We start from the raw sequence: 110,310 nt of genomic DNA on the forward strand, positions 1-110,310 counted from the left end.
CCTGCTGATAGGTAACCCCGCCCAGAATGGGAACGCCGGTCGCAATCAACGCCCATGCCGCCATCCAGTGCCAGCGCTGCGGCCCCATCGCCGCGACAGAGGCCAGGACCACCCAAAGGCAGGCAAGACTAAGGGAAAGCGACATGCGCATGGCTCCTCTGCCCATCACACGGGCGGTTCGAAAGAAATGGCCGGCCCGCGAGGGGACCGGCCCAGTCCGATGCCGCTCCGGCGGACAGACCGGCATCGTCCGGAGACAGAGAACGTCTCTGCCATCCAACGGACAAGCCACACAAATCCGGCGGCTTGCCCTCTACTCGTTACCAGCCCACCCCCTTCACGAGGTTGGCATGACATGCGGGCGCACCGTCTGAACGGGCGCACCGATCTTCTCAGGCGCCCAGCTTGGCGGGGAGCCCGTTGGCCCATGTCGAGATCGTGCCCGCGCCCAGACAGACAACGATATCGCCCGGACGGGCCTGTTCGCGCACAAGCCGCGCCAGATCGTCCTCCGACAGGATGGCGCGGGCATGGCGGTGGCCGTGCTGGATCAGACCGGCCACCAGATCCTCGCGGGTCGCGCCCTCGATCGGGTCCTCACCTGCCGAATAGACCTCGGCGATGGCGACCACATCGGCCTCGTTGAAACAGGTGCAGAAATCATCGAAGAGCGAATGCAGGCGCGAATAACGGTGCGGCTGGTGCACGGCGATCACCCGCGCGCCAGGCGAGCCCGAGACCGCCTGACGCGCGGCCTTCAGAACGGCTGCGATTTCAACAGGATGGTGACCGTAATCGTCGATGATCGCGACCCCGCCAAGGACCTCGCCCACTTTGGTGAAGCGGCGGTTCACACCCTTGAAATTCGCCAGTGCGTCGCGGATCTCGTCACGCTTCATCCCCAGATGGCGGGCGACTGCCACAGCGGCCAGCGCGTTCGAGACGTTATGGTCACCGGGCATCGGGAGGGTGCAGCCCTCGATCAGCTTCGGGCGGCCATCCTCGTCATGTTCCTCGCCCTGAAGGGCGATGTCGAACTGTGCGATCCCCCGCTCGTAGCGCAGGTTCAGCGCGCGCACATCGGCCTGCGCGTTGAAGCCGAAGGTCGTCACGCGACGGTCGGTCAGCTTGCCGACCAGCGTCTGCACCTCGGGATGGTCGGTGCAGCACACGGCCAGACCGTAGAAGGGGATGTTCGACACGAAATCATAGAAGCCCTTGCGCAGCGCATCAAAGCTGCCCCAATGCTCCATATGCTCGGGATCGATATTGGTGACGATGGCAATCGTTGCCGGAAGGCGGTTGAACGAGCCGTCGGATTCGTCGGCCTCGACCACCATCCACTCGCCCTCGCCCGCCCGCGCATTGGAGCCATAGGCATGGATCACGCCGCCATTGATAACGGTCGGGTCGAAATTCCCCCGATCCAGCAGGGTCGCCACCATGGTCGTGGTGGTCGTCTTCCCATGTGTGCCCCCGATGGCGATATTGGAACGCAGGCGCATCAGTTCGGCCAGCATCTCGGCGCGGCGCACCACCGGTAGGCCGCGCTTGCGCGCCTCTTCCAGCTCGGGATTGCCCGGCTTGATGGCCGAGGACATCACCACAACACCCGCATTCCCGATATTCTCGGCGCGCTGGCCCTCGAAGAAGGTCGCCCCCAGCTCTTCCAGACGGTCGGTGATCTTGGAGGCTTTCGCATCCGAGCCCTGCACCGTGAACCCTTGGGTCAAGAGCACCTCGGCAATGCCGGACATCCCGATCCCGCCCATGCCGATAAAATGGATCGGCCCGAGTTCACCGGGCAGCTTCGTCGCGTTCATCGCGCGCCTCCTGTTAGTTGTTCGACCATCTCCACAAGCCGGTCGGTGGCATCGGTAATGCCGTAGCTCTGGCTTGCGCGCGCCATCTGCAGGGCACCGTCGGGATTTGCAAGCACCAGACCCACCTGCTCGGCCAGCGCCTCGGGGGTCAGGCGGCTCTCGGGGATCACGATCGCGCCACCGGTCGCGGCGAGGCCCTTGGCATTGGCGCTCTGGTGGTCCCCGGCTGCGGCCGCAAAGGGCACCAGAATCGCCGGACGCCCGACCACCGCGATATCGGCGACCGAGGAGGCCCCCGAGCGCGAGATCACCAGCTGCGCCTCGGTCAAGCGGCGCGGCACATCGTTGAAGAAGGATTGCACCTCGGCCACGATCCCCGCCTCGCTATAGGCCGCAACCACACGGTCGAGATCCTCGGGACGGGCCTGATGGGCCACACGCAGATTGCGCCGCATCTCGGGCGACAGAAGCGCCAGCGCCGCAGGCACCACATCCGACAGGATGCGCGCGCCTTGGCTGCCGCCCATCACCAAGAGCGACATCGGGTAATCGCCCGGCACGATATAGGGTGCCCCCGCACGTTCCAGAACGGCCCCGCGCACCGGATTGCCGGTATGGACGCCGCGCACCCCTGCGGGCAGGTCGGTCGGCCATGTGCCACAGGCCACGGCCCCGACCTTGGGCGCGAATTTTCGGTTCACCTTGCCCATCACGCCATTCTGCTCGTGGATCGCGCGCGGCAGGCCCAGAAGATAGGCCGAGGCCAGCGCGGGCACCGTCGGATAGCCGCCAAAGCCCACAACGGCTGCGGGCTTGTCACGCAGGTTGCGCCCGACCGCGGAGGCAATGCCGCTCAGGATGCGCAGCGGCACCATCAGCCGCGACAGCAGCCCACCACGGGCGAAGGTCGCCGAATTCACCTGTTCGATCTGCACCACATGCGGGAAGCCCCCCGCATAGCGCGCACCCCGCGCATCGGTGGACAGTTTCACCCGCCAGCCTTTGCGCACCATTTCTTCGGCAAGCGCTTGGGCGGGAAACATATGCCCGCCCGTCCCGCCTGCCGCGATCAGAAGAAGAGGGGCTGCCTCTTGTGTCATGCCATCCCCTCTCAGCCGCGATTATGGCGTGCCAGAATATCCGAAATCTGCCCCTGCGGGCGCGAACGGGTCAGCGCGAGCAACATGCCCACCGCAATCCCCGAGGCGATCATCGACGAGCCGCCATAGCTCACGAAGGGCAGTGTCATCCCCTTGGAAGGCAGAAGCCGCACGGCCACCGCCATGTTGATGAAGGCCTGCACGCCGAAGGCAGCCGCCAGACCGCAGCCGGCAAGCCGCGTGAAAGGATCACGCTCGCGCATCAGGCGCAGCATCGAGCGCATGACCACGGTCGCATAGAGCGCGATGATGATCAGCACGAGGATCAGCCCGTATTCCTCTGCCGCGACCGCGATGATGAAATCGGTATGCGCATCGGGGAGCGACCATTTCACCGTGCCCTCGCCCACGCCCACACCGAAGAAGCCGCCCTCCTGGATGGCGTTGGTGGCATAGCCGATCTGCGTGCGCGGATCGATCTCGGGCGACAGGAAGCCGTTGATCCGGCGGGCGAAGTGATCCGAGAAGTTATAGGCCGTGACACCGCCGACAGCCGTCAGACCGCCCACCACAGCCAGAAGCGTGATCGGCGCACCAGCCACGAAATACATCACCATCCACGAGAAGAGCACGAGCGAGGCCTGACCGAAATCGGGCTGCAGTGCCAGAAGCACAACAATGATCGCCATCAGGATGAAGGAATAGAGCCGTCCCGGAGGGCCTGCGACCTCATGGGCCGCCGCCATGAACCAGCCGGCAATGATGATGAAAGCGGGTTTGAGGAATTCCGAGGGCTGGACCGAGGCAAAGCCGAAAGAAAACCAGCGGATCGCGCCTTTGCCGAAATCGGTGCCGACAAACGGAAGCGCTAGAATGGCCGCAAAACAGAGAAAGAAAGCCAGAACGCCCATACGGCGCACCTGACGCGGGCTCATCATCGAGCAGAGCAGCATCGTGATGATGCCCGACCCGCCGAAGAACGCCTGCCGTTTCACATAGTAAAACGGCTCGAGCCCGTTCTTTTCAGCCAGCGGCACGGATGCCGCGAGCCCCAAAAGCATTCCGATCCCGAACAGGATCAGCACGCAGGACAACGCCCATTTGTCAATGGTGCGCCACCAGCGTGGAAGTACAGGTTCACCGACGCGCGAAGGCGCGGTGCCGAAAACCATATCTGTCATGGGCTGTTACTGCCGTACTGCCTCGAAAAAATGCCCGTTTTCCGGGTCTGTCTCCGATGCTAACGCAATTCATACTGTATGGCTAGTTAAACTATGGCCGATTTACGGCGCATTTCGCGGGATTTCGCGGCGTCGCCAGGCGGTTCTGTGCTCTGGTGTGGCGCGCATACGCCACAACCCGCAGGTGAAGGGACAATTCTGCACCTATCGCAAAACATTCACCTTTCGCGATAGGTGAAGGCGAATCCTATTCGGGCAACTGCCCCACCAGCGCGACGAAATGCTCGCCACGTTTCTCGAAGCTGCCATACTGGTCGAAGCTCGCCGCCGCCGGCGCCAGAAGCACTGTATCTCCAGCCTCGGCATCGCGGGCACAAGCCGCCACGGCCGCCTCCATCGTCTCGCAGATCTCGTGCTCGAGACCGGTCAGTTGCAGCGCGAAGTCCCGCGCCGAATGGCCGATGAAATAGGCTTTCCTTACATGGTCCAGATCACCGGCTAGCGAGGACACGCCGCCCTCCTTGCCAAGCCCGCCCGCAATCCAGCGGATATTCTTGAACGCCTGCAGGGCCTTCGAGGCACTATCGACATTGGTCGCCTTGGAATCATTGACCCATGCCACGCCCTTCTTCTCGGCCACGCGCTGGCTGCGATGGGGCAGCCCCGCAAATGTATGGAAGGCCGCCTCGATCTCGCGCGGCGCCAGTCCGATGGCGCGCAGTGCCGCAAAGGCTGCACAGGCATTCTGGTGGTTATGCGCCCCCGGCAACCCCTTGATCTCGCGCAGATCGATGGACGCCACCTGCCGCCCCTTGCGCCATTCGCTCAGAAAGCCCTTACGCGCGAAGACCGACCAGCCCCAATCGCCCAGCTTGCGCGAGACGGCAATGCGGATCAGCCGGTCATCCTCGCGATTGGTAGCAATCTGATTGGCCAGATAGACCCCTTCCGGCTCATCGACGCCAATCACCGCACGATCCGGCCCGCCCTCGGCGAAGAGGCGGCGCTTGGCGGCAAAATACCCCCCCATCCCCGCATGGCGGTCGAGATGGTCGGGCGAGAGATTGGTGAACACCGCCACATCGGGGGTCAGCGCACGCGCCAGATCGGTCTGGTAGCTTGACAGCTCCAGCACCACCACATCGCCATCCTCGGCAGGCTCCAGATCCAGTACGCCACGTCCGATATTGCCGCCCATCTGCGCCCGCCGCCCGCAATGGGTCAGCACATGATGGATCAGCGCGGTGGTGGTGGACTTCCCGTTCGAGCCAGTAACGCAGATCGTTTTCGGCATGGTATCGAAACTGTCCCACTCCTCGCTCGCCCAGGAGCGGTAGAACAGACCGATATCGTTATCCACCGGCACACCCGCTTCCATCGCCGCGGCAATCACCGGATTGGGATGCGGATAAAGATGCGGAATGCCCGGCGAGACGACCAGCAGCGCCACATCCTCGAACGCGCCCGCCTTTGTCAGGTCACGGCAGGCATATCCCGCCTCCTCGGCCCGCGCACGTCCCTCGGGGCTGTCATCCCATGCCAGCACCTCCGCACCGCCCGCCTTCAGCGCCACGGCTGTGGCCAGCCCCGACCGCCCGAGCCCCAGAACCGCGATTTTCTGCCCTTCGACACCACGCACTGCAATCATGACAAAGCCCCTTCCGAAAAGCCGATCCCCGGCTCAGGTCTAGCGAATGCAAAAAAGGGCGACAACGCCCTTTTCCATTGTCGTCAAATATCCTCGGGGGTGAATTGGGCCGCCAGGCCCAAGAGGGGGCAGACAGCCCCCTTCCCCTCAGCGCAGCTTGAGCGTCGCCAGACCGATCAGCGCGAGGATCAGCGAGATGATCCAGAACCGGATCACGATCTGGCTCTCGGCCCAGCCCTTCTTCTCGAAATGGTGGTGAATCGGCGCCATCAGGAACACCCGCTTGCCGGTGCGCTTGAAATAGAGCACCTGAATGATCACCGACATGGCTTCCACCACGAAGAGCCCGCCCACGATCGCCAGAACGATCTCGTGCTTGGTGCAGACCGCGATCGCCCCGATCGCGCCGCCAAGCGCCAGCGAACCGGTATCGCCCATAAACACCGCCGCAGGCGGGGCGTTATACCACAGGAACCCGAGCCCCGCCCCGATCAGTGCCGCGGTGAACACAAGGATCTCGCCCGTGCCCGGCACATAATGCACATCCAGATAGGAGGTGAAATCCGCGCGCCCGACGATATAGGCAATGACACCGAGCGTGCCCGCCGCAATCATCGCAGGCATGATCGCCAGCCCGTCCAGACCGTCGGTCAGGTTCACCGCATTGGCTGCCCCCACGATCACCAGCATCGCGAAAGGCACGAATAGCACGCCCAGATTGATCAGCACATTCTTGAAGACCGGCACGGCCAGCTGCCCCGACAGATCCGCCGGATGCAACCAGGCCGCCCAGATACCGGCAATCGCCGCCAGCAACAGGCCCAACCCCATGCGCACCCGCCCGCTGACACCCGCGGTGGTCTGTTTGGAGACCTTGGCATAGTCATCGGCAAAGCCGATCAGCGCATAGCCGAAAGTCACCATCAGCACGAGCCAGACATAACCGTTATCCAGCCGCGCCCAGAGAAGCGTGGAAAACAGGATCGAGGCAAGGATCAAGAGACCGCCCATCGTGGGCGTGCCCGCCTTGGCCAGATGGCCTTCGGGGCCGTCGGAGCGGATCGGCTGGCCCTTGCCCTGCGTGCGGCGCAGGAAATCGATCAGCGTCGGCCCGAAGAGGAAGCCGAACACCAGCGCCGTAAAGAACGCAGCCCCCGCGCGGAACGTCAGGTAGCGGAAGAGGTTGAAGAAGTCGCCCCCGTCCGAAAGATGTGTCAACCAATAGAGCATTCCGTCTTTTCCTTTATACCTCGGTCGAAACCGGCTGACCAAGTTTGCGCAGCGCCTCGACGACACGACTGACTTTCGAGCCCTTGGAGCCTTTCACAAGCACGACATCGCCCGCATCGACCAGATGGCGCGCCCGCGCCACCATTTCATCCGCGCTTTCATACCATTCGCCACGCTTGGCGCGCGGCAGCGCATCGCGCAGCGCCGCCATACGGTTGCCCACCATATGTACGACATCCACATCCGCCATCGCGGGCAGGCGCGCAAGCCCCGCATGCATCGACAGCTCGTCCGCGCCCAGCTCCAGCATCTCGCCCAGAATCGCCACGCGACGGCCATGTTTCACACGGCCCACACCGTCCTGCGGCTCTTGGGCGGCCAGCATCTCGAGGGCCACGCCCATCGAGGTTGGATTGGCGTTGAACGCGTCATCGAACAGATCGATCCCCATCTCGGGGTTGAAGGCATCAAACAGCACCCGTTCACGCGCACCGCGCCCCGCAGGCGGCAACCAGCGGCCCAGATCCATCGCGATCAGCGCCTGCTCGCAACCAAGCGCGCCACAGGCCGCGATCACTCCAAGCGCGTTGGACGCAAAATGCCGTCCCGGGCTCTGGACCTTGAACAGAAGGCTCTCGCCCCGCGCCCGCGCCTCGACCACGGTGGTGTCCCCAAGGATGGACACTTTGTCCAGATGATAATCGGCCTGCGCATCCGCGCCGAAAGTAATCACCTCACCGGCCACCCTGGCCGCCTCCAGCAGGATATCCGAGACCTCGAGCCCGAGGGGCACGATACACGCCCCCCCTGTCTCCAGCCCCTCGAAGATCGTTGCTTTCTCGCGGGCGATGCCGGAGATATCGTCAAAGGCCTCCAGATGCGCCGCGGCCACCGTGGTGATCATCGCCACATGCGGGCGCGCCATCTTTGCAAGCGGCGCGATCTCGCCGGGATGGTTCATCCCGATCTCGATCACCGCGAAATCGGCATCGGCCGGCAAGCGGGCCAGCGTGATCGGCACCCCCCAATGGTTGTTGAAGGATGCCTCGGCGGCATGGGTCTTGCCCTGCCCCTTGAGCACCTCGCGCAACATCTCCTTGGTGGAGGTCTTGCCCACCGATCCGGTGACGGCGATGACCTTGGCCTTGGCACGCGCCCGCCCCGCACGACCCAGATTCTGCAGGCCTTCCAGCACATCCTCCACGATCACCAGCGGATCGGCTTCGCTACACCCGTCGGGAATGCGCGAGACAAGAGCCGCACCTGCGCCTTGATCGAGGGCCTGACGCACGAAATCATGCCCGTCACGCGCGGCCGTCAACGCCACAAACAGATCGCCCTTGGCGATCGAGCGGGTGTCGATGGAGATGCCGTCAACTTGGGCCTCGCATGTGGCACGGCCACCCGTCGCGCGGGCAATCTCGGAAGCGGTCCAGAGTGTCATCAGATTTTCCCATCCAGTGCGGCAACGGCCACAGAGGCCTGTTCGGCATCGTCAAAGGGGTAGATATCGGTGCCGATCACCTGCCCCGTCTCGTGGCCCTTGCCCGCGATCAGCAGCGCATCGCCCGGCTCGAGCCTGTTCACCGCCAAAAGGATCGCCTCGGCGCGGTCGCCCACCTCGATGGCTTGGGGGCCTGCGCCCTCCATCACGGCGGCGCGGATTTCGGCAGGGTCCTCGGTGCGCGGGTTGTCATCGGTGACAAAGACCAGATCGGCATGCTCGGTCGCGGCCTTGCCCATCAGCGGGCGCTTGGTGCGGTCACGGTCGCCGCCTGCGCCCACGATGACCACGATCTTGCCCAGCACATGCGGGCGCAGCGCCTTGAGCGCCGTGGCCACCGCATCGGGCGTATGGGCGTAATCCACAAACACGGTCGCGCCATTATCGCGCACCGCCACCTGCTGCATCCGGCCCCGCACCGTGCTCAGATGCGGCAACGCCTGCACCACCGACAGGGGATCAGCCCCGCAGCCGATGACCATCGCCGCCGCCGTCAGCACATTCATCGCCTGGAACTCGCCGATCAGCGGCAGGCGCGCCATCTGCGGCTTGCCCTCCCACGAGAAGCGGATGTCCTGACCCGACGCATCAGGGCGCTTGCCCAGAAGCCGCATCTCGCAGTCCTCGCCATGGCCCAGACGGATCACCCGCTGGCCACGACCGTTGGCGATCGCGGCCATATCGGCCCCGCGCGGGTCATCCATATTGATCACCGCCACGCCGTCATCGGGCAGCACACGCGCAAAGAGCCCCGCCTTGGCCGCGAAATATTCCTCGAATGTCGCGTGGTAATCGAGATGGTCCTGCGTGAAATTGGTGAAGGCCGCAGCTTTCAGCACCACCCCGTCGAGCCGTTTCTGCGCCAGCCCGTGCGAGGAGGCCTCCATCGCGGCATGGGTGATCCCCGCGTGCGCCATATCGCCCAGAAGCCGATGCAGGGTGATGGGTTCGGGCGTGGTGTGGTTGGAGGGCGCGCTATAGGCCCCCTCGACGCCGGTTGTGCCGATATTGGCCGCCTCATAGCCCAGAACCTGCCAGATCTGGCGGGTGAAGGTGGCCACACTCGTTTTGCCATTGGTGCCGGTGACCGCGATCATCGTTGCGGGCTGTGCCCCGAAGAACAGCGCCGCCGCATAGGCCAGCGCCTGTCGGGGGTCTTCGGCCACAACCAGCGCGGCCCCGGCCTGTGCCACGGCATCGTGGATCTGCGTGGCGCCTGCACGGTCGGTCAGGATGGCCGCAGCGCCCTTGGCAAGCGCCGTGGGCACAAATTCGGCCCCATGCACCTTGGTGCCCGGAAGGGCCGCGAACAAATGGCCTGCCTTCACCTGACGGCTATCTACCGACAGGCCCGTGATCTGGCGATCCGCACCGGAACTGGGGGTCAGACCCAATGCGTTCAGGCTCGATTGCGGCAGATCTGTCGGCATGATGATGGCTTTCTGTTTCAAATCCGGCCGCTCGGGACAAGGGCCATGATACGGTCTCGGGGACATAGCCCCGAACGTCTATCCCATTTATCGCGGGCAGGCCGAAAAGGTCAACGCATCAGCCCCGCCGCAAAGGGCCCGATCGGCAAAATCCGACCACCGGCGCCCCGCTCGCTCGCAGCGCCGCGATAGCGGGATCACTCATCCGCCACAGTCTTGTTGTTGGGGTCTTTCGCGACATTGATGCCCGCAAGCTCGTCAACAGCCGCATGCGGGCGCAGGCCCAGAAGCGGCGCCACACGGCGGATCACTTCGGCGGCGACAGGCACAGCGGTCCAGCCGGCGGTGCGGCGCGGGATCGAGCCGGAATTGTCCGAAGGCTCGTCCAGCGTCAGCACCAGCACATATTGCGGATCGGAAATCGGGAAGACACCGGCGAAGGTCGCGATGACCTTGTCATCATAATAGCCGCCCGTGGGTTTCACCTTATCGGCAGTGCCGGTTTTGCCCCCCACTTCATAGCCTTTGACATTGCCGTAAGACGCCGTGCCGCGCGTCACCACGATGCGCATCAAGGCAAGCGCCTCCTTGGCGACCTGATCGCTCATCACGCGCTCGCCATGGCCCTTGTTCACCCCAGCCAGAAGCGTGGGCTCCACACGGATGCCGTGATTGGCGATGGTGGCATAGGCGGCCGCCAGATGCAGCGGGCTTGCGGCCAGACCGTGACCATAGCCGATGGTCATGGCCGAGACATCGGTCCATTTCGGCGGCAGCTGCGGCTGGCCGGTCTCGGCCTCGATCAGCTCGACCGAGGTGGGCTTGAGGAAGCCCAGCTTGCCAAGGAACTCTTTCTGCTTTTCGGGGCCGAACATCTCGACGATATGGGCGGTGCCCACGTTCGAGCTGTGCTTGATGACATCGATCACCGACAGATGCGCGCCGTAATTGTGGAAATCACGGATCTTGAAGCGGCCGATGCGCATGGGCGACTGGCTGTCGACGATGGTGTTGGGCGTGACCAGCCCCATCTGCAGCGCCTGCGCCACGGCAAAGATCTTGAAGGTCGAGCCAAGCTCGTAAAGCCCCTGCACCGCGCGGTTGAAGAGCGGGCTGTCGGAAGCATCGCCCGTGGTCAGCGGACGCGGGCGTTTGTTCGGGTCGAAATCGGGCAGGCTCGCCATGGCAACGATCTGGCCGGTATGGGCCTGCATCAGGATCGCGGTCGCACCCTTGGCATTCATCAGCTTCATGCCGCCATCGAGGATCTCCTCGAGCGCCGACTGGATCGTGAGATCGATCGACAGTTTCAGCGGCGCGCCATTATTGGCCGGATCACGCAGCCAGCCGTCGAATTCCTTCTCGACGCCCGCCGTCCCCACGATCTCGGCCGAATTCACGCCCTCGGCGCCAAAGCGCGAGCCGCCAAGGATATGGGCTGCCACAGCCCCGTTGGGATAAAGACGCATCTCGCGCGGACCGAACAGCAGACCCGGCTCGCCGATATCATGCACGGCCTGCATCTGCTCGGGCGAGATCTTTTTCTTGATCCAGACGAATTTACGGCTGCCGGTGAAATCCTTCATCAACCGGTCATGGTCGAGATCGGGGAAGATCTTCACCAGCTTGTCGACCGTGCCCACCGGATCCACCATCATCGGCGGCTGGGCGTAAAGTGCATGGGTCACAAGATTGGTGGCCAAGACACGGCCCTCACGGTCCACGATATCGGCGCGCTGTGCATGGATACCGTTATTGATCGCGGCGCGCGGCTCCTTGGGCTCGGAGGCAGCCAGTGTGCCCATCCGAACGCCTACAACGGTAAATACGGCCACAAAGGCCAGCCCCATGACCAGAAGGCGGCCCTCGGCCCGTTTGCGCGCGCGATCACGGGTAGCCTCGGAGCGGATGCGGGTATTCTCGCGTTCGATCGCGTCGGGGTTCTCGCCACGGGTACGGGCCGGAAGGATCTTTGCCAGAGGACGAAGCGGAATACGGATCATCTTAGAGCCCTTCTTTTTGTGCCTGCCCGTTCAAAGCAAAGATATCCGGCTGTTTCTGTGCGTCCGGATCGGCCATCTCGACCGGATTGGGATAGGGAATTTCCGACACGCTCGCAAACTGGTCGGCCTGTAGCGGCAGCAGCTGGAGATCGGTGAAGTTCAGGTTCACCAGCTCGCGCAGGCGGTCAGGACGGTTGAGATAGGCCCATTCCGCCTTCAGCACGCCCAGACCCTCGTTGAGCGAGGCGATCTCGCGGTCGAGCGCACGCAACTCGTCGCGCTTGTCCTGCGTGTCATAGTTCACCCGATACGCCCAGAAAGCCAGCCCCATGACACAAAGCGCGGTTACGAGATAGATCAGCGATCTCATCGGGCTCTCCGTTTATGCGAGGCGGGCTTGGCCGCGGGGTCCAGAACGGGGGCCGGAAGGCCCAATATGGTGCGGTCAGCCGGGGTTGCGGGCGTGTCAAGACGGCGCGCGACGCGCAGCTTGGCAGACCGTGCCCGCGGGTTCTCTACCAGCTCTTCGTCATCGGGGGGGATAGCTTTCGAGGGTTTGTCGAAGCCCGGTGTCGCGGATTTGACCACCGGTGCATGGCGCGAGCCCTGCCCGCCGCCGCCCGAACGCGCTTGCAGGAAGCGCTTGATCACGCGGTCCTCGAGCGAGTGGAAACTGACCACTGCCAGTAGCCCGCCGGGTTTCAGCGCGCGCTCGGCCGCCTCCAGCCCTTCGATCAGCTGGCCGAATTCGTCATTCACCGCGATGCGCAGCGCCTGGAAGCTGCGGGTCGCGGGATGGGACTGGTTGGGCTTGGGGCGCGGCAGGGAGCGCTCAATCACCGCGACCAGCTGCTTGGTCGTCGTGAACGGCTCGATCTCGCGGGCCTTGAGGATATTGCGGGCGATCCGGCGCGAGGCGCGCTCCTCGCCATAATGATAGAGGATATCGGCCAGCTCTTCCTCACCCAGCGTATTCACCAGATCGGCCGCCGACGGGCCGTCCTGCGACATGCGCATATCGAGAGGGCCGTCCTGCATGAAGGAAAAGCCCCGCTCGGCCTGATCGATCTGCATTGAGCTGATCCCGAGATCGAGCACCACGCCATCGACCGTCCCCTCGGGGGCGATCTCGGCGGCATAGTCATCCATCTCAGAGAAAGTGCCATGCACGAGCGAGAGACGCTCGCCATACTCGCCGCGCCAGCTTTCGGCCATCTCGAACACCAGCGGGTCACGGTCCACGCCGATCACCTGCGCCGCACCTTCCGCCAGAAGCCCGCGCGAATAGCCACCCGCGCCAAAGGTGCCGTCAATCCAGATGCCCTCGACAGGGGCCACGGCCTTCAGCAAAGGACGCAGGAGAACCGGAATATGTGGACGGCCCGGCGCGCTCATGGCTTAGCCTCCCAGAAGCGAGAGCGGGTCGAAATCATCGCCCATCTCGTCGATCCATTGATCCACATTCGCCTGATCGGCAGCCTCGAAGGTTTCGGGTTTCCAGATCTCGAAGGTCTCGCCCACACCGGCGAAATAGGCCTCGGTGCCGAGGTCGATCTTCTCGCGCAGAAAAGCCGGAAGGACCATGCGGCCATCCGGATCGATTTCCAGCGGTTGCGATTTGGAAAGCACCATGCGCTGCAGGATGGTGCGCTGCTTGGAGCCACGCGGGAGCGCCGCGATATCGGCAGCAAGCGCCTCGAAGGCGCTTTGCGTGTAGACCTGAAGCATTTTCTGATTGTCGGCCCCATAGACGATGACCATCCGGGGGCGATCCTGATTGGGTCGGTTAGGGTCGCCATCGGCCAGCTCTTGGCGATATGCAGCCGGGATCGACATGCGACCCTTGCTGTCCACCTTGAAGGTGTATTCGCCGATGAACATGCCCGCCAATTGCGAACCCTCTCCTGCCACGCTGGTCCGCCCTGTTCACATCGAGCCGACCGGTTTCTTGCCTGCGGTCCCTGCCTCAGGACCTTTGAATGAAAACGGCGGATTGAGCTGCTGCCACTGCCCAATCCGCCGCCCTCGTTCCCATTTGACTGGGCTGTCCGACTGCACGCGCCACCTGGGGGATGTCTGCTCGCTCGCGCGCCGGATCTCTTGCTTTCGCGTCAGGGGGTGCCTGTATGAAACTGCTCTTTTCGCCGTGAGGTCTTTTTGCCTCTATGTTCCCGCCTTTGCGATGAGTTAGGGATGCCATGGGAATTCACGGGAGGCAACCGGTTTTTAGCTAACAGTTGGTTAACGAGCATGGGTAACTCTGTGGATAAGTTAACACTCTAGGAACATTGAGAGAACGCCATAGTAAGAAATCGCGGTTTCTATAAAATCACCCACTAAATGTAGTAGGTAAAAAAAATTCGACGGAATCCCATGCTCTCCCAGGATGACCTTACGGATGTCACCGGAAAGCCACGAGTCTAGCGCAAATTAACCATTAATTAACCAAGCTCACAGGAACGCGAGTCGCCGTGAACCTGCTTCTTTTCGGCAGCTTTCAAGACGCGAAAAATCGGCAAAATATAGGCAAAATACGTCAATTTTTACGATGCTATGCCGATTCCCTAAAGATTGAGGCGGTTCTTACCCGATCCATTTCAAAGCTTAAAGACCACCCAATACTCGAATCAAAAACAGGCCTCTTATGACCCTGCCTAGAATCAGAATCGGCCGAGCAGTTACCTGCCCGGCCTCTCCCGTCTTTTCCCGTCCCGTGAATTCCCATAGGACAATCCCGTGATTTCCCGTAGTCCGCCGGAACCGGCCATTTGCGACCGGGTCCGGTGCGCTCAGCCTTTCAGTCGCGCCACCTCCACAAGCTGCGCCGCAAGCTCCGCATAAGGCGCCGCCACCGCGCTCTCGCCCACGGCGACCGGAATGCCGCCATCTGCGGCCAGACGCACCTCCAGATTCAGGGGCAGGCTACCCAGAAGCGGCACCCCCATCCGCGTGGCCTCGTCCTTGACGCCACCATGACCGAAGAGATGCTCCTCATGGCCACATTGGGGGCAGATATAGGTGGACATGTTCTCGACCATCCCGAGAACCGGCGTCTCCAGACGTTTGAACATATCGAGCGCCTTGCGCGCATCGATAAGCGCGATGTCCTGCGGTGTGGACACAATCACCGCCCCGTCGAGCTTCGTCTTCTGGCATAGCGACAACTGAATATCGCCCGTGCCCGGCGGCAGATCGATGATCAGCACATCGAGCGGGCCGTAATGGTCCCATTTCACCTGACCCAGCATCTGTTGCAGCGCGCCCATCAGCATCGGTCCGCGCCAGATCACCGCCTCATCCTCCTTCAGCATGAATCCGATCGACATCAGCGTAACCCCATGCGCCTCGAGCGGCAGGATGGTCTGGCCGTCAGGCGAGGCGGGGCGTTTGTTGACGCCCATCATGCGGGGCTGCGAGGGGCCATAGATATCGGCATCCAGCAGACCGACCTTTACCCCCTGTTTGGCCAGCGCCACGGCCAGATTGGCGGAAACAGTCGACTTGCCCACGCCGCCCTTGCCCGAGCCCACCGCAATCACATGACGCACCCCCTCGACGGGAAGCGGGCCGGATTGCTTTTTGGGATGACCGCCGATCTGCGGTCCCTTCCCGCCAGACGGAATCACGATCGACAGGCTTTCGACTCCCTCGAGCGCCTTCAACCGCGCCTCGAGCACGCCGCGGATCTGTTCGAGCGCGGGCTCGGGCGCGCCTTCCAGCACGAAGCGGACCACACCGCCCTCGACCGCCAGCGCATGAATCAGTTTACGGTCGATAACACTGTCACCCTGAGGCAGTTTCACCTCCTCCAGCGCAGCAAGGACCGTTTCTTTGGTAAGTGACATAGGGAGCTCCCGAACTCGAATTTGGGCGACTGTGGCCATTTGGCCGCGTGGTTCAAGCCCTACACCCGTCATGATGACAGATTTTCGCCCCCCATCCCGCCCATGCGCAATGAAATATCCGCAAGAGGGTCGAAAAAGGTCAGAATGTGTTATGCACTTTTCGCATGACGGGCTTGTGAACCCTGCCATTGTGCATGAGCAGCATTTTCTCCATGTTAGCGACAACAAGAGGCGTAATCGCCACAAAGCACGAACTCATAAAGGAAGACGCACATGGCAATCGCACATGACATCCAAACCCGCCGCGGCCTCGGTCTGATCGAAGCACTCAAAGACGCTCTCGCCCGCCGCAAAGTCTATAACGAGACGCTCGCAGAACTGCGCTCGCTCTCGGTCCGCGAGCTCGACGATCTGGGCATGAGCCGCGCCACCCTGACCCGCGTCGCAGCCGAAGCTGCCTACGGTCGCTAAGACATTCGAACGTCCATAGGCTCACTCCTCCTCCCTTGAGCCTTAGGAATGGGCGGCTCTCTCTCGTCCTCCCTGAGAGCCGCCACCACTAAAGGACCTGTCTGCCGGTTGCCGTATCCCTTTCCTCCTCCCGAGGGATACAGAACATCCAAAGCGGACGGGGCACTTGAAACACGGGAAGCCTCTTCCCAACTAGATACGGACAGCCCACTCCTCCTCCCTAGGGCTGATCGTTAGCGGTGACCTCTCTCCTCCTCCCTGAGGGCACCGCATCCCATACCGCGTCTCACTCCTCCTCCCGAGGCGCGTGTTAGGATTGGCTCTCCTCCTCCTCCCTGAGGGCCGATCCGTTTCCAAGAGTGCCCACTCCTCCTCCCGGGTGCTCTGGTCAACATGAACGGCGATGCCCATCTTCTCCCGGGCATCGCCGTTTTTGTTTTTTCACCCCTCCCCTTGCGCGTATCGCCCGATCGCGGCATCACCGACTCCAACCCGAAGCTCTCAGGGAGCCAGCCATGCTGTCCTATCAACACGCCTTCCATGCCGGAAATCTGGCCGATCTGCACAAACATGCGCTGCTTTCGGTGATGCTGGATTATCTGACCCGCAAGGACAAACCGCTGAGCTATCTGGAAACCCATGGCGGGCGCGGGCTCTATGACCTGTCGGATGCGCAGGCCCTGAAGACGGGCGAGGCCGCGCAGGGCATCCAGCGCCCCGAAGTGGCAGGCTGGTTCAAACCCGACCATCCCTATGCCCGCGCGATTGCCAAAACCCGCGAACTGCACGGGCCCGACGCCTATCCCGGATCGCCGATGATCGCCGCGACCCTCCTGCGCGAGATCGACAGCCTGCAGGTCTGCGAGCTGCATCCGCAGGAATATCAGGCGCTGTTTCCGGTGATGAAGCGCCATGCACGGCTGCACAACAAGGACGGGCTGGAGATGGCCGTGGCCATGACCCCGCCCACCCCGCGCCGCGGGATGATCATGATCGACCCGTCATGGGAGGTGAAGACCGACTATACCGCAATCCCCAAGCTGATCGACAAGCTGGTAACGCGCTGGAATGTCGGCATTATCGCGCTGTGGTATCCGGTGCTGGAAAACCGCGCGCAGGCCGGAATGGTGGCACGCCTTGTGGGGCAATATCCGGAGGCGCTTTCGCACGAGGTCCGGTTTCCGCCCGCCCGTGAGGGGCATGGCATGATCGGGTCGGGGATGTTCATCCTCAACCCGCCCTTCGGGCTGGATGGCGAGGCCAAACGCCTGACCACCCTGTTCAAATCGCTCTAGAACGGCACATCATCCGCAGTATCGGCCGGCACAACGAAAGAGGCGATCAGCTTCTTGGTGCCGGCCTTGTCGAATTCGACAACCAGCTTGTCGGCCTCGGTGCCCATGACCTCGCCATAGCCGAATTTCTTGTGGAAGACACGGTCGCCCACATCGAACTCGTTCTCCACCGTTACGGCGCGCGGGCGCGAGGGCGTCTGGCTCTGCACGCCGCGGGTCTGCAACCGCTTCCAGCCCGGCGAATTATAGACATCAGCGCTTGCGGCGCGGGCATCGATCTGGCTACCCAGCGTCGATTGCCCGTAGCCGCTCCCGTAGCCACCCCCATTCAGGCCCGGCGGCGTCATCACATCCACATGTTCGGGGGGCAATTCGTCGATGAAACGCGAGGGCATCTGTGACTGCCACTGGCCGTAGACGCGACGGTTCCCCGCAAACGAAACATAGCAGACCTCCTCGGCCCGCGTGATCCCCACATAGCCAAGGCGGCGCTCTTCCTCGAGCCCCTTCATCCCCGATTCGTCCATGCTGCGCTGGCTCGGGAAGAGCCCGTCCTCCCAGCCCGGCAGGAAGACCACCGGAAACTCCAGACCCTTCGCCCCATGCAGCGTCATCAGCGTGACCTTGGCCTCGCTGTCCTTCGATTCGTTATCCATGATCAGCGCGACATGTTCGAGGAACCCCTGCAGGTTCTCGAACTGCTCCAGCGCCTTGATCAGTTCCTTGAGGTTCTCGAGCCGCCCCGGCGCCTCGGGCGTCTTGTCGTTCTGCCACATGGCGACATAGCCCGAGTCCTCCAAGATCTCCTCGGCCAGACGCAGATGCGAATGGTCATTTGCGGGCGGCACCGCATCGTCGAGCACCTCGAAGAGCTCGTCATCATCCTCCGCAGGGCTGCGCGCAGCTGCTGGCGAGGCCGCCCGCACGACCGCGTTCCAGCGGTCGACATTGGCCACAAAGGCCCGCAGCTGCCCTGCCCCCTTGCCGCTGATCCCACCCTGCGCCAGCAACAATCGCGCCCCTTCCACGAGGCTCACGCCATTCTCGCGGGCCTCGATCTGGATCTTCTGCTGCGCCTTGTCCCCCAGCCCGCGCTTGGGCGTATTGATCACCCGCTCGAAAGCGAGATCATCCTCGGGGCTGATCGCGAGGCGGAAATAGGCCATCGCATCGCGAATCTCCATGCGCTCGTAAAACCGCGGCCCGCCGATCACGCGATAAGGCATGCCGATGGTCAGGAAACGGTCCTCGAAGGCGCGCATCTGATGCGAGGCCCGCACCAGAATCGCTTGGCTCTCCAGCCCGTAGGGCGCCATTCCCCGCGTGCCCCGCGACAGAGCCTCGACCTCCTCGCCAATCCAGCGCGCCTCTTCCTCACCATCCCAATGGCCGATGAGGCGCAGCTTCTCGCCCCCCTGTGCCTCGGTCCAGAGCGTCTTGCCCAGTCGCCCCTCATTGCCCGAGATCAGTTTCGACGCCGCTGCAAGGATATGCTCGGTCGAGCGGTAATTCTGTTCGAGCCGGATCACCTTGGCCCCCGCGAAATCGCGCTCGAACCGCAGGATATTGCCCACTTCGGCCCCGCGCCAGCCATAGATCGACTGGTCGTCATCGCCCACACAACAGATATTCTTGTGCCCCTGCGCCAGAAGCCGCAGCCAGAGATATTGCGCGACGTTGGTATCCTGATACTCGTCGACGAGGATATATTTGAACCAGCGTTGATAACGCTCGAGCACATCGGGATATTTCTGGAAGATTGTGACCATATGCAGAAGAAGGTCGCCAAAATCCACGGCATTGAGCGTGCGCAGCCGCTCCTGATACTGGGCATAAAGCTCGGAGCCACGGTGATCAAATGCCGCCGTCTCGCCACCCGTTACGCGATCAGGCGTCAGGGCCTTATTCTTCCAGCCGTCAATCAGCCCCGCAAGCATCCTCGCAGGCCAGCGCTTCTCGTCCATATTGGCGGCCAGGATCAATTGCTTGAGAAGCCGGATCTGGTCATCGGTATCGAGAATCGTGAAACTGGTCTTGAGCCCGACCAGTTCGGCATGACGGCGCAAGAGCTTGACACAAACCGAGTGAAACGTGCCGAGCCACGGCATCCCCTCGATCGAACCACCCAAGAGCGCGCCGATCCGGTCCTTCATCTCGCGTGCGGCCTTATTGGTAAAGGTCACGGCCAGAACTTCGTTGAGCTGGGCGCGTCCCGTGGTCATCAGATGCGCGATCCGGCAGGTGAGCGCCTTGGTCTTGCCCGTGCCCGCGCCCGCCAGCATCAGGACAGGCCCGTCCATCGTTTCAACCGCTTCGCGCTGTGCAGGGTTCAACCCGTCAAGATAGGGCTCTGGGCGCATGCCCGCCCCCGTCCGTGCCATTGCACGGGCCGAGAGGCTGACCGCGCCTTCGAATGCGTCATCTTCGTCAAATCGCGCCATATTCCGGCCCCAACCGTTCTACCATTGTTCCTGTCATAGCAAAGATGCCGGTCAACAAAAAGGGGGCTCTGCCCCCGTCGCTCGTTCCGAGCGCCTCCCCCGGGATATTTCAGGGACGCTGGAAAAGCCGTTCCCTTTCCAGCGTCTCTAAATATCCCGGAGTGAATTGAGCCGCAGGCTCAAGAGAGGCAGAGCCTCTCATCCACCGTGGATAAGTGTCGAGAACAGCTTCGGATCAAGGCTCTCGGACGCAAAGACCGGACCTTCTGTAAGGACTGCAACCGCATCATGACTATGCAGGCTTTCCTGATGGCTGGCCACAACGCGGAAATCACCGATGCGCGGATCTGCCTTGAGGCCCTCTGCCAGCACCCGCACCGCATCTTCCACGAAAATCGGATGGGCGGCGTTAAGCTCGGCGAAAGCCTGTTCGTCCTCGCGCTTGACCATTACCTGCGTTTCGGTGGGGATCTGGGCACGGGCAATATCAATCAGGTCCTCGAACCATAGCCGGTCTCCCGGGAGGGTTTCTACGGAGATCCGAGCGACCGAGCGTTGAGAATGCGGCGTGGCCAGCTGGCCGCGTTGCGAGCGGGCATGTTCGGACAGTTCCAGCGAGCAGGGGCAGGTCGAGCTATAGACGTAATCGAGATGCAGGATCTTGCGGCGCTGTCCGCTATGCTCGATAAGTTCCAAAGCAATATCGTAATATTGCCAGCCCGAGAGCCCAGAGCGCAGACTGTCGCGGCGCATCGGATAGGAGAACGCCATGGCCAGCCGCGCGTCGAAGCTCTCGAGATCGGCTTTGTAGTCATCGAGCACGCCCGCCATCACATCGAGCGAGAAATCGGTTTCGGCATGGGCATAGAAAGAGCGCATGATACGGCTCATATTGATGCCCTTTTTCTCGGCCTCGAGGCTCACCGTGCCGGTGACCGAGGTCTCGAGTTCGCGCTCGCCGCCGTCGCGGCGGCGGTAGCGGATAGGCAGGCGGAAGTTGGAAATTCCGACATGGCCGATCCGAGCCCTGGCCCCCACGATCAGCGAGGACGGGCCATTCTGCAGATCGGGCATCGTGGATTTGTAATCCTCGTCGACCGTGAAATCCTCGGGATAGCTCCGCGACAGATCGGGATAGTTCGACACTTCCCGCCCCGGCAGCAGACGTGCAATGGCCGGATCGAGTGCCGCCACCTCTTCGGGGGTCACGGAGCCTGCCCAGTCCCGTAGCTCGTTCAGGGCTGCGCGGGCGCGCTCAAGTCTGGCATCGATGCGGCGATCAACGTTCATCGGGGTGATCCTTTCCGTAGACCGCACAGATAGGGCGGCATGAACCTTCATGCCACCCTCCTAGCGACAAATGCTTATCAAACTGCGTCAAGTGCCCCGACGATATCCTTCACGAGATCGTTTCCATCCTCGATCCCGATCGAGATCCGCACCATGCCGGGGGTGATCTTGATCTCGGCGCGTTCTTCCTCGGTCAGGTTCTTGTGCGTGGTGGTCGCCGGATGCGTCGCAATGGATTTCGCATCGCCCAGATTATTGGAGATCTTGACCACTTCCAGCGCATTGAGGAACCGGAACGCGGCCTCCTTGCCGCCTTTCAGATCCAGCGCCACCATCGTGCCGCCCGATCCCATCTGCGCCATCGCCAGATCATGCTGCGGGTGGCTCGGCAGGCCCGGATAGATCGCGCGGATCAGGGCCGGATGGCCCTCGGTTGCCGCCGCGATCTTGGCTGCGCTCTCGGCCTGGGCGCGCACACGCAGATCCAGCGTCTGCATACCCGAAAGATGCAGCCATGCGTGATAGGGGCTCATCGCGGCGCCGGTATGTTTGGCAAAGGTCTCGAGCGGACCACGGATGAATTCGCGGTCGCCACAGACCACGCCGCCAAGCGCACGCCCGCCACCATCGATATGTTTGGTTGTGGAATAGACGATGTAATCAGCCCCCAGCTCGACCGCTTTCGAGAAGACGGGCGAGGCGAAGACGTTATCGACGACCAGCTTCGCACCATGGGCATGGGCGATATCCGCCACGCCCTTCACATCGATCACTTCCAGACCGGGGTTCGAGACCGACTCGAAGAAACAGATCTTGGTGTTGGGCTGCATCGCGGCCTCCCATTGGGCCAGCTGGACACCATCCACCAGCGTCACCTCCACCCCGAACCCCTGTAGGAGTTTGAGAACATAGAGGCACGACCCGAACATCTGGCGGGCGGCCACGATATGATCGCCCGATTTCACCTGACAGGAAAGCGCCGCATTCACTGCCGCCATACCGGAGGCACAGGCAAAGGCGTCCTCGGTGCCCTCGATCGCCGCGATGCGGTCCTCGAACATGCGGGTGGTCGGGTTGCCGTAGCGGGCATAGATGAACTCGTCGGGGCCCGAATGCAGGAAGCGTTCCTCGGCCACTTCCGCCGACGGATAGACAAAGCCTTGGGTCAGGAACAGAGCCTCGGCCATCTCGCCATACTGGCTGCGACGAATACCCTCGTGAACCAGTTTCGTGCGGGTGTTCCAATCCTTGGTCATCTTGTCCTCATCCTTGACGAAAAGCCGCCCTACGGCCCGATTGGCCGATGCGATACGCCTATCGCCTCACTCGGTCAAGGATTGGCTGGGATGCAGCCAGTGCAGGCAGCCAGTGCGGGCGGGCAAGGCAGGCGGACAAAGCAAGCGGGGCTCAGCCCTCGTCTGTCTCGTCTTCCTCGAGCGCATAGCGTTTGAGAAGCCCGCCCTGCGCCATCAGGAAGGCGAACATCAGGATCATCAGCCCGAAGGTCTTGAAATTGACCCATAGCTCCTCGGATTGCGTGCGCCAGATCACCTCGTTGAGCACGGCAAGGCCAAGGAAGAACAGCGCCAGCCGCTTGGTCAGGATTGTCCAGCCCTCGGGCTTCATCGGCAGATTGTCCGACAGCACCAGCTGCAGCCACGGCTTGCCAAGCATCAGCCCCAGCCCCAGAATACCCGCAAACAGCAGATAGATCAGCGTCACCTTCATCTTGAAGAAGCGCGGATCATTGAGCCAGACCGACAGCCCGCCAAACACGACCACCAGCACCAGCGTGGCAATCTGCATCGGGGCCAGGCGGCCCGTGAGTTTCCACAGGATCAGCGTGCAAACCGTCAGGAGCGGGATGAACAGCGCGGTCGCCAGAATGAAGCCGTGATATTCGGTGCCATGGAACATCACCGTGGCATCCTTGAACTTCATATAGACCACGAAGAATACGAGCACGGGGCCCCATTCCAAAACGGCTTTCACCACGGGGCTGATCTTGCGTTCCGACATTGTCCGTCCTGTCTCGTCTGAGGGGGCGTGTAAGGGTATGGCGCGAATGGCGCGGGGGCGCCACTCACACTCGTGTCAGTTACTTGGGCTCGATGCCCACCAGCGCCTGCGCGAAGTCCTGCGGGTCGAAGGGGGCCAGATCATCGATCTGCTCGCCCACGCCGATTGCATGGATCGGCAGGCCGAACCGGTCGGCCAGCGCGACCAGCACACCACCTTTGGCCGTGCCGTCGAGCTTGGTCATCACCAGCCCCGACACATCGGCCAGCTTGCGGAAGGTTTCCACCTGATTGAGCGCGTTCTGCCCCGTCGTCGCATCCAGCACCAGAAGCGTGTTATGCGGCGCCGAGGGGTCCTTCTTGCGGATCACGCGGACGATCTTGGCCAGCTCCTCCATCAGATCGGCGCGGTTTTGCAAACGCCCCGCCGTATCGATCATCAGAAGATCGGCACCCTCGGCCTCGGCGCGAGTCATCGCGTCAAAGGCAAGGCTTGCGGGATCCGAGCCCTCGGGCGCGGTCAGAACCGGCACATCGGCGCGCTCGCCCCAGACCTTCAGCTGCTCGACGGCCGCGGCACGGAACGTATCGCCCGCCGCGATCACCACCGATTTGCCTGCCGCCTTGAACTGGCTCGCGAGCTTACCGATGGTCGTGGTCTTGCCCGAGCCGTTCACACCCACCACCAGCACAACCTGCGGGCGCTTGGGGAAGATCGGCATGGGCTTGGCCACGGGCTCCATGATGCGGGAGACCTCCTCGGCCAGCAGTTCCTTGATCTGGTTGACCGACAGCTTGCGCCCCATCCGCCCCTCGGCGAGATTTGCAGTCACCCGCAACGAGGTCTCGACGCCCATATCGGAGGCGATCAACAGCTCCTCGAGGCTCTCGAGGAACTCGTCATCGAGCACCCGGCGCGGGCTGTCGTCGCGAGCCCCGCCCAGAAGACGTCCGAAGAAGCCCGATTTACCCGCCTGTTGCGGGGCAGCTTGCGCCGGATCGACGGCTGCAGGCATCTGGTCGGCCAGAGGTGCGGCGGCGGATTTCGGCGTCTCGTCGGGCAGTTCCTGCGGCGCGGGAGCCGGCGCCTCTGGGGGCTGTGGGGGCAGCTCGTCAGGGACCTGCCCGAGCGGGATCTCGGAAGGCGGGAGCCCGGCGGGAGGTTTCCCGGCGGGAGGCGTGGCAACAGGGGTAGCGGAGGGGCTTTCGGAAGACGGCATCCCGGAAGCCGAGGGACCGGCCACCGCCTCGTCGATCCCGTCTTCCGGTCCCGGCAGCGCGGGCTTTTCGGCCACCAGATCCTCGATCCCTTCCTCCAGACGGGAGGAAGAACGCGTCAGACGGGATTTCAGCTTTTTGAAAAACGACATGGCTCGCCCCTATTGGCCCATACTGGCCCCTGTTAGATTACGTTCCACCTAATCAATCCCGCCCACCGATGGAAGGGCTTGGGCAGGCCAAACCGCCCCCGCCGCCCTAAAACACCGCGATTTCCGTCGATTTTGCCGCTCGGGCGGCGTATGAAGATGCCACCCTGACGAGAGATGCCGCTGATGCGCCAGACCCTGCCCTTCGTTTTCGCCACGCTTGTGCCCATGGGGCTGGTGATCGTGGCGGCCTGTTTGGGCGGCTGGTGGTGCCTGCTGGCGCTCCTAGCAACCTCGACCTTTCTCCAGCTCCTCGATCTCGCGCATCCCGCACCCCGCTCCGATGCGCCCGAGGGCACGGAATTCCCCGCAGGCAACGGGCTTCTCGTGGTGATTTCCCTCGGGTATCTGGCGGCGTTCGGGCTCGCCATCGACGCGTTGCTAACCGGCTGGGGAATGCGCGCATTTCCACAGGCACTTGCCAAACTCGCGCTAATTACCGCCTGCGGTTTCACGCTGGGCCAGCTCTGTGTGCCCGCCGCCCACGAGCTGATCCACCGCCCCCGCAAAGGGCTCGTGCGGCTCGGGCAGATGATCTACATCACCCTCCTCTTCGGCCACCACGCCTCAGCCCATCGGCTCGTGCACCATATCCATGTCGCCACCCCGCTCGACCCCAATTCCGCCCCGCGCGGCTTGGGCTTCTGGCGGTTCCTGCCGCGCGCATGGATTGGCTCCTGGCAAGCGGGCTGGCAGACCGAGAACCGCCTGCGCCAGCGCCGCGCCCTCCCCCTCTGGCGCACGCCCTATACCGCCCATCTGGTGGGGGCAGCCCTGTCGCTCGGCCTTGTGGGGATGCTGTTCGGCCCGTGGGGGATCGCGATCTATCTGGCGCTCTGTGCCCATGCCCAGATCCAGCTTCTTCTGGCCGATTACGTCCAGCATTACGGGCTGCGCCGTGTCAAGAGAGAGGGACGCTACGAGCCCGTAGGCCCGCACCATAGCTGGGATGCCTGCCCGCCGGCCTCGGCCTTCTGGATGCTCAATGCGCCACGCCACAGCGACCATCATGCCCATCCCTCCCGCCCCTATGCAGGACTTCGCATGGGAACGCTCACCGCCCAGCGCCCGATCCTGCCCCGCTCGCTGCCCAGCATGGCGGTAATCGCCCTCTTCCCACCGCTCTGGCGCAAGATCATGGACCCGCGCCTCGATGCGCTGGACAGTCGGCGGCGGGCACAGGGATAGCTTCCTCACGGCTCTGTGGGTTTCCCTTGCGCCATTGCTTTGCAAAGATAGCCCTGATTGCCCAAGCCGGAGCCAGACCAATGCGCCCCCATGCCACGCTCACCCTCGCCCTGATGGTGGCCCTCACCGGCCATATGACCCTCGCGCAGGATGCCGAGACACCACTTGACGCCGCGGGGTTCGAAGCGCGCACCACCGGCAAGACGATCACCTATTCCGCAGGTGGTCTGCCTTACGGGATCGAACAATATCTGCCAGGCCGTAAAGTGCTCTGGGCGTTCACACAAAGCGAATGCAAGACGGGCACATGGGCGCAGGAAGGCGACGAGATCTGCTTCGATTACCAGGACGAGAATGGCAAGCAATGCTGGCATTTCTTCGACACGAAGGACGGGCTGAAAGCCCAGTTCATGGGCGATGGCGGCGCGTCGGAGCCGCTGATCTCGCTACAGGAAAGTGAGACGCCACTCAATTGCCCGGGCCCCGATATCGGCGTGTGAGCCCCTCCGGCACGGGCGCCCCGATGCGGAACGCATCGCGCGGACCGGAGGGGTTCGATGCCCCGACGGGACGCGCCCCCCCGAGAGGGGTCGCCCTAGAACAGGCTGCCCTGCTCGGGCGGATCGTCTTTCTTCACGCTTTTCTTCGGGGCCTTCCTCTCTGCGGGCTTCTCGATGGGCGTAGGTGCATCAACACCCTCCACAGCCACCGGCAGAGCCCCGTCGGCAAACTCGATCTGCAACATTGCCTGATCCGCCGCCGCGGCCGCCGTTGTCACAACGCGCTCACCCGCCCGCACAACGGCATAGCCGCGCTTGAGCGTCTCGGCATAGCCCAGCGTCTGGCGCATCCGGTCGAGCCGCTCAAGCCGCTCGCCCAGCTGCTGGGTCCGGCGCAGCTGGGCCTGTGTCATCCGCAGGCTCAGGCTGTCGAGCCGCTCGCGCGATTGCGCATTGCGCATCCGCGCCAGATCCAGATTGCGCGCCCGCGCCGCCAGCAGCCGTGTCGACAGCCCCTCCAGACGGCGCCCCTGCTCGGCCAGCCCGCGCGTCAGAAGGCCGGGCGAGAGCCGCGCCTCGATCCGGCCGAACTCGGACCGTTTGCGCAAGGTCACCCCGCGCAGCGCCGGATCGAGCCTGTCCGCCCACCAGTCATACCGCTGGCGCACAGGGTCAAGCACTGCCTCTGGCCGCCCGAGTGAACGGGACAGGTCGCTATGGCGCTGGCGCTGGATCTCCACCCGCGCCCGCACCGCGCGGCCCATCCGCGCACCGGCATCCTGCAGCCACACGACCAGCTCGCCGCGTACCGGCACCGCCATTTCGGCAGCGGCGGTCGGTGTCGGTGCCCGCTTGTCGGAGGCATGATCGATCAGCGTGGTATCGGTCTCGTGGCCCACTGCCGAGATCAGCGGGATACGGCTCTCATAGGCCGCGCGCACCACGATCTCCTCGTTGAACCCCCATAGATCCTCGATCGAGCCACCACCGCGCGCCACGATCAGCAGATCGGGCCGCGGGATCGGGCCATCGGGCGCCATCGCATTGAAGCCGCGGATCGCCCGCGCCACCTCGGACGCACAATTCTGCCCCTGCACGGCCACCGGCCAGATCAGCACATGGCGCGGGAAACGGTCGCGCAGCCGATGCAGGATATCGCGGATCACCGCGCCCGAGGGCGAGGTCACGACCCCGATCACCTTGGGGAGCCATGGCAGCGGCTGTTTGTGCCGCGCGTCAAACAGACCCTCGGCCGCCAGCGCCTTCTTGCGCGCCTCGAGCATCGCCATCAGCGCGCCCGCGCCGGCAGGCTCGACGGTATCGACAATCAACTGGTATTTCGACTGGCCCGGGAAGGTGGTCAGCTTACCGGTGGCAATCACCTCCATCCCCTCCTCGGGGACGACCGGCATCCGGTCCACCTGCCCCTTCCAGCTGACAGCGGCAATCACCGAGCGGTCATCCTTCAGGTCGAAATACATATGCCCCGAGCGCGGACGCGACACGCGCCCGACCTCGCCGCGCACCCGCACGCGACCGAACTCGCCCTCGATCACACGTTTGACCGCCCCCGAAATCTCGGACACGGTGTAATCATGGGCATTGCCGCCATTGGGTCCGCCGCCGGGACCCGATTCATCTTCAAAAAGATCCATACCCCTGTTTCGCCCATCCTCCCTGCCGCTTCAAGGCGTCAATGACACTTGCCCGACGCCGCCCGACCCCGTAAACGGAGCGCGATCACGAGATTGCGGCAAAGGGACGACATATGAACATTCTGGTTCTGGGAAGCGGCGGGCGCGAACATGCGCTGGCATGGGCCATCAAGCAAAACCCCAAATGCGACCGTCTGATCGTCGCACCGGGCAATGCGGGCATTGCCGCGATTGCCGAATGCGCCGCGATCGATCCGTGCAGCTCGCAGGCCGTGCTGGAGCTGTGTCAGGAACAGGCGATCGATTTCGTCGTCATCGGCCCCGAGGCCCCTCTGGCCGCCGGTGTGGCCGACGCGCTGCGCGCGGCGGGCTATCTGACCTTCGGCCCCTCGGCCGAGGCCGCCAAACTCGAGGCCTCCAAAGCCTTCACGAAGGCCGTCTGCGATGCCTGTAATGCCCCCACCGCCGCCTATGCGCGCTTTGACAATGCCGATGCCGCTCGCGCCTATGTCACCGAACAGGGCGCGCCCATCGTCATCAAGGCCGATGGTCTGGCCGCAGGCAAAGGCGTGATCGTGGCGATGACGCTCGACGAGGCGCTCGACGGCATCACCGAGATCTTCGGCGGCGCCTTTGGCGAGGCCGGCGCAGAGGTCGTGATCGAGGAATTCATGGAAGGCGAGGAAGCCTCGCTCTTCATCCTGTCGGATGGCGAGAATATCGCCGTGGTCGGCGGCGCACAGGACCACAAGCGCGTGGGCGATGGCGATACCGGCCCCAATACCGGCGGCATGGGCGCCTATTCCCCTGCCCCCGTCCTCTCGAAGGCCATCGAGGATCTGGCCATCGCACAGATCGTGAAGCCCACCGTGGCCGAGATGGCGCGCCGCGGCACCCCGTTCCAGGGCGTCCTCTATGCAGGCCTCATGATCAAGGACGGCCAGCCGCGCCTCGTGGAATATAACGTCCGCTTCGGCGATCCCGAATGTCAGGTGCTGATGATGCGTCTGGGCGCACAAGCGCTTGACCTGCTTCTGGCCTGTGCCGAAGGCCGCCTCGATCAGGTCCAGCCGCAATGGGCCGATGACCACGCGCTGACCGTGGTGCTGGCGGCAAATGGCTATCCGGGTAGCTATACCAAAGGCACCGAGATCCGTGGCCTCGACGCCCTGCCCTCCACCTCGAGCGAGACCGTCTTCCACGCGGGCACCACGGCCAAGGATGGCGCGATTCTCGCCAGTGGCGGGCGCGTCCTCAATGTGACCGCCCGTGGCGCGACCCTGCAGGAAGCCCGCGACCGCGCCTATGCGCTGGTAGACCAGATCGACTGGCCCGAAGGCTTCTGCCGCAAGGATATCGGCTGGCGCGCCCTCTGATCCGCGCGCCCGGGGGCGCTTTGCGGCCCCGGGGCCACGCCTGAGCGGGAGGGGTCACCCTCCCCGAAGGCGGGGCCATCCCGCCTCAGCAGTTAGGCACGTTCACCGCCAAGCCGCCAAGGCTCGTCTCCTTGTAATGCTCGTGCATATCGCGCCCCGTCTGGCGCATGGTCTCGATCGCCGCATCGAGCGGCACGAAATGCGTCCCGTCCCCGCGCAACGATAGGGACGCCGCCGAGACCGCCTTGATCGCACCCAACCCGTTACGCTCGATACAAGGCACCTGCACGAGCCCGCGCACCGGATCGCAGGTCATGCCCAGATGGTGCTCGAGCGCGATCTCGGCCGCATTCTCGATCTGTTCGGGCGTGCCCCCCATTACCGCGCAAAGCCCTGCCGCCGCCATCGCCGCAGCCGAGCCGACCTCTGCCTGACAGCCGCATTCCGCCCCCGAGATCGAGGCATTGGTCTTGATCAGCCCGCCGATTGCCGCCGCCGTCAGCAAGAACTCCCCCACCCGTGCGCGGCTTGCCCCCGGCACATGATCGAGCCAGTAGCGGATCACCGCAGGCAGAACCCCCGCCGCCCCATTGGTGGGCGAGGTCACAACCTGCCCTCCGGCCGCATTCTCCTCGTTGACGGCCATCGCATAGGTCGAGATCCAGTCATTGACCACATGCGGCGCCTGCATGTTCTGGCCGCGTTCGGCCTGTAGCGCATCATGGATCGCCTTGGCGCGGCGCTTGACCTTCAGCCCCCCGGGCAGGATGCCATCGGTCTCGAGCCCGCGCTGCAGACAACCGTTCATGACCTCCCAGATCCGCGCAAGCCCTGCCTCGATCTCGGGTTTCGTGCGGAACCGCGCCTCGTTCTGCATCTTCATCTGCGCGATCCCGAGCCCCGAAGCATGGGCCATCGCCAGCATATCGCTTGCGCTGCGGAAAGCGAAAGGCACCGGAGACGGCGCATCGAGCGCGGCCTCGTCCACGGCGTCCATCGCGCGCGCGCTCATCACGAAACCGCCACCGATCGAGTAATAGGTCTCCTGCGCCAGCACATCGCCCTGACGGTCGAGCGCCTCGATCACCATCCCGTTGGCATGGCCCTTCAACGCCGGGCCGTAATCGAAGACCAGATCGGTCTCGGGATCGAAGACCAGCGGCTCCAGCCCTTCGGGGCGCAGCAAATGATCGGCGCGGTTTTGCGCCAGAACGGCCTCGGCCTGTTCGTGGTCATAGCTTTCGGGCAGGAACCCCGCGAGCCCCAGAATGGTCGCGCGGTCCGTGGCATGGCCCTTGCCGGTAAAGGCCAGCGACCCATGCAGCCTTGCGCGCAGCCCATGCGCCCTGAAATGCGAGCCCTTCAGCATGTCAAGGAACATGCCCCCCGCCACCATCGGCCCCATTGTATGCGACGAGGACGGCCCGACGCCGATCTTGAAGATATCGAACACACTCAAAAACATTCCGCGCTCCTCGAAGGTGGTGGCAGACCGGCTGCACCTGCTTGCCCCGACCATGTCACAAGCCCTCCGGCAGGTCTGTGCGAAAGCGACATTCGACGCCTCAAACGCGCGGCACCACACCGCATAAACTAGAACATTAGTCGAACATTTACCGTTATCCGGTCAAATAATCAGATAGTTCGTTTCTTGACATGATGGTGACATGCCGACTTTTGGCGCCTGGCAACTTTCCGACCTCGCGATTACGGGGCCAGATCCGTTTGCATCCAATGCAACTGCGGAAAGCGACGCCGTGGGAGCCACAAGCTTTACCATCTCGCCCTCGGCAGCAGTGCAACAGGTCCAACTCAACGATAATGACGCCAGTTTCGAAGATGCCGACAGCGGCCAGCAACTGGCCAGTGGCGCGATCTTCGACGGGGTTTCATGGGCTGCGGGCGACAGCGTAGAGACCGAATACAGCTATATCATCCGGCCCTCCGGCTCGACCGATCCCGCCGATAACATCACCATCTATGTGCTCGAATATGAAGGCCAGGTGCATGGTATCGCCTCCTCCGAGCGGCTCTTTGCAGGCCAGAGCTACGACATCGTCGCCATCGACAGCAATGATCCGGTGGTGGCCTATTCGTCGATGGCGATCTGCTTTGCTGCCGGAAGCCTGATCGCCACCAAACAGGGGCCCATGCCGGTGGACCGGCTGCGCGAAGGCATGCGGGTTCAGACCATGGATAACGGCTACCAGCCGCTGCGCTGGTCGGGGCGCTGGCTGGTCAACGGGCGCGGCGCCAATGCGCCGGTGCGCTTTGCCACCGGTGTTCTGGGCAATAGCCGCCCGCTCCTCCTCTCGGGCCAGCATCGCGTGCTGGTCCGCCCCGAGCGCGGGCCGCTGAAGGGCGAGGAGATCCTGGTGGCCGCCCGCGCTCTTGTGGGCCAGCCCGGCATTACCCGCGCGCCCTGTGACCGTATCCACTGGGTGCATCTTCTCTTCGAAAGCCACGAAGTGCTGTTTGCCGAGGATGCCCGCGCCGAGAGCCTGCTGCCCGGCCCTTCGGCGCTCGGCGCGGTCAGCCCCGACACCGCACGCTTCCTGCGCGAAATCCGGGACGCCGACCCCATGTCCACGCTGCCCGCCCGCCCGATCGTCCCGACAGGCAAGGCCGCGCGGATCCTGCGGCTGAAACAGACGGTCTGACCGGCGCGATCCGCGCCGATTTTATCCAAAACGCGGATGAATTGGACGTGCACGGGCGCGCAGGTCTGCTATAAGCCGCGCGAACGGATCTTTGAGGAGCAAAACCATGCCCGCCGAGCTTTCCCCTATGGATAAGGCCAAATTCGCCTCCGCCCGCCGCGCGGTGGATTTCATCGAGGACGGGATGCGTGTCGGTCTCGGCACCGGCTCGACCGCCGCATGGATGGTGCGGTGCCTGGGCGAGCGCGTGCGTGAGGAAGGGCTGAACATTATCGGCGTGCCCACCTCGACCCGCACCGCGGAACTGGCGCGTGAAGTGGGCATCAAGGTCGTCTCGCTCGAAGAGGCGAAATGGCTCGACCTCACCATCGACGGCGCCGATGAATTCGACCCCGAACTGAACCTGATCAAGGGCGGCGGTGCGGCGCTTTTGCAGGAAAAGATCGTGGCGACCGCCTCCGACCGGATGATCGTGATCTCGGACGCCTCCAAGGAAGTCGCGCATCTGGGGGCCTTCCCGCTGCCCGTCGAGGTGACCCCCTTCGGCTGGCCGGTGACCCGCACCCTGATCGAGGAAGTGCTGAGCTCGATGGATGTGCTGGGCCGCGAGACGACCGTGCGTATGGATGGCGACACGCCGCTGATCACCGATGAAGGCAACCACATCATCGACTGCCATCTGAACAAGATCGGCAATCCGCGCCAGCTGGCGCTTGCGCTGAACCAGATTGCGGGCGTCGTGGAAAGCGGGCTCTTCATCGATATCTGCGACATGGTCATCATTGGCGATACCGAGGGCCGCGTCGAAGTGCGCGACATCAATGCGGGCACAGTGGCCCATGAGAAGATCGATTTTGCAGATGCCGAGAACATCTTCGGCGATCTGAAATAACCTGCCAGACCGCGTGAGACTTGAAGGGGGCGACAGCCCCCTTTTTCATGCCATCCCCCCTGCGCGGCCCTGCACTGGCCAAAGCGGTCAAGCTATGGTCTATATCTGCTCCAACAGACAGGACATGCGGCCGCCACGGCGGCCCGAAAGCCGCGCCGGCGCGGCCAAGTAAAGGATATCCCATGAGCGATTTCGATTTTGATCTCTTTGTCATCGGTGGCGGCTCGGGCGGCGTGCGTGCGGCGCGCATCGCGGCAGGCTATGGTGCCAAGGTCGGGCTGGCCGAGGAATACCGCATGGGCGGCACTTGCGTGATCCGCGGCTGTGTGCCGAAAAAACTGATGGTCTATGCGTCGGGCTATCCGGAGGCGGTGAAAGAGGCGCAGGCCTATGGCTGGGACGCCAAGATCGGCGCGTTTGACTGGGGCATCTTCCACGGCAAGCTGGAGGCCGAGCTGGACCGGCTCGAAGGGCTCTACCGCAAGGGTCAGGAGGGCGCGGGAGTGAGCATCCATGATTGCCGCGCAACGGTTGCAGGCCCCCATGAGGTGGCGCTGGCCGATGGGCGCTCTGTCACTGCAAAGCACATCCTGATCGCCGTTGGCGGCAAGCCCTTCGTCCCCCAGTTCGATGGCTGCGAACACGTGCTGACCTCGAACGATATGTTCAAATTCAAGACCCTACCCAAGAAAATGCTGATCGTGGGCGGCGGTTATATCGCCTGCGAATTCGCGGGCATCATGAACGGGCTGGGCACCGAGGTCAGCGTGCTCAACCGCTCGCCCTTCCTGCGCGGGTTCGACGCGGAATCGCGCGATGTGATTATTGGCCAGATGGAGCGCGCGGGCATTACCATGCGCACCGGCCATGTGATCGACCGCGTGACCAAAACCGGCGAGAGCGTCACCGTGCATATCGCGGGCGAAGCCGAGGAAACCTATGATGCGGTGCTATATGCGACAGGCCGTGTGCCGCTGACCGAAGGGCTGGGCCTTGAGGCGGCTGGCGTAAAACTGGGCCAGCGTGGCGAGGTGCTGGTGGACGAGTGGTCGCAGACCAATGTGCCCTCGATCTTTGCCGTGGGCGATGTGACCGATCGCATCCAGCTGACCCCTGTGGCGATCCGCGAGGGCCATGCCTTCGCCGATACCGTTTTTGGCGCCACCCCGCGCAAGATGGACCATGATCTGGTGGCCTCGGCAGTATTTACCCAGCCCGAGTTCGGCACCTGTGGCGTGACCGAGGAAGAGGCCAAGGGCACCGGTGCCGATATCTACACCTCCAGCTTCCGGCCGATGAAGAGCCTCTTTGCCGGCAATGACGAGAAGGTCTTCCTGAAACTGATCGTCGACCAGAAGACCCAGGTCGTCACCGGTTGCCATATCGTCGGCCCCGATGCGGGCGAAATGATCCAGATGGTAGCGATCGCCATGAAAATGGGCGCGACCAAGGCGCAATTCGACGCGACCTGCGCCGTGCATCCGACTATGGCCGAAGAGCTGGTGACCATGCGCAACCCGACCCGCAGCGTTTGAGCGGCGGGTTCCGCGAAAAAACGCATGCGGGCGCCAAACTCGCATGCAGTTTTGCTGGGCTAAGGGTTGAAACAATTGGGTTCCCTTCCCAAGTCACAGCAGAGATCAAGAAAAGGTGAGGAGTCTCATGAGCAATTCAGGTCCCTGGGGAACGGGCGGCGGAGACAATGGCGACAAGCCGAACGGGTCCGACAAACGCCCCGGACAGCGCGGTCCGAACAAGGATCAAAATGTCCCCGAGATCGAGGAGTTCATGAAGAAGGGCTCTGAACATCTGCGCGTGCTGATGGGCGGACGCGGCGGCAATGGCCGTGGCACTGGCGGCCCGCGCGGCCCGAACCCCGGCCCCAGTTTCAAGGCTATCGGCGGCATCGTCGTCGCAGGAGCGGTTCTGCTGTGGGGCTGGTCCTCGCTCTATACCGTCCAGCAGGGCGAGGAAGCGGTCGAGATGACGCTGGGCAAATACTCGGCCACCAAGACCGCCGGTCTGAATTTCGCACCATGGCCGATCGTCACCCACGAAATCCTGCCCGTCGATCTGGAACAGACCGTCGATATCGGGATGGGGCGTGCAGGCTCCAACGATACCGGCCTGATGCTGACCGGCGACCAGAATATCGTCGACATCCAGTTTCAGGTCGTCTGGAACATCAATGATCCGGCGAAATACCTGTTCAACCTTGCCGATGCGCAGGAATCGATCCGCGCGGTCGCCGAATCGGCCATGCGCGACATCATCGCGCGCTCGGAACTGGCGCCCGTGCTCAACCGTGACCGTGGCGCGATCCGCTCGACGTTGGAAGGCGCGATCCAAGGCACACTTGATAGTTATAACTCGGGTATCCACATCATCCGTGTGAACTTCAACAAGGCCGACCCGCCGCAGGAGGTCATCGACAGCTTCCGGCAGGTTCAAGCCGCGCAACAGGAGCGTGACCGTCTGACCAACGAGGCCGATGCCTACGCCAACCGCGTGACCGCACAGGCGCGTGGTCAGGCCGCCCAGCTGAAGGAAGAGGCCGAGGCCTACCGTGCGCGCACGGTGAACGAGGCTGAAGGTCAGGCCGCACGCTTTACCTCGGTCTATAACGAATATGTCAATTCGCCCGACGTGACCAAACGCCGGATGTTCCTGCAGACGATGGAAGGTGTGCTGGGCGGCGTCGACAAGGTCATCATCGACGAGCCGGATGGCGGTCAGGGCGTTGTGCCCTATCTGCCCCTGCCCGACATGAAACGCGCAGCCACTTCCGATACCAGCTCCACTACGTCCAACGGGGGGTCGAACTGATGCAGAAACTCGCTCTCGCAATCCCCGCCGTCGTGATCGTCGGCGCGCTCGGGCTCAGCTCGCTCTTCGTCGTGGACGAACGCGAACAGGCACTGGTGCTGCAATTCGGTCAGGTAAAAGAGATCAAGACGACGCCGGGCCTCGGCTTCAAGATCCCCTTCGTGCAGACCGTGCGCACCTATGAGGACCGTATCCTGTCACTGACCACCCGCCCGCTGGAGGTCACACCGCTCGATGACCGCCGCCTCGTGGTGGATGCTTTTGCCCGCTGGCGCATTACCGATGTAGTGAAATTCCACACCGCTACCCGTGGCCGTGGCGAGCCTTGGGCACAGCAGCAGCTCGATAACATCATCACCGCGCAGATCCGCGAAGTGCTGGGCGGCGTGCCCTCCACCGCCGTTCTGTCCGATGACCGGATCGGGCTGATGGTGAAGATCCGCGATCAGGCCCGCGAGGAAGCCAAGGATCTGGGCGTCGAGGTGATCGACGTGCGTCTGACCCGCACCGACCTGCCCGACCAGAACCTCGAGGCGACCTATGCCCGTATGCGCGCCGAGCGTGAGCGGGAAGCGGCGGACGAGATCGCGCGTGGTAACGAGGCCGCTCAGCGGATCCGTGCCAGCGCCGACCGGACCCGCACCGAGCTGACCTCGGATGCGCAGCGTCAGGCCGAGATCGTGCGCGGTGAGGCACAGGCACAGGCCAACAAGATCTATGCCGATGCCTATTCCAAGGACCCGTCCTTCTTCGCCTTTACGCGCCAGCTCGATTTCTATGCCAAGGCGCTGAAATCCGACAGTTCGCGGATCGTGGTTAAGCCGGATAGTCTCTATTTCGACTATGACCGCTTCCTGAAATCGCTCGGGACAAGCGCGGCAACCGACGCTGGCACGACGGCCTCTGCGGGGAGCCCCCCTGCGACAGGCAGCACGCAGGCCCCGTAACACGCAGGCCCATAACACACAGGCCCATAACACACAGGCCTCGTAGCGTTTTGGCCCAATCGCATTTTGGCCAAGTGAAAACCGGAAAGGCAGGCGATCCGCCTGCCTTTTTCCTTATCCTCTCCGAGGTCGCACCGGCCCGAGCGCGGACAGATCTGCCACATGTCGGTGGGCATGGGATGGTAGCCTGCCCCGTTCGCAGACCGATCCGCGCGCCGACGAAACTATCCGCCAGCGGTTTCGTCCTGCGGGCATGATCGGCTCTGGCAAGAAGGACAAGCCTGACCGTCGGCTGATGTTACCCGCTCCTGACCTGCAAGCGCAACCGGCGTATTATCGACCCGTTGCAGCCCGGCAGTGTCGCGGCAGCCTCTTGGGGTCCCCGTGCCTCCGGGCAATTCGGGGACGCATGAGATATGTCTACCGTTCCTTGGCGTCTCGCGATATAGACCAATGACCATGAACGGGAGACCACCCGGAATGGGTTAAGCTTGGGTAACAAACGCCTCACGAACCCCCTTGTGCCAAATCACATCTCTGGCAGATTGGTGGTCACCGGCGTTTCACAGCCAATTGTCCCGTCGCGACGGGGCTTTCATTTGTGATTTCCGTTGTGGCGTTCTTAAATCGTGTCACCGAGGTCGGAAGCCGAAAGGTGCCGGCCACCCGCATCTTCGGAGCAAGAGAGAGCATGACAATCCAGACACCCGCCTTCCTGTCCGCCAAACGCAGCAGCCGTAGCCTTCGTGGCGCCGTCGGTGCCGCAGCCATCGCCGCAGCGCTCGCAATGGGCCCGATCCACGCGACCCCCGTCTTTGCGGAAGCCGCCCCCGCAAGCTTTGCCGATCTGGCCCAGAAGGTCTCGCCTTCGGTCGTGATGATCACCACCTCGATGACCGTCTCGACCCCTACCCAGAACAACCCGATGTTCCCCGAAGGCAGCCCCTTCGATGATCTGTTCCGCGATTTCGGCTTCCCCGATCAAGGCCAGCAAAGCCCGTCGAAGCCACATCACTCCAAGGCCCTCGGCTCGGGCTTCGTGATCTCGGAAGACGGCTATATCGTCACCAATAACCACGTCATCGAGAATGCCGACGATATCTCGGTCGCTTTCTTCGATGGCACGACCAAGACCGCCAAACTGGTCGGCACCGACCCGAAGACCGATATTGCACTCCTCAAGGTCGAGACCGACAAGCCCCTGCCCCATGTGCCCTTCGGCGATAGCGACAAGATGCGGGTCGGCGATTGGGTGATGGCGATGGGCAACCCGCTCGGCCAGAACTTCTCGGCCTCGGCAGGGATCGTCTCGGCGCGCAACCGCGAGCTGTCGGGCACCTATGACGATTACATCCAGACCGACGCCGCTATCAACCGCGGCAACTCCGGCGGCCCGCTCTTCGACATGAACGGCGAGGTGATCGGCGTCAATACCGCGATCCTGTCACCCAATGGCGGCTCGATCGGGATCGGCTTCTCGATGGCCTCGAATGTCGTCCAGAATGTCGTCTCCCAGCTGAAGGAATATGGCGAGACCCGCCGCGGCTGGCTCGGCGTCCAGATCCAGGATGTCTCCTCGGATATGAGCGAGGCGCTCAACCTGTCCTCGACCAAGGGCGCTCTGGTCTCGGATGTGCCGGATGGTCCGGCCAAGGATGCCGGCATGAAATCGGGTGACGTGATCGTCAAATTCGATGGTGGCGAAGTGACCGATACCCGCGATCTGGTCCGCCGCGTGGCGCGGGCGCCGATCGGCCAGAAGGTGCAGGTTGTCGTGCTGCGCGATGGCAAGGAACAGACCCTGATGGTGACGCTGGGCCGCCGCGAGACGTCAGAGGCGCAGCCGATCCCCGCAGCCGCGCAGGCACCTGACGAAACCTCGGACACCGTGCTCGGGATGACCATACAGCCGCTCGATGACGATCTGCGTGGCCAGCTGGACCTGTCCTCGGATGCCAAAGGTCTGGTGATCGGCGATATCGATGAGGAATCGGATGCCTTCGACAAGGGGCTGCGTCCGGGCGATGTGATCGCGCAGGCGGGTCAGGAGGATGTGACCACGGTTGCCGAGCTTCAGGACCGTATCAAGAAAGCCACCGACGAGGGGCGCAAGTCGATCCTTCTGCTGATCCGTCGTGAGGGGGCGCCGCGCTTCGTGGCTCTTCCGGTGAAGTAACACCGCCTCTGCCAAGAACCGGAGGGCGCCCCAAGGGGCGCCCTTTGTCGTTGGGCTCAGGTCAATTCGGTCCCATCTGCCCCGGATAGGGCGATGCCACGCCTGGCGTGGCCGAGGATGTCGGCGCTGTCTGGTCGGACCAGATGGTCAGGCCAAGCTCCTGTGCTGCCCGTGTGGAAAGCGTTGCGCTGTAGAGCCCACGCGCCTTCTGATAGGCATGGATCGCCTGCCCCGTGGGCGTATCGAGCACCCCCGACAACCCGCCATGATAATAGCCCCGCGCCGCCAGCGCGCGCTGCAGCATCACTACGAAATCCTGCGTGAAGACCGGCGGACAGGGCGCGGCAAACCAGCGTGTGCCACGGGCGGTGACGATCTCGTGGCGGGTTTCGGTATGATATGTGGCGGCCTGCGTGATCTGGCCGGTCTTCGGGTCGCGGATCTCGGGGCTCACCAGCCGCTGCTCGGTGACGGTTTCCACCACCGCAGGGCTTGTCTGACGGGCATAGCAGCCCGCAGCCTTTGGGTCGGGCGGCGTCTCGCGCCACTCATTGGCAAGCGTCAGTGGAATCTCTGCATCGTCGCGCGGGGCAATCTGGCGCTCGCCATCCATGCAGCCCCCCAAGAGCGCAAGCGTGCACAGCCCCGCCAGAAATCTTCCCATCAACGCCATCCGGTATCCATCCGATCTTGTGCACCAAAGCGCGCCCGCATGCACTGGTCAAGCCCGCCCTCTTGCCCTACACCAGAAGCACCAGACACACCAAAGCAAACTTCGGGGCGCGCGCGGAAACAGCCATGGCAAAAATTACCTATATCGAACATAACGGCACGAAACACGAAATCGATGTCAAACCCGGCCTGACCGTGATGGAAGGCGCACGCGACAATGGCGTGCCCGGCATCGATGCCGATTGCGGCGGCGCCTGCGCCTGCTCGACCTGCCATGTCTATGTGGCCAAGGAATGGGTCGAGAAGCTGACGCCCAAGGACAGCATGGAAGAGGACATGCTCGATTTCGCTTATCAGCCCGACCCCGAAACCTCGCGCCTGACCTGCCAGATCACGGTCACCGAGGCGCTTGATGGCCTCGTGGTCCAACTGCCGGAAAAGCAGATCTGACCGGAAAACAGACCTGACAGATCCCGCCCGAAGCCCGCGCTTCGGGCGTTTCTTTTGGAGAATGTCTCCAGCCTGCGTCGCCTTTTCCCGTCAGGCTGTCGCAAACCACCGCGAAGGGAATGGCGGTTCGGATGAAGGTCATGGCAACAGCCATGCGAGAGGATCTCCGATGACCGCCCCCGAAAAAACCGCCGAACCGAGCGCCGAACAGACCTATGTGCTGACCGTCCAATGCCCGACAGCCCGCGGCATTGTGGCCGCCGTCACCACCTATCTGGCTGAAAAATCGTGCAATATCATCGACGCTCAGCAATATGACGATGCGCTCACCGGGCAGTTCTTCATGCGCGTAACCTTCCGCAGCGAGGGCGGGATGGCGCTTGAGGATATCTCGGCGAGCTTCGATCCGGTGGCCGCTCCCTTCGCCATGGCCTGGAAATTCCACGACCCCTCCGAGCGTGTGAAGGTGATGCTGATGGTGTCGCGTTTCGGCCATTGCCTCAACGACATCCTCTACCGCTGGCGCATCGGCGCGCTGCCCGTGGATATCGTCGGAGTGGTCTCGAACCATTTCGATTACCAGAAGGTCGTGGTCAATTACGACATCCCCTTCCACCACATCAAGGTCACCAAGGAGAACAAGCCGCAAGCCGAGGCCCGCTTGCTGGCGCTGGTGGAGGAGACCGGCACCGACCTCATCGTGCTCGCGCGCTACATGCAGGTCCTCTCGGATGATCTCTGCCAGAAGATGTCAGGCCGGATCATCAATATCCACCACTCCTTCCTGCCGTCGTTCAAGGGCGCGAACCCCTATAAACAGGCCTATGAGCGGGGCGTGAAACTGATCGGGGCAACGGCCCATTATGTGACGGCCGATCTTGATGAAGGCCCGATCATCGAGCAGGATACGGTGCGCATCACCCATGCGCAATCGGCGGCGGATTATGTGTCGCTGGGACGCGATGTCGAAGCGCAGGTGCTCTCGCGCGCGATCCATGCCCATATCCACCACCGCGCCTTCATCAATGGCAATAAAACCGTGGTCTTCCCCGCTTCTCCGGGCTCTTATGCCTCGGAACGGATGGGCTAAGACAAAAGGGGCGCACCGCGCCCCTTTTCGATTTGTGGCGGGGCTCGATGCCCCGATGCAAATCGGCCCCCGCCCTAGCCGCAAACGAGCGCCGCAGCGGCCTAGCGCATCTCCTCGACGATCAGGCGCAGCCCGAGAAGCGCCAGCACGGTTCCCGCCGCCCTGTCGAACCAGCGCTTGCTCCGCAGATAGGTCTGCTGCGGCCCCGGCGCCGAAAAGACAAGCGCGACCAGCCCATACCATCCCGCCTCAACAACAAACACCGCGACCGGAAGCGCGAAAATGAGCATCCGTTCAGGGTTCTCCGGCAACATCGCCGCAAAGATACTGGCATAGACGATAGCAGTCTTGGGATTGGCCATTTGCGTCACAAAGCCCAGACCGAAACTCCCAAAATCCTGTCTCTTTGCCTTAGCGGCTCCCGGCATCTGCAAGCTATCCGTTCCCGCCATAACCATAACGCTTCGCGAATGCCTCCAGATTTTCAGGCCAAGGAAGACCAGATAGGTTCCGCCACAGACCTTCAGTCCCCAGTAAAGCCATTCAACCTGCTGCAGAAGTGCGATCAACCCGACCAGAGCGAGAACGGAAAACACGGCCCCTCCCGCCCCCATACCGATCGCAGCGGCCATACCGCTTCGTCGGGAATTCGCGAGGGACAGGCGGGAAATCAGGACAAAACTCGGCCCCGGGCTCATTGCGCCCAGAAGGACCGCACCAAGAATAGCCAGAAAAACCGTAATGGTCGTCATGTCAGCCTCCGGTTCGGGTGTCAGATAGCATGCCCGATCAATCATATGCCCGATCCGGGCACCCGACCAGAAATCCGCCCAGAAATCCGTTACGCTAGATCATGGTTTCGCCTGATGCACCCGAAAGACGCGGAAGAAATATGCAAATGGCCGCACAGAAGCGTTTGTAGACCGCCAAATGAAAAGGGGCCCGAGGGCCCCTTTTCTTATACCAACCGGCTTTGCTCTTTCGCGGCTTTCACAAAGCCCGAGAAGAGCGGGTGCGGCGCGAAGGGTTTCGACTTCAGCTCGGGGTGGAACTGCACACCGATGAACCACGGGTGGTCCTTATGCTCGACGATCTCGGGCAGGCGGTTGTCGGGCGACATGCCCGAGAACACCAGACCGCATTCCTCAAGCTTCTCGCGGTAGCGGCCATCGACCTCATAGCGGTGACGGTGGCGCTCTTCGATTTCGGTGGTGCCATAGACAGCGGCTACATTCGAATCGGCCTTCAGCACAGCGGAATAGGCGCCCAGACGCATGGTGCCGCCCTTGTCATCGCTGACCTTGCGCTCGACGCGGTGGTTGCCCTGGATCCATTCCTTGAGGTGATAGACCACCGGCTCGAACCGGCGCTTGCCCGCCTCGTGATCGAACTCTTCCGAGCCCGCATCCTCGATCCCCGCAAGGTTACGCGCGGCCTCGATCACCGCCATCTGCATACCAAGGCAGATCCCCAGATAGGGGATCTTCTTCTCGCGGGCGAATTGCGCCGCACGGATCTTGCCCTCGGTGCCACGCTCGCCAAAGCCACCCGGCACGAGGATCGCGTTATACTCGCCAAGGAAGGTCGCGGGATCTTCCTTCTCGAACTGCTCGGCATCGATCCACTCGGCCTTGACCTTCACGCGATTGGCCATGCCGCCATGGGTCAGCGCCTCGGCGATGGACTTGTAGGCATCTTCGAGCTGGACATATTTGCCGACGATGGCCACCTTGACCTCGCCTTCGGCATTATCCATCCGGTCCATCACGTCTTCCCAACGCGACAGATCGGGCTTGGGCGCGGGCGAGATGCCGAACGCGTCCAGAACCGCCTGATCCAGACCCACGCGGTGATAGGCCAAGGGGGCCTCGTAGATTGTCTTCAGGTCATAGGCCGGAATGACCGCATCGGGGCGGACATTACAGAACAGCGCGATCTTCGCGCGCTCTTTCTCGGGGATCGGCTGCTCGGAGCGGCAGACGAGCACATCCGGCTGCAACCCGATCGAGCGCAGTTCCTTGACCGAGTGCTGGGTAGGCTTGGTTTTCAGCTCGCCCGATGCCGCCAGATAGGGCAGCAGGGTCAGGTGCATGAAGATACACTGCCCGCGCGGACGTTCCTGCGCGAACTGACGGATCGCTTCGAAGAAGGGCAGCCCTTCGATATCGCCGACCGTGCCGCCGATCTCGCAGAGCATGAAATCGACCTCGTCATCGCCGACGGCGAGAAAATCCTTGATCCCATTGGTCACATGCGGGACGACCTGGATGGTCTTGCCCAGATATTCACCACGGCGTTCCTTCTCGAGCACGTCCGAATAGATACGGCCCGAAGAGACCGAATCCGTCTTGCGCGCCGGAACACCGGTGAAACGCTCGTAGTGACCGAGGTCCAGATCGGTTTCCGCACCATCATCGGTGACAAAAACCTCGCCATGTTCGAACGGGCTCATCGTGCCCGGATCGACATTCAGATAGGGGTCGAGTTTGCGCAGTCGCACCGAAAAGCCGCGAGCTTGCAGCAAAGCCCCCAGCGCCGCCGATGCCAGCCCCTTCCCCAGAGAAGACACCACACCGCCGGTGATGAAGACATAACGTGCCATGAAAGCCCCCGTGAGTTTGCTTGGGTCTGCCGGTCCAGCATCGGACCTGACAAAAATTATAAACATTCCCGAGGCCAATGGCTTCGGGATCACGGGATTTGATGCTTACATGATTCGCGGTCAGCCCGCAATCGGACCGCAAGCAGTTGACTAATTTATCCGTAGATACGCAAGAACTAGTGCGCCCGAGGGGGCGCACTGAAGGTCACGTTTACTGGGCCGCAGGCGGCGTTACCGGCGAGTCCGTGGCCGGCGGCGGGGTCAGATCCACATCGGGGATCGCGCTGCCGGTCGTGTTGGTGTCATCCGCGGCCGGTGCTGTCGTATTGCCCACACCGATCCGGTCAAGAACCGAGGATTCGCCCGCCTCGTTTGCGGCCAGAACGGTCAGCGCCACCGAGGTAATGAGGAAGCCCGCTGCCAGAACCCAGGTCGCCTTCGACAGCGCGTTGGCCGCCTGACGACCGGTCATCACACCACCGCCCGCGCCACCACCGGAGCTGCCCATGCCCAGACCACCGCCCTCGGAGCGCTGCAACAGAACGACGCCGATCATCAACAGCGCGAGGATCAGGTGAACGGTAAGGATGATGTTCTGCATATGGAGAGGGACCTTCTTGCAAAGCTTGCGCCTACTTATTCATATGCCGCCCTTCGTGCAACCCCTTATCCCGCGCATCTTCACGCCGCGAAACAGGGTGCAGATACCCTATATATAGGGGCCTGTGGGAGCGCGGGCGATTTTTCATCGTATTCCCGCCGGTTTTGCCAAGAAATCGGTTCCCCCCGAGGCATCGCTTCTGTATACCGCCCAAGGTTTTTCGAAGCGCCAAGGAGAGTCTCATGGCCAATGTCGTCGTCGTCGGTGCCCAGTGGGGTGACGAGGGGAAAGGCAAGATTGTAGATTGGCTGTCGGAACGGGCCGACGTCATCGCACGTTTTCAGGGCGGGCATAATGCCGGCCACACGCTTGTCATCGACGGCAAGGTTTACAAGCTGAACGCGCTGCCTTCGGGCGTCGTGCGCGGCGGTAAGCTGTCGATCATCGGCAATGGTGTCGTGCTTGATCCGTGGCATCTTCTGGGCGAGATCGAGAAGATCCGCGAACAGGGTGTGGATATCTCGCCCGAGACCCTGATGATCGCCGAGAACACGCCGCTCATCCTGCCGTTCCATGGCGAGCTGGACCGTGCCCGCGAGGCGCAAACATCGGTTGCCAAGATCGGCACCACCGGTCGCGGCATCGGTCCCGCCTATGAGGACAAGGTTGGCCGTCGCGTGATCCGCGTGGCGGATCTCGCAGATCCCGCAACGCTGGAACTGCGCGTGGACCGTGCCCTCGTGCACCATAACGCGCTGCGCGCCGGTCTGGGCCTCGAGGCCATCGACAAGGATGCGCTGATCGCGAAGCTCAATGAGGTCGCCCCCGAGATCCTGAAATATGCAGCCCCCGTCTGGAAGGTGCTGGCCGAGAAGCGCAAGGCCGGCAAGCGTATCCTCTTCGAGGGCGCGCAGGGTTCGCTCTTGGATATCGATTTCGGCACCTATCCCTTCGTCACCTCGTCCAACGTGATCGCAGGTCAGGCGGCAACCGGCGTCGGCATCGGTCCGGGCTCGATCGATTTCGTGCTGGGCATCGTGAAAGCCTATACCACCCGCGTCGGCGAAGGCCCCTTCCCGACCGAGCTGAAAGACGATGATGGCGAGCGTCTCGGGACCCGCGGTCACGAGTTCGGCGTCGTCACCGGCCGCAAGCGCCGCTGTGGCTGGTTCGATGCGACCCTCGTGCGCCAGACCTGCTCGGTCTCTGGCGTGAACGGTATCGCACTGACCAAGCTCGACGTGCTCGACGGGTTCGAGACGATCAAGATCTGCACGGGCTACGAGCTTGATGGCGAGCGTCTGGACTATCTGCCGACCGCCTCCGACAAGCAGGCGCGCTGCACGCCCATCTATGAAGAGATCGAAGGCTGGAGCGAGTCGACCGAAGGTGCGCGCAGCTGGGCCGAGCTTCCTGCTGCGGCGATCAAATATGTCCGCCGCATCGAAGAGCTGATCGACTGCCCGGTGGCACTCCTGTCGACTTCGCCCGAGCGCGACGACACGATCCTCGTCACCGACCCCTTCGCGGATTGATGGCAATGGCAGGGCGTGGCCTCAGCTGGAAGACGCGGCGCAGGCTGGCGATTCTGGTGCTGGTTCTCGGCCTGCCGGTCTATATCGTGGTCGCGGTGACCTTGGCCAACTGGCTCGAAGCCCGCGTCGGGCGCCTGCCCCTCTCGGCCGAACTCGCGCTCTATATCGCGCTCGGTGTGGCATGGATCTGGCCTTGCAGGCCGGTCTTCATGGGGGTTGGCCGGAGCGATCCCGACCAAAGCAAGTAAAAACAGCCGCCAGAGATCTGGCGGCTGTTTTCATTTCGGCTAGAGACATTTGCGCTCCGCTCAGGCACTTTTCTCTTCGAAGAAGCGCGATTGCTCGGACACCACATATTGCCCGCGATTGATCTTGTTGATCTTGCCCTGACGCAGCAGCTTGCCAAAGCTGCGCATCCGGTCCTCGCGCGAATAGCCCGCCCCCTCTTCCAGCGCCGTCACCTTGCGCATGATCTGCGGCGCGGTGAAATGCGGCTGCTGTTCGATCTGCGCGGTATAGGCGGCGGCGGCCTCCAGAAGATCGGCCAGCCCACGCGTGCCCGCCTGCTCGGCGAATTCGGCAAAGCTGGTCGCGGCCGCGGTATGCATCTCCTCGATCTCCTCGGCGGCCTCGTCGATCTGCTGCGCAATCTCTGAGGTGGTGACCCTGCGCGGACGCACGGCCTCCTCGATGATCGCCGCCGAAATGTCCTCATCCACCCGTTGCTCGGACACCAGCACCAGCGGCGCGTCGCGGCTTGCATCCTCTTTGGGTTGCGCGGGGCTGGTCAGTTCGGGACGGCTGTCCCGCTCTTCCCCCGCCACCGGACGGCGCGGACGCACGGCACGATCCAGATCCTCGCGATAGGCCTTGGTCTCGTCGGGCTCGGCTTTCTCGCCTTTCAGACGGCGCTCGGCCACGGTCGCGGCAACCGCAGCCTTCAGATGCGCAATAGCCGAGAGCCGGCGGCGATTATCCCGCCCTGCCAGCTGGTTATCCGCCTCTTTCATCAGACGCGAGACATCGGCTTCGCTGGTGGCCTTCTTCGCGGTCTCTGGCGCTGTGACCTCCGCTTGCGCGGGCTCCGCAGCGGACGCGGCGTCTTTTGCAGGTGCATCGGTCCGCACGGGCTCTTCGGTGCGGCGACGGCGCAGGATGTCGGTCAGGCTCGGACCCCGGCGCGGCGCGACCGGCGCGGCGGGGTCCGCCGCAGACGGCTTCATCGTCCCGACTTCGGGTGCCGGCTCCGCCTTGGGCGATTCGACCGCCTCCTCTGCATCGGGTTCCGCCGCCTCACGAGCAGGTTCCTCGGCGATGGGCTCTTGCGTCTCGGGCTCGTCCGCCGCCAGAAGATCGGCGATCGCCGCATCACTCTCATCGGCGTCTCTCTCGGGGGCGATCTCTACTTGCGCCTCCGCTTGCCCAACAGACGCGGGCTCGTCGATATCCAGCTCCGCCAGCGCCTTCAGCAGATCCTCTTCATCCTCGGGCGACAGGTCAGCGCCGGGCAGATCGTTGGTCGGCACAACAGGACGCTCTGCCACCGGAGCCTCGACCGCTGGCTGGACACGCCGGACCTTGATCACACGGGCCCGCAGCGCTGGACGCACCGGACGCGGGGCCGCCTCGGACGCTTCCTCGGGGCTCTCGGCTTGCGCGATCTCGGAGGAGTGCTCCGCATCTTCCGCAGTCTCCTCCAGCGCCGCCAGCTCGGCCGAAAGCGCCTCGTTCTCGGCCGCCTGCTCCGCCTCTTGCTTGGCCTTACGCTCAGCCTCTTCCTCGGCGGCAAGCTCTGCCTGACGCGCAGCGTCCTCTGCGGCGGCTTTGGCCTCTGCCTCGGCGCGCTCCGCCTCTTGCTTGGCCTTATGCTCGGCCTCTTCCTCGGCGGCACGCTCTGCCTGACGCGCGGCTTCCTCGGCTGCGGCCTTGGCTTCCGCTTCAGCGCGTTCAGCCTCCTTCTTGGCCTTGCGCTCGGCTTCTTCCTTAGCTGCAAGCTCTGCCTGACGCGCAGCGTCCTCTGCGGCGGCTTTGGCCTCTGCCTCGGCGCGCTCCGCCTCTTCCTTGGCCTTACGCTCGGCCTCTTCCTCGGCGGCAAGTTCTGCCTGACGCGCAGCGTCCTCAGCGGCGGCTTTGACTTCTGCCTCGGCCGCGAGCACGTCAGGCGAGACCTCATCGCTTTCAGCCATAGCCTTCAGCTCGTCATCCGAGACAGGACCGGAAATATCCAGCGCCTCGCCAAACCCGCCATTCCCGCCGAAATTCTGGGCTTCGGGTGCACCGGACAGATCCTCCAGGAATTCCGGCGTCGGCGCGGGCTTGGTCGCTTCGGCTTTGGAACGCGCCACAACCTCGCGGATGCGCGCCAGTTTGGCCGCGACACTGTCATCCGTCGGTGCAGGTGCCGCAGACTGCGGACGCGCATCCTTGGTAGGCTCGGAGACCGGCTCCGCGACAGAAGCCGCGACAGGGGCCGCGATCTTGGAGGTCAGATCGAGCTTGGGCGTCTCATCTGATGCGCGCAGGATCACGCCGTTTTTCTGGATTTTTGCTTCCACACGGCGCTGGATTTCGCGCTCGGCAATCCGGTGCAGCATCTCCGCATCAGGCTGGGGAGGTTCGGCGCCGAAATAGCGGTCCTCGGCCGCGAGATCGCGGAAATATTCCGCAATCGCCTGCATCGTCTGGAACGGTTCGTCGAAGCCCTCCAGCGTGCAGGAGAACGTTCCGTAAGATACCGTCAGAATCTTATTTGCACCGACCATTATGCTCGCCTCTTTGGACTTCCGTTCGGCTAACCATGTTTCGAAATTGGTGCCATTCAGTGAACGAATAATGGCAATTACAAGGAATTTTACCTATTCAGGGCCCAATCGGGACCATCACACAGGGCTATTTGATGACAGAAACACCGGTATTATCAAGAAAAACCGGTATTACGCTCATGGGTGGCGGCGAAATCGACACTCAAGACGTTTACCAAGCTCTGGAATTCGCGCCACATTTGGTGGCCGCGGATGGTGGCGCAAATAAGGCGATGGCGCTGGATCTGATGCCCGAAGCGGTAATCGGCGATCTCGATAGCCTGTCCGCGCAGGCCCGCAACAGAATCGCTCCCGACAGCATCCACCATGTCGCCGAACAAGATAGCGTCGATTTCGAGAAAGCGCTGCGGTTGACCTGTGCGCCCTTCTATCTGGGGCTTGGCTTCACCGGCCGGCGGGTCGATCACACGCTTGCGGCTCTTTCGGTTCTGGTCCGGTTTCCCGAACGGTCCATCCTGCTGCTCGATGCGAGCGACATCATTTTCAGCGCCCCGCCCGAGATGCGGCTTGATCTGCCCGTTGGTATGCGGCTCTCGCTCTATCCTCTGGGGCCCTGCGACGGCTCTTCGACCGGATTGCAATACCCTCTCGATGGGGTGCGGCTCGATCCAGTGGGGATGATCGGCACTTCGAATAAGGTAACAGGGCCCGTCACCTTAAAGATGACGGGCCCCTGTCTGGTGATCCTGCCCAAGGCCGCGCTGCGCATCGTGCTGCACGGATTGGGGCTGCGATGATCAGAGCTTGGAGAGCTTCGATTGCAGCTCTGCAAGCTGTTTCTTGATCTTCTCCAGCTCCTCGCGATCCTCGGAGGCGGCAGGCGCCTCGCGCTCGGGACCCGATGACGCTTTGGGCCAACCGCCCATCATCGTCTGCAAGAAGGCCTGCTGCTGTTTCTGGAGCGCGTCGAACCCGGGCACGGAGGCAATCGGCATCCGGCCCATATTCTCCATCATCTGGGACTGGCCCTGACGCAGCATATCGAAACTTGCGGCCAGAAACTGCGGCACAACGCTCTGCGCCGAAGTGGCATAGGAGCGCACAAGATCGGTCAGCACATCCACCGGCAGAACATTCTCGCCACGGCTTTCATGCTCGGCGATGATCTGCAGCAGATATTGGCGGGTCAGATCGTCGCCCGATTTCAGATCAACGATCTGCACTTCGCGGCCATCGCGAATGAAGCGGGCGATATCTTCAAGCGTCACATAATCGCTCGTCTCGGTATTGTAGAGACGCCGACTTGCGTAGCGTTTGATTAAAAGAGGCTTTTCCGCATCGGCCATGATGATCCTCCCCAGGATATCGAGTGAGTGGCCATCATGAGGCGCAAATGTCACGAAATCAATAAGAAAGGGGCGAGCCGAAGCCCGCCCCAGATCCGTTCCCTGACTGGGAGGATGCTGTCAGAGATCCGGGAGGAAGAGATTACTTCGTCGCGGCTGCGGTGGTTTTCTTCGCGGCAGCTGCGGTCGAGGAGGTTGCCGACTTCATGGCGGCGGTCGCATCTTCCGAGAAATCCTTGCCTGCGGCCAGCATCAGCTCGACGGTTTCCATCTGAACTTTCTTTGCAACTTCTGCGAAAGCCGAGATATTTTCCGAAGCGATCTCGGCCGAAGCGGAAGCGAAATCGCTCATCGCTTTTGCGTAATCAGCCGGCTCGGATTTGGTGGCCGTCATGTCGCCCATCTTGGCAAGCGTCTCTTTGGTCCATTTGGCAGAGATCTCGGTCGATTTCTCTGCGGCATCCAGAGCCACTTTGGACATTTTCTCGGAGAAGGCCGCCTGCGCTTTGAAGCCCTCTTGGAACTTCGACATGTCCATCGGCATCGAGGACATCATATCTTGCATGATCTTGGTGAAGTCTTGGGTAGTTGCGGCCATCGTAGATGCTCCATTCTTGATAGAAGGGCCAGTGGTTCGGTCTGCGCGGCCCTATTCGCTACAATCAACGATATATGCTGCACTGCAGCAAATCAAGTGTTTTGTGCCGCGTTGCAGAAATTTTACACAGCGTAAAGCACAAACGGATCCGGCCCCTCGGGGCCGGATCACTCATAGCACGATGGTTTCGCGCACATAGCTGCCGGGCGCCTCGCCCAGAATCTGATGCCCGCCCTCGCCCGGAGTGCGTGCGGCAACCTCACGACCCGATTGCGCGGCCAGCCATTCGGCCCATCGCGGCCACCATGTGCCCTCGTGGAACTCTGCCGCCGCCAGCCACTCATCGGCATCCTCGATCGGCGCGGACGAGGTATAATGGCCGTATTTCTGCTTGCTGGGCGGATTCACGATCCCCGCGATATGGCCCGATTGCGCCATGATGAACTCTTTATCCTTCGAGCCCATTTGCGAGATCCCTTTGAAGGACGCCTTCCACGGCGCGATGTGATCGGTCTCGCAGGCAATCGCCATCAGCGGCACCGTCACATCCGACAGTTTCAGCTCCTCGCCCATCAGGGTGAAGCAGTCCTCGGCAAAGAGGTTCTGCTGGCACAGGCCGCGCAGATATTCCATCGCCATCTTGCCCGGAAGATTGGTGGCGTCCCCGTTCCAGTAAAGCAGATCGAAGGCGGGCGGCGCCTCGCCCATCATGTAGCTGCGGATCGCGGGACGCCAGATCAGGTCGTTCGAGCGCAGGAAGGAGAAGGTGCGCGACATGAAGTAGCTCGAAAGCACCCCGTCCACGCGGCATTGCACCTCCAGCCCGTCCACGAAATCATCCTGCAGGAAGGACACGAACTCGCCCTGATCCGAGAAATCGGTGAGCGTGGTGAAGAAGGTCGCACAATTGATGGAATGGTCGCGCCGCTTTTTCATCAGCGCCAGTGTCAGGCTGAGCGTGGTGCCCGCGATGCAATAACCGATGGCATTGATCTTGGCCACGCCGGTCTCGGATTTCACCTGTTCGATGGCATCCAGATAGCTCTCGATATAGGTCTCGAAGCCCACATCGGCAAAGCTCGCATCGGGGTTTTTCCAGCTGACCACAAAAACGGTGAAGCCCTGCTCGACTGCAAACCGGATAAAGCTGTTCTGCTCCTTCATATCGAGGATGTAGAACTTGTTGATCCAAGGCGGGAAGATCAGCAGCGGCGTGCGATAGACCTTTTCGGTTTTGGGCGTGTACTGGATCAGCTCGAACATCCGGCAGCGATAGACCACTTTGCCCTCGGTAGTGGCCAGATTGCGCCCGACCTCGAAGGCCGTGCGGTCGGCCAGTGTCACCAGAAGATCGCCCTGATTCTGTTCGACATCGCGCACGAGGTTTTCGAGCCCCTGCACGAGGCTCTCGCCCTCGGTCTCGATCGCGCGTTCGAGCGCATCGGGATTGGTGGCGAAGAAATTCGTGGGCGCCATCATGTCCACCAGTTGCTTGGTGAAATATTTCAGTCGCTTACGGTCTTTTTCGGCCAGTCCGGGGAGCGCATCCGTAGCCTCGTCTATGGCGCGCGAGGCGATCATATATTGCTGTTTGACGAAGTTGAAATAGGGATGGGTGGCCCAGAGCGGGTTGGAGAAACGCTTGTCCTCGGGGCCGGTATCCTCGGGCGGGCGGAACCCCTGAGTCGCCAGCGCATGGGTCGCCTGAATATAGTGGCTCATTGCATCGCCCCAGTATTTCACTTGGGCTTCAAGGATTTGCGCCGGTTTATCGGATAGCTCCTTCATGACGGCGGCAGTGGTCGACATATAAAGATCGACGCCCGGCCCCTCCAGAGAAGGGTTCGGCATACGTCTGCGGCCCAAAGCTTCGACCAGACGTTGCGAAAGCTGTTCTATTCTTGCCAGATTCTCCTGCATTTTCTGCGATGCAGCAGAAACCTGTGTCTCCCCTGTTGTCATGACCTCGCGCTCCTCCTATCTTTTTCTCAACCATAGACTTCTCTTCTCTACGGTAAAGCGGGCATTCAGCAGATTTTCACCTCAAGCGTGTGAAATGTCCGGACTGGTCGGCCAAAGGAGCGACGCGATGAAAGGCATCTATAGCTACGATCTGATGGAGAGCATCAGGAACACCAATGAATGGATCGGCGCCTCTGCGCGCGCGATGGCGTCCTACCCTGTCTTCGGCCTGTCCCCGAACCCCGCTTACCGCATGCTCGAATCATGGGGGGCGGTGACCGAGCGCAGCTTCTCGCGCATGGTGATGAAACCCGATTGGGGCATCCGCGCCATCGCCGCCGCCGACGGGCGGGACCATATGGTCGAAGTCGATACTATCATGGACAAGGCCTTCGGCTCGCTGATCCATTTCAACGTGCAGGGCCGTGACAAGATGCCCCGCCGTATCCTGCTCGTGGCCCCGATGTCGGGCCATTATGCGACGCTGATGCGCTCGACAGTGATCTCGCTTCTCCCCGATGCCGAGGTCTATGTGACCGACTGGAAGAATGCCCGCGACATTCCGGTGAGCGAGGGCAAGTTCGACGTCGAGGACTATACGCTCTATCTCGTCGATTTCATGCGCGAACTGGGCCCCGATATCAACGTGATCGCGGTCTGTCAGCCGGCACCGCTGGCGCTGGCCGCCACCGCCTATCTGGCGGAAGAGGACCCCAAGGCCCAGCCGCGCACGCTGACCCTGATCGGCGGCCCGATCGACCCCGATGCCGCCGCCACCGAAGTGACCGATTTCGGGCGCCGCATCACGATGGGCCAGCTCGAGCAGATGGTGATCCAGCGTGTGGGCTACCGCTACAAGGGTGTGGGCCGCATGGTCTATCCGGGCCTGATGCAGCTGGCCTCTTTCATCTCGATGAATGCCGAGACCCATGCCAAAGCCTTCCTCGACAAGATCATGAACGATGCCAAGGACGGCCCCGCCGAGCGCGACCGCCACAACCGCTTCTATGACGAGTATCTCTCGGTCATGGACATGACCGCCGAGTTCTATCTCTCGACGGTGGAGCGTATCTTCAAGGGTCTGGAGATCGCGCAGAACAATTTCACCATCAAGGGCAAGAAGATCGATATCGGCAAGATCACCACGGTCGCGGTGAAAACCGTCGAAGGTGAGAAGGACGATATCTCCGCCCCCGGCCAGTGTGTGGCAGCCCTCGATCTGTGCACTGGTCTGCCCGACAGCATGAAGCAGCAGCATCTGGAACCCAAAGCGGGCCATTACGGCATCTTTGCCGGTGGGGCATGGCGCAACAATATCCGCCCGCTGGTGCTGGAATTCATTGACGATCACGCCTCCGACGAGGAGCTTTCGCGCGAGGTGAAGGTCAATAGCGGTGTGACACCGATGGGCGCGCGCAAGGCCCGCGCCCGCAAACCGGCGGCAGCCGCCGCAACTGCGGCCGTGACCAAATCGGAAGAGCCGAAAAAGGCCGCGGCCCCTGCCCGCAAGCCGCGCGCAACCAAGCCCAAATCGGCCACCAAAGCCGCATCGGCTCCTGTGGCAACGTCTGCCGCCCCCGCCCCGTCGCCCGCAGCACCCGCAGCACCGAAAGCCGTGGAAAGCAAACCGGCAGAGCCCAAGCCCGACCTCGCGAAGACGGAGCCCGCAAAGGCCGAGCCCGCAAAGGTCGAGACGGTAAAGGCCGAGGCTCCCAAGCCGGCAGCGGCCTCCCCGCAGACCGAAACGGCAGCAAAACCTGCCGCGCAAGCCGAGGCCGCAAAGGACGACGCAAAGAACTAGGGACGGGCCTCGGCCTCTCCGCAATGAAAAAGGGCGCGACCTCGTCGCGCCCTTTTTCATTGGTGTTGCCCCGACAGGCAAACGCCTGCTACCGTCAGCCCCCGATCTCGCGCGCCTTTTGCGCTGCCGCATCGAGCCCGACAAAGATGCCCTCGCGGATCCCGCTCTTGCGCATGACCCGCAATCCGGCGGCTGTCGTGCCATCATAATCGATCATGCCCTGCACATGCTGCGCGGCCCGCGGTGCCTCGGAAGACAGCAGCTGCCCCGCCCCCAGAAACAGCTGGCGCGTGGCCCGATCTGCGGTCTCCGGCGCAATACCGTGCTCTTCCAGATAGTCCTGCATATATTCCGCAAACAGCGCCACAAAACCCGGCACGGGGCCTGTCATCGCCGTGAAAAGCGCAAGATCCGCCTCGCGCTCCAACCTGTCGCACTGGCCGAGCGCGCCGAACATCGTCTCGATCTGCACGACCATATCGGAGGTAGGCTCCTCTTGCGCGACCCATGGCGAATAGGCCAGCCCACCGGAGGCGGCGGGGCTCGACATGGCCCGCACCAGCTGCGCCCCCGGTGCGATGCGGCCAAGCCGGGAAAAATCCACCCCCGCCATCACCGAAGCCACCAGCCGCCCCTCGAACCGGATCCGCAGCGCTCCTGCCTCGGCCGGGGGCAGCACCAGCACGGCTATATCGCATAGATCGCTGATCTCCCCGAGTTCCTGCGACAGCCCGACCCCCTCGAATACCGCAGGGAGCGGCCTGTCGCTGCGGCTGAAGATTGTCAGATTGGCGGCGGGCATGCCTGCCTTCAGGAGCCCCAACACCATAGCATGGCCAAGCATTCCGCGCCCGCCGACAAATCCGATCCTCATCCGTTCCAGCATATCTCTCTCCTCCCGATCCTGTTCTACCCCACTAGGCCCGATCGGACGGCGCGGAACAAGAGCGGATCAGACCACGGCTCCGGCGCAACGGGTCGGAACGCCGCGGCAGCCGATCCCGATCAACGGATAGCCCGCCCGCCCCGGCAGCGGAGGGGACGATATGGAAACGGCGGCCCGAGGGCCGCCGTTTCCTTGACTGTGTCGCTCAGTTCAGTCCGCCAAGCCCTGCGGGTGCGGGAATGCCCAGACTGGCATCTCCGCCCTGCGGCGGCTGGGCCGGTTGGCCGGTTGGCGCACCGGGCATGCCCAATGGCGGCAGACCCAGCGGGTTCGACCCCGCGCCACCCGAGGGGGCGCCGCCCAGCGGTGCAAGACCGCCGCCGATCCCGCCCAGACCCGGCATATCCGGCAGCTTCATCTCGATGCTCGCCGGATCGATGGTCGGGCCCTTGTAGTGCATGACCATCTGCGGGAAGGCGATCACCAGCCCGATCATCGCGATCTGGATGAAGAGGAAGGGCACTGCCCCCCAATAGATCTGCGAGGTCTTCACGGGCGCGATCGTCTTGCCGGTGATACGGTCGAGATAGGGCACTTTGGGTGCCACCGAGCGCAGGAAGAACAGCGCGAAACCGAAGGGCGGGTGCATGAAGGAGGTCTGCATGTTGACGCCCAGGATCACCCCGAACCAGATCAGGTCGATCCCCATGGCTTCCGCCGCCGGTGCCAGGAGCGGCACGATGATGAAGGCCAGCTCGAAGAAATCGAGGAAGAAGGCGAGGAAGAAGACCAGAACCGAGACCACCAGCAGGAAGCCGATCTGTCCCCCCGGCAGCGAGGTCAGCAGATGTTCGACCCACAGATGCCCGTTCACCCCGTAGAAGGTCAGCGAAAAAACTCGCGCGCCCAGCAGGATGAACATAACGAAGGCCGAGAGACGTGTGGTGGCGGTCAGCGCGTCGCGCACCACATCGAATTTCAGCCGCCCCTTCATCGCCGCAAGGATCAGCGCGCCAACCGCGCCCATCGCCCCGCCCTCGGTGGGCGTCGCCACCCCGAGGAAGATTGTGCCGAGCACGAGGAAGATCAGCGCCAGCGGCGGAATCAACACGATCACCACCTGTTGGGCCAGACGGCTCATCAGATTGGTCTTCAACCCGCGATCGGCCAGCGCGATGACATAGGCCACGATTACGGCGGCGAAGACCGCGAGAATACCTGCGTCATTGGCCGGATGGTTCGCCGCCAGATAGAGGTCGGTGCCATAGAAAACCGCGACCGCAATCGCCAGCACCACGATCAGCGAGGTCACGCCCGAGCCCAATGTGCGCGCCTCTTTCGGCAGTGCGGGCATGGCGTTCGGGCGGATGATCGATACGACGAAGACATAGCCCAGATAGAGCCCCATCAGGATCATACCGGGGATCAGTGCGCCCTTATACATATCGCCCACGGACCGGCCCAGCTGGTCGGCGAGGATGATCAGCACCAGCGAGGGCGGGATGATCTGCGCCAGAGTGCCGGAAGCCGTGATCACGCCAGAGGCGATCTTGCGGTCATAGCCATAGCGCAGCATGATCGGCAGCGAGATCAGCCCCATCGCGATCACCGAGGCCGCAACCACGCCGGTGGTCGCCGCCAGCAGCGCGCCCACGATGACCACGGCATAGGCCAGACCACCGCGCACGGGGCCGAAGAGCTGGCCGATCGTATCCAGAAGATCCTCGGCCATACCGGATTTCTCCAGCATCAGCCCCATGAAAGTGAAGAAAGGAATGGCGAGCAGGGTCTCGTTTGACAGGACCCCCCACATCCGCTCCGGCATCGCGTTGAGCAAGGGCCAGCTGAGATGGATCGAGCCACCCGACATCGGTGCCAGAAACACCCCGATGACAAAGAACAAAAGACCATTGGCCGCCAGCGAGAAGGCCACCGGATAGCCCAAAAGCAGGAAGATCACCAGCGAGGCGAACATGATGGGCGCAAGGTTCTGCGCGATCAGCTCCATCAGCATTACAGAGCCTCCTCTTTCACGACGGGTTCATCGGACATATCGCCATGCGCCGACTGGCCCGCATGCGGGTCCTCGATAAGCCCGCGCAGGGTGGCAATCTTCTTGATGATCTCGGAGATGTTCTGCGCGAAAAGCAGGATGAACCCCACCAGCAGCAGCATCTTTGCCGGCCACAGGATCAGGCCGCCCGCATTGGTCGAGACCTCGCCCGAGCGCAGCGAGAGCATGACATAGGGATAGAGGAAATAGAGCATGAGCAAGGTGAAGGGCAGCAGGAAGACCACATGCCCGAACAGATCGATCCAGTTCTGCGTGCGCCGTTTCAGCGCGCCGTAGAGGATGTCGATACGAATATGCTCGTTCTTCTGCAGCGTATAGGCTGCGGCCAGCAGGAAGGCCGCCCCGAAGAGATACCATTGCAGCTCGAGCCACGCGTTGGACGAGATGCTGAAGACCTTGCGCACCACGGCATTGACCGCGCTGACGAGGATCGCCAGCAGGATAAGCCATGAGACGGATTTTCCGATGAACTCATTCACGCGGTCAATGACCCGCGCAAACGCCAGTAAGGCGCCCATAATTTCCCTCCCTCACATCAGGTCCCGATGGGCAGGACCACATGATGACATATTTCTTCGTCCAAACGGCGCCGCTTGGTCAAGACAATTGCCCCAATCTGGTGAGATTAATTGACCACTTTGCAGATTTACCGCAGTCTGGAACTCAAAAACCATGAAGATTTACCGATCCGGCCTCGCTTACCATGTCTCGCGCGGATGTGAACCCATTTAAGCCTGCCCCGCCGGTAAATTTCCGAATCCGGCGGATGAACACTGCAAAACCTCTCACGGTTTTGCGATTATTCCAGCTTTATAGGATTTCAGCGCAATAAAAAGTTATAATTTGGCCGATTGAAATCATATTATTTCGGATTTTGCGATTGACGGGCCGGACGGTGCGACATAATGTGCCGCCAACCACAGTGAAAGGATTAGCGATGAACTCGCTCCTCGTCGTCATTAGAAGGAAGCGCATGGGCCGGTAACGGTTAGACCATGATGGTTCCCATGCGCCCCCGCCACAGGTCGGGGGCTTTTTCATATCGACACACTGGGTTGGATTGGAACGGGCCCGATCACGGGCAATGGATGGAGTATGCGATGTCACGGCAGATGACTGGCGCGAAAATGGTGGTTCAGGCGCTCAAGGATCAGGGTGTCGAAGTAATCTTCGGCTATCCGGGTGGCGCTGTCCTGCCGATCTATGACGAGATTTTCCAGCAAAACGACATTCGCCATATCCTTGTCCGCCATGAGCAGGCCGCTGTTCATATGGCCGAAGGCTATGCGCGCTCGACCGGCAAACCGGGCGTTGTGCTGGTCACCTCAGGCCCCGGGGCCACGAATGCGGTCACCGGCCTGACCGATGCGCTGCTCGATTCCATTCCGCTGGTCGTGCTGTCGGGTCAGGTGCCGACCTTCCTGATCGGCACCGACGGGTTCCAGGAAGCCGATACCGTGGGCATCACCCGTCCCTGCACCAAACATAACTGGCTGGTGAAAGAGACCGAGGAGCTGGCCGCCACCCTGCACGAGGCCTTCCACGTGGCGACCTCGGGCCGTCCGGGGCCGGTGCTGGTGGATCTGCCGAAAGACGTGCAGTTCGCCCTCGGCACCTATTCCGAGCCGAAACAGGTGGATGTGAGCCATTATACACCCAAGGTGAAAGGCGATATCGAGGCGATCACCAAGCTCGTCGAGCTGATCGAAAACGCCAAGAAGCCCGTCTTCTATACCGGCGGCGGTGTGATCAATTCGGGCTCGGCCGCGTCGCAATTGCTGCGCGAGCTGGTCGATGGCACCGATTTCCCGATCACCTCCACGCTGATGGGCCTCGGTGCCTATCCCGCCTCGGGCAAGAAATGGCTCGGGATGCTGGGGATGCATGGCCTCTACGAGGCCAATCTGGCGATGCATGATTGCGACCTGATGATCAATGTGGGCGCGCGCTTCGATGACCGGATCACTGGTCGCGTGGCCGATTTCTCGCCGGGGTCGACCAAGGTCCATATCGATATCGACCCCTCCTCGATCAACAAGATCATCCCCGTGCATCTGCCGATCGTGGGCGATGTGGGCCATATTCTGGAAGACGTCCTCAAGGTCTGGAAAGCGCGTGGCCGCAAGACCAACAAAGAGGCCATTGCCGAATGGCACAAACAGGTCAACGAGTGGCGCGCCGTGCGCTGCCTCGCCTATACGAACTCGGAAAAGACCATCAAGCCGCAATATGCGCTCGAGCGTCTGCAGGCCCTGACCGCCGGTCGTGACCGCTACATCACCACCGAGGTGGGCCAGCACCAGATGTGGGCCGCGCAATATCTGCATTTCGACGAACCCCATCGCTGGATGACCTCCGGTGGTCTGGGGACGATGGGCTACGGCTTCCCCGCCTCGATCGGCGTGCAGATCGCCCATCCCGAGGCACTGGTGATCAACGTGGCGGGCGAAGCCTCGTGGCTGATGAATATGCAGGAGATGGGCACCGCGACCCAGTTCCGCGCACCGGTGAAGCAGTTCATCCTCAACAATGAACGGCTCGGCATGGTCCGCCAGTGGCAGGAATTGCTGCATGGCGAGCGCTATTCCTCGAGCTGGTCCGAAAGCCTGCCCGATTTCGTGAAGCTGGCCGAGGCCTTTGGCTGGAAGGGCATCCAGTGCCATGATCCGGCCGATCTCGATGACGCGATCATGGAAATGCTGAACCATGACGGTCCGGTCCTGTTCGACTGCCTTGTCGAGAAGCACGAGAACTGCTTCCCGATGATTCCCTCGGGCAAGCCGCATAACGAGATGCTTCTGGCCGCCGATGCGCAGGCCTTCAAAGAGGGCGCCGCTCTCGTGTAAGCCTGATCGGGCGGGTGCGCCCCGCCCGAGCGCTGAAACGCATGGATTGAAAGGAGACCGGCCATGGCCGCTCTGAACATCAAACAAGGCTCCACGAGCCATTCGGCCTATGACCTGCGGGATTTCCATTCCGATGTGGTGCAAAGCCATACTCTGGCGCTGATCGTGGAAAACGAGGCGGGCGTTCTGGCCCGCGTGATCGGGCTTTTCGCGGGGCGCGGCTATAATATCGACAGCCTCACCGTGGCCGAGACCGATCACAAGGGCCACCGCTCGCGCATCACGATCGTGACCCGCGGCACCGTTGCCGTGATCGAGCAGATCAAGGCACAACTTGGCCGGATCGTGCCGGTCCATGAGGTGATCGACCTGACGCTCGAGGGTCAGGCGGTCGAGCGCGAGCTGGCACTGATCAAGGTGGTAGGCTCTGGCGACAAGCGGATCGAGGCACTGCGGCTTGCAGAGATCTTCCGCGCCAATGTGGTCGATTCCACGCTCGAGAGCTTTGTCTTCGAGATGACCGGCGCGCCGGAAAAGATCGACGCCTTTGCAGAGCTGATGCGCCCCTTGGGCCTGAGTGATGTGGCCCGCACAGGTGTCGCGGCGCTCTCGCGCGGCGTCTGAAACAGCAAAAACAAAAACGCGGCCCCAGAGGCCGCGTTTTTTGTTCGCAGGGTTACGTTCAGGGATGGTCCTGCCGTGGTAGCCCGCCATTCAGCGCGCCTTCGATCATCCGCATCAGCTCGTCCACGCGCCGGGCCTCTGCCATATGCCGGTCGAGCACGGCATCCGCCCCGTTCGTACCAGCGGCCGCCCGCGATGACGGTTTCGAGAAAGCGGGACAGCAGAGCACATCATTTGCAGGCTGGCTCCCCTTCTCGCGTCCAACCCCGAAGAATCTGCATTTGACCAAATCACGCCCGCTATCGGTCGCCGTGACGCGGATTGCGCCACCCGACATCTGGCGATGATCATAGACGAGACCGCTCGTTCTGAAAGTGCAGCTCACGATATGGATCATCTGGCCCTCCTCGCCATTGATCGCCTTCGTGTAAGGCAATGAAAAAACAGAACACACTATTCACCGTAAAGAAGAGAATAGAGGCGCAAAAGTTCTTTCTGCCTCTCCTCGACGACACTGTCGGAGAAACATTAACAAATAACAAATTTTAAATCGATTATTTGAATGATACAGGGGCGTTGAGCCATTCACGCAGCGCGGATGTCACCGCTTCGGGCTGTTCGAGAGGGGTAAGATGCCCTGCCTGCGCGATCTCGGTATAGGTTCCATGCGGGATCAGCTCGGCCAGGAACTGGTGTCTGCGCGGCGGGCAGATCGTGTCATGCACGCCGCAAAGAAGTAGCGCCCGCACAGGCGAGTTGCGCAGAAGCCGCTGCTGGTCAGGACGGCGCATCAACGCGCGGGACTGCGCGGCAAAACGGTCGGGACCGAGCGTCTGTGCCATATCCAGCATCATCGCTTGCACATTGATCCGGCTCTCGCCCTCGGCCAGAGCACTCGCGGGCACCTCCTCGAGCATCGCATCATCAAGACGCCCCGTCTTGGCTTTCAGAATGCGCTGTTCGCGCAGCCCGGCCATCGTGGGGGTTTCGGGTAGCGGCGAGACATTGATCATCGCGATCCGCGTCACACGCTCGGGCGCCTGCCGCAGAACCTCCATGGCCACCAGCGCCCCCAGCCAGTGCCCCGCCAGCGCAAAACGCGGCGGTGCCTCGGCCAGAACGCTGCGCGCCATCTCCTCGATGCTGTCGCCGCGCAAAGGACAGACCATCACGGCGCGCTCGGCCGAAAGCTCGGCCAACTGATGCCAATAAAGCCGCGCGTCACTCATGAAGCCCGGCAGCAGAACCAGCGGTTCAGCGGTCATTGCTCGAATTCCCTTCTCCACCCTCGGCGGCTTGCCCGCTCTTACGCGTAATGTGACCGATGGAGCCAGAGGATTGAAGCGCAAACGTCATGTCCCCGTCATGTTTTCGCCGCGCCTGCGGCACCGGGGAGGACTGCCGGTCGTGCCGTCAGGGAATACGCGCCAGCACATCCGCCACGGCGCGTTCGATCATCTTCAGGCAATCCTCGTCCGAGAAACGGTGATCGGCCCCCCTGACCAGTGTCAGGGTCAGATCGGGGCAATCCGCGTGGTTCAGCAGCCGGATCGCCCAGTCATAGGGCACGGCCTCGTCATCGGTGCCCTGCAACAGCCGCGTCGGGAAGGGGAGCGACAGCGGATCGCGCAGCACCAGCCGGTTGCGGCCATCCTCGATCAGGCGGCGGGTGATGATCATCGGCGCCCCGTATTCTGACGGTATGGCGATATGGCCCTCGCGTTCGAGTTTCTCCCGCGTGGCCTCGTTAAAGCTTGCCCAGTATCCGTCCTCGGTAAAATCGGGAGCAGCCGCGATCGTCACAAGCCCCGCCACACGGTCGGGGATGGTGCGCGCCACCAGAAGCGAAACCCAGCCCCCCATCGACGAGCCGACCAACACCTGCGGGCCGGAGGTCAACGTGGTGATTGCGGCCATCGCATCCTCGAACCAATCACCGATCGCGCCCTCCTCGAATGTGCCCGATGACACGCCATGACCGGAATAATCGAAGCGCAAAAAGGCCTTGCCCTGCGCCTTGGCCCATTGCTCGAGCGCCAGCGCCTTGGTCCCCTCCATATCCGAGCGCAAGCCACCCAGAAACACGATCCCCGGCTCGCTACCCTCGATACGGTTATAGCCGATCTTGCGGCCTTCGGCTGTGGTCAGGAAATCGGTCATGTCTGAACCTCGGTCAGTTTCGTTGCAATCCAAGCGCCCGCCACAGACATCACAAGAAAGACCCAGATGACAAGGGGCACCGAGACACTTCCCAATGCGGCGGCCCCTGCCCCCGCGATCAGCAGGAAGAGCCCTACTACTGTATTGGAGACGGCGGTGTAATCGGCCCGCTCCCCGGGGCCTGACATATCCACAAGATGCGTCGAGCGCCCCTGACGCACCCCATGATAGGCCAGCATCAGGCAGAAGAGCACCAAGGGCATCGCCCAGACGGTCTGTGCGAGGCCCGAGGCGTTGAGCCCCAGCGCCAGCGCCAACGCCACGGCGGCTGCAAGCCCCGCATAGATCAGCACACGGCGCGAGGAGCGGTCCGAGAGCCGCCCCCAGATATAAGCCGACAGGACCGCAGCCACGGACGATGCCAGCACAAGCCCGCCAAGCTCGGCAAAATCTTGGCTTCCCTTGGCCGCCAGCAACACCAGATAGGGCGGCGCCAGAGCCGTTCCCACCAATAACGAACGCGCGATGACAAAGAGCCGCAGCTGGCGGTCCTCGCGCATCAGGGTCCATGGGTTGGGCAACCCGCTCTCGCCGGTGCCGCCGTCATCCTCCTCGACCATCAGCGCCATCATCACCGCCCCGAGAATCCAGCCGATGGCCGCCAGACCAATCGCCACCTCGACCAGCGCGTAGCGATCTACGGGGATGAAGAGCAGCACCAGCGCAAAAATGACCACTGCCGCCGAGCCAATGGTCGAGGCCGTGCCCGTGACCGTGCCGCGGCGACTCTGGCCGATGGTCTTGCCCAGAACGTCCTTATAGGCCACCGAACAGGCCGAGCGCGCCACCGCCAGCACTGCCAGCAGCGCCACGATGACCATCCCCGCGACCGCACCCTCGAGCCGCAACCCCGCCAGCGCGATCCCGCCAGCTGCCAGCCCCTGCACCGCCGCGCCCAGAGCCCAGACCCATTTGCGCCGACCGCGCCCGTGGATCAGCGCGGCCGTGAAGATCTGTGGCAAAAGCGCCCCTGCCTCGCGCACGGGCACCAGAAGGCCGGCATAGAAGGCCCCGGCGCCCAGATGGTTCAGGAGCCAGCTGAGCACCAGTTTGGGGTCGATCAGCCCGTCTGCCGATTTCGTGGCTCCCAAGCCCACGATGTGGCGCAGGAAATTGGCCGGTTCGGCCTTCAATGGTGCAGCCTCCAACCCGCCATCGCGGTCAGGATCATCGACAAGACGGTTGAACAGGGACCGGCTGAACTGGCTGGGCATGGGGACCTCGCTTTGGCTTCCACGAATAACGGCGCCGTGAGCACGCGGTTCCGTCTAATCCCCCGATTCTGCGGGGCAATCCATTTCTGAGACTTGACACCACAGGCCGCCGGTCGCACAAGGCCCGCACGAACATAACTTGCAACCGGGCGTTCCGTGGGCGCCAAACCGACGAGGAGGACGACAGATGTCCCAGATTACCCTCACCTTCCCCGATGGAAACCAGAAGCAGGTCGATGCCGGCATTACGGCTCTGGAAGTCGCCGAAGGCATTTCCAAATCCCTGTCGAAAAAAGCGATTTCCGCGCAGGTGAATGGCCAGCATTGGGATCTGCAATGGCCGATCCGCCAGGATGCGCAGATCGCCATCAACACCATGTCCGATGACGCGCCCGCGCTGGAACTGATCCGCCACGATCTGGCCCACATCATGGCCCGCGCCGTGCAGGAGATCTGGCCGGATGTGAAAGTGACCATCGGTCCGGTCCGCGACAATGGCTGGTTCTACGATTTCGACCGCGCCGAGCCCTTCACTCCCGAAGACCTCGCGGTAATCGAGAAGAAGATGCGTGACATCATCAATGCCCGCGAGCCGGTGAAGACCGAGCTGTGGTCGCGTGAGGATGCGATCAAATATTACGAGGACAGGGGCGAGCCCTTCAAGGTCGAGCTGGTCAACCGCATCCCCGAGGGCGAGGATCTGCGGATGTATTGGCATGGCGACTGGCAGGATCTCTGCCGTGGTCCGCACCTTGTCCATACCGGCCAGGTGCCTGCCGATGCGTTCAAACTGACCCATGTGGCGGGCGCCTACTGGCTGGGCGATTCGACCCGCCCGATGCTGCAGCGCATCTATGGCGTGGCCTTCAAGTCCAAGAAAGACCTGAGCGCCTGGACCACGATGATGGAAGAGGCCGCCAAGCGCGACCACCGCCGTCTGGGCCGCGAGATGGATCTCTATCACATGCAGGAGGAGGCCCCCGGTCAGGTCTTCTGGCACCCTAATGGCTGGACCATCTACACGACGCTTCAGGACTATATGCGCCGCAAGCAGCGCGCTGACGGCTATGTCGAGGTGAATACGCCGCAGGTAGTGAACCGCAAGCTGTGGGAAGCCTCGGGCCACTGGGAAAACTATCAGGAGAACATGTTTATCGTCGAAGTGGACGAGGATCATGCCCGCGAGAAAACCGTTAATGCGCTTAAACCCATGAACTGCCCCTGCCACGTTCAGGTGTTCAATGTGGGGCTGAAATCCTATCGCGACCTGCCCCTGCGCATGGCCGAGTTCGGCTCGTGCAACCGCTATGAACCCTCGGGCGCGCTGCACGGGATCATGCGTGTGCGCGGCTTCACGCAGGATGACGCGCATATCTTCTGCACGGAAGACCAGATCGAGACGGAAACCGCGAAATTCATCAGCTTCCTCGCCGGTATCTATTCGGATCTGGGCTTCGACAACTGGACGATCAAGCTCTCGACCCGTCCTGAGAAGCGCATCGGCTCCGAAGAAAGCTGGGACCGCGTCGAGGCCGCCCTTGGCAATGCGTGCAACCACGCGGGCTATGAATACGAGATCCAGGAAGGCGAAGGTGCCTTCTATGGCCCCAAACTCGAATTCACCCTGACCGATGCGATCGGGCGTGAATGGCAATGCGGCACGCTGCAGGTGGACCCTAACCTCCCCGAGCGTCTGGATGCGAGCTATATCGGTCAGGATGGCGAGCGTCACCGCCCTGTCATGCTGCACCGCGCGGTTCTGGGCTCGTTCGAGCGGTTCATCGGCATGCTGATCGAGAACTTCGCAGGCAAGCTGCCCCTGTGGCTCGCGCCGCGTCAGGTTGTTGTGGCCTCGATCGTCTCGGATGCCGATGACTATGTGCGCGAAGTGACCGAGGCCCTGAAAGCCCGCGGCATCCGTGCGGAGGCCGATACCCGCAACGAGAAGATCAACTACAAGGTGCGCGAGCATAGTCTCGGGAAAGTGCCCTATATCTTCGCGATCGGGATGAAAGAAGTCGAGGACCGCACCGTTTCGGTGCGCAAGCTGGGCGAGAACCGGACCGAGATCGTTGCGCTCGATGACGTTCTCGCAACGCTCGCATCGGAAGCTATGGCCCCTGATCTGCGCTGATTTTTAGGGCAAATCCGGCCATGCCGCAGTGCAACATCACAGAAAGGTGAGGGAGTTCGCTTCCTCGCCATTTCGTCATTGCATTTTCATGCACATGCTTCATCTTCGTAGATGCGTGTAACGCTGACTTTCTACCCCGTGCCCTTAGGCTGCCGGGCGACTTGGAAGACCAGGCAGCGCGGCCCGGTTGCAATATCGCCGCCGGGAAGACCTGAAGGAGATACGGGAATGGCCACTGGCACCGTAAAATGGTTCAACACCACCAAAGGCTACGGATTCATCGCGCCCGATGAAGGCGGCAAGGATGTGTTCGTGCATATTTCTGCAGTCGAGCGCGCAGGGCTGACCGGCCTCGCCGACAACCAGAAAATCGAGTACGAACTGATCAGCGGCCGTGACGGTCGTGCCTCTGCTGGTGACCTCAAAGTTCTCTGAGCTTTGACTATAGACGCATCTGAACGGCCCGAATTTCGGGCCGTTTTTTCGTGTCCGGCCACGAGATAGGCATGGGGCTGCGCGGTTTTGCCGGTGCGGTGCCGCAAAAGAAAAACGCGCCACACGGGCGCGTTGTCTACCATGCCTGTTCAGGCGTTCATTCGCTGAGATCTGTCTCGGGCACCCCGAGCACCTCCGAGGCCCGGCGGCGGATATCGGCCCCGAGTGTCTCCTGACGGCCCTCGATCCGGGCAAGACGCGCGGGGGATATCCCGATTGCCTCTGCCAGACTTGCGGTCGGCAGATTGGCCGCATGACGCCATGCACAAAGCGGCGTCGCTCCTGCCGTGATCCACGCGAGATGTGTCCAGTAATCAGGGCGCACTGAGGCAACCGGGCGGACTGGCGCAGACATAATCTGGGCAGGGCTGCTAAGCTGAACCATACGGAATCCTTCCGTTACTTCCTAATCTTCACCACTATGAACGACGACGGTTAAAAATTCCGACGCATCCGGCGGCATATTTGGCTAGAAAACGTGAGCTGGCAGAGAAAGTTCCCGCCAGCCCCTTAAAACCAGTGGCTTTGAGCGTCTTTGGTCCAGCCGAGTGTCATCGCGCCATTGGCTACAATGACAGGCCGCTTCATCAGGGTCGGGTGCTCCGCCAGCAGGTCCAGAACGGGTCCGGACCGCGCATCCTCGTCGAGCCCGCGCCATGTGGTCGAGGATTTGTTGAGAAGCTTGTCGCCGAAGGCCGCATAAAAAGCCTCCAGTTGATCCTGCGACAGCGGCGTCTCGCGGATATCGTGAAACGCCACCTCTTTGCCCGCCTGTTCCAGCGCCTTGCGGGCCTTGCGGCAGGTATCACAGGTCTTGATACCGTATAGGTCCATCTTATTCCCTCAGAACTCCCTCCTCGAGCCGGAGAACCCGATCCATCCGCTTCGCAAGATCCAGATTATGGGTCGCGATCAGAGCGGAGAGATTCGTCTCCCGCACAAGGTCCATAAGGGCAGCAAATACCGTGTCCGAGGTCTGGGGATCAAGATTGCCCGTGGGCTCATCGGCAAGAAGAAGCCGAGGCTTGTTGGCCAGTGCACGGCAGAAGGCCACGCGTTGCTGCTCGCCCCCCGATAGCGCCGAGGGACGGTGGCTGGCGCGATCCTTGAGTCCCACCCGTTCCAGAAGCGAGCGCGCATGGGCCGTGGCCTCGCTACGCGCAATCCCGTTGGCGAGCTGTGGCAGGATGATGTTCTCCTCGGCGGTGAATTCGGGCAGCAGGTGGTGGAACTGATAGACAAAGCCCAGCGAGTTGCGCCGTGCCTGTGTGCGCTGCTTGTCGGAAGCGCGGCCCAGATCCTCGCCATCGATCATCACTCCGCCGGTGTCGGGCGTGTCCAGAAGGCCCGCGATATGCAGGAGCGTCGATTTGCCGGTGCCCGAGGGCGCAACCAGCGCCACGACCTGCCCCGGTGCGATGGACAGATCGAGACCGCGCAGCACGGCGATCTCTTTCGGCGTGCCGCGGTTATAGATCTTCTCGATCCCCGAGAGTTGCAGGACATCATTCATAGCGCAGGGCCTCCACAGGGTTCAGGCGCGCCGCGCGGCGGGCAGGGAAAATGGTCACGATGAAGCTCAGGCCCAGCGAGAGCCCCACGGATTTGACGATATCCATCACCTGCAGCTTGGCGGGCAATTCGTAGATGCCGCGCACCGAGGCATCCCAGACATCGCCGCCATTGAGCGCGTTCAGCCCGTCGATGATATGCTGGACATTAAGCGAGAAGACGACCCCGAGGATCAGCCCTGCGAAGGTGCCGATGATCCCCGTAAACGCCCCGCACAGGAAGAACACGCGCAGGATGGAGCCTTCGGTCAGCCCCATCGTCCGCAGGATCCCGATATCGCGGCCCTTGTTCTTGACCAGCATGATGAGGCCGGAGGTGATATTCATCGAGGCGATTAGCACCAGCACCGAGAGGATAATGAACATCACGTTGTCTTCCATCGTCAGCGCCTTGAGGAAGCTCCCCGAGCTGTCGCGCCACGACCAGAGCATGGTGCCCTCGCCGCCCGCCTCCATCAGCTGGGGCGTCCAGTCATCCACATTCTCGGGGTCGGTCACGCTGACATCGATCTCGTCGGCGCCACCCTCGCGGTTGAAATAGCTCTGCGCTTCCTTGAAGGGCATATAGATGCGGGTCTGGTCGATATCGTAGCGCCCCGCCGAGAAGATATAGGTGACCGTATAGGCCGAGACCCGCGGGCTGGTGCCAAAGGCGGTCTTGGCTCCTTCGGGCGACAGAAGCCGCAGCTTGTCGCCCAGACCGATCCCCAGATCCCGCGCCATACCCGCGCCGATGGCGATACCCTGATCGAAATTGTCTAAAGACCCGATCGCCTCGTCGGAATGCGCCACGCCGGGGATCTTTTCCAGATCCTGCAGGCGGATACCGAAGACCTGCCCCACATTATTTCGGTCATTGAAGGTGGCCATGACCTGCCCCTTCACGATGGGGGCGGCATCGGTCACGCCCGGAATGGCGGCGATGCGTTTGGCGCGCTCGTCATAGTCGCGGATGATCCGGCTATAGACGCCCGAGCCCTCGACTACCTCGGTCGGGGCCGAATAAACGGTCACATGCGGATTGGCGCCCAGAATGGTATCGACAAACTCCGCGCGGAAGCCCGCACGCACGGCCAGCGTGATGATGAGGGCCGCGACCCCGAGCGTGATACCGATCAGGCTGATCCAGGTCATCACCGAGACCCCGCCCTCGGCCCGTCTTGCCCGCAAATAGCGCCAGGCAATCATAAACTCAAACGCCGAGAAGGGCCTGCTTTGGCCAGCCATATGGTCTCTCCGATAAACGTAACCGCGCGGCACAGTTGCGGCGTGCGGAGCAAAGGTCAAGCGCTGGCGAGGGCCACCCGCATCAAACTGCCGACATCATTCTTCCAGAAAATGCTCGTAACGCGCATCGGTCAGGGTCCTGAGGAAGGCCACCAGCGCATCGATCCGCTGATCATCGAGCGCAGGCCCCATCTCCAGTTTGTCGAGCGAGATATTCTGCGCGATCTCGGGCGGCGCAAAGGGCGCGCCGGTCTCGGGGTTGATATGCCGCTCGGGGCGCTTGGTATTATAGATATTGTAGAACAGGATCACCGTGCGCAGGTCCGAGAAGACCCCGTTATGCATATAAGGGCCGGTCACGGCCACGTTGCGCAGGGTCGGCACCTTGAACTTTCCGGCCTGCGCCGGATCGGTGATCGCGGGATTGTCCAGAAGCCCCCGATCGAGGAAGCCCTCTCCCTTGCCGTTGCGCCCGCGCACCGCCGCATTCACCGGCACACCGATATTGTGGTATTCGTAATTCGAGAAGGTCTCGCCCGCCTCGCCGGGTGTGGCGCGCAGCTGGTGGCACTGGTTACAATTGGTGAATTGCTGCGAGAAGAACAGGATGCGCCCCAGTTCCTCCTCGTCGGTCAGTTCGATCTCGCCGCGCAGGAACCGGTCATAGCGGCTATCAAAAGGCGCGAAATCCTCGGTGCTTTGAAATTCGGCCAATGCCTTGGTCGCGGCGGCAAGCGTGGCCTCGGGATCGGCCTCGAGGTCCGCGATCCCCGCCACCTCGCGCGCCATCCGCGCCTGATCGGGGTTCTGCGCCAGACGCTGCGCGAAGATCTCGGGGGATGGCAGCGCCATCTCGACGGGGTTGAACAGCGGCCCGCGCGCCTGCTCGGCCAGATCCCTGGCGCGTCCGTCATGAAACTGACCGCCGCGATAGATCCCCGAAGCGTCCATCGCGAAATCGGGCGAGAAGGAGGTATAGCCCAGCGTCGGCGCGTTCCGGTCGCCAAGGCTCTCGAAATCATCGCCCAGCGAGACCGCCTTTCCCGCCTCTGATTCACGTGGATCGGTGAAGGCGAAGGACGGATCATGGCAGGTCGCGCAGGATTGCGAGCCGTTCTGTGAAAGCTCCGTATCATGGAACAGCGTCTCGCCCCAATCAGCCCAGAGGTTTACCGGCCCTTCCTGGGCGGATGCCTGCAGAGGCCAGAGCGCGATAACCGCAAGAACGAGAGAACGGGACATCATGGGCACATTCCTTGAGACGGCCCGTTCATGCCCTATTTTCCTGATCTTTTCAATCAGGAACGTCAGGCACGCAAAGCAAAACGCCCCGGACAAGCCGGGGCGTTCCAGAAACGCTAGAGGCGCGGATCAGCGGTGCTTGGCGTAGATCTCGATGATCTTGGCCACGGCGGCCTCGGCCGACATTTCCTCGCTCTCGCCGGTGCGGCGCGAGGTCAATTCGACCTTGTTGGCGGCCACGCCACGCGGGCCGATGGTCACGCGCCACGGCAGACCGATCAGGTCCATCGTCGCGAATTTGGCACCCGCGCGCTCGTTACGGTCGTCATAGAGCGGGTCCAGACCGGCTTTGGTCAGCGCGGCATAGAGCGCGTCGCAGGCACTGTCACAGGCCGCATCGCCCTGTTTGAGGTTCACGATGCCCACATGGAAGGGTGTCACGCCCTCGGGCCAGATGATGCCCTTCTCGTCGTGGTTCGCCTCGATCAGCGCGCCGACCAGACGCGAGACGCCGATCCCGTGCGAGCCCATCTCGACCGGAACCTTGGAGCCATCGGGCATCTGCACATTGGCGCCCATCGATTCCGAGTATTTGGTGCCGAAATAGAAGATCTGGCCCACCTCGATCCCGCGGGCCGATTTGCGGCGCTCTTCGGGAACCTCGTTGAAGATCGCCTCGTCATGGGTCTCGTCGGTGCGGGCGTAAAGGGTGGTGAACTCCTTGCAGATCGCTTCGACCTCGTCGCGATTGTCGTAATCCACCTCGCGATCGCCCAGTGTCAGGTCGGTCACGTTGGAATCGTAGAACACCTCCGACTCGCCCGTAGGCGCCAGCACGAGGAACTCGTGGGTATTGTCGCCACCGATCGGGCCGGAATCGGCACGCATCGGGATCGCGGTCAGGCCCATGCGCTCATAGGTGCGCAGGTAGGAGACCATATGGCGGTTATAGGCATGGAGCGCATCTTCCTTGGTCAGATCGAAGCTGTAGCCGTCTTTCATGAAGAACTCGCGGCCACGCATCACGCCGAACCGCGGGCGGACCTCGTCGCGGAATTTCCACTGGATCTGGTAGAGCGTCATCGGCAGCGATTTGTAGCTCTCGACATGGGCGCGGAAGATGTCGGTGATCATCTCCTCGTTGGTGGGCCCGTAAAGCATATCACGGCCGTGGCGGTCCTTGATGCGCAGCATCTCGGGGCCATAGGCGTCGTAGCGGCCCGATTCCTGCCAGAGTTCGGCCGATTGCATCGTGGGCATCAGCACCGGAATATGGCCCGCGCGGACCTGTTCCTCATGCACGATCTGTTCCAGACGGCGCAGGACCTTATAGCCCATCGGCAACCACGAATAGATCCCTGCCTGCTGCTGCTTGATCATACCAGCACGCAGCATCAGCCGGTGCGAGGCAATCTGCGCCTCGGACGGGTTTTCCTTCAGAACGGGAAGAAAGTAGCGGGAAAGGCGCATGACGGACGGTCCCTGTCGGTTATGTTAAACTGCGCTCGGGGCTAGCCGATATAGCGCCCTTGGGCAAGAGCAACCGCGCCGTGCCGCGTTCAGAGATCCGTGGAGGCGCTATCCGGCCCGTCGGAAACCGGCTCGAACATCGCACAGGCCAGCTGCACACCGTCCTGCCGCAGGCTGATCGCGCGGGTCTTGCGCGCAAGAAAGGCGCTGCGCACATCGGTATCGGCCAGAATGAACTCGGCCTTCTGGCGCCCGAGCGCGGGCATGGGAAGCGCGGGGTGTTCCCCTTGTGCCACAAGATCGGCCTGCGGGATCAGGAGCGTGCCCTGCGCGGATCCGCAACTGCTGGTGGAGGCCAGCTCCACCCCAGCTCCGAATTGGTCGCCCCTGCTCAGCTCGATCGTGGCCAGCATCAGCCGCACCGAGCCATCCTCGGGGGCAAGATCGGCCACCGTCACCGAGGCCAGCGCCTGACCTTGGGCATCCACCAGATCGGCGCGCGCGGTCTCTGCCTGTGCCGTGACGGCCACGGAAAGGGACGCGATCACCATAGCGATAAGGGTCTTCATCTGCTGCTCCTGCTTAGGCGCCTTGCATGACATGCCGACCATAGGCAAAGGATGCAAGCCCTGCATCCCGCGCCTCCGATCACCTTTTCTCAAGCGCCACGTTAGACTGTCGTCCTTGTTGCCGGACGTATCGGTTCTTGCCGTGTTTTCGATCCGCCCTAAAATGGCATCATCGAGCGGTTGCGTTTGCCTCATATAATGCCATTCTGCCCGAGTATTTTTTCTGGAGCAATCATGTCTTTCACAATGCGCAACCAAGCGCTCATCTGGTCCATTGCCATCGTGGTCTTCCTTCTGGCGCTGTGGCTGATGGGAGATGTGATCCTGCCCTTCATCGTGGGCGGCGCCATCGCCTATTTCCTCGACCCGCTGGCCGACCGGCTCGAGAAATACATGTCGCGGGCGCTGGCCACCACGGTGATCGCGGTCACCGCCACATTGATCTTCGTGGTGCTGGGCATCGCGATCATCCCGCTCCTTGTCGACCAGCTGACACAGCTGATCGCCACCGCGCCGCAGATCTTTACCCGTCTCAAGGATTTCCTGACCACCAATTTCCCGCAGCTTGTGGAGAACGGCTCGCCGGTCAATGATGCGCTCGTCTCTATCGGCCAGACCATCCAGAGCCGTGGTGGCGAGCTGGCCACAACGGTGCTCAGTTCGGCTATGGGTGTGGTGAATTTCGTGGTCTTCATCGTGGTGGTGCCGGTCGTGGCCTTCTACATGCTGCTCGACTGGGATCCGATCGTGGCCAAGGTCGACCGCATGCTGCCGCGTCAGAGCGCCGAGACCATCCGCGGTATTGCCCGCGATATCGACCGTGTTCTATCGGGGTTCGTGCGCGGGCAGGTCACGGTCTGCCTGATCCTGGGCACGTTCTACGCTGTTGGACTGATGCTGGCGGGGCTGAATTTCGGGCTGATCGCAGGCGCGATCGCGGGCTCGCTGACCTTCATTCCCTATGTCGGCGCGATCATCGGCGGCGGGTTGGCCATCGGGCTGGCGCTGTTCCAGTTCTGGGGCGAATGGTGGCATATCGCAATTGTCGCGGGGATCTTTGCCATCGGCCAGTTCCTCGAGGGTAATATCATCACGCCCAAACTCGTGGGCAATTCCATCGGCTTGCATCCTTTGTGGCTGATCTTCGCGCTCTCGGCCTTCGGCACGCTCTTCGGATTTGTGGGGATGCTGGTGGCGGTTCCGGTTGCGGCGATGCTCGGCGTGCTTGCACGTTTCGGCATCCAGCAGTACATGCAGGGACCGCTTTACAAAGGGGTCGGCGCCAAGGATCTTCCGCCGGAAGATTTCACCAAATAGGCGGGCGGCCCGGCCAGACCGGGGGAGGCAGGATAATGGGCAGACAGCTGATATTCGACCTGCCGCTGCGCCAGTCGCAGGGGCGCGAGGATTACTATGTCGCACAGGCCAATGCGCTGGCGCTGGCGATGCTGGACACACCCGAAAGCTGGACCTCGGGACGGATGATCCTCACGGGCGATGCGGGCGCGGGCAAGACCCATCTCGCGCAGATCTGGGCCGATGCCAACCGTGCCCCCCTGATCCCTGCCCGCGAGCTGGCCGATTACGACGCGCCATGGCTGGCGACCGCCGGTGCCATCGTTGTGGATGACGCCAACCAGATTGCGGGCACGCGCGAGCGCGAATCGCTGCTGTTCCATCTGTGCAATCTCTGTCAGGCCGAAAACGTGAAGCTCCTGCTGACCGCGCGCACGCCGCCGCGCGACTGGGGCCTCGTGGTGCCCGATCTGCGCTCACGGATGGAGGCGACCACTTCCGCCAAGATCATGCCGCCCGATGACGCGCTTCTGGCCGCCGTGCTGGTGAAGATGTTCGCCGATTGCCAGATCCATGTGCCGGTCACGCTGATCCCGTGGCTCGTCAGCCGGATGGACCGGTCGCTGGCCACGGCACGGGCGCTGGTGGGCGCGCTTGACGCAAGGTCACTTACGGAAAAACGGGCGATTACCCGCTCGTTGGCCTCCGATGTTCTGGACAGTCTCGGGCTTCACGAAGAAGATTAATCAAACCGTCATCTTTCCGTTACAACTCAGGGCAATAACCGCGGCATGACACAGGCTGATTTTCTCAAAACCCCGTTTCCCGCGCCCGTCGAGCTTCCCGAAGAGGTTATCTCCGGCCCCGGACGTTTCTTCAACCGCGAGCTGTCATGGCTCGCGTTCAACTGGCGGGTTCTGGAAGAGGCGACCAATCCGCGCGTTCCGCTGCTGGAGCGGCTGCGCTTCGTCTCGATATCGGCCACGAACCTTGATGAATTCTACACGGTCCGCGTGGCGGGGCTGCGCGAGCTGGTGCGCGAGGGCAACAACCTGCCCTCCCATGACGGCCTGACCCCGCGCGAGCAGCTCCAGCTGATCAACGAGGACGCCCGCCAGTTGATGGATATGCAGCAATCGAGCTGGAACAAGATCCGCGCCGAGCTGGATGAGGCGGGCATCCATGTGGTGACCCGCGCGACCCTGACCGAGGATGACCTCTTCTTCCTGCGCAACCACTTCCTGCAGAAGGTGTTTCCGGTGCTCTCGCCCTTGGCGATCGATCCCGCACATCCCTTCCCCTTCATCCCCAATCTGGGCTTCTGTCTGGCGCTCGAGCTGGAACGCCCGGGCGACAAACGCCGGATGCAGGCGCTTTTGCCGATCCCGCAGCAGATCGACCGCTTTGTGCGCCTGCCCGGCGAGGCGCGGTTCCTGCCGCTCGAGGATGTGCTCCTCCTGCATCTCAACTCGCTCTTCCCCGGCTTCCGCGAGCGCGGCCATTGCGCCTTCCGCGTGCTGCGGGACAGCGACCTCGAGGTGGAGGACGAGGCCGAGGATCTGGTGCGCGAGTTCGAGACGGCCCTCAAACGCCGCCGCCGTGGTCAGGTGATCCGCCTCAAGATCACCGCAGGGGCGCCCGAGAGCCTGCATCAGGTCATCATGGACGAGCTGCATGTGACGCAAGACGAGGTGGTCGAGGTGCGCGGTCTTCTCGGCGTGGCCGATCTGAAAGAGCTGATCATCGACGACCGGCCCGATCTCCTGTGGCCCTCCTTCACGCCGCGCGTCCCCGAGCGCGTGCAGGACCACGAAGGCGATATGTTCGCGGCGATCCGCCAGAAGGACATGCTGCTCCATCACCCTTACGAGACCTTCGACATGGTGGTGCGCTTTCTGACGCAGGCGGCCAATGACCCCAATGTGCTGGCGATCAAGCAGACGCTTTACCGGACCTCCAAGAACTCGCCCATCGTCTCGGCGCTCTGCGAGGCCGCCGAGAACGGCAAATCGGTCACCGCACTGGTAGAGCTGAAGGCGCGCTTCGACGAGGCCGCCAATATCCGCCAGTCGCGCATGCTCGAGCGTGCGGGAGCGCATGTGGTCTACGGGTTCACCAATTACAAGACCCATGCCAAGATCAGCACCGTGGTCCGCCGCGAGGGCGACAGCCTCGTGACCTATACCCATTACGGCACCGGCAACTATCACCCGATCACGGCCAAGATCTATACCGATCTCAGCTTCTTCACCTGTGATGATGCGCTGGGACGCGATGCGACCAAGGTTTTCAACTATCTCTCGGGCTATGTGCAGCCCGAAAATCTCGAGAACCTCGCGATCTCGCCCCATACGTTGAAGCCGCGCCTTCTGGAGATGATCGCCCGCGAGGCGGAATTTGCCAAGGCCGGCAAACCTGCCGAGATCTGGGGCAAGATGAACTCCATCATCGACCCCGAGGTGATCGACGCGCTCTACGCCGCCAGTCAGGCGGGCGTGAAGATCAGCCTCGTGATCCGCGGCATTTGCGGCATCCGCCCCGGCATCAAGGGGCTGTCCGAGAATATCCGCGTGAAATCCATCGTAGGCCGCTATCTGGAACATTCGCGCATCGTCTGTTTCGGCAATGGCCACGGGCTGCCCTCCAAGAAGGCGCGGGTCTTCTTCAGCTCTGCCGACTGGATGGGCCGCAACCTCAACCGCCGTGTCGAGACACTGGTCGAGGCTACCAACCCCACCGTGAAAGCGCAGATCACCGAGCAGATCATGGCGGCCAACATGGCCGACGAGGCCCAGAGCTGGATCCTGCAACCCGATGGCAAGTTCATCCGCCATCTTCCGGAAGATAACCAGACGCTTTTCAACTGCCACCGCTTCTTCATGGAGAACCCCTCGCTTTCCGGTCGGGGCTCTGCGGGCGCAAGTGACGTTCCAAAGCTTGCCCATAGCTTCGACTAAGCCTAATGTTTGGGCGAAGTTTGTTTAGTCCGGAAGGCTCAGATGGCAGATATAGTGGCCGTCGGTAACAGCACTGACAACGACGAGTGGGATCCCTTTGGCAAACCGCTCTTCGACGACCCCTCGATTCGCGCACTCAGCCGTGTGGGGGTCGTCGATATCGGCTCCAACTCCATCCGGATGGTGGTGTTTGACGGCGCGGCCCGCTCGCCCGCCTATTTCTTCAACGAGAAAGTCATGGCGGGTCTGGGACAGGGGCTCGCCGAAACCGGTCGGTTGAACCCCGAAGGCCGTACACGGGCGCTCACCGCGATGCGCCGTTTTGCTGCGCTCGCCAAGGGCATGAAGGTCAATTCGCTGACCTGCGTGGCCACCGCAGCCATGCGCGATGCCGAGGACGGGCCGGAATTCCACCGCCTGATCGAGAACGAGACCGGCCTGACCATCCATGTGGTCGACGGCCCCGAGGAAGCGCGGCTCTCGGCGCAGGGCGTCCTGTTGGGCTGGCCCGATGCCAATGGTCTCATCTGTGATATCGGCGGCAACTCGATGGAGCTGGCCGAGGTGCGCGACGGCAAGGTCTGGCGGCGGGTCTCCTCGCAGCTGGGCCCCTTCCGTCTGCAGCTGGTGGGTGACCGCGAGGCGCAGATCGCCCATATCAAGGACACCATGCAGCGGCTCGCCGCAGAGGTCGGCACCGGCTACGAACGCATCTATCTGGTGGGCGGCTCGTGGCGCGCAATTGCCCGCATCGATATGGAGCGCGAGAAATACCCCCTCCTGGTGCTTCATGAATACCGTATGACGCCGGAGGCGGTCGGCAAGACCATCGATATGATCGAAAGCGCGGCTCTGTCGGATCTGCGGGCAAGCACGGGGATCGGCTCGGCGCGGATGGATCTGGTGCCCTATGCAGCGCTGGTGCTGCGCGAGCTGGTGGCGGTCTTCCAGCCTGCCGAGATCGATGTCTCGTCCTACGGAATCCGCGAGGGGCTTCTTTACGAACAGATGCCCGACAGGCTACGCAAGCGCGATCCCCTGATCGAGGCCTGTCGCCATGCCGAGCGCCGCGCCGCCCGCATGCCCGGTTTCGGCAAGAAGATGCACAGCTTCATCCAGCCGATCTGGGGCGAGGTGCCGCCCGAAACCTATCGGGTGATCCGCGCCGCCTGCCTTCTGCATGACACGACGTGGCGCACCCATCCCGATTACCGCGCCGATGCCTGTTTCGAGAATGTGACCCGTGCCAATATGGCCGCGCTTTCGCATCCCGAACGGGTGCTGATCGGCCTTGCCCTGCTGCACCGCTACAAGAACAACCGCTCGAACTCGGCCCATCAGGACCTGTTCAAGCTGCTGTCCAAGGACCAGATCCGCGAGGCCGAGATCCTCGGAAAGGCGATGCGCTTCGCGGCGATGTTCTCGATCGATGATCCCGGCGATGCCGGACGTCTGGTCCGCCATCGTGAGGACAAGATCCTCGAGCTGAAACTGACCTCGAAAGGCGCGGAACTCTTTGGCGAGGTAACCGAATCGCGGTTTTCATCGCTGTGCAGCTCGCTCGGTGTCAAAGCGGTGATTACCCAGCCCTGACCCTATGCCCCGCTTTCGGGCGGGGCATGCACCACCAGATCCAGCGAAACCGGATAATGGTCCGATGCCGCCAGCAGCGCGTCGCGCAGTTCCGGATCCCTATAGCAGGCCGGATCATCGAACGGATGCCAGATCCGCCATGCCGGACGGTTGGCGCACAGATCGCCCGACACCATGATGTAATCCACGATCGCCCCGAAATACTGCTGCTCGGCCACCGACCAGAACCGCGCCGAGGCCGGCTGCGCAAGTGTCGGCGCGGTCCCGATCCGCGCATGTGGATCATGCAGAAGATAGTGCCCGGGGCCCAGCTGCCCGGCAATCACCTCGAGCGCCGACTGGCCCAGGATCTCCTCGTATTCATCCAGCCCCGGCCCGTCATTCAGATCTCCCAGCAGGATCACCGATTTACGTTCCTCCAAAAGCTGCTCGACCCGCTCGCGCAACCAGAGCGATTGCGCCAACTGCTTGCGACGGTTGCGCAACGCCAGACGGTGCATATTGCTCGCTGTCTCGCCATGGGTGATTTTCGATTTGATATGCACCCCGATCAGATGGAAATCCTGTGCCCCCGCCTGCACCACCGCCTCGAGCGGGGGCTTGTCGAACACATGATCGCCCGAACTCAGTCCGTGGACTTTCGGGACCGGATGCCGTCCGGGCTCGGGCGAGAGCCCCACCCGGACCCGGTCGGGATCATAGAGAAGCGCGATCTCCTGTGCCGTGGTGCTTGCCATGCCATGCAGACAGGCGCGGGTGCGCAGGCCAAAGGCTGCGGCAAACATCTCGAGGCTTACCCGCGTATATCGCCCCACCGCGTCATCGGGCGCCTCGACCACCAGTATGAGATCGGCATCCACCGTCGCCATCACCCGTGCGATGGCCTCCGCCTGCTCCCGTGCGCTCACCTGCCCGTGCCGCATGGGTCGGTCGTCAAAAGCGGGCCTGCCATCCCGATCGAACAGATTGGTGAACCATTCCACATTGTAGGTGGCAATCCGCAGGTTCATATCGCGGGTCATGATGCCCTCAGGCCAGCTCCGGTCGCGCGCGGATCTCTTCCCATGCGTGGTTCAGCGCCACGACACGGTCCTCGGCCAGACGCACAGCCTCCTCGGGCATACCACGGGCAATCGCCCGGTCGGGATGGGCCTCGCGGATCGCCGCCTTCCACGCCCGGCGCACCTCCTCGAGGCTCGCTCCGGGCTCCACCTCCAGCACGGTCCAAGGATCAGGATCGGACCCCGCCACATAACTCGCCCGCAGCGCCCGGTAGCAGCACTCCTTCAACCCGAAGATCCGTGCCACTTCCTGCAGGAAAACTTCCTCGTTCTCGTGGAAATCCCCATCGGCCACTGCAATCGCGAACAGCCCCTCGAGCACGTCTTTCAGGACCTGATTGCCCTCACCGAACATCGCCGCGATCTTGCGCGCATAGGCGTCGAACCCCGCCACATCGGTGCGCGCCATGTTGAACACCCGCGCGGCATTGATCTCTTCGTCCTCTGGAATGGAAAAAATCCGCCGGAACGCTTCCACCTCGTTACGGGTCACTTGCCCGTCCGCCTTGGCCATCTTCGCTCCGAGCGCGATGACAGCAATGGTGAAAGCCACCGACCGTTCGGGCGGCGCGCGCAACTGGTCGAACACATCCGACAGCGCCTCCCCCCGTGCGAGGGAAGCGATCGCCGCCGCGATCCGAGACCAGAGTGAAAGAGGCTTGTCCATAAACCCTAGTGTAGCCCGAATTCCGAAAGTTTCACACCGGCAAATTCACACAGCCGGTCACATATCCCTGCGCAAAACAGGCCCTTCCAGCGTCCCTAAATATCCCGGGGTGAATTGGCGGCCCTGCCGCCAAGAGGGGCAGCGCCCCTCCACCACGCCCTCAACGGCGATCAGGCCTGTTTTGCCAGACGGCTCTCGAGCACATCGAAGGGCACACCCGGCTCGTCCTTTGCGCAACGGATCACCAGCGAGGTCTTCACACTCGCCACGTTTTCTGCCGCGGTCAGATGGCTCATCAGGAAGCTCTGGAACGTCGAGAGATCGGGCGCCACGCATTTCAGGATGAAATCGATCTCGCCATTGAGCATGTGGCACTCGCGCACCAGCGGCCAAGCATTGCAGAGCGCCTCGAACTGGGCCAGATCGGCCTCCGATTGCGAATGCAACCGCACAGAGGCAAAGACCTGCACCTCGAAATTCAGCTCGCGCGGGTTCACATCCGCGTGGTAGCCGCGGATATAACCGGCCTCCTCGAGCGTGCGCACACGGCGCAGGCAAGGCGGTGCCGAGATCCCGACGCGTTTCGCCAGTTCGACATTCGTCATACGACCGTCGGCCTGTAACTCGGCCAGAATCTTCCGGTCGATTTCGTCAAGCTTTGAACTGGCCATGAATACACCTCCGCCTTGCGCCGAAAACTATCGAATATTTCACAGTCGCGCAATAATATTTCACACATTTGACTGCAAGCGCAATCGCGCGACATGCCGCAATGTTTTTCATCACGAAGACGGGTGACAGATCCGCTTCATTCTGCCGCTCTGCCCCGCTCGGGGGTTTTCGTTGCAGGTGGAGGTGTCTATATCCGCAACAAACCCGCTGCAAGACAGGAATCTCAGGAGATCCGCATGTCCGAGACGACCAAGAAAACCAAACTTCTCATCATCGGCTCCGGCCCTGCTGGCTATACCGCAGGCGTCTATGCCTCGCGGGCAATGCTCCAGCCGGTTCTGGTGCAGGGCCTGCAACCGGGCGGCCAGCTGACCATCACGACCGAAGTCGAGAACTGGCCCGGCCACACGGAGGTCCAAGGCCCCGATCTGATGGTTCAGATGGAAGAGCATGCCCGCGCGATGGGCACCGAGATCATCGGTGACTATATCACCTCGCTCGATCTGGGGCAGCGCCCGTTCAAAGCGCGTGGCGACTCGGGCACCACCTACGAGGCCGATGCCGTGGTTCTGGCCACCGGCGCACAGGCCAAATGGCTGGGTCTGCCCTCGGAAGACAAGTTCCAGGGCTTCGGCGTCTCGGCCTGCGCCACCTGCGACGGGTTCTTCTATCGCGGCAAGGAAGTTGTGGTCATCGGCGGCGGCAATACCGCGGTGGAAGAGGCGCTGTTCCTCACCAATTTCGCCTCCAAGGTTACGGTGATCCACCGCCGCGACTTCTTCCGTGCCGAGAAGATCCTGCAGGAACGCCTGTTCAAGAACCCCAAGATCGAGGTTGTCTGGAACCACACCGTTGAGGAGGTCCTCGGCACCGAGGCCCCGCTGGGCGTGACCGGCGTGCGCGTCAAATCCACCGCAGACGGTGCCGAGCGCGAGATCCCCTGTGACGGCTTCTTCGTGGCCATCGGCCATGCGCCCGCATCGGAACTGGTGAAAGACCAGCTGAAACTGCAAGATGGCGGCTATGTCTGGGTTGAACCGGGCTCCACCCGCACATCGATCGAAGGCGTGTTCGCGGCAGGCGATCTGACCGATCACACCTATCGTCAGGCCGTTACCTCCGCCGGCATGGGCTGCATGGCGGCGCTTGATGCAGAGCGCTGGCTGGCCGAGCAGGGTCTGGCCGAGTAACACGACTTTTTAAGCGGACAGCGAAAGCCCCCGACTCCAGCGTCGGGGGCTTTTTCGTGCCCAACAATTCAGCATGTTGAAAACACTAGAATTTTACAAAATATACATCTGATATTTAGGTTAGTATGATCACATAAATTAAAGAATTGGCAGGGGCGCAACAGGTAAGCAATCGTGTCCTTTATTACAGTAACGATTTGCTATGTCCGATATAAATTCCTGGGGCTGGTATGCCTCGAGCTTATGGCCCGGTGCCTCCCTCACCGAGCAGAATAACCTCGACACATCCGGTAACGGTCTGTCGGTCGATCCCGACAGCTATGTCGAAGTTACCCTGCATGACGCCGATAACGACGGTTATATCTGGGATGACGACAGCGATGATGTCCACCGGGCCGATGACAACGACACAATCGTCATCGAGGCATTGACGCTCTTTGCGCATGAAATCGCACGCTATTCGAATTCATCCATCACGGTAAACGGAGTCACCTATACCGGCCTTGATATGGAGGTCACGCTTTATACCAACGGCACATGGAGCGCGCGCTTGCTGGATAGCTCGCTACCCAACGGGGTGAACTACCAGAATGTCGACTCGGTCACCCTCGGAACATGGGATGGCGTTGAATATGACGGGGTCACGATCTCGCATATCGATGATCCTTTCGTCTGTTTTGCCGAAAACAGCATGGTGATGACCACCGAAGGGCCGCGACCGGTCGAGACGATCACGACAGATGACAGGCTGATAACGCATGGCGGGCAAGCCGCCGCTGTCGTCTGGGTCGGCTGCCGCACGGTCGTGGCAACCGGCAAGGCCGCACCGATCCGTTTCGGCAAGGGCAGCATCGGCAATCATCGTCCGCTCTACCTCTCCCCCCATCACCGCGTGCTGGTCGGACATCCGGCGCTCGAGGAACTGACAGGCTACTGCCACGGTTTCGTGGCCGCGCGGCATCTATGCGGATTGCACCCCGATATCCGCCCTGCACCGCGCGCGCATATTAGCTACTGGCACATCCTGACCGAGTATCACGAGGCGATCATGGCCGAAGGCGCCTGGGTCGAAACTCTCTATCCCGGATCCCAGGCGTGGAACATGCTGGGGCCCGCCTGCCATCGCCATATCCATGAGGCGCTACCGCATCTGCAGGATCTGCCGGGAAGCTATGGCCCGCTGGCCTATCCCGACCTACCGGGAAAGATCCGCCGCCAGCTCGGCGCGGATCTGTTATCCGCCGGCAAACGGCAAAGGGCGGCCTGAGGCCGCCCTGTCAACTCAGTGCACCGTAACGGGCGCAAGATCGTTCTGGCGCGCCAGAATGAAAGCCATCTCACGGTCCTTCACCAGCGCCAGCCGCTCGCCATCGGAGGCGTGAAGCGCGTAAAGCTGCTTCACCTCCCCCAGCTGCGCTTTGATATCCTCGGGCAGCTCGCCCGCATCCACGGCACGGATATAGGCGAGACGCTCTGTCTGGTCTTCGGGGGCGAAGTTGAATTTGGTATTCATCACAAGTCCTCCTGCCTGCTTATTTTTTCGAAATCGGAATGGTCTGCACGACCGGATCGGGGATCACGCGGCGCAGATCCACATGCAAGAGCCCGTTCTCCATCGACGCGCCCGCCACCTCGACACCATCGGCCAGCACAAAGCTGCGCTGGAAGGCGCGCGCAGCGATCCCGCGATAGAGATAGATCCGCTCGGAGAGATCATCGCCCTGACGGCCACGGATCACAAGCGCACGGTCTTCCATGGTGATCGACAGGTCATCCTCTCCAAACCCCGCCACCGCCAGCGAGATCCGGTAGCTATCGGGTCCGGACTGTTCGATATTATAGGGCGGATAGGCATCCGATCCGGATTTGGCGGTGCGTTCCACCAGCTGTTCCAGCTGATCAAAGCCCAGCAGATAGGGATGAGATCCAAAGCTCAGTTTCGTCATCAGGCAAGCCCTTTTCAAAGCGACATGCGGTTATCGGGCCCCGCGATCCGGCAACCCCTTCATCTCAATATGGTCAGGCAAAGCGGACACTGCAAGACCCTGCCATGAAAGGATTAACGTCGATTTCCTTCCTGAAATCCGAAAAATCGTGTATTAATAAACGTGAACACCCGCCGAGTCACCCGCATCCGCGGCGCCCCGAGCGGGGTTATAGATATGTTTAGGACGCCATCATGAATGCGCATGTCGAAATGGAACATGAGGAAGTGCTACGGGTAAAGCTCGCGGTGCTGCGTCAGGAACACCGCGATCTGGACGAGGCGATTGCCGCACTTCAGGCGGTGGCGCATTGCGACCAGCTGCGCCTGTCGCGGATGAAACGCCAGAAGCTCCAGCTGAAGGATGAAATCGCGCGGATCGAGGACAAGCTGATCCCCGACATTCTCGCATAATCCAGCCCACATTGCGAAAACACGGGGCTTTCGCCGCCCAAGCCCTTGCCCAGAACGGTGGCGCGCTTATAGTGCGCGCTCAAAGTTTCAGGAGGTACCATTGGGCGTACAAGTCGGAATCATCATGGGGAGCCAGTCGGATTGGCCGACCATGAAGGGCGCAGCACAGATCCTTGATGATCTCGGGGTCAGCTACGAGACGAAAATCGTCTCGGCACATAGAACCCCCGATCGCCTTTGGACCTATGGCAAGACAGCCGTCGAGCGCGGTCTGCAGGTCATCATTGCAGGTGCGGGCGGCGCGGCCCACCTGCCCGGCATGATGGCTTCCAAAACCCGCGTGCCGGTGATCGGCGTGCCGGTGCAGACCAAGGCGCTTTCGGGCGTGGACAGTCTCTATTCCATCCTGCAGATGCCCAAGGGCTACCCCGTGGCAACCATGCCGATCGGTTCGGCCGGGGCGCCCAATGCGGCCCTGATGGCAGCAGGTATTCTGGCGCTTCAGGACCCCGAATTGGCGCAGCGTCTGGACGCTTGGCGCGAGGCGCTTTCGGCCTCAATTCCCGACGAGCCGCAGGACGAACATCTATGACCACCTCGCTTCAACCCGGCGCCACGATCGGTATCCTGGGCGGTGGCCAACTGGGCCGGATGCTCTCGGTCGCGGCCTCGCGTCTGGGCTTCAAGACCCACATCTTCGAACCGGGCAGCAACCCGCCCGCAGGCCATGTGGCCGAGACGGTCACCACCGCTTCCTACGAGGATGTCGATGCGCTGCGCGCCTTCGCGCAATCTGTCGATGTGATCACCTACGAGTTCGAGAATATCCCGACCTCGGCGCTGGATATCCTCGAAGCGATCCGTCCGCTGCATCCCAACCGCCGCGCATTGGCCACCTCGCAGGACCGGATCATCGAGAAGAGCTTCCTGAACGAGATCGGCCTGAAGACCGCGCCTTGGGCAAAGGTCACCGATGCCGCAAGTCTTGAGGTCGCGATCGCGGACGTGGGCACGCCCTCGATCCTGAAGACCACCCGTCTGGGCTATGACGGCAAGGGTCAGGCACGGATCATGGCGCCCGAGGAGGCCTCCGAGGCGCTTGCCGCGATGGCAGGGGCCGAGGCTGTGCTCGAAGGGTTCATCGATTTCTCGATGGAAATCTCGGTGATTGCCGCGCGTGGCACCACCGGCGAGGTCGCCTGTTTCGATCCCGGCCAGAACGTGCACAAAAACGGCATCCTGCACACGACCACGGTGCCGGCGCAGATCCCCGAAAGCCTGCGGATGGATGCCGTGCTGATGGCCGCCAAGATCCTCAATACGCTCGATTATGTCGGCGTCATGGGGGTCGAGCTGTTTGTCACCAAGGGCGGGCTGATCGTGAACGAGATCGCGCCGCGCGTGCATAACTCGGGCCACTGGACGCAGGCGGGCTGCACCGTCGACCAGTTCGAGCAGCATATCCGCGCCGTAGCCGGTTGGCCGCTGGGCGATGGCACGCGTTACGCCGATGTCGAGATGCTCAACCTGATCGGCGATGATGTGCTGCGCGTGCCGGAATTCGCCAAAACGCCGCGTGTGCAGGTGCATCTCTACGGCAAGGCCGAAGCCAAACCGGGCCGCAAGATGGGCCATATCAACAAGGTTCTCTAACCGGAAACGCCGCGCATCAGCGCGGCGTTAGTCTTAGGAGCGGTCGAGATTGACCCCGATCAGATCGGCCAGGCTCTCGGGATGGGTCAGCGGCAGCATATGCCCCGCGCCGGGCACGGTCGCCGTGCCCACATCCTGCATCCGCACCGCCAGCTCGGCACAGACGAGCGGCACCGAGGGATGTGTCTCCTGCCCATGGACCAGAAGCACCGGCGCATCGATTTCCTCGATCCCGTCCGGGCGAAGGATATTGCCCGGATCGGAGAAATTGGCAGCCGCGGCGTTCCCCAGAATGGGCATCTGCGCGACAAACCGGATGCGCTGGTGCTCGGGGAGCGCCTCCCACGGCACACCTGCCCCCCATTGCGCCATGAAGGCTTTCGCCGCCGCCTCATGCTGGCCCGCCGCCAGAAGTGCGCTCAGCGCCGCCTGATCCGCGGCCACCGCATCATATTCGGGTGCGCCCTCGATGGCAGCAAAGAGGATCGGCTCGATCAGCGTCAGGCTGCGGATCGCATGCGGGGCGGCCACTGCCAGCCGCAGGGCTACCGAAGAGCCGAAACTATGCCCGATCAGATCGACGGGCCGGTCGATGAAGCTGGCGGTGATCTGCGTAGCCAGCCGCTCGAACGCCCCCGGCGTTTCGTCATAGGCCCAGTCGCCCGACCGCCCGTGTCCCGGCAGATCGAAGACACGCGCCGAGAGGCGGTCTTCCAAGAGCGCGAAGGACGGCTCCCAAGCGCGGGCATTGCCCAGCATGCAATGGACCGCCAGAGCGGGACGGTCGCCCTGCCCCAGCTGTTCGGAAGAGATGACGACGCCCTGACGTTCGTCGATCATGAAAGCGTCCCCAGATGCGCGTCCAGAAACTCAAGCCGGTCCTGCCCGAAGAAGCGCGCATCCGTATCGGTCACGATATAGAAGGGCGAGCCGAACACACCGGCGGCGACCGCATCCTCGAGATTCTTCTCGTAGGCGATGGCGCCGTCGAACAGCCCTGTCGTCACCAGATTGCCGTCAAAGCCGTTTTCCACCAGCGCCGCGCGGATCAGATCTTCCTCGCCGATATCGCGCCCCTCGGCCCAGCGGGCGCGCGCAATGGCATGGACAAGCCCGCCCAGATCACCACCACCGGCTTTCTGGGCCGCGATGATCGCATAGGAGGCGGGTGCCGCATTGGGCAACGGCACCGAGATATCGGGCATCGGCATGCCAAGCTTCTCGGCCCAGCGGGTGACCTCCTGATTACGGTATTCCATCCGCGAGGGGTGGCGCGCCGCAGGACGGGTGCCTCCGGTGCGGTCGAAAAGCGCCATCAGATCGAGGGGACGATATGTCACACCGGCCCCGTGGCGGCGGGCGATTTCCTCCAGACGCAGCCCCGCGAGATAGGTATAAGGCGAAAAGATCGAGAAGTAGTAATCAATATGTGACATTCGCATGTCTCCCTTGCACCCTTGGATTTGCCCCGAGGCTACCTCGGTGCTAAGGCAGGCGCAATGTAAGCGAATCTCTGCCGTGACCCTTCCCTCGCGGCGCTGCCCGGAGCCAAAGCCCATGTCCGCCATGACTGAACCCAAACTGATCGCCGGTAATGCCAACCGACCGCTGGCCGAAGCCATTGCCCGCCGCATGTCGATGCATCGCGGAATGTCCGTAGGCCTCGTCGATGCCCGCGTCGAGCGTTTCAACGATCAGGAGATCTTCGTGGAGGTCTACGAGAACGTCCGCGGCGAGGACATGTATGTCATCCAGCCAACCTCCAATCCGGCCAATGACAACCTGATGGAACTGCTGATCATGGCCGATGCGCTCAAGCGCTCCTCGGCAGACCGCATCACCGCCGTCATCCCCTATTTCGGCTATGCCCGTCAGGACCGCCGCACCAAGGCCCGCACGCCGATCTCGGCCAAGCTGATCGCCAACCTGCTGACCGAAGCCGGGGTCAACCGCATCCTGACGCTCGATCTGCACGCGACCCAGATCCAGGGCTTCTTCGATATCCCGGTGGACAACCTCTATGCCTCGCCGGTCTTCGCGCTCGATATCATGCACCACTTCAAGGGCAATATGGATGATGTCATGGTCATCTCCCCCGATGTCGGCGGCGTGGCCCGTGCCCGCGAGATCGCCAAGCGCATCGGCGCACCGCTGGCTATCGTCGACAAGCGCCGCGAGAAAGCGGGTGAAGTCGCAGGCATGACCGTAATCGGCGACGTGACCGGCAAGAAATGTATCATCGTGGATGACATCTGCGACACCGCAGGTACCCTGTGCAAGGCGGCCGAAGTGCTGATGGAAGCGGGCGCGACCGAGGTGCATTCCTACATCACCCACGGCGTTCTCTCCGGCCCCGCCGTCGAGCGCGTGTCGAAATCGGTCATGAAATCGCTGGTGATCACCGACTCGATCCAGGCCACCGACGCGGTGAAGAACTGCCCCAATATCCGCATCGTGCCGACCGCACCGATGTTCGCGCAAGCGATCCTGAACACCTGGTCGGGCACCTCGGTCTCCTCGCTCTTCGAGACCGAAACGATCAAGCCGATCTACGAGGGCATGTATAGCCAGTCGTAAGACCGGCCCCTGCCCCCCTATCGGAAAAGCCCGAAGCGGATGCTTCGGGCTTTTTGCGTTTCAGGCTTCGGAAAATGCCGCCTGGCTGGCGCTCTGGCCGCCCAGATGGTCGAGGAAGGCTCCCACCTCCTGCGCGGTCGTGGACCATGAACAGACAAGCCGCGCCGAAATCAGCTCCTCGGGGTCACCGGTTTCCAGATCCTGATCGAAGGGCCAGAGATAGTAATAGGCGCCCTCTGCCATCAGCTTGCAGTGCAGATGGCGCGGCAGCGCCACAAAGACACCGTTTGATTGCACCGGATGCAGAAGGCGGACCGACGGCAATGCCGCAAGCCCCTGCGAGAGCTTATCGGCCATCGCATTGGCATGACGCGCCAGCTCCAGCCAGTAACCCTCTTCGAGATAGGCCAGCATCTGGGCCGCCAGATAGCGGTGCTTGGACATCAGCTGCCCCGCGCGCTTGCGACGGAGTTCGAATTCCTGCGCGCGGGCGGGATCGAAGATCACCACCGCCTCGACCCCCATACACCCGTTCTTGGTGCCGCCGAAGGAGAGCACATCGACGCCTGCCTTCCATGTCATCTCCGCAGGGCTCACATCCAGCCGCACCAGCGCATTGGCAAAGCGCGCTCCATCCATATGCACAGGCAGATCATGGGCCTTGGCCACATCGCAAAGCGCACGGACCTCTTGCGCGGTATAGACCGTGCCGAATTCGGTGGAATTGGTGATCGAGACCATACCGCGCTGGATATTATGGATCGCCGCCCCCGTATGGCCGATCTTTTGCGCCAGCGTCTCGGGCGTCATCTTGGCATCCTCGCCCTCGACCAGCACGAGCTTGGCCCCATCCGAGAAGAACTCCGGCGCGCCGCATTCGTCTTCCTCGATATGGGCATTGCGATGGCAGAAGATCGCCTCCCACGGATTGGTCAGCAGCGCACAGGAGAGCGCATTGGCCGCTGTGCCAGAGGTCACCAGAAAGACCCGCGCCTCAGGTGCCTCGAACACCTCGCGGATACGGGCCTCGACGGCTTTGGTCAGATCATCGGCGCCATAGGAGCGTGCATGGCCCGCATTGGCAGCCATAAGACCTTCCATGATGCGCGGCGCCACGCCCGATGTATTGTCCGACCCAAAATTCATGACAGATCCTCGATGACGTAATCTTCCCAGTCTTCTTCCGGCACTTCGTATTCCGGCACGGTCCAGCCGCGCACGGATTGACCGGCCTCATGCACGGTCTCTTTCGATCCAGATAGAAGGTAGTGCCAGCTTTCCAAGGGCTTGCCCTCGAAGCGCAGCCGATAGGCGCAGGTGCGCGGCATCCAGTAGGCGATCTCGGAAATCGACTCGGGCGTCAGACGCACACATTCGGGCACGAAATGGTGCCGGATCTCATATTGCGAGCAGCGGCAGGTCTGGCCATCCAGCAGGCGGCAGGCGACGCGGGTGAACTCCACCTCGTTCGTATCCACGAATTCCAGCTTGTTGAGACAGCATTTGCCACAACCGTCACAGAGCGCCTCCCATTCGGTCGGGTTCAGATCGCCCAGCGGCAGTTCCCAGAATTTCTTGCGTTTCTTATCGGCCATGGGGCGAGACTCATCCTTTAGGGTAGGAATTGCAATGCGTCGCTTGGCTCAGGCGGTCAAGATCTCGCGTGTTCGGATCACATCCTGATCCATCTGTTTGATCAGATCGGGAATGCCGGTAAAGGCCACTTCGGGGCGCAGATATTCGACCAGCGCGATCGACAGATGCTGACCGTAGAGATCGCCTTTGAAATCCAGCAGATTGGTTTCGAGGTTCGGTGTATTGACCCCGAACATCGGCCGCACACCGAGGCTCGCGGCGCCCATATAGCTGCCCTTCTGCGGGCCGGTCATCACATCGACCTTCACCGCATAAACCCCGAGTTTCGGGAGATGCAGCCCGTCAACCGACATATTGGCGGTGGGATAGCCCAGCTCGCGCCCGCGTTTCTCGCCATGGATCACCGCGCCCTCGATCCGGTGTAAATGGCCCAGCATCGCGGCGGCGAGTTCGGGCTGGCCCTCGCTCAGCGCATTGCGGATCGCGGTCGAGGAAACATGCACGCCCTCCACTTCGAGCAGCGGCGCAACGGTCACATCGAAGCCGAATGTCTGCCCGCAGGCTTTCAGCTCCTCGATACCGCCCGCCCGTTTGCGGCCAAAGCGGAAATCGCGTCCCACTGTGACATTGGTCACCCCGAGCGCCTCGGAGAGCACCTCGCGTGCGAAGGTTTCCGGCTCCATCGAGGCCAGCGCCACATCGAAAGGCAGCGCATAGAGGAAATCGACGCCCAGCTTTTCCAGCCGATTACGCCGCGCCTCGGCATTCATCAGGCGGAAGGGCGGATCATCGGGCCGGAAAAACTCGCGCGGATGCGGCTCGAAGGTCAGCACACCCAGCGGCACACCATCGCGGCGCGCCAGATCGATCACCGACTGGTGGCCCAGATGGACGCCGTCAAAATTGCCCATGGCGATGGAGGCCCCGCGTGCCTCTTCAGGGATCTGCCAGTGGTCGTAAACTCGCATAAGCCGTCCGTTCCCGCATTCCGGCGAGAACCAGAGCCTCAGCCGCGCAGGGTTTCCCGCGACGGCGCCAGCACAAGGGCCTCACCCTTCAGAACAACCGTATCGCCCACCGTGCACTGGGTTGCAAGTGTGACCCGCCGCTTATCCCGATCAATCGCCGCCACGCGGACAGTTGCACAAACTTCATCCCCCGGCCGCACCGGTGCCATGAAAGTCAGCGACTGTTTGAGATAGATCGCCCCATGTCCGGGCAGCTGCTCGCCGATCACCGCCGAAATCAGCCCCGCCGAGAGAATCCCGTGCGCGATCCGGCCCTTGAACAGGGTGGTGCGGGCATAATCCTCATCCATATGCACCGGATTTCGGTCAGTCGAGACTTCGGCAAACAACTCGATATCGCGGTCGGTGACGGTTTTCACCAGCTGGCGCGACATCCCCATCTGCAGATCCTCGATGAAAATCGTAGACCCTTCGATTTCCTTCATCATCGTCATCACGACTCCCTTTCCCCTACCCCGCTACGCGGCCATGTTGCACCGCAGCATAGCGCGGAATGGCTCAAGAAACAATTAAACTCGTAACAATATATCGCAGTATACTAACTTGGCATCATATTATTGCGAGCAAGATTGTTTCGATTCCGAGACAGTATGGCAAAACGCCCCCGGAACAGCATGCTCCAAGGGGCGCCAGATCATCGGAATACGGGAGGACTGGTTAGCGCAGGCGACCGATCGCATAGAGCGGCGATTGCCCCTGCCCGTCGAGCCAGTCTTCGAGCTTCCCGGCATCGGGATTCTCGACATCAGGACCAAAAGCTTCCGCAGCCAGCCCACCGGTCACGAACAGGCAGTCAAGCCCCTCACCCGCAGCACCCGCCACATCGGTCAGGATACCGTCGCCCACGGTCAGGATGCGGCTGTCATCGGGCAGGCCGAAGGCCGCCGAGAGCTTGCGCCGCGCCAGATCGTAGATCGGCGGGTGCGGCTTGCCGCAATAGATCGCGTCGGCCCCCATTTCCTCATACAGTTCGGCCAGCGCACCGGCGCAATAGATCCGCTTGTCGCCCATATCCACGACCAGATCGGGATTGGCGCAAAGCATCTTCAGCCCGCGGGTCTTGGCGGCCAGAAACTGCGCGCGATAGTCCTCGGGGGTCTCGGTGTCCTCATGGAACGGACCGGTGCAGACAATGCCCTCGGCCTCCTCGAACGACACACGCTCGATATTGGCGCGACCTTCCCATTCGGCGGGAATATGGGTGAAGAAGCCATCATCCTTTTCCGGCCCCAGATGCCAGACCTTACGGCCCACGGCACCGGCAAACATCGCATCCTGCGCCGCATCGCCGGAGCTGACGATCATATCCCACGCATCATCGGGGATATTCATCTTGGCAAAGCGCTCCTTGACGAAATCCGCCGGTCGCGGCGCATTGGTCAGCAGGACCACACGCCCCCCCTTGGCACGGAACGTCTGAAGCGCGGCCACCGCCGCCGGATAGGCGGTCACGCCATTATGCAGGCAGCCCCAAAGATCGCAGAACAGCGCATCATAGGGTTCGGAGATTTCAGCAAGCGATTGAACGATGCGGGTCATGGCAACCTTTCGGGCAGTAAGTCTGTGGCGCGTCACGCGCAGGGCTCTCTTAGGGATGCTCTATGACATGTCTGTAACAATTGGGAAAGCAAGCCCTAGGCGCCAATCAGCGCCATCCCGCCCTTGATGAGCAGAATAACGGACAGGATAAACAGCATCCCCTGGATGACACGCACATAATGGGTATCCGAGAGTTTGACCGTCAGCCATCGCCCGATAAAGGTGCCGATGATGCCGGTGGCGGCGAGCGCCACGATCAGCCCCCAGTTCAACCCGTCGAGCTGACCGATGGCGAAATAGGCGGGCAGTTTGGCCAGATTGCCGATAGCGAAGGAGATGGCGATGGTGCCTGCGAATTTCAGCTTCGGCAGGCGCTGGGGCAGCAGATAGGCCTGCGCGGGCGGCGCGCCCGAATGGGTGATGAAGCTCGCCACACCCGTCAGCGTGCCCCAGAACAGGGCAGGCACCAGCGCGGGTTTGGTCACATGGTCCGAGCCCCGTCCGAACCATGCGCGAAGACAGAACCACAGACCGATCGCACCGGTGAAGGCCAGCAGCACCGGCTCGGGCGTATAGGGAGTGATCACCGTGGCCAGGACCACGCCAAACAGAAGCGCAGGCGTGAACATCAACAGGTTCTTGGCCGAGAAATCCTTGCGGAAAAGCCAGACCCCGATCCAGTCGGTCACCACATAGACCGGCAGGAGCGTCGCCGCCGCCGTCACGGGGTTCATGAAGAGCGCCAGCATCGGCACGGCGATGGCGGCCGCCGAAGCCAGTCCGCCTTTCGACATACCCACGATCAGGGCGGCGATGAGATAGAGAATGGTCTGGTCCATAGGCCCTCCGAAGGCAGGTCCGGTCTCTTCCCATGATCCGTGGCCCAAGACCAGTGCAGGGGCGCACGGACAGCCCGCGCGCCCCGATATGTCACAGGCTGTTGATCACCCCGCCCTCGACGCGCAGCGAGGCCCCTGTCGTGCCAGAGGACAGGGGCGAGCAGGCATAGACGATCATATTGGCTACCTCTTCGGTGGAGGGGGCGCGCTGCAGGATCGAAGCGGGGCGATTGGCAGCCACGAAATCGGCTGCCGCGTCCTCATAGCTCTTGCCGGTGCTCTCGACCGTGTCTTTCAAGCCCGCTTTCATCCCGTCAGACAGCGTCGGCCCCGGCAGAACGGAATTCACAGTCACCCCCGTGCCCGCCATCCGTTTGGCAAGCCCGCGCGCCAATGCCACATCGGCGGCTTTGGTGACGCCGTAATGCACCATGTCCTCGGGAATGTTGAACGAGGATTCCGAACCCAGAAAGACCACACGCCCCCAGCCCTTCTTCTCCATCGCAGGCAGATAGGCTCGGGCCAGCCGCATCCCCGACATCACATTGACCTGCCAATATTTGTCCCAGACAGCATCCTCGGTCTCGAAGAAATCCACCGGCCCGAAGATCCCCGCATTATTGACGAGAATATCGCAGTCGGGCAGCCCCTTCACCACAGTCTCGCAGCCCTCGGCAGTGCCCAGATCGGCCGCGACGCCGGACAGTTCGGCGTCGGGCAGGCTCTTGCGGATCTCGGCAATGGCGGCGTCCACATCTTCCGTCTTGCGCCCCGTCAGGGTCACGCGCGCGCCACAGGCTGCCAGACCTTTGGCACTGGCAAAGCCGATCCCGTTGGTCGAGCCAGTGACGAGGGCAGATTTTCCGCTCAGATCGATTTTCATGTTATGCTCCGTTTCAAAACTTCTTGGCTCCCAACGCATTACCCCTTTGCATGGGTCCGGGCGTTTGACCGGACGGCAGGGCCATTGGCGCGTTGTCATTGCTGCTGGCTACGCTATTATTCGCGCCTGCCCCGACAAGGGCCGTGTTTTGAAAGAGTGCATTACGCAAAGGCGGCATAATGGATCGCATCGACCTCCTAGAGATCTTCACCGCCATTGCCGATCTGGGTTCGATGGCGGCGGTGGCGCGGGCGCGCGGACAGACGCCTTCGCGGATCACCGCAAGCCTCAAACGGCTCGAGGATATCGCGGGTGTCCAGCTGGTGCAGCGCTCCACCCGCAAGTTGAGCCTCACCCCCGAGGGCGATCTGTTTCTAGCCGATTGCCGCCGCATCCTGCAACAGATCGACAGCGCTTTTGATCGTGCTGCCCCCCATGGCTCATTGCGCGGACGCATCCGTATCACCACCACCAATGATCTGGGACGCACCCGTCTGCCGCCGATCATCGACAGTTTTCTGGCCAGCAATCCCGATATCCGCATTGATCTGATGCTGAATGACGGGGTGACCGATATCGTGGGCGCAGGGATCGATCTGGCGATCCGCACGGGACCACTGAAGGATTCGAGCCTGAAATCGCGGCTGTTGCTGCGCGGCACGCGGCAGGTCTGCGCGGCACCCGGCTACTGGGACAGGCACGGGCGCCCGTCCCATCCGCGCGATCTGGCCAAACATAACTGCCTGATCATCAACCGCGACGGGGCGCCACAATCCACTTGGCATTTCAACGACGGCGACGAGCATATCTCGGTGCCGGTCTCGGGGGACCGCAGTGCAAATGACGGGGGCGCGGTGCGCGAATGGGCGATTGCCGGCGGCGGTGTGGCGCTCAAATCCTCCAACGACATCCAGCCCGACATCCAGGCGGGCCGGCTGGAAGCCGTGCTGGAGGAATATTCGCGCGGCGAGGTGAATATCTATGCCGTCACCCCGGGTGACGCGCGCCCTGCCCGTCGTGTCGAGGCCTTCATAGAGCATCTGGCCGCGGCCCTCACCCACTGACCCCACCGCATGAAAAACCCGCAGCTGTGGCGGCTGCGGGTTCTGTCATGCGGTGGGATGCCAGCTCAGAGCTGGGCGGCCACGTCCTCGGGCACGTCGAAATTGGCGGTGACGGTCTGGACGTCATCGTCGTCTTCCAGCGTGTCGATCAGGCGCATCAGCTTCTGCGCGGTTTCGAGATCGACCTCGGTGCGGTTCTGCGGCTTCCAGATCAGCTTGGCCTCTTTCGCCTCGCCGAGTTCCTTCTCGAGCGCATCGGTCACAGCCGAAAGATCTTCCATCGGGCAGTAGATCCAGTGACCTTCCTCATCCGATTCCACGTCCTCGGCACCGGCCTCGATTGCCGCCATCATGACGGTATCGGCATCGCCCACAGACGCATCATAGATGATCTCGCCAAGACGGTCGAACATGAAGCTCACCGAGCCGCTGGTGCCCAGATTACCGCCGCATTTGGTGAAGGTAGAACGGACATTCGAGGCGGTGCGGTTGAGGTTGTCGGTCAGCGCCTCGACGATCACCGCGATACCCTCGGGCCCATAGCCCTCGTAACGGATTTCCGTATATTCGTCGCCATCGCCCACCTGCGATTTCTTGATCGCGCGGTCGATCACGTCTTTCGGCATGGATTGCGACTTGGCCGCTTTTACCGCCAGACGCAGACGCGGGTTCTTCTCGGGGTCGGCGTCGCCCATCTTGGCGGCAACAGTGATCTCTTTCGAGAGCTTCGAGAACATTTTCGAGCGGATGGCATCCTGCTTGCCTTTACGGTGCTGGATGTTTGCCCATTTTGAGTGGCCTGCCATGAGCCGTCTTCTCCGTCAGATTGTCATATAATTTGGGGACGATATAGGGCATTCGGGGCCCCTGCCGCAAGGTGCTGCGCAAAAAGCCTTAGTGGAGCGCCACCGGCGGCTCGATCTTATTGCCTGCCGCGTCGCGGAGTTCCGGCGTGTGGAAGGTCCATGTCCGGCCCTGACCGTTGGACAGCACCACCGTGGATTTGGTTTCCAGCACGGCCGAGGCACCGGGCAGGATCGGATCGCTTTCGACATCCACCTTGTAATGCAGCGGATTGGAACAGCCGGGCAACTGACCTGAATGCGCGCCGCCCATATTCACCCGACAGACCTCGCCGTCGAAGAAGGTAACAGCCAGCTGTTCGCCATGCAGCGTCACGCCCTGCGGGTTTGCCTTCCAGCCGGTTGTCGCGGCGCAGGCCCCAAGGCCAAGCAGAAGGCCAAGACCGATCAGGTATTTCATGGGAACTCTCCCGAAATCAGTTAAAGCGGCCAGACCAAGGGAATGATCAGGCAGGCGGTCAGGCCGGTAACGATATCGAGCGGTATCCCGAAACGCAGGAAGTCGTTGAAGCGGTATCCGCCCGGACCATAGACCATCATATGGGTCTGATAGCCGATCGGGGTCGCGAATGCCACCGATGCCGAAAACATTACCGCGATCGCGAAGGGGCGCGGGTCGAGCCCCAGCGATTGCGCAAGGCTGATCGCGATCGGCGCATAGATCACCGCGACCGCGTTATTGGACAGGAATTCTGTCAAGATAAGCCCGATGAAATAGACCGCCATCAATGTGGCGAAAGGCGGCAGATGCGTCAGCCATGGCGAGATATAGCTGACCAGAAGCGCGACAGAGCCCGACGCCTCGAGCGCATCCCCCACGATCAGCATCGAGAAGATCATGGCCAGAAGACGCCCGTCGATAAAGGTGAAAGCCTCCTCCGCATCGATACATTTGCTGACCAGAATGATCGCAACCGCCACGCCCGCAAGAACCAGAATGGGCGCCACATCGAAGGCTGCAAAGCCCACCACACCCAGAAGCGCGCCGATGGCCAGCGGCATATGGCTCCGGCGATAGGCTTTGGCGGTCGGTTTGGACACGTCAACGAGATCCATATCCGAGGCCAGACGCGCGATATCCTCGGGCGCGCCCTCCAGCAGGAGCGTATCACCCACGACCACCACCAGATCGTCAAGCTGGCGCCCGATATTCTGGTTCCGGCGGTGGGCGGCCAGCGTGTAGACCCCATAGCGGCGGCGCAGGCGCAGCTCGCCCAAGGATCGGCCGATCATCCGGCAACCGGGCGAGATCAGCACCTCGACCGTCTCCGTCTGCACCGAACTGAGCTTGTCGATCATCCGCAGATCGGGGTTCTTCTGCATGCCCAGCAACTCGGTCATCTCGGTGCGCAGAACGATCCGGTCACCCTGTTCGAGGATGGCATTGGGCAGATCGCGGCGCAGCGAGGCATCACCGCGCAGCACATCGACCACCCGCACGCCCTCGCGTTTGAACGCATCGACCTCGAGCACCGGAGTGCCCAGCAGCGAGCTATCCTCGGGGATCGCCACTTCGGTGAAATATTTCATCTTCGGACGCTGGCCGAGAAGCGAGGCCATGGACTGGCGTTCGGGCAGCAGGAATTTGGACGTCAGTGCCATGAACAGCGAGCCCGCGAGCAGCACCGCCACGCCCACCGGCAGGATCTCGAGCACACCGAAGGGCTCGAGCCCGCTGCGCCGAGCCACACCATCGACCAAGATATTGGTCGAGGTGCCCAGAAGCGTCAGCATGCCTCCCATCACCGTAAAATAGCTCAATGGCATCAGGAACTTCGAGGGCGACTTACCCAGTTTCCGCGCAACCTGTATAAACACGGGGATCATCACCGCCACGACGGGTGTGTTGTTCATCACCCCCGAGGCGACCGCCGTGATGGCAAACATCAACGCCACCGTAAAGACGGGGTGTTTCGAGATATGGGTCTCGGCATAACGCGTCATCGCATCCAGCGCGCCCGTGCGCACCAGCGCCCCCATGATCAGGAACATGAAGGCGATCGTCCATGGTGCGGAATTCGAGAGGCTCTCCGTGGCCTGTTTGACCGGCTCGAAGCCGAAGACCACCATAAGCGCAGCCCCCGCAATCGCGATCACCTCGGGCGGTCGCGTTTCGCGGATGAACATGACGAACATCCAGACCACGATCAAAAGCGGCAAAACGGCGCGCCACGTGTCGGATATCGGTAGATCGATCATCATGACCCCAAGATTTTTTCAAGCGTCTTCGGGCGGATACTAATCAGCGCGGCAAAAGGCACAAGCAGAGTTTGAAATTCGGGAGCCTTTCCGCCGCAACGGGTAGGCGGGCGGACCGTTTATGCCGAAATCGGCGTCTGTTCGGGAAGACGTCCGCCGACCCGCACCGCCATGCAGCGTTTGGCAAGCCCCGTGCGGTCATCGGTTTCCACATAGAACCCCGCGAGCGAGGCCTCGCCTTTGGCCGGCGTGAAGCGATCCTTGGGCATACCGGTGATGAAACGGCGCAAGGGCTCGGCCTTCTCCATCCCGATGACCGAATTATAATCGCCACACATCCCCGCATCGGTCAGATAGGCGGTGCCACCGGGCAGCACCATCGCATCGGCAGTGGGCACATGGGTATGGGTCCCCACGACCATCGAGGCCTTCCCATCGCAGAAATGGCCCATCGCCATTTTCTCCGAGGTCGCCTCGCAATGCACATCCAGCAAGATCGCCTGCGCCTGCCCGCCCAGCGGATAGGCATTGAGCGTCTTTTCTACGGCGGCGAAGGGATCATCGAAGGGACGCTTCATGAAGACCTGCCCCAGCACCTGAGCGACCAGAATCTTGCGGCCACGGCGATCCTCGAACAGCCGCGCTCCTGCGCCCGGCGCGTCCTTGGCGAAATTCAACGGGCGGATCACCCGTTTCTCCTGCGCGATGAACTGCATCATGTCCTTCTGGTCGAAGGCATGATCGCCCAGCGTCACCACATCCGCGCCCGCATCGAGCAAAAGCTTCGCATGCTCGGCCGAAAGCCCCATCCCGTTGGAGGAGTTCTCGCCATTGACCACCACGAAATCAAGCTTCCACGCCTCGCGCAGACCCGCGAGACGTTCGCTGATTGCCGTGCGGCCTGCGCGGCCCATTACATCGCCAAGAAACAATATTTTCATGGGCATCTGCCTTAGGGGCTCCGGCGCGAAAGGGCAACTGGTTTTGCGGGCTGCGCCTCAGGCAAACGGGCCGAGCACGCCCTGCTCTGTCACCATCAGATCCAGCAACTCATCTGTGGACTCGATCGGCACCTGCGGCAACTCCTGTGCCGCAAAGGCAAAACCGATCGCGGTTACGGGACCTTGCGCGCGCAGAAGTTCGAGCGTGCGGTCATAGAAACCGCCGCCATAGCCCAGCCGGTAACCGCGGGCATCAAAGGCCACCAGCGGCAGGATCACCACCTGCGGGATCACCGCAGTGGTCTCGGCGGGAATCGCCGCGCCAAAAGCGCCGGGGATCATTTCGGCGGCAGCCGACCACGGGCGGAAGCCCAAAGGCCGCGCCTCGCCCTCCACCACCGGCAGGCACAAAGGCCCGTCATGGCGCAGCATGGCCGGACGTGGGTCAACCTCGGTGCGGATCGGGATATAGCCCGCAACCGTCAGCCCCCTGAACCCCTGCAACACCTCCGCCAGCCGGTCGGCGGCCCTGTCTGCCAGACCCTCGACGCCGAACGCCGTTTTGCGTGCCGCAAAAGCGGCCTTTCGGGCGGCCTGTTTGTCCTCTGACAGGCTCACAGCAACATCGCTCCGGCCAGACCGAGGAAGACGAAGAAGCCCACGACATCGGTCACCGTGGTCACGAATGTGCCCGAAGCCAGCGCAGGATCCGCACCCAGTTTCTCGAGCGTCAAGGGCACCAGGATCCCCGCCAGTGCCGCGACCACCAGGTTGATGACCATCGCAATCGCAATGACCGCGCCCAGCGTCGCGCCGTCGAACCAGAACCATGCCACGGCCCCCATCACCACGGCAAAAGCGAAGCCGTTGAGAAGCCCCACCACGGTTTCCCGCCGCACGACCCGCCAGACGTTGCTTTCGGTCAGGCTTTTGGTGGCCAATGCCCGCACCGCCACCGTCAGGGTCTGGGTGCCCGCATTGCCCCCCATCGACGCCACGATCGGCATCAGAACCGCCAGCGCCACCAGCTGCTGGATCGTGCCCTCGAACATCGAGATCACCAGCGAGGCCAGAATCGCCGTCAACAGGTTGACCATCAACCAAGGCAGGCGCTGGCGCACGGTTTCCAGAACGGTATCGGACAGCGAGGACTCATCGCCCACACCGGCCAGACGCAGGATGTCTTCCTCGTGCTCTTCATCAAGCACCGACATGGCGTCATCAATGGTGATCGCGCCAACAAGACGGTCATTCTCGTCGACCACCGGACAGGAGATCAGGTGATACTGGTTGAAGGCATAGGCCACATCGCCTTCTTCCTGATAGACAGAGATCGTGCGGAACTCTTCCTCCGCGATATCCTTCAGGCCCGAACCCCGCGGCGCCGACAGGATGCGCCCGAGTGTGACATTGGCCAAGGGCCGATGCGCAGGATCGACCAGAATGACATGGTAGAACTGGTCCGGCAGCCATTCGGACGAGCGCAGATAGTCGATGGTCTCGCCCACGGTCCAGTGCTCGGGCGCGGTCACCACCTCGCGCTGCATCATCCGGCCTGCCGAATATTCGGGATAGGTTAGCGATTTTTCGACCGCAATCCGGTCGCGATCATCGAGGATTTCCAGAATGGCTTCCTGCTGCGGCTCCTCGAGCGCCTCGATGAGGTCGACCACGTCATCGGAATCAAGCTCGCGCACGGCCTCGGCCAGAACATCGGGCGCAAGGCTCGCGATCACTTCCTCGCGGATCGATTCGTCGATCTCGGTGAGGATCTCACCATCGATCTCGCGGCCCCAAAGCCGCAGGATCTCGCGCCGCTCCGGACCGGAAATCTGTTCGAGAAGGTCAGCGATATCGGCCGCGTGCAACGGTTCGAGCAGCGTTTTCAGCTGATCGGCATCCTCCGCCTCGACCGCGTGAAGAATCTTCTCCACGCGCTCGCCATCAAGACCGTATTCCTGCTCTTCGCGCTCTTGTTCGTCGATCAGATAGTCCGCCATCCGGCCCCCTCGTTTTTATTGGCCCGCAACTTGGTCTTCAAACTAGCCTATCTGCTGGGCGGGCAGAAGAGGCTGGCATCCGCTTTTGCCTCGTGCGTAAGATGGAGTGATTTGCGCGAGAGAAAAGGAATGGTGATGGTCGATCTTCTGCTGGGACAGGTGATCCGTTTTCGTGACATGCCCATGACAGACAGCGCCAACGGGATGGAGCATCTGACCCATGGCGCGATTGTTGTAAAGGACGGGCATATCGCAGCCGTCGGCCCTGCCGAAGATGTGAAGCGCGACTGGCCGCAAGCGGTGGTCCATGACTATGGCAACAAACTGATCTCGGCGGGGTTTGTCGATGCGCATGTGCATTTCCCGCAGACCGCCATTATTGCCAGCTGGGGAAAGCGGCTGATCGACTGGCTCAACAGCTACACCTTCCCCGAAGAGACCCGTCTGGCCGACCCCGCCTATGCCGAGGCCATTGCCGAGAGCTATATGGATCTGGCGCTGGCGCATGGCATGACCACGATGTGCAGCTTCTGCACCATCCATCCGGCCAGCGTGGATGCCTTCTTTACGGCGGCGCAAAAGCGCGGGCTACGCGCGATGGGGGGCAAGACCTGTATGGACCGCAACGCGCCCGACGGGCTGCGCGACACGGTGCAATCGGCCTATGATGACAGCCGCGCGCTCCTGCGGAAATGGCACGGGCAGGACCGGCTGTCCTATGTGATCACTCCACGTTTCTCGCCCACCTCGACGCCCGAGCAGCTGCGTGTGCTGGGCGATCTGTGGTCCGAGCATCCCGATTGCCTGATGCAGACGCATCTGTCCGAACAGACCGACGAAATCGACTGGGTGAAATCGCTGTTTCCGCAGGCCCGCGATTATCTGGACACCTACGAGGCCTTCGGGCTTCTGGGCGAGAACGGCATCTATGGCCATGCCATCCATCTCGAGCCGCGCGAGATCGACCGCCTGTCGGAGCTGAATGCGGGCATCGCCCATTGTCCGACCTCGAATACCTTCATCGGCTCGGGCCTGTTCGACATGGCGGGTATGGCCGGGCGCACCCGCGTGGGGCTCGCCACCGATACGGGCGGCGGATCGAGCTTCTCGATGCTGCGCACGATGGCCGCCGCCTATGAGGTAGGCCAGCTGCGCGGCACCCCCCTGCATCCGGCCTTCCTGTGGTGGCTCGCGACCCAGGGCTCGGCCCGCACCCTGAAGATCGACGACCGCGTGGGCAATATCAGCCCTGGTATGGAAGCGGATCTGGTGGTCATCGACCTCCACTCCACCCCCGCGATCCGCCAGCGTATGGCGCGTGCCGAAAGTTTCGACGAGGCGCTTTTTGCCACCATCATGATGGGCGATGACCGCGCCATCAGTGATCTATGGATCAACGGCAAACAGCGCCGCTAGGGCGCTCAGGCCGCCTCTGTAATTTAAAGCATATGAGTGCGAATTTAAAGCATATTCTTACCTGACAAAAATACTTTGTTTATATATTTCAGTACCTTGTTGAAAATGGATCTACACTCACAGCTTTACCTCGCCTGCGAACTTCAGATCTTCCGAAGCTCGCAGGCGTTAAGCGCGATAAGGTCGTTCTCGGCTCTCTCATAATGTCCGCAAGGTTGACCATCACCGAGGCGCAGCGTTGCCAAGCCGAGGGTTCTTCCATCGCGCAGCATTTTCGAAGGGTGAAGGTCGGCTTAGCGGAGATATTGTTGAAAAAGTCAGGCGGCACCGAATTCACATACCAAATGAGCCGTTTGGCGTGCCTGTAAATCTATATATATAGCGCCTAAAATGCGCTGCATCGGAGTTTTTCAACATTATCCGGACATTCCTGCCAGTCGTTACGACGCCTTAATATGTGTTGAAAACGCGCCAGATTCTATCTGACAAGCGGAAAATAGTAGTTTGCCCCAAGTGTGAGCATTCCCCAGCTCCAGTACAAAATCGGACTTGCCGCAGTGTCAATGCAATGACCTTTGGTGTCAGAGACAATTTTGGCGCCGAGGGGTACAAGATTCCTGCCCTGTCGAGCCTTCAACTCGTTGGGACAAAATCCGACGCGCCGTCTCCATCCATAAGCTGCAGGACAGTGGGAAAAACCGTCTTCGCGCCGAACTTGACAGGGATGAACGAGTTAAGTCACTTGTAAGAAAATTTCTTATTAAGGTAGTAGGGATGATACGGAATTTTCTCCATATTTTTATGATGTTGGTTGCTTGTGTATTTGGGATATCAGCCAATGCGAAGGACATGACCTTCGAGATGCTCTATCAAAATCATACTAACATGATTGTCGCTGAAGGAGCTATCACTAGCGAAACCCCCGATGCCTTTCAAGCCTTTCTCGATGCGAACCCTTTCGACGGATTTAGCTTAGTAATGGCCCTTAGTAGCGACGGCGGCAGTCTTTTCGGAGGACTCCGGCTTGGGCAGATGATCCGAGAGGCTGGTCTCGATACGACCGTAGAGCGTCACCCAATCGACCCGGTATCCGGTAAGCCAACTGACGAGACAGCAAACGGAGGATGTTTTTCTGCGTGTGGGATTGCTTTCCTAGGCGGTGTGCGTCGGTCTGTAGGGGAAGGCAGCCGGCTTGGCTTTCATCAATTCTCCTCGGCAGGTGGATCCTTCATGAAGGAAGACAGCGTCTATATAACTGAAAGCGCCACCCAGTTGATGGGTGCAACAGTGCTTGGCTACATTATGGAAATGGGCGCGAGGCCAGATCTCTTTTCGCAGCTAAGCGAAGCACTGCCAAATGAAATGTGGGAGCCGACTGTTGATGAAAGGGCTGCGCTTAAGATAGTTACCACTGATCTTTTCCAAGATTTCGCCTTCACACCCTATGGAAAAGGTGTGATCGCCTGGGCAAAATCACCAGAAAACGTCACCGGAAGATCGCGCGTGGGTCAAGTTACCGCATATTGCAAAGGCGGCATTCCGTACATTCTCCTGTCATCCGTGACCTCGGCCTATGGAGTGGATTCGCAGATGCGGTCGTTGATCTCTGAGGTGCAGACTGGATGGAGTGTAACCAGCGAAGAGACCGGCGAGGCTGTCTCCTATGGGATTGATTTTGTTTCCATTCGGACCGAGGAAGGACTGCCATTAGCCGAGCTTAAGCTCGACACTCATGGAGTGGAAATCCTGAAAGGCGGCCCGGTTCTTATCTCGGTGGATTTCCCAGCGTCAACAGGTGCGATGTTCTACCTCCGCACTAATCCGACGCAGGACGACCGTGCCGCGCTCGATGCATCGTTCCGGCTTTGCATCCGCTAAATCTCAATAATAACGACGGGGGAGGTCCGTGTTTTCGCTATATTGGCCTAGTGAGCACGCTGCGCCTCTGCAATTACTATTACACGGCATCTCCATCCCTTCAATATACCGCGAAGGGCGCAAACCAGTCATGCGGCGGCGCGGCGGCCTCATCACGAGGGCCGCGCCACACGATCGACGAGATCGGCCCAAAGCCGACGGTCGAGGTGGCATTGTCGCTGTGATGTAGCTTCCCCAAAGTGGTCTTTCGCGGCATGATGCAGAAAAATCTCGGGGTGAAGGTTGGCGCAGCGGGACCAAGCGGACGTTACACGCCTTCAGTCCTCTTCGTTGCTTTCCCGCCGTTCCTCGTTCGGAACGCTGCGCCCTCTTCGCAGGATCATTACATCGTCAGCACAATCTTCCCGCGGGCGCGCCCGTTCTCGGACAGCTCCAAGGCATCTTTAACCTCGGATAGACCAAATGTCCGTTCGATGCGTGGCACGAGTTTTCCAGCTTCGGCGAGTGCGCCGATCCGCCCAAGTGTCTCGGCGTTCGAAGCCGTGAAGGAACGTTTCACCGTGACGCCATAACGCGCGGCCTCATCCCCTTCCGGGAAAGCCACGACGGTCACCATTACACCGCCCCGGCGGAGGGTTGCGAAGGCTTGCTGGAATGTCTCGGCACCGACCGTGTCGAAAACCACGTCCATGTCATGGACGAAATCTTCGAAGCGGCATGCGGTATAATCGACAACCTCATCGGCCCCTAAGCCGCGCACAAGGTCGATATTGCGGGTCGAGCAAAGGGCGGTGACATGCGCGCCGGCCGCCTTGGCAAGCTGGACCGCAAGCGTTCCTACACCACCGGATGCGCCGGTGATCAGCAGGCGCTGGCCCTCTACAAGGCCGGCCTCGTCGAACATCGCTTGCCAGGCCGTGGTGCCAGCAAGCGGGAGTGCCGCAGCCTTCTTTAGACCGAGCCCTTCGGGCTTACGGGCGATATCGACGGCGGGAACGGTAAGGTATTCCGAGAAGGCGCCGGTCTTGACCATCCCGAAAACCTCATCACCTGCGGAGAAGTTCGTGACGCCTTCTCCGGTCTGTTCGACAATCCCGACATACTCGCTGCCGAGCCGGATGGGGAGCGTCATTCCCATACGGGCGCCGGCGCCGCTGCGGATTTTCCAGTCGACGGGATTGACCCCGGCCGCAAGGACCCGAACGAGCACTTCGCCGGCGCGCGGAACCGGACGCTCCGCCTCCGATAGATGCACGACGCTGTTAGGGCCATATTCTTCGATATATGTCGTGAGCATTGTATAATGCCTTTCGTCTTGGACTGTGTCTTCAAGAGTGATATCAGGTTGCTTCATCGATATGTGGCCAACAAACATCGCTGAAATGCCAGATTTACCCCCGAAGGTGACACTGCACAGAGTCCTGAAACGGCGGACGGAAGCTCTGCCTGAGCATGCGCATGATCAGGCGCAGCTGACTTTCGTTGCCTCGGGGCTGGCCCAACTGCGGACCGAGGGCGGGGTCTGGCTTCTGCCGCCGCAACTGGCAGCTTGGGTTCCGCCGGAGATGCCGCATCGACTGGACATCATGACCGACGCCGAGCTTCTCGTGGTGCTGTGGCCGCCCGCCGCGTTGTGTGCATTGGCGCCGGAGGACTTTCCCGCGCGGGATTTCGTGTCTCTCGTATCACCGCTGTTGCGCAGCCTGCTGGATGCACTTGCGGAGTCCGATATTTCGTCGGAGCGGGGCAGGATCATGCTCCGGCTCATCCTGCACGAGCTTCGGGCCATCGAACAGGCCCCGACCTACCTGCCCATGCCTGCGAGCGAGATCGGGTTGCGGGTGGCGGAAATCGCGCTGGCCGACCACCGCAATGACCTGCCGCTCGAGACACTGGCGTCCCGCGCCGCCACATCCATGCGCACGGCAAGCCGCCGGTTTCCGGAGGAGACCGGAATGACATTGAAGGCCTGGCGTCAGCGCGCCCGCATCCTTTGGGCCGTTCCGGAACTCGGGCAAGGCAAGGCCATTGCTCAAGTCGCCCGGGAGACCGGTTTTGCAAGCACTGCGGCCTTCTCCCACGCCTTCCGGCAAGTCATGTCCCAGACACCGAGCGAGTTTCTCGCATCGTACCAGCACGACGAAAGCATTGTGTGACGGACCACCAAAAAGATTGCTTTGGGTTCGAACCGGGCCTGCGGCCGTACTGCGCACTGGCAGCCCAGAAGAGTGGGGCCGTCCGGCAGAGACGGCCCAGAGCGGCCTATTGTTGAATGCTTCACATGCTGCGACAGCATCCAGCATTGCGGCCATTGGCTCCTGTGATAAGCGCTTCCACCATCTATACCAGCTCAAAGAGGTATTCAGGTCGCACTTGGGGCCAGTCGTATCGACGTTTCAATGCAACGTAAACATTGCAACACTCGTCATATCAAACAGTCGAAGTTTTCAAAATGTGTTCACCCCGCTTGCGCTTGCGTTCTCTCCCGCCAACCTTCATCAATAGGGCAAGCAAGAACTCAGGACGCAGCGTATGCAAGTTTACACAGGGCTAATCGATCAGAAGATCATGGGTATCAACGTATCCGCGGAGATGACCCATGAGGAATATTTGGATTTCGCTCGTGACGTAATCAAGAACAATGATCTGCAACGGTCACAAGTCCGCTCGGAAGGAAAACCCTATGAGTTGCTACGTCGAGACTTGGCCGAAGGATGTGTGATTCCGCCAATTATCCTTGCGGTTTCTGAAGATGCTGATGGGAATTTGAAGAAAATCGTCTCGGAGGTGATTGTCTCCAACAGCGTCAATGCCCACCTCGAGAAAATTGAGCTTGAGATCAAACGAGCAATAACTGAACACCGAATTCTCATATTGGATGGCTTGCAGAGAACTCACACAATGCTTGGTGTCCTTGCTGATTTGAGCGCCCCAATGAGAAAATCTGAATTAGATCGATTTCTTTCAAGGTCACTGCGCTTTGAAATATACCTCGGCCTCTCAAAGCAAGGTATTCTTTACAGAATGCTTACGCTGAACACCGGCCAAACTCCAATGTCTTTCCGACACCAGCTCGAAATTCTTTATCACGATTATCTTGAGGGGCGAAATCTGCCAGGCGGAATAGAGATTGTTCGTGAGGTGGATCAAAGCAGAGCGCGCGGAATATCCAAATACAAATTCTCCGACGTTGTTGAGTTGTTCTATGCATTCTCCACAGGCAACCCTCTCCCCTACGACAAACAGGCACTAATAAGTTCGCTTCGCGAGATGTCATTCTTGGAAAGTTATCAATTCAGCGCAGACAAGGACTCAATGTCTGAGCTTTTGGAATGCTACAACAAATTTTTGCTGCATATCTCTGACAAGGCAAACAACTGGAGTTTCGACCCTGATCATGCGCCGAAAATTTCGAGGCCCTTTGGAGCCAACGTTGCGGCAATCTTCTCGAAAACACAGCCGATGGCTGCCTTTGGTGCAGAATGTGAAAGTCTGCTCAGAAAAGGAGTCTACTCAAGTATATCCGAAATATCCGAGATAATAGAGCGACTAAATTTCCAAGAAAATCCACACGCCTCTCTGGACCAGCTTATTATGATCCTTAATCAAATTGGCGGAAAGGCAAAGAAGATTGGTGATGCTCAGCGTTACTACTTCCAACTCGCGTTTAGAGAACTTCTGCTGCCTGAGGCCACCAATCACTTTGACCTAAGTAACGCGTGGGCTGGAGCTCAGGAAAAGTACGAGATGCTCTACACCTGAACAAGTGCCCAACAAAATGAGCTACGACATCGAACTTGCCGAATATGGCGCAAAGCTACAGTCCACCGATGGCCATCAGAGGCAATTGGTCCGTCACAACGTGGACCTCACGACAGTTAAGGGCGGCTTTCAGGAGTTTGATGATAATGCCTTTTTCGCCTGCGCCTGCATTTCTCCAAGGGTTAAATCTTCGGATTTCACCAAGATAAGATGCAAGAAAACAGAACAACTCATAGGGTGGTTTATCCCAGCGCTATACTACTCTGAGCCTTGGGAATTCACGGATCAAAAATTCCTTTCCGACTTTGCATACGCAGGTTTTGTCAAATACTGGAAATCGCGGAGCTTTGAATCTATTCGAAGGAATTTTCATGCGGAAATCACCGAGGGCGAAAGCGACTTTGCCGACGACCTTCCAGACGATATAGGCTTGGCAGTTTTTTCACGGCAGAGTCTAAAGAAGACCGAGCTTCAACTCTCATCGATAAAGATCTCGTTGCTTCGTAATAACATTTGGGCATTTGATGGCGGAATTCCCCTTCAAAGATTCCTGTCTAGCGCGCAGTTGGCCGCAAGAGACACTCAGGCCGACACCCGAAGACATGTGGAGATACTCCATCTTCCGAAACACTGCAGCGACATCGATCAACTGCTATGTAGTATTCTTGACTTGGCTGTAGATGAGCTATCCGGTATTGGCGGTTTTCTTTATTTATATCAAGTTGCGGAACACTTGATGGAAGTGAGCTTTTCAAATTCTGTTCGAGAAATTTCGCACCAGGGACTTCCAGCCTGGAAGCTTAAGAAAAAGCTCACTGACGTCTCATCGGAAATATACCGCCTTCGAGAAGTTGCCCGCCAAGCGCAAATTAATGGAGCGAAGGCGGAAATATTTGACGACCTGCGCGACGAGTGCATCAGTTTCTTAGACATGTGCCAAGCCTCTCATCAGGAAGATAGCAACACTTGGATTGATAAAGTTTATGGCGCGCGAAATATTCTAATACACAATCATCTATCAGTATTAAGATCAGGAGCTAATTCCAAACTTGAGAGCGTCAACAAGCTACTGTATCGTGCTATTCTTGAGCTCATATTCCATTATTGAATACCTCTCCTCCTCCAATCCAATCTGGTGCACTGTCTTATTTTCGTAAGAATTGCCGGGAAGGGCGGCATCCATCTCTGTGTGGGGCGCTCTGGCGTCGATGAAATGACTTTGGTGGAATGTCTGTTTCGTAAGCGACAAGGAGCCCCTGTGGGTTAGCGGCGAGGCTTGTTCGAGATAGGCTGGTGGCGTTGGTCTGACGCTGAGGTTAAA

At 61.7% G+C, this 110,310-nt stretch carries 99 protein-coding genes and 1 pseudogene (1 of these 100 cut by a window edge); 37 read left to right on the forward strand and 63 right to left on the reverse strand.

Going from position 1 to position 110,310, the window contains the following annotated elements:
• From VSX56_RS02170 to VSX56_RS02230, 13 genes are all read right to left on the reverse strand, one after another.
• On the reverse strand, positions 1–145 hold the 5' portion of the coding sequence (locus tag VSX56_RS02170; RefSeq protein WP_339112113.1) for a DUF2484 family protein. The gene continues 122 nt to the left of window position 1, outside the view; 145 of the gene's 267 nt are visible here — the first part of the coding sequence; it begins with the start codon at positions 143–145; the stop codon falls past the left edge of the window.
• A gap of 247 nt (positions 146–392) precedes the next feature.
• On the reverse strand, positions 393–1,823 hold the full coding sequence (murC, locus tag VSX56_RS02175) for a UDP-N-acetylmuramate--L-alanine ligase (protein WP_350934507.1): 1,431 nt from the start codon (positions 1,821–1,823) through the stop codon (positions 393–395).
• Positions 1,820–2,923 (reverse strand): UDP-N-acetylglucosamine--N-acetylmuramyl-(pentapeptide) pyrophosphoryl-undecaprenol N-acetylglucosamine transferase, encoded by a 1,104-nt coding sequence (locus tag VSX56_RS02180; RefSeq protein ID WP_350934509.1) that lies wholly within the window; start codon positions 2,921–2,923, stop codon positions 1,820–1,822. Before VSX56_RS02180 ends, murC begins: the two co-directional genes overlap by 4 nt.
• An 11-nt stretch (positions 2,924–2,934) precedes the next feature.
• Positions 2,935–4,104 carry a putative lipid II flippase FtsW gene (ftsW, locus tag VSX56_RS02185; protein ID WP_350934511.1) on the reverse strand — a complete coding sequence of 390 codons (1,170 nt, stop codon included), beginning with the start codon at positions 4,102–4,104 and terminating at the stop codon, positions 2,935–2,937.
• A gap of 247 nt (positions 4,105–4,351) precedes the next feature.
• A complete protein-coding gene (murD, locus tag VSX56_RS02190; protein WP_350934513.1) occupies positions 4,352–5,752 on the reverse strand; it encodes a UDP-N-acetylmuramoyl-L-alanine--D-glutamate ligase in 1,401 nt (466 codons plus the stop codon).
• A 147-nt stretch (positions 5,753–5,899) separates the two neighbouring features.
• The gene (gene mraY / locus VSX56_RS02195) at positions 5,900–6,982 is read right to left on the reverse strand and encodes a phospho-N-acetylmuramoyl-pentapeptide-transferase (RefSeq protein ID WP_339112108.1); all 1,083 of its coding nucleotides are present in this window, start codon (positions 6,980–6,982) and stop codon (positions 5,900–5,902) included.
• Positions 6,983–6,995: 13 nt separating this feature from the next.
• Complete coding sequence (locus tag VSX56_RS02200; protein ID WP_434095997.1) at positions 6,996–8,426, reverse strand: UDP-N-acetylmuramoyl-tripeptide--D-alanyl-D-alanine ligase; 1,431 nt, start codon at positions 8,424–8,426, stop codon at positions 6,996–6,998.
• Positions 8,426–9,916: a UDP-N-acetylmuramoyl-L-alanyl-D-glutamate--2,6-diaminopimelate ligase gene (locus tag VSX56_RS02205; protein WP_350934515.1), complete on the reverse strand. Its 1,491-nt coding sequence runs from the start codon at positions 9,914–9,916 to the stop codon at positions 8,426–8,428. Before VSX56_RS02205 ends, VSX56_RS02200 begins: the two co-directional genes overlap by 1 nt.
• Before the next feature lie 197 nt (positions 9,917–10,113).
• Positions 10,114–11,919, reverse strand: coding sequence for a peptidoglycan D,D-transpeptidase FtsI family protein (locus tag VSX56_RS02210; RefSeq protein ID WP_339112106.1), 1,806 nt, complete (start codon positions 11,917–11,919; stop codon positions 10,114–10,116).
• 1 nt (position 11,920) lies between these two features.
• Positions 11,921–12,289, reverse strand: coding sequence for a cell division protein FtsL (gene ftsL, locus VSX56_RS02215; RefSeq protein ID WP_339112105.1), 369 nt, complete (start codon positions 12,287–12,289; stop codon positions 11,921–11,923).
• Complete coding sequence (gene rsmH / locus VSX56_RS02220; protein WP_350934518.1) at positions 12,286–13,314, reverse strand: 16S rRNA (cytosine(1402)-N(4))-methyltransferase RsmH; 1,029 nt, start codon at positions 13,312–13,314, stop codon at positions 12,286–12,288. The genes ftsL and rsmH overlap by 4 nt, the downstream gene beginning before the upstream one ends.
• A gap of 3 nt (positions 13,315–13,317) precedes the next feature.
• The gene (gene mraZ / locus VSX56_RS02225; RefSeq protein WP_339112103.1) at positions 13,318–13,830 is read right to left on the reverse strand and encodes a division/cell wall cluster transcriptional repressor MraZ; all 513 of its coding nucleotides are present in this window, start codon (positions 13,828–13,830) and stop codon (positions 13,318–13,320) included.
• A gap of 878 nt (positions 13,831–14,708) precedes the next feature.
• On the reverse strand, positions 14,709–15,764 hold the full coding sequence (locus VSX56_RS02230; RefSeq protein ID WP_339112102.1) for an Mrp/NBP35 family ATP-binding protein: 1,056 nt from the start codon (positions 15,762–15,764) through the stop codon (positions 14,709–14,711).
• A gap of 273 nt (positions 15,765–16,037) precedes the next feature.
• Here VSX56_RS02230 and VSX56_RS02235 point away from each other — a divergent pair, with 273 nt between their 5' ends.
• Both VSX56_RS02235 and rlmJ read left to right on the forward strand, forming a co-directional pair.
• Entirely contained in the window at positions 16,038–16,235 is a 198-nt protein-coding gene (locus tag VSX56_RS02235) for a YjiS-like domain-containing protein (RefSeq protein WP_339112101.1), read from the forward strand.
• Between the two features lie 515 nt (positions 16,236–16,750).
• Positions 16,751–17,530, forward strand: coding sequence for a 23S rRNA (adenine(2030)-N(6))-methyltransferase RlmJ (gene rlmJ / locus VSX56_RS02240; protein ID WP_339112100.1), 780 nt, complete (start codon positions 16,751–16,753; stop codon positions 17,528–17,530).
• On the opposite strand, the gene VSX56_RS02245 is transcribed toward rlmJ, so the two are convergent.
• From VSX56_RS02245 to ftsY, 5 genes are all read right to left on the reverse strand, one after another.
• Positions 17,527–19,971 (reverse strand): ATP-dependent helicase, encoded by a 2,445-nt coding sequence (locus VSX56_RS02245; protein WP_350934522.1) that lies wholly within the window; start codon positions 19,969–19,971, stop codon positions 17,527–17,529. The genes rlmJ and VSX56_RS02245 overlap by 4 nt on opposite strands.
• A gap of 198 nt (positions 19,972–20,169) precedes the next feature.
• A complete protein-coding gene (folE2, locus tag VSX56_RS02250) occupies positions 20,170–21,261 on the reverse strand; it encodes a GTP cyclohydrolase FolE2 (protein ID WP_339112098.1) in 1,092 nt (363 codons plus the stop codon).
• Between the two features lie 77 nt (positions 21,262–21,338).
• Positions 21,339–22,517 (reverse strand): aminotransferase class I/II-fold pyridoxal phosphate-dependent enzyme, encoded by a 1,179-nt coding sequence (locus tag VSX56_RS02255; RefSeq protein ID WP_350934524.1) that lies wholly within the window; start codon positions 22,515–22,517, stop codon positions 21,339–21,341.
• 151 nt (positions 22,518–22,668) lie between these two features.
• A complete protein-coding gene (locus VSX56_RS02260) occupies positions 22,669–23,280 on the reverse strand; it encodes an inner membrane-spanning protein YciB (protein WP_350934526.1) in 612 nt (203 codons plus the stop codon).
• A 79-nt stretch (positions 23,281–23,359) separates the two neighbouring features.
• A complete protein-coding gene (gene ftsY, locus VSX56_RS02265) occupies positions 23,360–24,649 on the reverse strand; it encodes a signal recognition particle-docking protein FtsY (protein ID WP_339112095.1) in 1,290 nt (429 codons plus the stop codon).
• Positions 24,650–24,832: 183 nt separating this feature from the next.
• Here ftsY and VSX56_RS02270 point away from each other — a divergent pair, with 183 nt between their 5' ends.
• Together VSX56_RS02270 and VSX56_RS02275 are read left to right on the forward strand one after the other, a co-directional pair.
• Positions 24,833–25,894, forward strand: coding sequence for an alkane 1-monooxygenase (locus VSX56_RS02270; protein ID WP_350934530.1), 1,062 nt, complete (start codon positions 24,833–24,835; stop codon positions 25,892–25,894).
• Positions 25,895–25,974: 80 nt separating this feature from the next.
• The gene (locus VSX56_RS02275) at positions 25,975–26,394 is read left to right on the forward strand and encodes a hypothetical protein (protein ID WP_339112093.1); all 420 of its coding nucleotides are present in this window, start codon (positions 25,975–25,977) and stop codon (positions 26,392–26,394) included.
• Between the two features lie 95 nt (positions 26,395–26,489).
• Here VSX56_RS02275 and xseA read toward each other — a convergent pair whose 3' ends face one another.
• Positions 26,490–28,049 (reverse strand): exodeoxyribonuclease VII large subunit, encoded by a 1,560-nt coding sequence (xseA, locus tag VSX56_RS02280; protein ID WP_350934533.1) that lies wholly within the window; start codon positions 28,047–28,049, stop codon positions 26,490–26,492.
• A 113-nt stretch (positions 28,050–28,162) separates the two neighbouring features.
• Between xseA and purD the strand changes: the two genes are divergently transcribed.
• A complete protein-coding gene (gene purD / locus VSX56_RS02285) occupies positions 28,163–29,425 on the forward strand; it encodes a phosphoribosylamine--glycine ligase (RefSeq protein WP_350934535.1) in 1,263 nt (420 codons plus the stop codon).
• Between the two features lie 85 nt (positions 29,426–29,510).
• Here the strand turns inward: purD and VSX56_RS02290 are convergent, their stop codons facing one another.
• The gene (locus VSX56_RS02290; RefSeq protein WP_339112090.1) at positions 29,511–30,890 is read right to left on the reverse strand and encodes an L-serine ammonia-lyase; all 1,380 of its coding nucleotides are present in this window, start codon (positions 30,888–30,890) and stop codon (positions 29,511–29,513) included.
• Between the two features lie 202 nt (positions 30,891–31,092).
• Here VSX56_RS02290 and VSX56_RS02295 point away from each other — a divergent pair, with 202 nt between their 5' ends.
• The 6 genes from VSX56_RS02295 to VSX56_RS02320 all read left to right on the forward strand — a co-directional run bounded on the left by VSX56_RS02295 (position 31,093) and on the right by VSX56_RS02320 (position 38,926).
• Entirely contained in the window at positions 31,093–32,085 is a 993-nt protein-coding gene (locus VSX56_RS02295) for a Hint domain-containing protein (protein ID WP_339112089.1), read from the forward strand.
• Positions 32,086–32,191: 106 nt separating this feature from the next.
• Positions 32,192–32,977: a ribose-5-phosphate isomerase RpiA gene (rpiA, locus tag VSX56_RS02300; RefSeq protein WP_339112088.1), complete on the forward strand. Its 786-nt coding sequence runs from the start codon at positions 32,192–32,194 to the stop codon at positions 32,975–32,977.
• A 182-nt stretch (positions 32,978–33,159) separates the two neighbouring features.
• Positions 33,160–34,512, forward strand: a complete 1,353-nt coding sequence (gene gorA, locus VSX56_RS02305; RefSeq protein ID WP_350934539.1) for a glutathione-disulfide reductase — start codon at positions 33,160–33,162, stop codon at positions 34,510–34,512.
• A 127-nt stretch (positions 34,513–34,639) separates the two neighbouring features.
• Positions 34,640–35,803: an FtsH protease activity modulator HflK gene (gene hflK, locus VSX56_RS02310; RefSeq protein WP_339112086.1), complete on the forward strand. Its 1,164-nt coding sequence runs from the start codon at positions 34,640–34,642 to the stop codon at positions 35,801–35,803.
• Entirely contained in the window at positions 35,803–36,750 is a 948-nt protein-coding gene (gene hflC, locus VSX56_RS02315) for a protease modulator HflC (RefSeq protein WP_339112085.1), read from the forward strand. Before hflK ends, hflC begins: the two co-directional genes overlap by 1 nt.
• A 691-nt stretch (positions 36,751–37,441) precedes the next feature.
• Complete coding sequence (locus tag VSX56_RS02320) at positions 37,442–38,926, forward strand: DegQ family serine endoprotease (protein ID WP_434095998.1); 1,485 nt, start codon at positions 37,442–37,444, stop codon at positions 38,924–38,926.
• Positions 38,927–38,987: 61 nt separating this feature from the next.
• Here VSX56_RS02320 and VSX56_RS02325 read toward each other — a convergent pair whose 3' ends face one another.
• Positions 38,988–39,590 (reverse strand): peptidoglycan-binding domain-containing protein, encoded by a 603-nt coding sequence (locus tag VSX56_RS02325; protein WP_339112084.1) that lies wholly within the window; start codon positions 39,588–39,590, stop codon positions 38,988–38,990.
• A gap of 134 nt (positions 39,591–39,724) precedes the next feature.
• On the opposite strand from VSX56_RS02325, the gene VSX56_RS02330 reads away from it, so the two are divergent.
• Entirely contained in the window at positions 39,725–40,048 is a 324-nt protein-coding gene (locus VSX56_RS02330) for a 2Fe-2S iron-sulfur cluster-binding protein (protein ID WP_339112083.1), read from the forward strand.
• 169 nt (positions 40,049–40,217) lie between these two features.
• Positions 40,218–41,138: a formyltetrahydrofolate deformylase gene (gene purU, locus VSX56_RS02335; RefSeq protein WP_339112082.1), complete on the forward strand. Its 921-nt coding sequence runs from the start codon at positions 40,218–40,220 to the stop codon at positions 41,136–41,138.
• A gap of 101 nt (positions 41,139–41,239) precedes the next feature.
• Here purU and VSX56_RS02340 read toward each other — a convergent pair whose 3' ends face one another.
• From VSX56_RS02340 to secG, 3 genes are all read right to left on the reverse strand, one after another.
• On the reverse strand, positions 41,240–41,890 hold the full coding sequence (locus VSX56_RS02340) for a LysE family translocator (RefSeq protein ID WP_339112081.1): 651 nt from the start codon (positions 41,888–41,890) through the stop codon (positions 41,240–41,242).
• A 206-nt stretch (positions 41,891–42,096) separates the two neighbouring features.
• A complete protein-coding gene (gene pyrG / locus VSX56_RS02345) occupies positions 42,097–43,740 on the reverse strand; it encodes a CTP synthase (protein ID WP_339112080.1) in 1,644 nt (547 codons plus the stop codon).
• A 211-nt stretch (positions 43,741–43,951) separates the two neighbouring features.
• Positions 43,952–44,341: a preprotein translocase subunit SecG gene (gene secG / locus VSX56_RS02350; protein ID WP_339112079.1), complete on the reverse strand. Its 390-nt coding sequence runs from the start codon at positions 44,339–44,341 to the stop codon at positions 43,952–43,954.
• A 242-nt stretch (positions 44,342–44,583) separates the two neighbouring features.
• Here secG and VSX56_RS02355 point away from each other — a divergent pair, with 242 nt between their 5' ends.
• The gene (locus VSX56_RS02355; RefSeq protein WP_339112078.1) at positions 44,584–45,876 is read left to right on the forward strand and encodes an adenylosuccinate synthase; all 1,293 of its coding nucleotides are present in this window, start codon (positions 44,584–44,586) and stop codon (positions 45,874–45,876) included.
• A 5-nt stretch (positions 45,877–45,881) separates the two neighbouring features.
• Positions 45,882–46,124 carry a DUF2842 domain-containing protein gene (locus VSX56_RS02360; protein WP_350934547.1) on the forward strand — a complete coding sequence of 81 codons (243 nt, stop codon included), beginning with the start codon at positions 45,882–45,884 and terminating at the stop codon, positions 46,122–46,124.
• A 60-nt stretch (positions 46,125–46,184) separates the two neighbouring features.
• Here VSX56_RS02360 and VSX56_RS02365 read toward each other — a convergent pair whose 3' ends face one another.
• On the reverse strand, positions 46,185–48,638 hold the full coding sequence (locus tag VSX56_RS02365; protein ID WP_350934549.1) for a hypothetical protein: 2,454 nt from the start codon (positions 48,636–48,638) through the stop codon (positions 46,185–46,187).
• A gap of 134 nt (positions 48,639–48,772) precedes the next feature.
• Between VSX56_RS02365 and VSX56_RS02370 the strand changes: the two genes are divergently transcribed.
• A complete protein-coding gene (locus tag VSX56_RS02370) occupies positions 48,773–49,435 on the forward strand; it encodes a thiamine diphosphokinase (RefSeq protein WP_350934551.1) in 663 nt (220 codons plus the stop codon).
• Here VSX56_RS02370 and phaR read toward each other — a convergent pair whose 3' ends face one another.
• From phaR to phaC, 3 genes are all read right to left on the reverse strand, one after another.
• Entirely contained in the window at positions 49,436–49,984 is a 549-nt protein-coding gene (gene phaR / locus VSX56_RS02375; RefSeq protein WP_339112074.1) for a polyhydroxyalkanoate synthesis repressor PhaR, read from the reverse strand.
• A 142-nt stretch (positions 49,985–50,126) separates the two neighbouring features.
• Positions 50,127–50,582, reverse strand: a complete 456-nt coding sequence (locus tag VSX56_RS02380) for a Phasin (protein ID WP_339112073.1) — start codon at positions 50,580–50,582, stop codon at positions 50,127–50,129.
• Positions 50,583–50,753: 171 nt separating this feature from the next.
• Positions 50,754–52,544, reverse strand: coding sequence for a class I poly(R)-hydroxyalkanoic acid synthase (phaC, locus tag VSX56_RS02385; protein WP_350934554.1), 1,791 nt, complete (start codon positions 52,542–52,544; stop codon positions 50,754–50,756).
• Between the two features lie 127 nt (positions 52,545–52,671).
• Here phaC and phaZ point away from each other — a divergent pair.
• Positions 52,672–53,976: pseudogene (gene phaZ / locus VSX56_RS02390) on the forward strand (polyhydroxyalkanoate depolymerase); the annotation flags it as partial.
• A gap of 463 nt (positions 53,977–54,439) precedes the next feature.
• On the opposite strand, the gene VSX56_RS02395 reads toward phaZ, so the two are convergent.
• From VSX56_RS02395 to VSX56_RS02405, 3 genes are all read right to left on the reverse strand, one after another.
• Entirely contained in the window at positions 54,440–55,231 is a 792-nt protein-coding gene (locus VSX56_RS02395) for a pyrroline-5-carboxylate reductase family protein (RefSeq protein ID WP_350934556.1), read from the reverse strand.
• A 205-nt stretch (positions 55,232–55,436) separates the two neighbouring features.
• Positions 55,437–57,242: a TRAP transporter large permease gene (locus VSX56_RS02400; protein WP_350934658.1), complete on the reverse strand. Its 1,806-nt coding sequence runs from the start codon at positions 57,240–57,242 to the stop codon at positions 55,437–55,439.
• Positions 57,243–57,244: 2 nt separating this feature from the next.
• Positions 57,245–57,823, reverse strand: coding sequence for a TRAP transporter small permease subunit (locus tag VSX56_RS02405; RefSeq protein ID WP_350934558.1), 579 nt, complete (start codon positions 57,821–57,823; stop codon positions 57,245–57,247).
• A 582-nt stretch (positions 57,824–58,405) separates the two neighbouring features.
• On the opposite strand from VSX56_RS02405, the gene VSX56_RS02410 reads away from it, so the two are divergent.
• Positions 58,406–60,151: an acetolactate synthase 3 large subunit gene (locus VSX56_RS02410; protein WP_350934560.1), complete on the forward strand. Its 1,746-nt coding sequence runs from the start codon at positions 58,406–58,408 to the stop codon at positions 60,149–60,151.
• A gap of 63 nt (positions 60,152–60,214) precedes the next feature.
• Entirely contained in the window at positions 60,215–60,775 is a 561-nt protein-coding gene (ilvN, locus tag VSX56_RS02415) for an acetolactate synthase small subunit (RefSeq protein WP_339112068.1), read from the forward strand.
• Positions 60,776–60,833: 58 nt separating this feature from the next.
• Here the strand turns inward: ilvN and VSX56_RS02420 are convergent, their stop codons facing one another.
• The 4 genes from VSX56_RS02420 to VSX56_RS02435 all read right to left on the reverse strand — a co-directional run bounded on the left by VSX56_RS02420 (position 60,834) and on the right by VSX56_RS02435 (position 64,209).
• A complete protein-coding gene (locus VSX56_RS02420) occupies positions 60,834–61,172 on the reverse strand; it encodes a hypothetical protein (RefSeq protein ID WP_350934563.1) in 339 nt (112 codons plus the stop codon).
• A gap of 157 nt (positions 61,173–61,329) precedes the next feature.
• A complete protein-coding gene (locus VSX56_RS02425) occupies positions 61,330–62,040 on the reverse strand; it encodes an alpha/beta fold hydrolase (protein WP_350934565.1) in 711 nt (236 codons plus the stop codon).
• A 148-nt stretch (positions 62,041–62,188) separates the two neighbouring features.
• Complete coding sequence (locus tag VSX56_RS02430; protein ID WP_339112065.1) at positions 62,189–62,935, reverse strand: alpha/beta hydrolase; 747 nt, start codon at positions 62,933–62,935, stop codon at positions 62,189–62,191.
• A complete protein-coding gene (locus VSX56_RS02435; RefSeq protein WP_350934567.1) occupies positions 62,932–64,209 on the reverse strand; it encodes an MFS transporter in 1,278 nt (425 codons plus the stop codon). Before VSX56_RS02435 ends, VSX56_RS02430 begins: the two co-directional genes overlap by 4 nt.
• Positions 64,210–64,396: 187 nt before the next feature.
• Between VSX56_RS02435 and thrS the strand changes: the two genes are divergently transcribed.
• Together thrS and VSX56_RS02445 are read left to right on the forward strand one after the other, a co-directional pair.
• The gene (thrS, locus tag VSX56_RS02440) at positions 64,397–66,343 is read left to right on the forward strand and encodes a threonine--tRNA ligase (protein ID WP_350934569.1); all 1,947 of its coding nucleotides are present in this window, start codon (positions 64,397–64,399) and stop codon (positions 66,341–66,343) included.
• Between the two features lie 228 nt (positions 66,344–66,571).
• A complete protein-coding gene (locus VSX56_RS02445) occupies positions 66,572–66,778 on the forward strand; it encodes a cold-shock protein (RefSeq protein WP_339112062.1) in 207 nt (68 codons plus the stop codon).
• Positions 66,779–66,935: 157 nt separating this feature from the next.
• Here the strand turns inward: VSX56_RS02445 and VSX56_RS02450 are convergent, their stop codons facing one another.
• The 7 genes from VSX56_RS02450 to VSX56_RS02480 form a co-directional block, all read right to left on the reverse strand.
• A complete protein-coding gene (locus VSX56_RS02450) occupies positions 66,936–67,223 on the reverse strand; it encodes a helix-turn-helix domain-containing protein (RefSeq protein WP_339112061.1) in 288 nt (95 codons plus the stop codon).
• A 125-nt stretch (positions 67,224–67,348) separates the two neighbouring features.
• The gene (locus VSX56_RS02455) at positions 67,349–67,672 is read right to left on the reverse strand and encodes an arsenate reductase family protein (protein ID WP_350934572.1); all 324 of its coding nucleotides are present in this window, start codon (positions 67,670–67,672) and stop codon (positions 67,349–67,351) included.
• A 1-nt stretch (position 67,673) separates the two neighbouring features.
• On the reverse strand, positions 67,674–68,351 hold the full coding sequence (locus tag VSX56_RS02460) for an ABC transporter ATP-binding protein (protein ID WP_339112059.1): 678 nt from the start codon (positions 68,349–68,351) through the stop codon (positions 67,674–67,676).
• Positions 68,344–69,636 (reverse strand): lipoprotein-releasing ABC transporter permease subunit, encoded by a 1,293-nt coding sequence (locus VSX56_RS02465; RefSeq protein ID WP_350934574.1) that lies wholly within the window; start codon positions 69,634–69,636, stop codon positions 68,344–68,346. The genes VSX56_RS02460 and VSX56_RS02465 overlap by 8 nt, the downstream gene beginning before the upstream one ends.
• Before the next feature lie 96 nt (positions 69,637–69,732).
• Positions 69,733–70,881, reverse strand: a complete 1,149-nt coding sequence (locus tag VSX56_RS02470) for a cytochrome-c peroxidase (RefSeq protein ID WP_350934577.1) — start codon at positions 70,879–70,881, stop codon at positions 69,733–69,735.
• 126 nt (positions 70,882–71,007) lie between these two features.
• The gene (gene proS, locus VSX56_RS02475) at positions 71,008–72,348 is read right to left on the reverse strand and encodes a proline--tRNA ligase (RefSeq protein WP_339112056.1); all 1,341 of its coding nucleotides are present in this window, start codon (positions 72,346–72,348) and stop codon (positions 71,008–71,010) included.
• Between the two features lie 89 nt (positions 72,349–72,437).
• A complete protein-coding gene (locus VSX56_RS02480) occupies positions 72,438–72,917 on the reverse strand; it encodes a hypothetical protein (protein WP_350934580.1) in 480 nt (159 codons plus the stop codon).
• Between the two features lie 234 nt (positions 72,918–73,151).
• Between VSX56_RS02480 and VSX56_RS02485 the strand changes: the two genes are divergently transcribed.
• From VSX56_RS02485 to VSX56_RS02500, 4 genes are read left to right on the forward strand one after another with little or no spacing between them, the layout of a single operon-like run.
• The gene (locus VSX56_RS02485; protein WP_339112054.1) at positions 73,152–74,234 is read left to right on the forward strand and encodes an AI-2E family transporter; all 1,083 of its coding nucleotides are present in this window, start codon (positions 73,152–73,154) and stop codon (positions 74,232–74,234) included.
• A 35-nt stretch (positions 74,235–74,269) separates the two neighbouring features.
• A complete protein-coding gene (locus VSX56_RS02490) occupies positions 74,270–74,959 on the forward strand; it encodes a P-loop NTPase family protein (protein WP_350934582.1) in 690 nt (229 codons plus the stop codon).
• 45 nt (positions 74,960–75,004) lie between these two features.
• Entirely contained in the window at positions 75,005–77,170 is a 2,166-nt protein-coding gene (locus tag VSX56_RS02495; RefSeq protein WP_350934584.1) for an RNA degradosome polyphosphate kinase, read from the forward strand.
• Positions 77,171–77,212: 42 nt separating this feature from the next.
• Positions 77,213–78,763 (forward strand): Ppx/GppA family phosphatase, encoded by a 1,551-nt coding sequence (locus VSX56_RS02500; protein ID WP_350934586.1) that lies wholly within the window; start codon positions 77,213–77,215, stop codon positions 78,761–78,763.
• Positions 78,764–78,765: 2 nt separating this feature from the next.
• On the opposite strand, the gene VSX56_RS02505 is transcribed toward VSX56_RS02500, so the two are convergent.
• From VSX56_RS02505 to VSX56_RS02515, 3 genes are all read right to left on the reverse strand, one after another.
• Positions 78,766–79,785, reverse strand: coding sequence for an endonuclease/exonuclease/phosphatase family protein (locus VSX56_RS02505; RefSeq protein ID WP_339112050.1), 1,020 nt, complete (start codon positions 79,783–79,785; stop codon positions 78,766–78,768).
• 7 nt (positions 79,786–79,792) lie between these two features.
• Complete coding sequence (locus VSX56_RS02510) at positions 79,793–80,491, reverse strand: TerB family tellurite resistance protein (protein ID WP_350934588.1); 699 nt, start codon at positions 80,489–80,491, stop codon at positions 79,793–79,795.
• Between the two features lie 170 nt (positions 80,492–80,661).
• Positions 80,662–81,162 (reverse strand): Lrp/AsnC family transcriptional regulator, encoded by a 501-nt coding sequence (locus VSX56_RS02515; RefSeq protein WP_339112048.1) that lies wholly within the window; start codon positions 81,160–81,162, stop codon positions 80,662–80,664.
• Positions 81,163–81,399: 237 nt separating this feature from the next.
• On the opposite strand from VSX56_RS02515, the gene trxB reads away from it, so the two are divergent.
• Entirely contained in the window at positions 81,400–82,353 is a 954-nt protein-coding gene (gene trxB / locus VSX56_RS02520; protein ID WP_339112047.1) for a thioredoxin-disulfide reductase, read from the forward strand.
• Positions 82,354–82,555: 202 nt separating this feature from the next.
• On the forward strand, positions 82,556–83,620 hold the full coding sequence (locus VSX56_RS02525; protein ID WP_350934591.1) for a Hint domain-containing protein: 1,065 nt from the start codon (positions 82,556–82,558) through the stop codon (positions 83,618–83,620).
• Positions 83,621–83,635: 15 nt separating this feature from the next.
• Here the strand turns inward: VSX56_RS02525 and VSX56_RS02530 are convergent, their stop codons facing one another.
• Together VSX56_RS02530 and VSX56_RS02535 are read right to left on the reverse strand one after the other, a co-directional pair.
• The gene (locus VSX56_RS02530; protein ID WP_339112045.1) at positions 83,636–83,866 is read right to left on the reverse strand and encodes a DUF1150 family protein; all 231 of its coding nucleotides are present in this window, start codon (positions 83,864–83,866) and stop codon (positions 83,636–83,638) included.
• A gap of 19 nt (positions 83,867–83,885) precedes the next feature.
• Positions 83,886–84,299 (reverse strand): Hsp20 family protein, encoded by a 414-nt coding sequence (locus VSX56_RS02535; RefSeq protein ID WP_339112044.1) that lies wholly within the window; start codon positions 84,297–84,299, stop codon positions 83,886–83,888.
• 233 nt (positions 84,300–84,532) lie between these two features.
• Here VSX56_RS02535 and VSX56_RS02540 point away from each other — a divergent pair, with 233 nt between their 5' ends.
• The 3 genes from VSX56_RS02540 (at position 84,533) to VSX56_RS02550 (ending at position 86,404) form a co-directional block, all read left to right on the forward strand.
• Complete coding sequence (locus VSX56_RS02540; protein WP_339107863.1) at positions 84,533–84,751, forward strand: YdcH family protein; 219 nt, start codon at positions 84,533–84,535, stop codon at positions 84,749–84,751.
• A gap of 100 nt (positions 84,752–84,851) precedes the next feature.
• Positions 84,852–85,343, forward strand: coding sequence for a 5-(carboxyamino)imidazole ribonucleotide mutase (gene purE, locus VSX56_RS02545; protein ID WP_350934594.1), 492 nt, complete (start codon positions 84,852–84,854; stop codon positions 85,341–85,343).
• A complete protein-coding gene (locus tag VSX56_RS02550; protein WP_350934597.1) occupies positions 85,340–86,404 on the forward strand; it encodes a 5-(carboxyamino)imidazole ribonucleotide synthase in 1,065 nt (354 codons plus the stop codon). The genes purE and VSX56_RS02550 overlap by 4 nt, the downstream gene beginning before the upstream one ends.
• 33 nt (positions 86,405–86,437) lie before the next feature.
• Here VSX56_RS02550 and VSX56_RS02555 read toward each other — a convergent pair whose 3' ends face one another.
• Entirely contained in the window at positions 86,438–87,244 is an 807-nt protein-coding gene (locus VSX56_RS02555; RefSeq protein ID WP_350934599.1) for an alpha/beta fold hydrolase, read from the reverse strand.
• Positions 87,241–87,840, reverse strand: coding sequence for a 2-hydroxychromene-2-carboxylate isomerase (locus VSX56_RS02560; protein ID WP_339112041.1), 600 nt, complete (start codon positions 87,838–87,840; stop codon positions 87,241–87,243). Before VSX56_RS02560 ends, VSX56_RS02555 begins: the two co-directional genes overlap by 4 nt.
• A gap of 121 nt (positions 87,841–87,961) precedes the next feature.
• Here VSX56_RS02560 and VSX56_RS02565 point away from each other — a divergent pair, with 121 nt between their 5' ends.
• Positions 87,962–88,981: a ribose-phosphate pyrophosphokinase gene (locus VSX56_RS02565; RefSeq protein WP_339112040.1), complete on the forward strand. Its 1,020-nt coding sequence runs from the start codon at positions 87,962–87,964 to the stop codon at positions 88,979–88,981.
• A gap of 60 nt (positions 88,982–89,041) precedes the next feature.
• On the opposite strand, the gene VSX56_RS02570 is transcribed toward VSX56_RS02565, so the two are convergent.
• From VSX56_RS02570 to VSX56_RS02600, 7 genes are all read right to left on the reverse strand, one after another.
• A complete protein-coding gene (locus tag VSX56_RS02570) occupies positions 89,042–90,127 on the reverse strand; it encodes a threonine aldolase family protein (protein WP_350934601.1) in 1,086 nt (361 codons plus the stop codon).
• Positions 90,124–90,576 (reverse strand): YcgN family cysteine cluster protein, encoded by a 453-nt coding sequence (locus tag VSX56_RS02575; RefSeq protein ID WP_350934603.1) that lies wholly within the window; start codon positions 90,574–90,576, stop codon positions 90,124–90,126. The genes VSX56_RS02570 and VSX56_RS02575 overlap by 4 nt, the downstream gene beginning before the upstream one ends.
• Before the next feature lie 48 nt (positions 90,577–90,624).
• Complete coding sequence (locus VSX56_RS02580; RefSeq protein ID WP_350934605.1) at positions 90,625–91,545, reverse strand: bifunctional riboflavin kinase/FAD synthetase; 921 nt, start codon at positions 91,543–91,545, stop codon at positions 90,625–90,627.
• Positions 91,546–91,583: 38 nt separating this feature from the next.
• Positions 91,584–92,033, reverse strand: a complete 450-nt coding sequence (locus tag VSX56_RS02585) for a MaoC family dehydratase (protein ID WP_350934660.1) — start codon at positions 92,031–92,033, stop codon at positions 91,584–91,586.
• A gap of 229 nt (positions 92,034–92,262) precedes the next feature.
• Complete coding sequence (locus tag VSX56_RS02590) at positions 92,263–93,144, reverse strand: TIGR01459 family HAD-type hydrolase (RefSeq protein ID WP_350934607.1); 882 nt, start codon at positions 93,142–93,144, stop codon at positions 92,263–92,265.
• A gap of 95 nt (positions 93,145–93,239) precedes the next feature.
• Positions 93,240–93,983, reverse strand: a complete 744-nt coding sequence (locus VSX56_RS02595; protein WP_350934609.1) for a sulfite exporter TauE/SafE family protein — start codon at positions 93,981–93,983, stop codon at positions 93,240–93,242.
• A gap of 91 nt (positions 93,984–94,074) precedes the next feature.
• A complete protein-coding gene (locus VSX56_RS02600; protein ID WP_350934612.1) occupies positions 94,075–94,866 on the reverse strand; it encodes an SDR family NAD(P)-dependent oxidoreductase in 792 nt (263 codons plus the stop codon).
• A 179-nt stretch (positions 94,867–95,045) separates the two neighbouring features.
• Here VSX56_RS02600 and VSX56_RS02605 point away from each other — a divergent pair, with 179 nt between their 5' ends.
• Positions 95,046–95,930: a LysR family transcriptional regulator gene (locus VSX56_RS02605; protein WP_350934614.1), complete on the forward strand. Its 885-nt coding sequence runs from the start codon at positions 95,046–95,048 to the stop codon at positions 95,928–95,930.
• A 65-nt stretch (positions 95,931–95,995) separates the two neighbouring features.
• On the opposite strand, the gene VSX56_RS02610 is transcribed toward VSX56_RS02605, so the two are convergent.
• From VSX56_RS02610 to mgtE, 6 genes are all read right to left on the reverse strand, one after another.
• Positions 95,996–96,736, reverse strand: coding sequence for a YebC/PmpR family DNA-binding transcriptional regulator (locus VSX56_RS02610; RefSeq protein WP_339112032.1), 741 nt, complete (start codon positions 96,734–96,736; stop codon positions 95,996–95,998).
• 88 nt (positions 96,737–96,824) lie between these two features.
• Positions 96,825–97,193, reverse strand: coding sequence for a hypothetical protein (locus VSX56_RS02615; protein ID WP_350934616.1), 369 nt, complete (start codon positions 97,191–97,193; stop codon positions 96,825–96,827).
• Positions 97,194–97,213: 20 nt separating this feature from the next.
• Positions 97,214–98,992: an SLC13 family permease gene (locus VSX56_RS02620; protein ID WP_339114476.1), complete on the reverse strand. Its 1,779-nt coding sequence runs from the start codon at positions 98,990–98,992 to the stop codon at positions 97,214–97,216.
• A 119-nt stretch (positions 98,993–99,111) separates the two neighbouring features.
• A complete protein-coding gene (locus VSX56_RS02625) occupies positions 99,112–99,933 on the reverse strand; it encodes a TIGR00282 family metallophosphoesterase (RefSeq protein WP_339112030.1) in 822 nt (273 codons plus the stop codon).
• Between the two features lie 57 nt (positions 99,934–99,990).
• Positions 99,991–100,551, reverse strand: a complete 561-nt coding sequence (locus VSX56_RS02630) for a 5-formyltetrahydrofolate cyclo-ligase (protein WP_350934618.1) — start codon at positions 100,549–100,551, stop codon at positions 99,991–99,993.
• Positions 100,548–101,933, reverse strand: a complete 1,386-nt coding sequence (mgtE, locus tag VSX56_RS02635; RefSeq protein WP_339112028.1) for a magnesium transporter — start codon at positions 101,931–101,933, stop codon at positions 100,548–100,550. The genes VSX56_RS02630 and mgtE overlap by 4 nt, the downstream gene beginning before the upstream one ends.
• Positions 101,934–102,068: 135 nt before the next feature.
• On the opposite strand from mgtE, the gene guaD reads away from it, so the two are divergent.
• Together guaD and VSX56_RS02645 are read left to right on the forward strand one after the other, a co-directional pair.
• The gene (gene guaD, locus VSX56_RS02640) at positions 102,069–103,349 is read left to right on the forward strand and encodes a guanine deaminase (RefSeq protein ID WP_350934620.1); all 1,281 of its coding nucleotides are present in this window, start codon (positions 102,069–102,071) and stop codon (positions 103,347–103,349) included.
• 774 nt (positions 103,350–104,123) lie between these two features.
• Positions 104,124–105,227, forward strand: a complete 1,104-nt coding sequence (locus tag VSX56_RS02645; RefSeq protein WP_350934622.1) for a COG3904 family protein — start codon at positions 104,124–104,126, stop codon at positions 105,225–105,227.
• A gap of 382 nt (positions 105,228–105,609) precedes the next feature.
• On the opposite strand, the gene VSX56_RS02650 is transcribed toward VSX56_RS02645, so the two are convergent.
• Entirely contained in the window at positions 105,610–106,524 is a 915-nt protein-coding gene (locus tag VSX56_RS02650) for an NADP-dependent oxidoreductase (RefSeq protein WP_350934624.1), read from the reverse strand.
• Positions 106,525–106,609: 85 nt separating this feature from the next.
• On the opposite strand from VSX56_RS02650, the gene VSX56_RS02655 reads away from it, so the two are divergent.
• From VSX56_RS02655 to VSX56_RS02665, 3 genes are all read left to right on the forward strand, one after another.
• The gene (locus VSX56_RS02655; RefSeq protein ID WP_350934626.1) at positions 106,610–107,383 is read left to right on the forward strand and encodes a helix-turn-helix domain-containing protein; all 774 of its coding nucleotides are present in this window, start codon (positions 106,610–106,612) and stop codon (positions 107,381–107,383) included.
• A 376-nt stretch (positions 107,384–107,759) separates the two neighbouring features.
• Positions 107,760–108,989, forward strand: coding sequence for a hypothetical protein (locus VSX56_RS02660; RefSeq protein WP_350934628.1), 1,230 nt, complete (start codon positions 107,760–107,762; stop codon positions 108,987–108,989).
• Between the two features lie 16 nt (positions 108,990–109,005).
• The gene (locus VSX56_RS02665; RefSeq protein ID WP_350934630.1) at positions 109,006–110,097 is read left to right on the forward strand and encodes a hypothetical protein; all 1,092 of its coding nucleotides are present in this window, start codon (positions 109,006–109,008) and stop codon (positions 110,095–110,097) included.
• The last annotated feature ends 213 nt before the right edge of the window (positions 110,098–110,310 follow it).

Origin of the sequence: Thioclava kandeliae, assembly GCF_040297545.1 — a bacterium.
GTDB lineage: Bacteria > Pseudomonadota > Alphaproteobacteria > Rhodobacterales > Rhodobacteraceae > Thioclava > Thioclava kandeliae.

Excerpts from the sequence above, each read along its gene's own strand:
- murC (WP_350934507.1), bottom strand. The coding sequence starts at position 1,823 with ATGAACGCGACGAAGCTGCCCGGTGAACTCGGGCCGATCCATTTTATC.
- VSX56_RS02180 (WP_350934509.1), bottom strand. The coding sequence starts at position 2,923 with ATGACACAAGAGGCAGCCCCTCTTCTTCTGATCGCGGCAGGCGGGACG.
- ftsW (WP_350934511.1), bottom strand. The coding sequence starts at position 4,104 with ATGACAGATATGGTTTTCGGCACCGCGCCTTCGCGCGTCGGTGAACCT.
- murD (WP_350934513.1), bottom strand. The coding sequence starts at position 5,752 with ATGATTGCAGTGCGTGGTGTCGAAGGGCAGAAAATCGCGGTTCTGGGG.
- mraY (WP_339112108.1), bottom strand. The coding sequence starts at position 6,982 with ATGCTCTATTGGTTGACACATCTTTCGGACGGGGGCGACTTCTTCAAC.
- VSX56_RS02200 (WP_434095997.1), bottom strand. The coding sequence starts at position 8,426 with ATGACACTCTGGACCGCTTCCGAGATTGCCCGCGCGACGGGTGGCCGT.
- VSX56_RS02205 (WP_350934515.1), bottom strand. The coding sequence starts at position 9,916 with ATGCCGACAGATCTGCCGCAATCGAGCCTGAACGCATTGGGTCTGACC.
- VSX56_RS02210 (WP_339112106.1), bottom strand. The coding sequence starts at position 11,919 with ATGATCCGTATTCCGCTTCGTCCTCTGGCAAAGATCCTTCCGGCCCGT.
- ftsL (WP_339112105.1), bottom strand. The coding sequence starts at position 12,289 with ATGAGATCGCTGATCTATCTCGTAACCGCGCTTTGTGTCATGGGGCTG.
- rsmH (WP_350934518.1), bottom strand. The coding sequence starts at position 13,314 with ATGAGCGCGCCGGGCCGTCCACATATTCCGGTTCTCCTGCGTCCTTTG.
- VSX56_RS02230 (WP_339112102.1), bottom strand. The coding sequence starts at position 15,764 with ATGTCACTTACCAAAGAAACGGTCCTTGCTGCGCTGGAGGAGGTGAAA.
- VSX56_RS02235 (WP_339112101.1), top strand. The coding sequence starts at position 16,038 with ATGGCAATCGCACATGACATCCAAACCCGCCGCGGCCTCGGTCTGATC.
- rlmJ (WP_339112100.1), top strand. The coding sequence starts at position 16,751 with ATGCTGTCCTATCAACACGCCTTCCATGCCGGAAATCTGGCCGATCTG.
- VSX56_RS02245 (WP_350934522.1), bottom strand. The coding sequence starts at position 19,971 with ATGGCGCGATTTGACGAAGATGACGCATTCGAAGGCGCGGTCAGCCTC.
- folE2 (WP_339112098.1), bottom strand. The coding sequence starts at position 21,261 with ATGAACGTTGATCGCCGCATCGATGCCAGACTTGAGCGCGCCCGCGCA.
- VSX56_RS02255 (WP_350934524.1), bottom strand. The coding sequence starts at position 22,517 with ATGACCAAGGATTGGAACACCCGCACGAAACTGGTTCACGAGGGTATT.
- VSX56_RS02260 (WP_350934526.1), bottom strand. The coding sequence starts at position 23,280 with ATGTCGGAACGCAAGATCAGCCCCGTGGTGAAAGCCGTTTTGGAATGG.
- ftsY (WP_339112095.1), bottom strand. The coding sequence starts at position 24,649 with ATGTCGTTTTTCAAAAAGCTGAAATCCCGTCTGACGCGTTCTTCCTCC.
- VSX56_RS02270 (WP_350934530.1), top strand. The coding sequence starts at position 24,833 with ATGCGCCAGACCCTGCCCTTCGTTTTCGCCACGCTTGTGCCCATGGGG.
- VSX56_RS02275 (WP_339112093.1), top strand. The coding sequence starts at position 25,975 with ATGCGCCCCCATGCCACGCTCACCCTCGCCCTGATGGTGGCCCTCACC.
- xseA (WP_350934533.1), bottom strand. The coding sequence starts at position 28,049 with ATGGATCTTTTTGAAGATGAATCGGGTCCCGGCGGCGGACCCAATGGC.
- purD (WP_350934535.1), top strand. The coding sequence starts at position 28,163 with ATGAACATTCTGGTTCTGGGAAGCGGCGGGCGCGAACATGCGCTGGCA.
- VSX56_RS02290 (WP_339112090.1), bottom strand. The coding sequence starts at position 30,890 with ATGTTTTTGAGTGTGTTCGATATCTTCAAGATCGGCGTCGGGCCGTCC.
- VSX56_RS02295 (WP_339112089.1), top strand. The coding sequence starts at position 31,093 with ATGCCGACTTTTGGCGCCTGGCAACTTTCCGACCTCGCGATTACGGGG.
- rpiA (WP_339112088.1), top strand. The coding sequence starts at position 32,192 with ATGCCCGCCGAGCTTTCCCCTATGGATAAGGCCAAATTCGCCTCCGCC.
- gorA (WP_350934539.1), top strand. The coding sequence starts at position 33,160 with ATGAGCGATTTCGATTTTGATCTCTTTGTCATCGGTGGCGGCTCGGGC.
- hflK (WP_339112086.1), top strand. The coding sequence starts at position 34,640 with ATGAGCAATTCAGGTCCCTGGGGAACGGGCGGCGGAGACAATGGCGAC.
- hflC (WP_339112085.1), top strand. The coding sequence starts at position 35,803 with ATGCAGAAACTCGCTCTCGCAATCCCCGCCGTCGTGATCGTCGGCGCG.
- VSX56_RS02320 (WP_434095998.1), top strand. The coding sequence starts at position 37,442 with ATGACAATCCAGACACCCGCCTTCCTGTCCGCCAAACGCAGCAGCCGT.
- VSX56_RS02325 (WP_339112084.1), bottom strand. The coding sequence starts at position 39,590 with ATGGGAAGATTTCTGGCGGGGCTGTGCACGCTTGCGCTCTTGGGGGGC.
- VSX56_RS02330 (WP_339112083.1), top strand. The coding sequence starts at position 39,725 with ATGGCAAAAATTACCTATATCGAACATAACGGCACGAAACACGAAATC.
- purU (WP_339112082.1), top strand. The coding sequence starts at position 40,218 with ATGACCGCCCCCGAAAAAACCGCCGAACCGAGCGCCGAACAGACCTAT.
- VSX56_RS02340 (WP_339112081.1), bottom strand. The coding sequence starts at position 41,890 with ATGACGACCATTACGGTTTTTCTGGCTATTCTTGGTGCGGTCCTTCTG.
- pyrG (WP_339112080.1), bottom strand. The coding sequence starts at position 43,740 with ATGGCACGTTATGTCTTCATCACCGGCGGTGTGGTGTCTTCTCTGGGG.
- secG (WP_339112079.1), bottom strand. The coding sequence starts at position 44,341 with ATGCAGAACATCATCCTTACCGTTCACCTGATCCTCGCGCTGTTGATG.
- VSX56_RS02355 (WP_339112078.1), top strand. The coding sequence starts at position 44,584 with ATGGCCAATGTCGTCGTCGTCGGTGCCCAGTGGGGTGACGAGGGGAAA.
- VSX56_RS02360 (WP_350934547.1), top strand. The coding sequence starts at position 45,882 with ATGGCAGGGCGTGGCCTCAGCTGGAAGACGCGGCGCAGGCTGGCGATT.
- VSX56_RS02365 (WP_350934549.1), bottom strand. The coding sequence starts at position 48,638 with ATGGTCGGTGCAAATAAGATTCTGACGGTATCTTACGGAACGTTCTCC.
- VSX56_RS02370 (WP_350934551.1), top strand. The coding sequence starts at position 48,773 with ATGACAGAAACACCGGTATTATCAAGAAAAACCGGTATTACGCTCATG.
- phaR (WP_339112074.1), bottom strand. The coding sequence starts at position 49,984 with ATGGCCGATGCGGAAAAGCCTCTTTTAATCAAACGCTACGCAAGTCGG.
- VSX56_RS02380 (WP_339112073.1), bottom strand. The coding sequence starts at position 50,582 with ATGGCCGCAACTACCCAAGACTTCACCAAGATCATGCAAGATATGATG.
- phaC (WP_350934554.1), bottom strand. The coding sequence starts at position 52,544 with ATGACAACAGGGGAGACACAGGTTTCTGCTGCATCGCAGAAAATGCAG.
- VSX56_RS02395 (WP_350934556.1), bottom strand. The coding sequence starts at position 55,231 with ATGCTGGAACGGATGAGGATCGGATTTGTCGGCGGGCGCGGAATGCTT.
- VSX56_RS02405 (WP_350934558.1), bottom strand. The coding sequence starts at position 57,823 with ATGGGCGCCTTACTGGCGTTTGCGCGGGTCATTGACCGCGTGAATGAG.
- VSX56_RS02410 (WP_350934560.1), top strand. The coding sequence starts at position 58,406 with ATGTCACGGCAGATGACTGGCGCGAAAATGGTGGTTCAGGCGCTCAAG.
- ilvN (WP_339112068.1), top strand. The coding sequence starts at position 60,215 with ATGGCCGCTCTGAACATCAAACAAGGCTCCACGAGCCATTCGGCCTAT.
- VSX56_RS02420 (WP_350934563.1), bottom strand. The coding sequence starts at position 61,172 with ATGATCCATATCGTGAGCTGCACTTTCAGAACGAGCGGTCTCGTCTAT.
- VSX56_RS02425 (WP_350934565.1), bottom strand. The coding sequence starts at position 62,040 with ATGACCGCTGAACCGCTGGTTCTGCTGCCGGGCTTCATGAGTGACGCG.
- VSX56_RS02430 (WP_339112065.1), bottom strand. The coding sequence starts at position 62,935 with ATGACCGATTTCCTGACCACAGCCGAAGGCCGCAAGATCGGCTATAAC.
- VSX56_RS02435 (WP_350934567.1), bottom strand. The coding sequence starts at position 64,209 with ATGCCCAGCCAGTTCAGCCGGTCCCTGTTCAACCGTCTTGTCGATGAT.
- thrS (WP_350934569.1), top strand. The coding sequence starts at position 64,397 with ATGTCCCAGATTACCCTCACCTTCCCCGATGGAAACCAGAAGCAGGTC.
- VSX56_RS02445 (WP_339112062.1), top strand. The coding sequence starts at position 66,572 with ATGGCCACTGGCACCGTAAAATGGTTCAACACCACCAAAGGCTACGGA.
- VSX56_RS02450 (WP_339112061.1), bottom strand. The coding sequence starts at position 67,223 with ATGGTTCAGCTTAGCAGCCCTGCCCAGATTATGTCTGCGCCAGTCCGC.
- VSX56_RS02455 (WP_350934572.1), bottom strand. The coding sequence starts at position 67,672 with ATGGACCTATACGGTATCAAGACCTGTGATACCTGCCGCAAGGCCCGC.
- VSX56_RS02460 (WP_339112059.1), bottom strand. The coding sequence starts at position 68,351 with ATGAATGATGTCCTGCAACTCTCGGGGATCGAGAAGATCTATAACCGC.
- VSX56_RS02465 (WP_350934574.1), bottom strand. The coding sequence starts at position 69,636 with ATGGCTGGCCAAAGCAGGCCCTTCTCGGCGTTTGAGTTTATGATTGCC.
- VSX56_RS02470 (WP_350934577.1), bottom strand. The coding sequence starts at position 70,881 with ATGATGTCCCGTTCTCTCGTTCTTGCGGTTATCGCGCTCTGGCCTCTG.
- proS (WP_339112056.1), bottom strand. The coding sequence starts at position 72,348 with ATGCGCCTTTCCCGCTACTTTCTTCCCGTTCTGAAGGAAAACCCGTCC.
- VSX56_RS02480 (WP_350934580.1), bottom strand. The coding sequence starts at position 72,917 with ATGAAGACCCTTATCGCTATGGTGATCGCGTCCCTTTCCGTGGCCGTC.
- VSX56_RS02485 (WP_339112054.1), top strand. The coding sequence starts at position 73,152 with ATGTCTTTCACAATGCGCAACCAAGCGCTCATCTGGTCCATTGCCATC.
- VSX56_RS02490 (WP_350934582.1), top strand. The coding sequence starts at position 74,270 with ATGGGCAGACAGCTGATATTCGACCTGCCGCTGCGCCAGTCGCAGGGG.
- VSX56_RS02495 (WP_350934584.1), top strand. The coding sequence starts at position 75,005 with ATGACACAGGCTGATTTTCTCAAAACCCCGTTTCCCGCGCCCGTCGAG.
- VSX56_RS02500 (WP_350934586.1), top strand. The coding sequence starts at position 77,213 with ATGGCAGATATAGTGGCCGTCGGTAACAGCACTGACAACGACGAGTGG.
- VSX56_RS02505 (WP_339112050.1), bottom strand. The coding sequence starts at position 79,785 with ATGACCCGCGATATGAACCTGCGGATTGCCACCTACAATGTGGAATGG.
- VSX56_RS02510 (WP_350934588.1), bottom strand. The coding sequence starts at position 80,491 with ATGGACAAGCCTCTTTCACTCTGGTCTCGGATCGCGGCGGCGATCGCT.
- VSX56_RS02515 (WP_339112048.1), bottom strand. The coding sequence starts at position 81,162 with ATGGCCAGTTCAAAGCTTGACGAAATCGACCGGAAGATTCTGGCCGAG.
- trxB (WP_339112047.1), top strand. The coding sequence starts at position 81,400 with ATGTCCGAGACGACCAAGAAAACCAAACTTCTCATCATCGGCTCCGGC.
- VSX56_RS02525 (WP_350934591.1), top strand. The coding sequence starts at position 82,556 with ATGTCCGATATAAATTCCTGGGGCTGGTATGCCTCGAGCTTATGGCCC.
- VSX56_RS02530 (WP_339112045.1), bottom strand. The coding sequence starts at position 83,866 with ATGAATACCAAATTCAACTTCGCCCCCGAAGACCAGACAGAGCGTCTC.
- VSX56_RS02535 (WP_339112044.1), bottom strand. The coding sequence starts at position 84,299 with ATGACGAAACTGAGCTTTGGATCTCATCCCTATCTGCTGGGCTTTGAT.
- VSX56_RS02540 (WP_339107863.1), top strand. The coding sequence starts at position 84,533 with ATGAATGCGCATGTCGAAATGGAACATGAGGAAGTGCTACGGGTAAAG.
- VSX56_RS02550 (WP_350934597.1), top strand. The coding sequence starts at position 85,340 with ATGACCACCTCGCTTCAACCCGGCGCCACGATCGGTATCCTGGGCGGT.
- VSX56_RS02555 (WP_350934599.1), bottom strand. The coding sequence starts at position 87,244 with ATGATCGACGAACGTCAGGGCGTCGTCATCTCTTCCGAACAGCTGGGG.
- VSX56_RS02560 (WP_339112041.1), bottom strand. The coding sequence starts at position 87,840 with ATGTCACATATTGATTACTACTTCTCGATCTTTTCGCCTTATACCTAT.
- VSX56_RS02565 (WP_339112040.1), top strand. The coding sequence starts at position 87,962 with ATGTCCGCCATGACTGAACCCAAACTGATCGCCGGTAATGCCAACCGA.
- VSX56_RS02570 (WP_350934601.1), bottom strand. The coding sequence starts at position 90,127 with ATGAATTTTGGGTCGGACAATACATCGGGCGTGGCGCCGCGCATCATG.
- VSX56_RS02575 (WP_350934603.1), bottom strand. The coding sequence starts at position 90,576 with ATGGCCGATAAGAAACGCAAGAAATTCTGGGAACTGCCGCTGGGCGAT.
- VSX56_RS02580 (WP_350934605.1), bottom strand. The coding sequence starts at position 91,545 with ATGCGAGTTTACGACCACTGGCAGATCCCTGAAGAGGCACGCGGGGCC.
- VSX56_RS02585 (WP_350934660.1), bottom strand. The coding sequence starts at position 92,033 with ATGATGAAGGAAATCGAAGGGTCTACGATTTTCATCGAGGATCTGCAG.
- VSX56_RS02590 (WP_350934607.1), bottom strand. The coding sequence starts at position 93,144 with ATGACCCGCATCGTTCAATCGCTTGCTGAAATCTCCGAACCCTATGAT.
- VSX56_RS02595 (WP_350934609.1), bottom strand. The coding sequence starts at position 93,983 with ATGGACCAGACCATTCTCTATCTCATCGCCGCCCTGATCGTGGGTATG.
- VSX56_RS02600 (WP_350934612.1), bottom strand. The coding sequence starts at position 94,866 with ATGAAAATCGATCTGAGCGGAAAATCTGCCCTCGTCACTGGCTCGACC.
- VSX56_RS02605 (WP_350934614.1), top strand. The coding sequence starts at position 95,046 with ATGGATCGCATCGACCTCCTAGAGATCTTCACCGCCATTGCCGATCTG.
- VSX56_RS02610 (WP_339112032.1), bottom strand. The coding sequence starts at position 96,736 with ATGGCAGGCCACTCAAAATGGGCAAACATCCAGCACCGTAAAGGCAAG.
- VSX56_RS02615 (WP_350934616.1), bottom strand. The coding sequence starts at position 97,193 with ATGAAATACCTGATCGGTCTTGGCCTTCTGCTTGGCCTTGGGGCCTGC.
- VSX56_RS02620 (WP_339114476.1), bottom strand. The coding sequence starts at position 98,992 with ATGATCGATCTACCGATATCCGACACGTGGCGCGCCGTTTTGCCGCTT.
- VSX56_RS02625 (WP_339112030.1), bottom strand. The coding sequence starts at position 99,933 with ATGAAAATATTGTTTCTTGGCGATGTAATGGGCCGCGCAGGCCGCACG.
- mgtE (WP_339112028.1), bottom strand. The coding sequence starts at position 101,933 with ATGGCGGACTATCTGATCGACGAACAAGAGCGCGAAGAGCAGGAATAC.
- guaD (WP_350934620.1), top strand. The coding sequence starts at position 102,069 with ATGGTCGATCTTCTGCTGGGACAGGTGATCCGTTTTCGTGACATGCCC.
- VSX56_RS02645 (WP_350934622.1), top strand. The coding sequence starts at position 104,124 with ATGATACGGAATTTTCTCCATATTTTTATGATGTTGGTTGCTTGTGTA.
- VSX56_RS02650 (WP_350934624.1), bottom strand. The coding sequence starts at position 106,524 with ATGCTCACGACATATATCGAAGAATATGGCCCTAACAGCGTCGTGCAT.
- VSX56_RS02655 (WP_350934626.1), top strand. The coding sequence starts at position 106,610 with ATGCCAGATTTACCCCCGAAGGTGACACTGCACAGAGTCCTGAAACGG.
- VSX56_RS02660 (WP_350934628.1), top strand. The coding sequence starts at position 107,760 with ATGCAAGTTTACACAGGGCTAATCGATCAGAAGATCATGGGTATCAAC.
- VSX56_RS02665 (WP_350934630.1), top strand. The coding sequence starts at position 109,006 with ATGAGCTACGACATCGAACTTGCCGAATATGGCGCAAAGCTACAGTCC.